Genomic DNA, 115,343 nt, shown 5'->3' with positions numbered 1-115,343 from the left:
CCCCGATGTGCGCCGCATGCTGCTCAGCATGAAAGCCATGACTGAAGGTGGCCGCGCGTTCGCCAGTTATGTCGGGCAGCAGCTCGATCTGGCGAAGTTTTCCGACGATGCGCAAGAACGCGAGAGCGCCCAGAGCCTGGTCGCGCTGCTGACGCCGATTGCCAAGGCCTTCTTCACCGACACCGGTCTGGAGAGCTGCATCAACGGCCAGCAAGTGTTCGGTGGCCATGGCTACATCCGCGAATGGGGCCAGGAACAATTGGTCCGCGACGTGCGCATCGCGCAGATCTACGAAGGCACCAACGGCATTCAGGCGCTGGACCTGCTCGGGCGCAAAGTGCTGGCCGATAACGGTTTCGCGTTGCGTCAGTTCACCGGCCAGATTCGGCATTTCGCCCACCAGCCTGACGCGCCCCACAGCGCGCAATTGTTCGATGCCGTGCAGCGCCTGGAAGACCTGAGCGACTGGTTGCAGGACCGGGCAGCGACCAACCGCAACGAAGTCGGCGCCGCTTCCGTGGAGTATTTGCATCTGTTCGGGTATGTGGCCTACGCCTGGTTGTGGGCGCGCATGGCGCAGGTTGCCCGGCAAAAGCTAAGCGACGACGAAGGCTTTTACGGTGCGAAGATCGCCACCGCCGACTTCTACTTCCATCGCCTGCTGCCGCGCATTTTGAGCCTCGAACAATCGATTCGCGCCGGCAGTGCCTCGTTGTTCGGTCTGAGCGCCGAGCAGTTCTAACGATTGAACCGCACGCGGCGCCACGCTCCTCTCTTTTCGGCGCTCGCGTTTTTTCTTGGTAAGCCCTCGCCCGGTTGGCGAGGGTCGCGCAAGCCGTCATTTCATAATAAAAACAAAGGGGCTTCACATGGATCGCAACACCCGCACTCTCGCTACCCGACTGTTGCTGGCCGGCGGCGTCATCAGCCTCTCGGCCCCCGCCGCTGCTGACTTTATCAAGGACAGCAAGGCCAGCCTTGAGCTACGCAACTTCTACTTCAACCGTGACTATCGTCAGACCAACGCGGCGCAATCGAAACAGGAGGAATGGGCGCAGGGCTTCCTGTTGCGCTACGAATCCGGCTTTACCGAGGGGCTGATCGGGGTCGGTTTCGATGCGATCGGCCTGGTAGGCGTCAAACTCGACTCCAGCCCGGATCGCGCCGGCTCCGGCCTGCTCCAGCGCCATCGCGACACGCGCAAAGGCGCGCAGGACGAATACGGTGAACTGGGCCTGACCGCCAAACTGCGCGCATCCAAGAGCACATTGAAACTGGGCACATTGCTGCCCAAGCTGCCGACGGTATTGGCCAACGATTCACGGCTGTTGCCGCAAACCTTCAAGGGCGGCCAACTGACTTCGCTGGAAGTCGAAGGCCTGACCGTGGATGCCGGACGGCTGACGCAGGTCAACCAGCGCGACTCCTCGGACTATGAGGACATGGGCATCACCCGAACCGGCGCCAAGGGCATCACCAGCCGCCATTTGGACAGCGACAGCTTCGATTTCGCCAGCCTGAACTACAAATGGACCAGTAACCTCGCCACTGGTTATAGCTACGGCCACCTCGACAATTTCTACAGCCAGCACCTGGTCAACCTGACCTACGTGTTGCCGGTCACCGTCGGTCAATCGTTGAAGACTGATCTGCGGTTCGCACGCTCCATCGATGATGGCGGCAGTAATGTCGACAACAAGGCAATTGGCGCCATGTTCACCTACAACCTCGGTGGGCATGCATTCGGCCTGGGCTATCAAGGCATGAGCGGCGACACCGGGTATGCCTACATCAATGGCACCGATGCGTTCCTGGTGAACTTCGTCCAGATCGGCGACTTTGCCAGCAAGGACGAAAAATCCTGGCAGGCCCGTTACGACTACAACTTTGCCGCCCTCGGCATTCCCGGCCTGACGTTCATGACCCGCTACATCAACGGTACCGATATAGACCTGGGTAACAACCGCCCTGAAGGCAAGGAATGGGAGCGCGATACCGATATCGGGTATGTCGTGCAGAGCGGACCGCTGAAAAACGTCGGAGTGAAATGGCGCAATGCGACAGTGCGCTCGACAAATTTTGGCAGTGATCTGGATGAAAACCGGTTGATCGTCAGTTACACGTTGCCGATCTGGTAAGGCGGCATAACGGCCACCATCGATTCGCCAGCAAGCCGGCTCCTACAGGGGGGGGCGTACACCCCGATCCTGTAGGAACTGGCTAGCCTCCCCCGCAAGAAAGTCAAAACACAGCACATCGGTTCAATATCCCCGTCCGACTCTACGCCACCATGGCCTCCTCACTCACCCCGTAAGGACATCGCCATGGCTATCGCAAAAGCAGTACCCGGCAAAACCCTGCTGACCCCAACCGACCACACGCTGATCATGATCGATCACCAGTCGCAAATGTCCTTTGCGACCAAGTCGATCGACGCCGTGACCCTGCGCAACAATGCCGCGCTGGTGGCCAAGGCGGCGCGCGGCTTCAAGGTCTCGACCATCCTCACCACCGTTGCCGAAAAGAGCTTCTCCGGCCCGATCTTCGACGAAATCAAATCGGTGTTCCCGGAACACAACGTCATCGACCGCACCAGCATGAACACCTGGGAAGACGAGCGCATTGCCGTTGAAGTGAATAAGTTCGGCAAACAGAAAATCGTCCTCGCCGGCCTGTGGACCTCCGTGTGCATCGTCGGCCCGGCGCTGTCGGCCATCGACCAGGGTTTTGAGGTGTACGTGATTGCCGACGCCTGTGGCGACGTCACCACCGAAGCCCATGAAATGGCGATGCAGCGCATGATCCAGATCGGCGCGCGGCCGATGACTTCGTTGCAATACCTGCTTGAATTGCAGCGCGACTGGGCACGTACCGAGACCTACGACGAAACCGTGAAAACCTCGATTGCCAACGGCGGTTCTTACGGTCTGGGCCTGATCTACGCCAAGACCATGTTCGGCGCCTCCGAAGGTCATTAAGTAACAACGCGGCTCCGGGGTTCCGGAGCCGCTTCCCTTCGCGGTGGACTGATCGATGACGTTTTCCTCACGAGACCTCAGTCGCGGGTTGTGCCTGTGTTTGCCGGCGCTGTTATCAGGCATGGTCCTGGCAGATGAATCGCAGGGCTTGCTGGCCGGCGCGAAGCTTGAAGTGCTGAGCCGAAATTTCTATCTCAACAACGACTATCGATCCCCGACGCCGGCAGGCAAAAGCTACAAAGCTGAGTGGGCTCAGGGCTTTATCAGCTCTTTTGAATCCGGTTTCACCCCCGGCACCCTCGGATTCGGACTCGATGCCCACGGGTTTCTAGGATTGAAACTGGACGGTGGCAAGGGCCATTCCGGGACAGGGTTATTGCCGCTGGACAGTGACGGTCGCAGCGAAGACAACTATTCCAGTGCTGGCGGCGCGTTGAAAATCAAGGCATCGAAAACCACGTTGGCCTTCGGTGAAATGATGGTCGAAACCCCGGTGTTCGACACCGCGGATAAACGCCTGCAACCCGAGTACGCCAGCGGTTTTCTGGTGAACAGCCACGAGATTGAGGGAATGAATCTGGTCGCCGGCCACTTCACGGCGTTCAAGAATCAGGACGGTGCTTCGGGCAAGGACAACTTTTACGGCTACGGCGCCAACACTGAAGCGGGCGGCATTTCTATTCTGGGTGCCGACCTGTTTACGCAAAGTCCGTTCGGCGCGGCCCTCTATGCTTCAGAGCTGACCGACACCTGGCATCAGTACTACGGCAATCTGCACCTGAAACAGTCCGGCTGGTTCCTCGACGCCAATCTCTATCGCACGCAGGACACAGGCCAGGCGTTGGCCGGTGCTATCGACAACACAGCGTTCAGCCTGTCAGGCAAATACACCGTCGATGCCCACGCCTTCACGTTGGCCTATCAAAAGGTCAACGGCGATACCCCGTTCGATTTCGTCGGTGGCGACTCAATCTACCTCGCCAACTCGATCAAATACGCCGACTTCAACGGTGCCCACGAGCAGTCCTGGCAAGCTCGCTACGACCTTGATCTGGGCCTCTATGGCGTTCCCGGGCTGAAATTCATGACCCGTTATGTCACAGGCAGCCAGATCGACGGTACGCACGCACCCAAGGGCGGCGCCTACAACCCGTTCGATGAGTCGGTCGGTGCGTACAGGCCGCTGCAAGGTGATGGTGGACGGCATTGGGAGCGAGACATTGACTTGCGCTACATCGTGCAGTCTGGATCGGCCAAGGGCTTGTCGCTGCAACTGTCCCATGTCTCGCACCGGGCCAACAGCGCCCAGGCGGGCGATGATATCGACAGGGTTTATGTCGTTATCGAATACCCGCTGAGTTTCGGCCGTTTCTGATAATCGTCAGCCGGCGTGCTCGCACTCTCAAGCAGGCTCGCTCCCACAGGGGTTGGCGTTTATCATGACCGCCGAAAACAACCCTGCCTTGTATGAGAATGAGCATGACCTTCGATTTTGATCAGGTGTTCGACCGCCACAACACCGGCAGTACCAAGTGGAGCCGCTACCCGGCCGACGTATTGCCGATGTGGGTTGCCGACATGGATTTTGCCGCGCCACCGGTGATCATCCAGGCCCTGCAAAAACGTCTGGAACACCCGTTGCTCGGCTACAGCGTGGCGCAGGATGACTTGCGCAATGCCATCGTGACCGACCTCTGGAACAAGTACGCCTGGCGCGTCGAGCCGCAGGAGCTGGTTTTCCTGCCGGGCGTGGAATCGGGTTTCAACATGGCCCTGAATGCGCTGGTCCAGCCGCAACAGAATGTCGTGGTGCAAACGCCCAACTACCCACCGCTGCGTCATGCACCGGGGCATTGGGGGCTGAACAAGGTTGAACTGAATTTCGAGGCGATGGCTGATGGCACGTACGCCACGCCGCTTCAGGCCTTGCGCCAGTCGCTGGAAGGCGGCGGTGCGTTGCTGCTGAGCAACCCGCACAACCCGTTGGGCAAGGCGTTCCCAAGGGAAGAGCTGCAAGCGGTGGCCGATATCTGCGTGGCGCAGGGCGCCTGGATCATTTCCGACGAAATCCATGCCGAACTGTGCTTCGATGGCCGCCAACACATTCCAACCGCCTCGTTGAGCCCAGAAATCGCCCGGCGCACCATCACGCTGATGTCGGCGAGCAAGGCCTACAACATCGCTGGCCTGAAGACTTCGTTCATGATCATTCAGGACCGCGCCCTGCGCGAGCGCGTCAACCATGCGCGCTGCGGCATGGTCGACAGCGTCAATCCGCTGGGCATGGAAGCGACACGTGTTGCTTACACCGAAGGTGCGCCGTGGCTGGCCGCGCTCAAGGACTACCTGCAAAGAAACCGCGATTATCTGGTGGATGCCGTTCGCACGCGCTTGCCCGGCATCAGCATGAATGTGCCTCAGAGTACCTACCTGGCCTGGCTCGACTGCTCGGCGCTGGGGTTGGAGAACCCGCAGCAATTCTTCCTTGAAAAGGCGAAGGTCGGGCTTAGCCCTGGCCTGGATTTCGGCGATGACAGCCAACAGTTCGTACGCCTGAACTTCGGCTGCCCGCGTGCGTTGCTGGAGGAAGGCATCGCACGGATGGAGCGCAGTTTGCGCGACCGCTAACAAGCCCCCCTTGCCGGCGATGACATCCGCAAGGTCACCGCAGGGTTCAAGGGCCAATCGCCAGCAAGCCGGCTCCTACAGGATTTTGTCGCGGCACACATTACTGCCAGCCACCTCGCACCTTGTAGGAGCTGGCTTGCCGGCGATGACGTCCGAAAGGTCAGCGCAGGGCTCAGGGGCCAATCGCCGGCAAGCCGGCTCCTACAGGATTTTGTCGCGACACAAATCACTGCCAGCCACCTCGTACCTTGTAGGAGCTGGCTTGCTAGCGATGACGTCCGCAAGGTCAGCGCAGGACTCAGGGGCCAATCGCCGGCAAGCCGGCTCCTACAGGAATTTGTTGCGGCACACATCCCTGCCAGCCACCTCGCACCTTGTAGGAGCCGGCTTGCTGGCGATGACGTCCGCATGATCACCGCACGGTTCAAGGGCCAATCGCCGGCAAGCCGGCTCCTACAGGAATTTGTTGCGGCACACATCCATGCCAGCCGCCTCGTACCTTGTAGGAGCTGGCTTGCCGGCGATGACGTCCGCAAGGTCACTGCAGGGCTCAGGGGCCAATCGCCGGCAAGCCGGCTCCTACGGGCGCGGGAGAATAAGCGCGTACGCTCGAAGAGCCGGGCGGTTTATTAACGTAATGTCGAGGCGATGATTTCCACCAGGTTGAGTTGCGTGAATGGTTTGGACAGGCGCGGGAGCCTGGTCGCAAAGCCTTCCAGCCGCTCGGCGTAACCGGTGGCGAGGATGATCGGCAGGTCGGGCCTGATGCTTCGGATCGCCTGCGCCAGTTGCGCACCGTTCATTTGCGGCATGGCCATGTCGGTAATGACCAGGTCGATGACCTGTTCGCTGTCGAGCACTGTCAGCGCTTGAGCCCCGGATACCGCACTGATCACCTGATGCCCCAAATCTTCGAGCAACAGGCAGGTACTGGTCAGCACCAGGCTGTCGTCATCCACCACCAGCACGCACAGACGAGGCACCGGCGGTGCGGCTTCCTCCTGGGCAGGCTTGGCGATCGAACCCTGTGTGGCGACGGGAATCCACAGCTCGGCCGTGGTGCCCTTGCCCTTCTGGCTCTTTAGAATGAATCGCCCGCCCAATTGTTCGATGAAGCCATGCACCATCGACAATCCCAGCCCCGTACCTTTGCCGACCCCTTTGGTGGTGAAGAACGGGTCCATCGCCACGGCGAGTGTGGCGTCGTCCATGCCCTCCCCGGTGTCATTGATGCTCAGGCAAACATAACGACCTGTCATTGGCCTGAGCGAGGAATGATCGCCGGCGTCTTCAGAACGGGCGCTGATCAGGAGCTTGCCGCCATGGGGCATGGCGTCGCGGGCATTGGTCGCCAGGTTCAGGACTGCCAGTTCGAGCTGGTTTTTGTCGGCCCAAACAGGCTCGATCGTTTCCGTAAAACGGGTTTCGAGGACTACGGAAGGTCCGAGGGAACTACGCAACAGGCCGGTGATGCCCTCCACCAGCGTCGGTATCTCGACGGACTCGGTCTTCAGTTCCTGTCGCCTGGCAAAGGCCAACATGCGCTGGGTCAGCGCCACTCCGCGCAAGGCGCCTTGAGTGGCGTTGTCCAGCAATCGGGTGATCTTCGAATCGTCCCCGATTCGCTTGCGCACGATTTCCAGATTGCCAAGGATCACCGTCAACAAATTATTGAAGTCGTGGGCAATCCCCCCGCTCAATTGCCCGATGGCTTGCATTTTCTGCGCCTGGAAAAGCGCCTCACGGGTTTGTTCGAGCGCCTGCTGAGCGCGGGTTGCTTCAGTGATATCCCGGGTGATCTTGGCGAAACCGAGCAACGTCCCGGTATCGCCCCAGATCGGATCGACCACGACATGCGCCAGGAACCGCGTGCCGTCCTTGCGCACTCGCCAGCCTTTGTTCTCGAATCGCCCTTCACGGACGGCAATGTCCAGCGTGCGCTTCGGTTCGCCGGCTGCGCGGTCTTCCGGGGTGTAAAACATCGAAAAATGCTGACCGATCACTTCTTCGGGCAAGTAACCCTTGATGCGCTGGGCACCAGGGTTCCAGTTGGTCAGCCGTCCGTCAGCGTCGAGCATGTAGATGGCGTAGTCCGTGACACTCTGCACCAGCAGCCGGAACTGCTGTTCGCTTTGCTTGAGCACTTCTTCAGCCATTTTGCGGTCGGTCAGGTCCCGGGTGATCTTGGCAAACCCCAGCAACTTGCCCGTCGAATCGAGGATCGGATCGATCACCACATGGCACCAGAAATGCGTACCGTCCTTGCGCACCCGCCAGCCTTCCCCCTCGAAACGCCCTTCCCGAATGGCGGTATCCAGGGCTCGTTGGGGCATTCCCTTGAGACGGTCCTCTTCGGTGTAGAAACGCGAAAAATGCTGACCGAGGATTTCCGCTTCCTCATACCCTTTGAAGCGTCGAGCGCCGGCATTCCAACTGGTAATGATGCCGTCGGGATCAATCATGTAGATCGCATAGTCAATCACCGCATCGATCAACAGGCGAAAGCGCCCGTCCTCGATGGTGCTGGCTTTGCCTCGATCTTCGTTCATTGAGCCCTCACGTCGTGATTGTTTTTTGAGGAGTATGCGACAAACCCAGGGTTTGGAAAGCCGAAATGCCCCGCTCGACACAAAGTCTTATCGGTTTGCGTATCTGACAATGCAGGCATACAAATCGTTGTATACGAAACTCGGAACCTGCTGGGCATGACCCGCGATCTTGAGCAGCGCCAGATGGCACTCCTTGATGATTTCGTGGTGACCATTCACCGCAAAAACAGGGTTATCAATAATCCGCGAGTAAACGATGTGCTCAAAATGCCTCAGGGTTGTCGTTTTGGTCAGCGTGCCGTCGGCCTCCAGGGTGTAAGTGCTCTGAGCCCGTATCGCTCGCTCTTTCAGCACGCCGAATCCGCGTTCGTACACAGTGATTTGCGAACCGCTGATCGCTTTTGAAGCCGTCTCGATGGCCAGGATGATCGCTTGTGCATACCTCATGCTCGCAGCCAGTGTTGATCCCGTCAGAAATCTTTCCATTTCCTGGTTTTCGAGGCTGTTGAGTGCTCTCTTGATGCTCGACACATGAGCGAACTCTCGGGTGCAGCCAACGATATGAGTCTCGAACTGATAACCGGCGGCTGTTGCCGTCGGCGGAAAAGCCGCGAAATCGAGGCTGTCGAACGCGCATTCCATGATGATGTTGAGTTTACTGGCGAATGCCTGGGCAAAAATCTTCGCGCTGACCTCACGTACAAACGCCTCTGTATGCTCATACGCATGCAGAACGCCGAGTTTGATCATCTCTGTGTATTGAGGATGTTTTTTCCGGTATTCGGGCAGGTATAGCCGCACGTAGTTTTTGTAGCGGCCCGAAGGCAGAAGACTTTTTTCAAGCAGATACGTTTTGCCCGATCCCTGCAGGCCGGCAACGATCAGCATTTTCGGGGTTGCCTCGGCCGTGATGCCGGTGAACAGCGTCGCTTTTATTTCATCGAATGCGGCCGTGACCTGCTCCTGGGTGTACGTATAGTTCGGTGCTGCTGACATACCTTGATTTCCTTATCAAAGACTGGCTTGAAAGTGATGATTGCCTCTATGAATAAAGCGGGCATTCGCCACTTGTTCAAATGTCTGAGTTTTTCAAGGTATGTCGATGTTTTTTAAGGCAAAAAATCCTACTCAGCCGAGAGCGAAATCGCTGGAGCAACCGACCACCAACGCGGCAGCAGTTGCTTGACCTTGCTGTCGCCAAACCGGTCATCGATCAGCATCACCACCCCCTCATCCTGCTGGGTGCGGATCACTCGCCCCGCGGCCTGCACCACTTTCTGCACGCCGGGAAACAGGTAGGTGTAGTCGTAACCGGCACCGAAAATCGCGGCCATGCGATGTTTCAACTGTTCATTGACCGGGTTGAGTTGCGCCAGGCCCAAGGTGGCGATGAATGCACCGATCAACCGCGCGCCGGGCAAGTCGATGCCTTCGCCAAATGCCCCGCCCAGCACTGCGAAGCCGACTCCCTGGCTGTCCGCGGTGAATTGATCGAGAAAGTCCTGGCGCCGGTTTTCTCCCATACCCCGCGATTGCGCCCACACCGTGATGTGTGGGTGTTTTTCGGCCAGCAACTGCGCCACTTGCTGCAAGTAATCGAAGCTGCTGAAAAACGCCAGGTAGTTGCCGGGGCGTTGACTGAACTGCCGGGCAATCAGCTCGACGATCGGCGCCAGGGACGATTGCCGATGGACGAACCGCGTGGATATCTGATTGACGATATGGACCTTCAACTGGTCAGCGTGAAACGGTGATTCGACATCGATCCACACCGTATTCGCTGGCGTCCCGAGGAGATCCCCATAGTAATGACGCGGGCTCAACGTCGCGGAGAACAGCACGGTACTGCGTGCGGCCGTCAGGCGCGGGCGGATGAAACCGGCAGGCACCACGTTGCGCAGGCACAGTTGCGAAAGCGGTTTTTTACGCTCGAGGTCCCGCTTGCTGATGTCGAACAGAAACTGTTCGTCGAAGAGTTCGGCAACGCGGCAGAATTGCAGCATGTCGAAATAAAACGTCTGCAATGCGCTGTCCAGGCCCTGCGGGTGATCATTGAGGTAATCGCCGATGCTCGCACTGCACGAGGACAGCGCCTGAAGCAATTTTTCCGGAGGCTTGTCGTAGGCCTGATACGCACCAAGTTGCAGGTTATGCAGGGCGTTCCACTCACGATTGACCCGTTGCAGGGATTTTTTCAACGACTCGGGCGCGGTTTTACGCACGCCGTTGAGGGCCGACTGGTCGAGGCTGGCGCTGTACATCTGCCGGCCGCGCTCCACCAGGTTGTGGGCTTCGTCCACCAGCACCGCGACTTTCCAGTTATTGGCCTGGGCCAGCCCGAACAGCAGCGCACTGAAATCGAAATAGTAGTTGTAGTCAGCGACCACCACGTCTGCCCAACGGGCCATTTCCTGGCTCAGGTAATACGGGCACACCGCATGTTTCACGGCCACCTCGCGCAAGGCATTCTGGTTCAACAGTGACAGCTCGCTGGCGGCCTGACGCGCGGCCGGCAAGCGATCATAGAAGCCTTGGGCCAATGGGCAGGATTCGCCGTGGCAGGCTTTGTCCGGATGTTCGCAGGCCTTGTCCCGGGCGATCATCTCCAGAACCCGCAGCGGCGGCGCATCCGCGCTGTCGAGGATCACCTGCGCAGCATCGAGCGCCAGTTTGCGCCCCGGCGTTTTTGCCGTGAGGAAGAACACCTTGTCCAGTTGCTGCGGCGCCAGCGCCTTGAGCATCGGAAACAGCGTGCCAAGCGTCTTGCCGATGCCGGTCGGCGCCTGCGCCATCAGGCACCGGCCAGTGCTGACCGCCTTGAACACCGACTCGGCCAGATGCCGTTGGCCCGGACGAAAACCGGCATGGGGAAACGCCAGTTGCTGCGCCGCGCCGTTGCGCGCCTCGCGATGGGCCATTTCCTGTTCGGCCCAATGCAGGAACAGTCGGCAATGGTGCTCGAAGAACACCTGCAGTTCCTCAGCGCTGAAGGCCTCGACCAGGCAGGTTTCCTTTTCGCTGACGATGTCGAAATACACCAGCGCCAGGTTGATCTGCGCCAGGCCCAGTTTCTGGCACATCAAACAGCCATAGACCTTGGCCTGCGCCCAATGCAGTTGACGATGGTTGGCCGGTTGTTTGCTCAAGTCCCCGCGATAGGTTTTGACTTCTTCCAGGCAGTTTTGCGCCGGGTCGTAGCCGTCCGCCCTGCCCTTGACCTTCAACGTCTGGTACAGACCTTCAAGCGCGACCTCACTCTGGTAACCCTCGCTGCGCCGGGACGCCACCGTACGGTGGCCGACGATCCCTTCCAGTGCCGTCGGCGAAGGCGTGAAACGCAGGTCGAGGTCCCCGACCTTGGCGGTGAATTCACACAACGCCCGCACCGCAATGCTGTAGCTCAAGCGCCCTGCTCCGCCCACTGCACGTAGCAAACAGCAATCGGCATATGGTGTTCATGGCAGAACTCGAGCCAGCGCAACTGGTTGTCCTGCAGGCGATCACCGGGGCCTTTGACTTCGATCATGCGGTAGGTCTTGTGCTGCGGCCAGAACTGGATCAGGTCCGGCATGCCGGCGCGGTTGGCCTTGATGTCCAGCAGCAGGCGGTTGAACCAGTGTTTGAGGTGTTCGGCGGGCAGGCAATCGAGGGCCTGTTCAAGCAGTGGTTCGCTCAACGCGCCCCAGAACACGAAAGGCGACTGCACACCCCACTTGGCGGCATACCGCTCACGGATGGTCTGGCGGTAACGCCCGTCATCCAGTTCGGCGAGGCAGGCCTGAAACAGATCGGCCCGGCGCGCCTGGAAGTCTTCATTGAGCAAATCCGCCGGCCCGCGCTGGAACGGGTGGAAAAACGCCCCCGGTAACGGCGCAAAGATTGCCGGCCAGCACAGCAACCCGAACAACGAGTTGATCAGGCTGTTTTCGACGTAATGCACCGGCGCCGATTCCTCCGCCAGATGCGCCTGAACGTAAAACTCCACCGACAGCGTCGGGTCGGTTCTGGGCAGTTGCAGATCGAGACGCTGCATTTCCCGTGGGGAGGATCGTTTCACTGCCGGCCCGCCGAGTTTGCGCCGCAGCCTGGGCACCACTCGCAGTAATTGCTGTTGTTCGGCGGCGCTTTCCGGCGTTTGCCCGGCAGCAACGGCCAGGTCCATGGCCAACTGATACTCGCCGCAGCGCTCCAGCACACGAATCAATCGCGACCGTGCGCCAGGCCAGGCGCACTCGCGGTAAATGCCCAGGGCATTGGCGAAATCCGCCACGCGCTCGCAGTGCTGACCGATCTGGAACAGCAATTTGCTGCGCCGTTTTTGCAGCCAGGGATTGCTCAGCGCCAGCCCGTTAATCTGCCCGACAACCGTCGCCACCGCTTCACCGGCCTCGAACTGCTGCTGACAGTCATGGAGAAACAGGCAGGCGTCCACGTCCTCGCGACTGCGCAAGCCGCGGGATTCGGCGCAGAACTCGACTTTTTCATAGGTAAAAATGCCAAGGTCGGCAAGCACGAATTCCGACCAGTCCTGGTAAAGGTTGCCGAAAAACATCAGGCGCAGGCGATCGCACAAGCCCATGATAGTCAGGCTGAACAACCGATCATCCAGTGGCGCGCACCACTGATTGAAGGGTTGAACCTCGGGAAACCGTTCGCTCAATGCAGGCAGCCAGTCGGACTTTTTCCCTTTGGGCTGATCGATGGCGGCACCGAAACATTGAAGGATTTCGGCCTTGAGCAACGCCTCGAACACCACGTCGAGCGGCAGCGGCGCCTGCTCATCGATCCAGCCCTGGGCCAACAATGGCTCAGCGGCCATGGCTATGTCGCCGATCTCGACGTAATGCAGTTTGCTCGCCCGAAAGTGAACGCCCTTGCGCATGACCATCCGGACCAGGAGCGCACGGGGTTCCCTGGGCAGTCGATTGAACTCACGGATGAAGCATTGCTCCTCGACACTCAATACATCGGCATAACGATGTTCAAGCCAATCAAGCACTTGCATGAAGTTGTTCAAGTAATAGAACGGATCGTCGAGGGGATTTGTGGTCACAGGGAAAAAGGGCCATGGCGAGCGAATACTGGTTATGCGTACAGATACCAGCTACGACCCGTCCGGTGCAAACGGAAAAGGATAAGCGGCGGCGCGATCCGGTTTTTTTGGGTGGCCCGTCGAACTTTCTGGGGATCCGTGGCACCAACGGCGGTAGAAGTGCAGCGGCGATTGAAGGATTTGAAGCAGTCGCGCTGATTTTTGGAGGATGAGAGGTGGTTATGAATATCAAGACACTGGGTTTGCCACTGGTAGCGGCAGCCCTTCTGGCCCTGGCTGGTTGCTCGACGCCAACGGTGGTGACGCTGCAGAACGGCACTCAATATTTGACCAAGGACATGCCAAAAGCCAATACCAAAGAAGGCTTTTACGAGTTCGAAGATATTTCCGGGGCGAAAGTGAAGGTCAAGGTTAATGACGTGGCCACAGTTCGCAAGGAAGACTGAACACCGCGTTATCGTTCATCGCCGGCAAGCCGGCTCCTACAAGATTCCTGTAGGAGCCGGCTTGCCGGCGATGAGGCCCTTACAGGCGCCACATCACCTTCAGGCGATGACGACATTGGCCAGGCTATCCAGCCCAACCCCGACCAACGTCACCGAATCACCACCAAACGTCAGCACCGTGTCTTGCCCCACAACCGTGGCATGGGCGCGTACGTCATCATTCGGCGCCACCCCCTGAACCCCGAGAAACACCAGTTTGTCGTTCGCCTGATAACCCACGATACGATCCTGGCCAAACGCGCCACTGAACAGGAACGTATCGATCCCGCCACCCGCCTCCATCAGGTCATTTCCTGCCCCGCCCACCAACACGTCGTTGCCTTGGCCGCCCACCAGATGGTCGTTGCCGTCCAGACCAAACAACCAATCACCGCCGGGATGCGCCTTCAACGTATCGGCCCCTGCTCCGCCCTTCAGCGTGGACGCGTACTGCGTCAGGTCATTGCCCACCGCAAGGCCGTTGGCGGTGACCTTGTGGGTCACGTCATCCTTGAACAGCCCCCAGAGAAACCCCGGCTCCTTCGTGACAATGCTGCCGATGTCGCGGGTGATGCTGATGCCGCCCTGCGCATCGCGGATGTACAAATTCCCCGCACCGTCATTGGCGAAATCGAAGTTTTTCACTGACTGCTGCAGATCCAGCACGTTACTGCCGTTGCCACCCAGCACGATGTTGTAGCCGCCGCCGTCGCGGAAGGTGTCGTTGCCGTCGCGGCCTTCCAGGTAATCGTTGCCCTTGCCACCCTGAATCAGGTCGTTGCCGTCGCTGCCAATGATGAAGGTGCTGCCCTTGTGGGTTTCGGCGTTGCGATTGAGGTCCTGAACCCAGGTGGTGCTGCGCGCCGGGTCAGAGAGGTTGGCAACGATGACGGTCGAGTCCTTGCTGGTGAGGTCGTAGAACTTCGACTCCAGCACCCGCGTCATGCCATCGTCGTACCCCGTGGGCAGGTGGGAAATCCAGGTCGGAATATTGAGGATGGAATACGGCAGCACATTCCACGCCGTCGAGGCGTAATGATCGTTGAAGCTGACAATGTTGTTGGTCGCCGAGTCCTGATGCGCATCGTGCACACCCAGCGACGACAGGTTGAAGGACGAGCCGTCGAGCGCGCGGAACACCGGGTCATTCTCATAACCGACGTTCAGCACTTTATCGGTGCTGCTTTGCGTCGGTGAGGCGTAGGCAATGTAGTTGGCATCCTTGTAGAACCCGGCCCACTTGTCGTTGCTCAGGTCCGCCAGGCTATTGACCGCCAGGCCGCCAAGGCTGTGGCCACTGACCAGAACGTCCTTGCCCGACAAGCCATTGGCCCGGGCAAACGCGGCAACATCGGCAAGCAAGTCGCCGAAGGCCTCGCCCACGTAGTTTTTCGCGTAATCCTTGGGCCCCAATGCTGCCAGTACGTCGTTGATCACGTCGGCGATCGAATCGCTGATCAGGCTTTCACGAGGTCCACTGGTGCCGCGAAAGGCCACGCCGATTTCGCTGAGATGGCCCTGCGCATCGTACTTGCCGAGGATTTCCACTTGGGCGCTGGTGTACCCGGCCTTTTCGCCGAAGAACGTACCGCGTGCATCAACCTTGCCGTCGTAACCCAGCTGCGCAGCGGTGATCGGCGTCCAGCCGGCTTTCTGCACCGCCGCCAGCGCGGCTTTTTCCGAATCCGGGTTCCACGGCACGCCGGGAATCACGCCCTGGGAGTCAGTACCGCCAATCAACGCGGTCACCAGCGTTGCCGGCAAACCCAGGCCGAAGCCATTGTGCTGATAACCGGTGGCAAAGCCGTTATCGAGGTTGTGATAGGAGTACAGCGTGATTGCCATAGCGTCGGTGAACAACGCCTTTGAATCTGCTGTGCCGAAGTTTTTGTAGTCGTACACACCCATGGTAAAGCCTCTCTTTTGTTGGAATTGTCAGAGATCTTTCCGGCGTTCCTTCGGGCCTTGCCCAAATGCTTCGTCAACCTTGGCCAGGTCTTGCTCGTTCAAGGTGCCGGCGTAGTAATGCAACTTGGTCCATGCCATCAAATAGTCGTAGCGGCTCTGCGCGAGATCGCGGCGTGTGGTGTAGAGCTGCTGTTCGGCGTTCAGCGCGTCGAGGTTGACCCGCTCACCACCGAGAATGCTTTGCCGGGTCGACACCACCAGCGCTTCGGCGGACGTCAGTGCTTTCTGATAGGCCCGCAACTTGTTCACCCCCGACAGGCACGCGCTGAACTGGCGACGCAACTCGATCAGGGTTTCCCGCGTCTTGCCGTCCAGTTCGTATTCGGCCTGTTCCATGGCGCGGCTGGCCTGACGGGTCGACGCCGAGACACCGCCACCGGCGTACAGCGGGACGTTGACTTCGATGCCGATGGTGTTGGTGTCGTAGCGCTGGTTGTAGGTGTTGCCGCTTTCCGATTCGTTCTGGCGCACCGTTGCGTAGGCGCTGACTTTGGGCAGGTGCCCGGCGCGATTGCGCTCCACCTCGTAGCGCGCCACTTCCAGAGCCTGACGTTGCGAGGCCAGGCCCGGATTGTTGGCGACCGCCATCTCATGCCAGGTGTCGTAATTGGCCGGTTGCAGGGTGAAGGTCTGGAACTGCTGATCCAGCGGCGCTAGATCGCTGATGTCGACGGCCGGCACGCCGATCAGCGCGCCCAGTTCCCGCAGGGACGCGTCCTGTTCGTTGCGGGCTTCGATTTCTTCGGCGATTGCCAGCTCGTAGCGTGACTCGGCTTCGAGGATGTCGGTGCGCGTGCCCTCGCCCTGACGGAACAATTGCTCGTTCTGCCGGAACTGTTGCTCGAAGGCTTTCTTCCTGGCCTGGGCGATGTCGATCTGGTCCTGGGCGAACAGCGCCTGGGTGTAGTTCTCCAGCACCCGCACCAGCAATTGCTGACTCTTGCCGCGAAAGTTCTCATCGGCGAACAGCGACTGCGCCACGCCTTTGCGGTACGTCGCGTAGGCCTCGTAGTCCAGCAGCGGTTGTTGCAGGGTCAACGACGAACCGTAACTGCTGTAGTTGCGGTCATCGCTCTGGTTTTGCCCGCGCTCGTTGAGGTAGGTGACCTTGGAGGTGTTGCGGCCCTTGTTGTAGTTGTAACCCAGTTTCGGCAGCAACCCGGCGCGGCCGATTGCGCGGTTTTCAAGGCCGGCGTCGCGCTCCTTGATCGCGCCGAGGAACACCGGATCATTGCGCAACGCTTGCTCGTAGAGATCGAACGGCCCCATGGCCATGGTCGGGTTGCAGGTCAGCAGCACAAGGCTCGCCGCAAACACAGACAGCTTATTCATACAGCGCAACATCCTTATTCCTCGGTCAACGCGGAACCTGCCCGGTCGAGCAGCGGCTTGAACAGATAGTTGAGGAGCGAACGCTCACCGGTGCGCACGAACATTTCCGCGGGCATGCCGGGCTTGATCACCAGACCGTTGAGTTTTTCCATGGCGTGTTCGCTGACGCTGCTGCGCAGTACGTAATACGGAGCGCCGGTTTTCTCATCGACCATCTGGTCGGCGGAAATCAGGCTGACTTCGCCGGGAACCCGTGGTGTGCGGCTCTGGTTGAACGCGGTGAACAAAATGTCCACCGGCAAGTGCGTACCGACCTTGTCGATCAGGTTGATGGGCAGATGCCCTTCGACTTCCAGGCGAGTGCCCTGCGGAACGATTTCCAGCAGGGTTTCGCCCTGGCGCACCACCGCACCTTCGGTATGCACCCCGAGGTTGACCGCGATGCCGTCGGCGGTGGCGATGATTTCGCTGTGCTGCAAGTCGAAACCGGCGGAGGTCAGTTGCTCCTCCAGCGTCACGCTTTTGAGCTGTGCGTCGGCCAGCTGAGTGCGGACTTCTTTCTGGTACTCCTCGACGTGTTGTTGCAGTTTCAGCCGCGATTCGAGGATGCCCTGCTCCACCCGGCCGCTTTCGCCGGTGTTTTCTGCCAATTGTTGTTGCACCTGCGACAGTTGGCGCTGGTACTCCATCAGCCGATTTCGCGGGATGTAGCCGTTGTCCGCCAGCGGCTGAAGATTGCTCAGTTGCTGTTGCAGGGAACTGGCCTGGGCGGTCAAGTCCGAGCGTGCGCGGCGCATGCCGGCCAGTTGCGCGCCAGCGCCTTCGATGCTGGCGCGCAAGGCAGCCTGCTCGCGGGAAAACGCTTCACGGCGGCTGCTGAATAACTGCCGCTGGCCTTCCAGTACCAACGCCAGACGCGGGTCGGGATCGTTGCTCAGTTCGGCGGGAAAACTCACTTGTTTGAGGTTGTCCCGTTCGCTTTGCCAGCGCGCCAGGCTGGCCCAGGCCATGCGGTATTGCGCTTGCAGGGATTGCACGTCGGCGGCGACTTGGGTCTGGTCGAGTTGAAACAGCGGCTGACCCTGCTTCACCGCTTGCCCCTCGCGCACCAGAATCCGGCGGACCACCCCGCTGCTCATCGATTGCACCGCTTTGCGCTTGCCCGAGACCACCACGGTGCCTTGCACCGGAATGCCTTGGTCGAGCGGCGCCAGACTGGCCCAAGTGAAGAAACTGCCGGCGCCGAGGATGGCCAGAATCCAGCCCATGCGCGCAAAAAACCGCGCATCGCGCTCGGGGCGTTCGGCGATGTAGTCGTGTTCCATGTTGGCTTCGCTGAGGTTGCTCATACACCCGAACTCCTTGTCGAAGGCTGATACTGCCGGCTCATGCTCAGCCCACCCGGGGCCTGGGCGGGCTTTTGTTCCTGGGCACCGGCAAGCGTCTTGAGCACGTCCTGGCTCGGGCCGAACGCTTGCAAACGACCGTCGTTGAGCACCAGCAACTTGTCGGCCTGGGCCAGCGCCGAAGAGCGGTGAGTCACCAGGATCACGCTGGTGCCCTGGGCCTTCATGTGCGCGATGGCACTGGCCAGCGCCGCTTCGCCGACGGTGTCGAGGTTGGAGTTCGGTTCGTCCAGCACCACCAGGCTCGGCTTGCCGTACAAGGCACGCGCCAGTGCCACGCGCTGTTTCTGACCGCCGGACAAGCCACTGCCGTCCTCGCCGAGCAGCGTGTCGTAACCCTGAGGCATGCGCAGGATCAGTTCATGCACACCTGCCTGTTGCGCGGCGGCGACGACGGTTTGCGGATCGGCCTCACGGAACCGGGCGATGTTTTGCGCGATGCTGCCGCTGAACAGTTCGATGTCTTGCGGCAGATAACCGATGTAGGGACCGAGCTCGTCGCGATTCCAGCGATGAATATCGGCACCGTCGAGGCGCACCGTGCCACCAAGGGTCGGCCAGACGCCGACCAGCACTCGGGCCAGGGTCGATTTGCCGGAGCCGGAAGCGCCCAGCACGCCGAGCACTTCGCCGGCATCGAGGCTGAAATTGACCAGGTGCAACGTCGCAGCACGCTGCCCCGGAGGACCGGCGCTGACCTGTTCAAAACGGATGTGGCCCTTCGGTGCCGGCAGCGCCATGACGTCTTCGCTCGGCGGGAAGGCTTGCAGCAAAGCATCGAGACGGCGGTAAGCGAGCTTGGCGCCGCTCCACTGTTTCCAGACCGCGATCAGTTGATCGATGGGGCTCAGGACGCGGCCCATCAGGATCGAACCGGCAATCATCATCCCGGCAGTCATGTCGCCCTTGATCACCAGCAGCGCGCCCAGACCCAATACGAGGGATTGCAGGCACAGCCGCAGGGTTTTGCTCAGGGAACTGATGACCGCGCCGGTGTCGCTGGCCTTGTTCTGCTGGCCGAGGAAACGCGAATGCACCTGGAACCAGCGATGACGCAAGGCGCCGAGCATGCCCATGGCTTGAATGGTTTCAGCGTTATGCAGGTGACTGGTGGCCATCTGGCTGGACTTCTGGGAGAAAACCGCCGCTTCTCCCAAAGGCTTTTTGGTCATGGCCTCATTGAGGCACGCCAGCCCGATCAGCACTACCGCGCCCGCCGTGGCAAACACGCCGAGCCAGACGTTGAACAGATAGATCACGAGCAGGTACACCGGGAACCAGGGGGCATCGAAGAAGGCGAACAGTGCCGGGCCGGTCACGAACTGGCGAATGTGAGTCAAATCCCCCAGCGACTGCCCGGCGTTGCCTTCGCCCCTGAACAGATTGCGCTCGAAAGCGGCCTGATAAACCCGCAGGTTGAAGCGGCGTTCCAGTTGGCTGCCGATACGAATGACGATAAAACTGCGAATAATCTCCAGCAAGCCGATAAACGCAAAGAACCCCACGACCATCAGCGACAACATGGCCAGCGTGGTTTCATTTTGCGATGACAGCACCCGGTCATAGACCTGGAGCATATAAATAGAGGGCACTAACATCAGAATGTTGATTAGCGCCGTAAAACAACCGACGCTGATCAGAATGCTCTTGTAATCACCCAGCGCCCTTATTAACGGCGTGGAAACCGGGTTATTCGCCATCTTCATGGGCTCTTCCTGAGGTGTTATCCCTCGCCTGCCTGACGAGGTCGTTACTTACACTTTAATAACAACTTGGCGCATCTCGATTAATCAAGCGGGTGCTCAAGTATTATGATCAGCCCGGACTTTGAAGTGCCTCGATACAGCCCGTCGCGCTGACGACTGAAAAACACAATCTTCGACCCTTCCTTGCCGGTGAGCGCGATGCCGTCGGGCTCAGGGAACCAGCCGACCGGTTGTTCCTCCAGCCATTCGACGAGGCACTCGGTGCCGTCGCCCAACGTCTGATTGGCTTTGAATTCGAGGGGGCAAACGTTCGACGGGTTGTCTTGCTGCGTCACCCGCCATTTTCCCGCCAGCTCCGACGGGTCTGCCAACTTCAGGCTGCTTGCCATGGCTACATCTCCAAAAAACATCATGAGCGCGGCTAACAGCCACACGTTTGTTTTGCAGGTAAAAGCGTTACAAATCATAGGCGTTTCACTCAGGTTCGTGGCTCAAGTGACAAAGGGCGGCGCATCGGCGCCGCCCTCCTTCTGCCTTGAATCAGGCCACGATGTCCGAGTACGCCGCCTGGCCGACGGTGCTGACCAGGAAGTCCGCCACGCCATGCCCGGAGAAGTCCACCGACAGCAGGCTGTTACCACCGGAGGTCGTCAGCACTGCATCGCCCACCGCACCCGTGAATGCGCTCACGAAATGCAGGCCTGCACCGTTGGTGATGCCGGTCAGGTCAATCTTGTCGAGGCCGCTGACAAAATCGAGGATCTGGTCGACTGCACCCGGTTTGGAGTCGCTGCTGGCGGCGAACACGAAGGTGTCCGAACCGGTGCCGCCCCACAACTTGTCCGCACCGCCCGCGCCGTAAAGGATGTCGTTGCCGGCACCGCCCTTCAGCTCGTTGGAGACACCGTTACCGATCAGCAAATCATTGCCCGAACCGCCAATGGCGTTTTCGACGGTGACGCCCTTGGCGATGGACACGTTACCCACCAGGCCGCCAACGTCGGAGAACGAGGTCTCATTGAGGTTGATCTTCTGGTTTTGGGTAAACCCGGAGAAATCCAGGGTGTCCTTGCCGCCCGCGTCCCACACCGAAAACACGACCTTGTCCGCCGATGAAGACGCGCTCAGGAAATCGCGACCGGTGTTGGAGTTGAAGCCGTAAGTGGTGTCACCGGTGCGGGTGGTGGTGTTGGCGCCGTAGAGTTTCTGGATGGCCGCGATATCGTCGATCAACGGGCCCGACGCATAAGCTTCGACGCCGCCCTTGCTGAAGTTCTGGCTGGTGTTGCTTTCACTCCAGTAACTCATGACGCTGTAGCCGCGGGTGTCTTGCCCGTAGGACGCGTCGTTGTAGGTCGGTGCGCCTTCACCGGCGTTGTAGTCGCCGGGGTGAGCCAGGCCCAGGGTGTGCCCGATTTCGTGGGTCAGGGTTTGCCGGCCGTAGTTGTTCAGGTCCGGGGTCTTGTTGGGCGTGTAGCTGCTGTTGATCAGGTACCAGGAAGTCCCGTCGTAACCTGCGCCCGTGCCAGGCAAATAAGCGAATGCCGCTGCGCCGTCCTGGCCGCCGCTGTAGTTGCCGAAGGTCATGTGACCGTCGCCGCCGGTGGCCTTTTCCGTGAAGGTGACATTGGCGACGTCGGCCCAGGATTGCAGGGCGAGCACGGTCTGGCCTTTCTGCTGGGCACTGAACTGACTGAACCCGGTAATCCCGTGCTTGTTCATGGTGCTCGACGAGGCCGAGGTCAGGAACGTGTAGGTCAGTTCGATTTTGCCGCTGCCGTCCTTGTCCTGGTAGGCAGCTCCGTCGCGCAGCAATTGGGTGGCTGCCTGATCGACGGAAAACGAGGGTTTGCCATTGACCGTCAGATTGCCGCCACGGTCATACTGATGGCTGAAACTATTGATCTGGTTGAACGCAGAACTGGGAGCCGCCAAGGCTTGAAATGGCTGGAATGCCTGTTCAGCGGAATCAATAGCGCTGTCTTTTACTTTAGACATAAACACACTTCCTTGTTTTGCTATGGAACAGTTTTTTTAGATAGCAACAATCTCTGGCGAGATCGTCCTATCACTCGCCCAATGAAGGCGAAAGAAAACTGACACAATTTGAAATCAATCGTCCACTACTTTTTTGGCGTCAAGTTTGCGCACTTCAGAATATGCCCGAAAACAATAGGCGCGATTAGAAGTCAGTGCATTTAAAATAATGAGCCAGCGTTATTGTCGGACAATCTACAATTTAAATATTAAATAAACGTAAGTTACCGGGATCAAAATCGTCCGACTATTGGCGTTTTGATTCGCGCACTTCCATGGGTAAAAATTAGACTTTTCGAAGAATGAGACCACACTGAATACCGGGTTAACTTTCTTCGCGGACCTCATGAAATGATCCGGGTGAAGTCGAGATGAAAAGGGTCACGCCCTTGTGGGTCAAGCTCATTACCGCCAGTGCCTGTGCGGCAACGAGCCTGTGCGCGAATGCCGGGACTTATACGGTCCTGGCAACCAGCTTCGACTGCGCCAGGGCCAGCGCAGCCATCGAGAAGCTGATCTGCCGCACCCCACAACTGAAGCAGATGGACATTGAACTGACGCGCCTCTATCGCCTCGCGCTCACAGACGATCATTCCGTGCCGCGGCCTGACAAAGTCGAGATCGAACAACGGTTCTGGGTAGACGCCCGCAATCGCTGCTCTGCCGAGGCGGAACCCAAGGCCTGCACGATCCGCAGTTATGCCGAGCGCGCACATCAGCTACGGCAGGGCTCGGTGATTGCACGAACCAAGGACCCGAGCAGGCTCACCGACGGCCCGGTAGCCTTTCGTTGCACCGGGCTCAACGCGCTGATCGCCGTCACTTACTTCAATGTCGAGCCGCGTGTCGTGTACCTGAAATGGGCGAATACCTCTGCCACCCTTATCCAGGTGCCAAATGATTCCGCAACCCAATTCAACGGCAAGGATTACCGGGGGAGCTACAGCTTCTTGCAGAACGGCAGCGATGCCTTGTTCCAGATACCCGGCTCGGGGCAAATGAGTTGCACGGTCGAGCCGGTCGGCTGATTGTGCAACGGGACATCCTGTCCCGATGCCTTGGTACAACCTGTCAGCTGCCCGTGCGAATCTTGTTCCACACCCGTGTCCGAATCCGGTCGATGTTCAGCGGCATCGCTTCCAGCGCGAACAGTTTCCCCATCATTTCCGGGCTCGGATAAACCTTGGTGTCGTTCTTGATTGCCGGGTCGATCAGGCTGTCAGCCTGTTCGTTGCCATTGGCGTAGTGCACGTAGTTGCTGATGCTGGCCATGACAGCCGGGCGCAACAGGTAGTCCATGAAGGCGTAGCCGGCTTTTTCGTCCGGGGCGTCGGCGGGCATGGCGACCATGTCGAACCAGATGGCGGCGCCTTCCTTGGGAATCGCATAGCCGATGTCCACGCCGTTCTTGGCTTCCCTGGCGCGATTTTCGGCCTGCAGGATGTCGCCGGAGAAACCGACCGCCACGCAGATGTCACCGTTGGCGAGGTCGCTGGTGTACTTGGACGAGTGGAAATAGCTGACGTAAGGCCGGACTTTCATCAGCAGCGCTTCAGCCTTCTTGTAGTCTTCCGGGTTCTTGCTGTGATGCGGCAGCCCCAGGTAGTTCAGCGCGGCCGGCAGCAGCTCGGGCCCGTTGTCGAGGATGGCCACGCCGCACTTCTGCAGTTTTGCCATGTTTTCGGGTTTGAAGATCAGGTCCCAGGAATCCACCGGCGCGTTATCGCCCAACACCGCTTTGACCTTGGCAATGTTGTAGCCGATGCCGGTGCTGCCCCACAGGTACGGGAAGCCATGCTCGTTGCCCGGGTCGTTGGTTTGCAGGGCTTTGAGCAGTACCGGGTTGAGGTTCTTCCAGTTCGGCAACTGGCTCTTGTCGAGCTTCTTCAGCGCCCCGCCCTCTATCTGCCGCGCCATGAAGTGGTTGGACGGGAACACCACGTCGTAACCGGATTTGCCGGTCATCAACTTGCCGTCGAGGGTTTCGTTGCTGTCGTACACGTCATAGCTGAAGCCGATGCCGGTTTCTTTCTGAAAGTCTTTGGTGGTGTCCGGGGCGATGTAGTCCGACCAGTTGTAGATCTTCACAGTGTCGGCGGCGTGGCTGAGGCTCACGACGAGCGCCAGGGGAGCGAGTGCCAGGGTCTTTCGGATCATGAGTGGATTCCTGTGTGAGTTTTTGTTGGCAGGCAATCAGAGGATCAAAAAATCAAAACGTAGGTCTTGCGTACGGTTTCCTGGATGTCCCAGATACCGAGGCTGTTGGCTGGCAACATCAGTGCGTCACCGGCTTCTATGTGGAGGGTTTCACCGTCATCCGGGGTGAAGGTGCAACGCCCCTGGATGAAATGACAGAATTCCTGGGCCACGATCTGCCGACGCCAACGGCCGGGGGTGCATTCCCAGACGCCGGTTTCGACACCGTCGTCGCGTTCGACACTGGTGGTGGACGCCACCGCCACGGGAGTTCCCAACGGCACGGCGACCGGGTTTGATTCGTCCAGCTTCAGGGTTGCGGTGTTCTTGAACTGCGTGATGCCCATGGGAGTACCTGTCTATGGAGAAAGCGCCGATTACTGCATGAAACCTTCCATGAACCCGGCGACCCCGCTGGCCAGTTTGCGTCGCCAAGGCGCGGTAGCCGGGTTGGCCAGGGTCTGGTCTTCATGGACGAAGCTGCGGATGATCGCGTTGTAGCCGAGCCAGCGGCAGGGTTCCGGCTCCCAGGGCTTCAGTGCATCGATGCCGCCCTGAGGGATGACCCATGGCTGGCGAACCAGCTCGGTATCGCGTTGCAGGATCAAGTCGGCCAAGGTCCGTCCACCCAGGTTGCTGGCACCAACGCCCTCCCCGCCATAACCGCCGGAAATCGCAATGCCGCTCGCTTGATCGCACAGCATGTGCGGCTTGAACCGCCGCGACATGCCGAGGTTGCCACCCCAGCCATGGGTGATACGTACGTTCTTGAGTTGCGGGAAGAGTTCGCCGAACAGGTAACGCCGCAATTCGACTTCACTGGCGGTCAGGTCGAAGTCATGGCGCAGCTTGCCGGCAAACTGATAGCCACCCCGCGCGCCGAACACCAGGCGGTTGTCCGCCGTACGCTGACCGTAAGTCACCTGGCGACTGCTTTCGCCGAACGCCTGCCCGTGGCTCAGGCCGATTTCGTCCCAAGTGGCGGCGGACAGCGGTTCGGTGGCGACGATCAGGCTTTGCACCGGCAACTGATAGCGCCCCAGCGGAGGCAGCGTGGTCGCGTACCCTTCTACCGCCGGAACGATCCAGCGGCTGCTCACCATGGCCTTCGCCGTGCGCAGGCTGCCCGATTGCCAGTGGGTGACCGGACTGTTTTCGTAAATCCTGACGCCCATGCGTTCGACCGTCCGGGCCAGACCTCGCACCAACTTTGCCGGGTGCAGGGTCGCCACGTGCGGTGCATAGATACCGCCATAAGGCTTGGCGATTCTGATCTGTTGCGCCAACTGCTCGGGGCTGAGCCAGCGGTAATGGCTTTCCGTCAGGCCCTGGCCATACAGTTTGTCCAGATACTGTCGCAGGCTGGTTTCCTGTTCCGGATACCGCGCCGCGCAATACAGCGCCCCGCCTTTACGGTAATCGCAGGCGATGCCTTCACGTTCGAGGACAACTTCAACTTCATCGGGAATGCTGTGCAGCAGGTCATACGACGCCCGCCGCCGCTCGGCCGGTAAATCGGCGAGCAAACGGTCTTCCCCCAGGAGGTTGCCCATCAACCAGCCGCCATTACGCCCGGAGGCGCCAAAACCGGCGGTCTGCGCTTCAACGATGGCAATGTTCAGGCCCGGCGCCAGGCGCTTGAGGTAGTACGCAGTCCAGAGCCCGGTGTACCCCGCGCCGATGATGGCGACGTCGACGTCAAGATCGTGTTCCAGCGCCGGACGCGCCAACAACGGCTCGTCGAGTTGATCCATCCACAAACTGATAGTGCGCCACGCCGGCATGCAAGACTCCGCCACTCAAACTTCGATGGCGTTGATCCTAGTGCGTGGGCTCAGAGGCTGTCTTGCGCGCGTGCACGCAAAGAAATTTGTTTGACGTAGGCCTTGGGCGACAGACCTGTGTGTTGGCGGAAACAGCTGTAGAACGCCGAGAGCGAATTGAAGCCGGCGGCAAACGCCAGATCGTCGATACGCAGTGGCGGCGCGGCGTTTTCCAGCGCGGCGAGCACATGTTGCAAGCGCGCCTGGTTCACGTAACGGTAGAAACTCTGGCCCAGCACCTGGTTCAGCAGATAGGACATCTGATTGCGGCTGTACCCGCACGCCTTCGCCACCCGTTGCAAATCGAGTTCCGGGTCCAGATAGGGTTGCTGGTGCTGGAAGTACTGTTGCAGGTCCTGCGCCATGAAACTCAGTTGACGTGGCGACAACCCGAGCCGACTGACGGCCGGGCGCGCACTGTTTGCGGTTTTGCTGACGGGCTGCTCATGAACCAGCGAGGCGTATTCGTTGACTCGCCAGATCAGACCGTCACGCACGGTAATCGCCTCGCTGGCCCGAAATGACACCAACCCTTCACCGCCGCGCAGAGTAATGCGGTATTGAATGAACGCGGTGTTGCCGTCCAGACGGATGCGGTCCGAGTGTTCCAGCGCTTCATCCGGATCGCGCGGCATGCTGCTGCGCACGTACTCGCGCAATTCGTCCAGCCCCATCACGCGGTTCTGGAAGAAGTCGCTGTACTGGATGTCCGGGTGATACAGCGCCATGACGCCGTCCAGGTCGCGGTGCTTCCAGCGCAGGTGATAGCGCATGACCGTCTCGCTCGTGGCCTGGGTTTGCAGCGGACCATCATCATCGGCATGCATAAAGGACTCGACGAGAAAAAGGCGAGCTTGCCGAAATTCCGCACCGGCTTCAATGAGCAAGCAGTACCGGCCTTTTGCTGAAAGGTCACAGCGCTGTGACCCGAATCAAAAAAAAGCAACCAATTGCCAATCGGCCTGAAAAATCCACATTATTTTCACATGCGGATGCTACTTTTAAAGACAGTCAACGGTTGAGCCAATGAAGGCTCTTCCCTCCTAACATGAGCTAACGGAAGCGCTCGATGAATCAGGCGGGCAACATATGAATAAAGGGTTCAGTAAAGTCACCTTTCCAAACGCCTGCCAGCTGATGCGCTGGCATTTTCATCCCATGGGTTTTGAGGCGAGCATGGACGCACCGGGCAGCATGATTGCCCGTCTTTTTGACCGTGCCACAGGCGAGACCATGATCGCCATTGCCGGCATTCCGTGCGCCACTGTCATGAACGCAGCGGACGTAGAACGAATCATTGAAGCGGTGGAGGATGAGCTCAATTCTTTCATTCCTCCGGTGACCCTCAGGAGTTATGCCTGAAGGTTGAAGCGCAATTGCCCTAATAAAAAGCCCACATCTTGTGGGCTTTTTTGTGAGTACGGGTTTACGCCGATGTTTTGCTCCGGTGATCGGCAAAAAACGCCTTGCCCTTGCCGATCCGGTCGGAGGCCTTGGGCATGTTCGCCGCCTGGGTGTCCTGGCCATCGACATACCAGTAGCAATGGCTGACCGCCCGGGTGATGCCGACATAGGCCAGTCGCAGAATCTCGTCTTTTTGCGCGTTATCGTAAGCTTCGTTGTCGCCAGCCTTGCCCAGACCCGCCATGCGGTAGACCTGATTCTTGTAGGGCGAACTGGTCAGGTGCTGGCAGTCTCCCAGCAGAAACACGGCGTCGGCCTGAAGACCCTTGGCACTGTGATAGGTCAACTGCTTCAGTCGTCGCGACTCGTACGGCAAGCTAGAATCAACATTAACTACAGGCTGAATATGCTCTTCTATCAATGACTTATCGCTGCTTTTTCGATAAAGCATCAAGATTGTATCGCCCTGCCTGTAGTGCTCCATCAACCGCTTGGCCAAGCCTTGATCATCCCGATCCAACACGTTGACCGGCAGCAGCGCTTTCGACTCGCCACTGGCCTTGGCCTTCTTGCCGGCGATGGCCGGCGCGGCGCGCACGATGTGTTCGGCGGCATCGATGATGTGTTGATGGCTGCGATAGTTGTCGCTGAGCATGACCTTGGTCGTGCTCGGCGAAGGGAACTCCTTGTTGAACTCCATGAAATACGTCGGCGAACTGCCGCGCCATCCATAAATGGACTGCCAGTCATCGCCCACGCACAGCAGCGACGAACGCTGAGCGCCGCGCCCCACGTGCATGGCCGGGCCGCGACTGCGAATCTCGGCGAGGCTGGCGCGAATCCAGGAAACAATCTGCGGCGATACGTCCTGAAACTCGTCGATCATCAGGTGCGACAGCGGCCGCAGCAGTTCATCGCTCAACAGCTTCTGGTTTTCCGGGGAATGCTCGCTGAACAAGGCGAACATGCGGTTGTAGGTCATCACCGGTGGCTTCTGATCCAGCAGATGATCTTCCAGGGCTCGCCAGAACAGGCTCAAGGCCTCGAAGAAAAACCGGTCCGGGTCGTCCTTGGCGAAGCTCATCTGGCCCACGGCATTCGGAACATCCAGGCCAAGGTTTTCGATGAACCCGGCCGCCGCGACAAAACAGTCCAGCAACGGCGCGGAACCGAGCTCGCCCTTGACCTTGTAATCGAACCCCGGCCCGGCGCTGGCATCGCCCGCAAGGGAGGCCAAAACACGTTTTGAGGCTTCATAACTATCTAGCCATATCAAAGGCTTACGACAGAAAGCTTGAAACAGGGTTCGCTTTACCGCCCATTCCGCGCGGACGCTGAGCTTGGCATTCGGGCGGCTGACCTGCGGGTTTTCCCGAGGATCGAAACCCAGCACGACCCACGCGTCCAGGCTCGGGATATAGCCATGGCAATGAAAGGTCGAGCCGTTGATATCAAACGACTGGCGATTGGGCTCGATGCCTTTGATGGGCCAGGCACCCGCGCGAAACCACAAATCTTCAATCAAGTCGCACAGCTCTTCATCACGCTTGGCGGCCAGTTCGGTCACGGCCATGCGTTTTTGCACGTCCGGGTGATCGCGCTCCAGCTCCTTGAGCTGCAAGGCATGGCGCGACAACGGCTTGATCAGTTCGCGAAAGCGCTCATCACGCGTGTGCAGGTTGTGATAGCAGGCGTTGAGCTGCTGACGCTGGGCGTCGTTGATGCGCAAATCGAAAGGATTGCTATCGGCCTCCTCATCAGCGCCTTGCACACGGTTGCTGAGGTTTTCGAACGCTTGCAGCCGCTCGAAGCCCGGCAGGCTGCGAACCATGGGCAGGATTCGCGAATGGAAGGTGCGCACCAGGTCCCGCGCCTCCTTGAAACCGAGCGGCCGCCCCCAGAGCGCAAACATCTCGATCAGTTTGTTGATGAAGTCCTTGCGCGACTCCCGTGTAAAGGTCACGACGGTCATTGAGCTCAGCTCAAAGCCCAGATAGTGGGTCAGCAGCAAAATACGCAGTACCAGGGTGGTCGACTTGCCCGCCCCCGCGCCGGCGATGACCGACGTCGATGGCGTATCGCTGAAGATCATTTTCCACTGCGCGGCACTGGGTTGAGCGTGCGGCGCGAGCAAACGAGCGACATCGGCCTTCATGCGTTTCTTCAGCTCGGCGCTCAATGGCAGGCGCCAGTCGTCGAACAGGTTGTCATCGACGTTGGGGGGCCGGTGTTCGGTGGAGCGCGAGTCACGAATCAGCAACACCTGCCGACCTTCCTCCAACCCTTCGAGCTTGCCTTCCTTATAGCCGTAATCCACCCCAGCGCTGTGACCGCTGCGAAAACCGTCGGCCTGGCCATGCAGCCACGACGCCCGATGTTGTGCACGCAGACGCGTCAGCCCGTGGCCAAAGAATCGGGCGGCCAGGCGCTTGAGCAGCGGCATCTCGGCCAAGGGACGAAGTTCAGGAGGAAGATCGGGGGTGTGTTGCGGCACGCGGGCTGACTCCAGGGTGTGAGGCTGTTGAGGGCTATGGTGTCTGCATTTGCCGTTCAGTTCTAGTGAAATGCTTACAGGTCATTGGCTTATGCGATGAAGTGAAGGCTGGATGAGAATGTTTCGAGGTGATTTGATATCAATTTATTCGATTGTATTGAGGCATTTTTTACGCTTTTTATCGATCAGTGCCTGATAGATGATGCTCGCCATTCACCACCCCTTTCAGGAGACGATCATGCTCGAACTCAGACCCTTCAACTCCCTGGGCGGCGCCCACCATGGCTGGCTGGATGCTCATCACCACTTTTCGTTCGCCGAATACTACGACCCTAAACGCATGAACTGGGGCAACCTTCGGGTGTGGAACGACGACGTGATCGCCTCGGGTACCGGTTTCCCGAAACACCCGCACCGGGACATGGAAATCATCACGTATGTCCGTGAAGGTGCGATTACCCACGAGGACAACCTCGGTAACAAGGGCCGCACCGAAGCGGGCGATGTGCAGGTCATGAGCGCCGGCACCGGGATCGCTCACAGTGAGTACAACCTGGAAGCGACTGAAACCAGGATCTTCCAGATCTGGATCATCCCGAACGAAACAGGCCTGGCACCGTCCTGGGGCGCAAAACCGTTCCCTAAAGGCCAACGCGAAGGTTTCGTGACCCTGGCCAGCGGCAAGGCCGGCGACGATCAAAGCCTGCGGATCCGTGCGGATGCGCGCCTGGTTGCGGCGAACCTGAAGGCTGGCGAGTCTGCGGAGTATCGTCTGGACAATGGCCGCCGTGCTTACCTGGTTCCGGCGACGGGCGTGATTGAAGTCAATGGCTTGCGAGCACAAGCTCGAGATGGTGTTGCGGTGGCTGATGAGCAGGTGTTGCGCGTGACGGCCATTGAAGACAGTGAGATTGTTTTGGTGGACCTGGCTTGATTGGGTAAATGCCGGGCAAAAAAAGGGGCGACTGTCATAGTCGCCCTTTTTTTGCCGATGGCTTTACTGACGCCTTCGCGGGCAAGCCTCGCTCCTACAGGTTTACGCCGACCACATTGAACCGTACGACATCGTTTTTGTAGGAGCGAGGCTTGCCCGCGAAGGGGCCCTCACTTACTTCGCAGAAATAGCGCCATCCACCAATGTTTGAGCTTCGGCAACCAACTGCTTGAGGTGTTCGTCACTGACGAAACTCTCGGCGTAGATCTTGTAGATGTCTTCGGTACCCGACGGACGCGCCGCGAACCAGCCGTTTTCGGTCATGACTTTCAAACCGCCGATCGCCTGGTCATTACCCGGCGCGTGGCTGAGGATGCTCTGGATCGCTTCGCCCGCAAGCTGGGTCGAGGTGACCTGCTCCGGTGACAGCTTGCTCAGCAAGGCTTTCTGTTGCGGATTGGCCTTGGCATCGACCCGCACCGAGAACGGTTCGCCCAGCTCATCGGTCAACGCGCGATACGCCTGGCTCGGGTCGCGACCGGTGCGGGCAGTCATTTCCGCGGCCAACAGAGCCGGGATCAAGCCGTCCTTGTCAGTGCTCCACACGCCACCGTCCTTGCGCAGGAACGAGGCGCCGGCGCTTTCTTCGCCGCCAAAACCCAGCGAGCCGTCGAACAGACCGTCCGCAAACCATTTGAAACCGACCGGCACTTCGTACAAACGACGGCCCAAACGCTTGGCCACGCGATCGATCAAGCCACTGCTGACCACGGTTTTACCCACGGCGGCATCGGCGCGCCATTGCGGACGGTTCTGGAACAGGTAGTCGATGGACACTGCCAGATAGCTGTTCGGCGCGAGCAAACCGCCGGACGGCGTCACGATGCCATGGCGATCGTGATCCGGGTCGCAGGCGAACGCGACGTCAAAACGCTCTTTCAGGCCGATCAGGCCTTGCATGGCGTGGCTGGACGAAGGGTCCATGCGGATCTGGCCATCCCAGTCGACCGTCATGAAGCGGAAGGTCGGATCGACCTGCGTGTTCACCACGTCCAGATCCAGCTTGTAATGCTCGGCAATCGCCGACCAGTAACGCACCCCTGCTCCGCCCAGCGGATCGACGCCCAGACGCAGTTTGGCGTCGCGAATGGCGTCAAAGTCGATCACGTTGATCAGGTCGGCGACATAGGTGTTGAGGTAATCGTGACGGTGCGTGGAGCTGGCCTTCAGCGCCTGCTCGTAGCTGATGCGCTTGACGCCGGCGAGCTTGTTGCCCAGCAGCTCGTTGGCCTTGGCTTCGATCCACTTGGTGATGTGGGTGTCGGCCGGGCCACCGTTGGTGGGGTTGTATTTGTAGCCACCGCTTTGCGGCGGGTTATGGGACGGCGTGATGACGATGCCGTCTGCCAGGCCCGAGGTGCGGCCACGGTTGTAGCAGAGAATCGCGTGGGAAATCGCTGGTGTCGGGGTGTACTCGTCACCCTCGGCAATCATCACCGTCACGCCGTTGGCGGCCAGCACTTCAAGGGCGCTGGCGCCCGCCGGGGTGGACAGCGCGTGGGTGTCGATGCCGACGAACAGCGGACCATCGATGCCCTGGGCTTCGCGGTACAGGCAGATCGCCTGGCTGATCGCCAGAACGTGCCATTCGTTGAAACTCAAGTCGAACGAGCTACCTCGGTGCCCGGACGTGCCGAACGCGACACGCTGGGTGGAGATCGCGGCATCGGGCTGGCCGGTGTAATAAGCCGTTACCAGTCGCGGGATGTCGACCAACAACTCTGCCGGTGCCGGTTTGCCCGCAAAAGGACTGAGTGTCATGCAAAACCTCTGAATAGAGTGGTTCAGGAATAGGGACGCAGTTTACTGGCAGTTTGACCGCAACGCGATGGGATCGATCCACGGACGCAAAGGATGTTTTGCGGACATGCTCAGTCTACCGATTCCAGGCGCAAGGCATCGCCGAGCAGACTCAGTGCAGCGGCCAGATCATGATCACCGCCAAAGCTATGACTGAGGCGCAAGTGTTGCGTGTGCAGGCCCTGCAAACTGAACAGCTCGCCCGGCGCAATCACCACCTGATGTTTGAGCAAGCGCTGAAACACCCGCCGCACATCAACCTGACGCAGGGAGCGCACCCAAATCGTTGCACCACCCTGAGGTTCGACAAAATGCAAGGCGTCGCCCAGGCGCTCCTGCAACAACTGCGTCATCTGCACCTTGCGGTCCTTGAGCAACCTGCGCAGCACATGCAGGTGCTGGTCGATCCGTCCGTTACCGTACAAACGGGCGATGGCTTTCTGGCGAATCGGCGACAGGCGAAAGGCACGCAGTAAAAAGTGCCGCTGCAATTCGGCGCTGAAATGCCGCGACAACAGAAAGCCGTAGGGCGCTTCCGGGCCGATGATTTTCTCGAACGTGGAAAACACGATCAGCCGGTCAGGGTCGAGCAGATCACGAAACCGCAAGCCGCCCGGTTCGAATTCGAGTTCGCCGTAGCAATCGTTTTCCAGCACCCAGCTGCCATGCCGTTCGAGGAGCTGCGCAATGGCTCGCCGGTTGTCGTCATCTGCGAGGCTGCCTTGCGGCATGTTCAAAGCGGATGACAGCACGACCAACCGCACCGGGTGGGTCTCCAGCAGCTTCTTGAGCTGTTCGACGTCTAGCCCGCCATCGGTTTGCAGCGGCAACTCGATCACCTGGACATCGGCGGCCTGGAGCAAGCGCAGAATCGCCCAGTCACACGGAGACTCAAGGACCACCGCAGCGTCTTTGAGGCTCAACACGGCGATCAGTATTTCCAGGACACCGCGCAAGTCGGCGCCAATGTAAACGTCATCGGCATGCCAGCAACGTACCGGCGTTGTGGTGTAACGCGCGGCCAGGGCGGTACGCAGTTCCAGTTCCCCGCAGGGCTGCGAAGGCGGTTGCGGCTGGCGCGGATACTGACGCAGGAGTTCCCGTTCCAGCAGCAATAACGGACTGTCGAGCGGCTGCAACAATGCCGGTTCATCGGCGCTCAACACCAGCATGCCCGGGCACCTGGCACTGAAATAAACGCTTTCGAGCAAGTCATTGCCATTGCCGGGCGCATTGATGGCGGACACCGGCAACGCGTAATAGCCGGATTTGGCGACCGAATACACGCGCCCTTCTTTCTCCAGCAACGAATACGCGTACTGAATCGTCGAAATCGACACGCTCAAACGATCCGCCAACTGACGCAACGACGGCAGGCGCACGCGCGTGTCGCTGACCGGCTCATTGATCAGGTGCGTCAGGTATCGGTACACCGCCTGATAAGCAAAGTCGGTCTCGCGTGGTCCTTTCAATGTCCCGCTGACCCTTCACCCGCCACCGCGGCATCATCGCCAAAGTTGGCGCCTTCCGATGGCAGGTCCACGCCATCGGCATCCGGGTCAGCCACCTTGCCCTCGGCCCCTGGCACCGGCCCCATCCGGTAAAGTGTGCCGAGCAGGCCGACAGGTAACCCGCTGACGTCGACCATCCATTGCAGAATCTGCTCCGACACCGGATTGCCCTGCATTGCCCGGTGCAAATCAGGCATCGCCACCAGCATTCCGGGATGGCACTGACGCAGAAAGCGCTCAAGGGCAGCACCGTTTTCGACAAAGGGTGCGAAGAGCAGGCACACCAGCTGAGCCTCGGTCAAACCGAGGTTTTTTTGCGCCTCGGCCGCGGCCAGCCCACGCTGTTCGGACAGCCTCGCCGGGTTACCGAAGACCGCCACTGCTTGCTCGCACAAACGCTCCGGGAGTCGCTTGCGGCGCATCATCACCAACGCCCGTTGCAAGTATTCGGCGACACCCGCCTCATAGCTGCGACCGTGCACAAAGCACGCTTGCAGCCCCCGCACGTGTGCGGATATCGAAAGGCTGACGAATTCGTTGTCGCTGATCTGAGCTGCCAGTTCGTCAGGTTGAAAACCGAGAAACTCGGTGAGCAGCGGCCAACGCTCTTCGAGGTTGCTGACCAGCATGTCTTGAATGTCGATGAACGTGGTACGGCGACAGGCCTCGAAGCGCTCGGCCGGCCGCCATGCCGCCTGCCCCTGTTCGGCATAAAACGTGCGATAGCAGTCACTGCCGATCTCATCGAGCAAGGCGAACAGTTCATCGAAGCCTGTTTCAACCGGACTTGAGGTCTTGAGTCCGGCCTTGGCCGCCGCCCGCTTCAAGCCTTCGAGAAACTGCTTTTGCTGACGTGACGTGTCACTGCTGACCAAGGCATCGACGCCACCGTCCCAACGCGCGATCTGCCCATAGAACTCGCCGGTCGCCAGATAGCCGTCGTCCCACAGATCAATTGGCCCGTTCCAGGTTCGACGGTGGCCCACCATCAGCACATTGAGCCGATTGGCTTCTCGACCGGCATCGGAGATCGGTGCCGGGTGGCTGAACGGCAACACTTCGCGGTTATCCACCATCAGCACTTCGACCCGCGGATCGTCGTAGAGAAACAACGAACTGTAGCTGCGATGGATATTTTCCTGGGCCATCGAGCTGGCACCGTTCATTCGCAGGGAGGCCACGCGCAACTGGAACGTGGCAGGCGCCCGGCCGGCAATGCTCAGTTGTGCGGCGCGCAGCAGCGCCAGGGTATAGCAACTGTCCCGCGAGCCGGACTGGATCGCCAGCACCTTGTAATCGCCAATGCGCTCCATGCCCCCCGCGGCCACCACCAGACGCTGGATCATCAGTTGTAATGCCGTGCGTTCGGCCCGAGAGAAAAAACTCAGCAAGCGTTGCAGCATTTGCTGATAGACATAGTTCATCGCCTGATCATGGATATGGGTCATCTTTATTTACCTGATGCTCGTAAGTTCAGTACTGCATAAACAGCGATATGCACTGCACAGCGGATTGTCTGACACGGATGAAGTGCTGGACATTATTGTCAAAGGCTAGCACTTATACTTTTGGTAATTATTTGAAATAGTTGATCGCCGACGCTGCATGCGCCGAAGCCGGATGGCGCAGAAGTCCCGTAGCACCGGCATCTGGCGACTTAACAGAACATCCTAGGAAATGTCCGACAACGTCCCACAGATAGGTAGCACAAGAAATAAAGATAGAAGCCGCACATGTCTTTTTGAAAGCGGCGCAAAGAATTACTGTTGGTCGGATATCTATTAACAATGTGCGTTGAAAAGTATCAGCCTGACACCCAGACATGACTCATTCCTTGAGATGAAAGTAATCATTCAATTATCAAGGCTTAGATGCTGATTAGAAGATACAGATCGAGAGCAAAAACCAGTTCAGTTGCTGAACTGCCCCATCGACAGATCGATGAGACGTCTCAATGTTTTGCGAGGGGCAATAAAAAAGTCCGTGCAGGCACGGACTTTTTCAGGGGCTGTTACGCAGGTTCGACCTGAAGGGCGACCCGCTCGCGGCATGGGCATTCGTCCATGTAGCGATGTGCTTCGACAAACTCGGAAAACGGGAAGACCCGAGTCTTGAGCGGCAGCAGCACGCGATCGGCGGTCATCTGGTTGATGTCGCGCAAGGCCCGTTGCAGTGCAACCTGGTCCTGAATGATGCCCAACTCCGGCTTGCCGGTGAAATTGCCGATGCAGTGTACAAAGAACTGAATGTTCTTCTGGAACGCTGCGCAGGCCGGGAATGGCGTCTGGTTACCCCCTTGCAGGCCATACAGCACCAGGCTGCCGCGAGGCGCGAGCACATCGCCGAGCAGCGACATCTGCGGGCCGCCCAGGCCATCGAACACCACATCGACACCGCGGTTATCGGTGATCTTGTTGATCCGCATAAGCAGATCTTCTTCCTCGGTGACGATGACTTTCTCGGCACCCAGCGACAGCAGGTATTCACGCTCTTCGGCCGTTTTCGTGGCGGCAATCACCCGTACACCCAAGGCTTTACCCAATTGGACGAATGAAGGCCCGGCGCAGTGGCTCGCGTCAGTCACCAGGGCAAATTGCCCAGGCTTGACCCGTGCCAGATCGGCATAACCAAAGTAAGCAATCAACAGCGGCGTGTAATGCACCGCCGCTTCAATCGGGCTCAGCACGTCCGGATAACGGGTCAGTGCCGAGCGCGGCAGAACGATTTGCTCGCCATAGACGGGATAGTCGTTCGGACTTTCAGCCGGGAAACTGGCGACCTTGTCGCCAACTGCCAGGTCATCGACGCCATCGCCAACCGCCGTCACGACACCGGACATTTCATGGCCAAGGCCTGAAGGCAAGCGAGCATGGGAGGACGCCAGGTTCTGGCGCCAGAGTATGTCGTACCAGCTGATGCCAATCGCCTCGACGCGCACCTGCACTTCGCCCGGTGCAGGGAGAGCGGCCGCATGCTCTTCGCATTTGAGCACCTCGGCTGGACCAAACTTGTGAAAACGGATCGTGCGGGACATCGCAAACCTCGTCAAAGAAACCTCTAATGCCCTGAACTCTATCTGGGCTTTCTACCCAAGACTATCAGTGGCTATTAATAGTCGACATGCCTGTCATTGATTCCGCAGCGCCGGCGACATCTTCAAATGTCGTAAGAAACCGAAGCAGCCTTTGTAGGAAAACTGAATTACTCGGTGCAGAGTAGCAGCCTTTCCCCGTAATATTCATGCCGGCCATTGTTCTCATATGGCTGCTCCCGTCAAGCTTGATGACTCTGCCAGGACTCCAGATGAATCGTAATGACCTGCGTCGTGTCGACCTGAACCTGTTGATCGTTTTCGAAACACTGATGCACGAACGCAGTGTGACCCGCGCTGCGGAGAAATTGTTCCTCGGTCAGCCGGCGATCAGTGCGGCGCTCTCGCGCCTGCGCGGGCTGTTCGATGATCCATTGTTCGTGCGAACCGGGCGCAGCATGGAACCGTCCGCGCGGGCGGTGGAGATCTTCGCCCTGCTCTCCCCGGCCCTGGATTCGATTTCCACGGCTGTCAGCCGCGCAGCAGAGTTCGACCCGGCGACCAGTACGGCGGTGTTCCGCATCGGCCTGTCGGACGATGTCGAGTTCGCTTTGTTGCCGATGCTGCTCAAGCGCCTGCGCGCCGAATCGCCCGGGATTGTGCTGGTGGTGCGGCGGGCCAACTACATCCTGATGCCAAGCCTGCTGGCCTCGGGCGAGATTTCAATCGGCGTCAGCTACACCGCCGACCTGCCGGCCAACGCCAAGCGTAAAGTGCTGCGCCGCAGCATGCCCAAACTGTTGCGTGCCGATACAGTGCCGGGCCCGTTGAGCCTGGATGATTTCTGCGCCCGCCCCCATGCGCTGGTGTCGTTCGCCGGTGACTTGAGCGGCTTTATAGATGAAGAACTGGAAAAACTCGGGCGCAAACGTCACGTGGTACTCGCGGTGCCGCAATTCAATGGACTCAGCACGCTCCTCAGCGGGACGGATATCGTCGCGACGGTGCCGGATTACACGGCTGACGCGTTGACGGCAGCGGGCGGCGTGCGGGCAGAAGACCCGCCGTTGCCGGTGCGCAGCTTTGAATTGCACATGGCCTGGCGTGGGTCGCAGGACAATGATCCGGGTGAGCGCTGGTTAAGGTCGCGGATTCAGATGTTCTTTGGGGATCCGGATAGTCTGGCCTGATCCTGATCTTCTATTGGCGCCGATGGCCTCTTCGCGGGCAAGCCTCGCTCCTACAGGCAGTTGCGTATTCCTGTAGGAGCGAGGCTTGCCCGCGAAGGGAGCGACTCGGTCTCACGCCGATTCCTTGCATTCCCCGCAACACAGAATTGCCGTCAAACACATTGATCGCGTTCCAACCCGAGGTGCATGCTAGAGGGCTCGCCCGGCGCTTATATCATTCCGAATGATAGTTACCTTCGCTTCATTCGATTCGTGCGACACCAACCCGCCGAGCATCATCCGCCCATCTCAATACATTGGCGGATGCATCCATGGAACAGTCACTCAAACATTTGCGCTTCCCGTTGGCCCTGCTGGCCGTAGTGGTGATGAGCGCTTGCGGCAAGGCTCCGGAGTCTGCCGCGACCATGCCTGCGGCGAAAGTCAGCGTCGCCAAGGTGCTGGAACAACCGGTCAATGAGTGGGACGAATTCACCGGGCGCCTTGAAGCGCCGGAAACGGTAGAGATTCGTCCACGGGTCTCCGGTCAGATCGATGACGTTGCCTTCACCGAAGGCGCGCTGGTCAAGAAAGGCGACTTGCTGTTCCAGATCGACCCGCGCCTCTTCCAGGCCGAGGTCCGCCGTCTCGAAGCGCTGGTCGCTCAGTCGCGCGCCAATGCGACCCGCAGCGAAAACGAAGCCCAGCGCGGTGAGCGTCTGCGTACCAGCAACGCGATTTCCGCCGAGCTGGCCGATTCGCGCACGAGTGCCGCACAAGAAGCCCGCGCTGCGGTCGGTGCCCTCCAGGCACAACTGGACCTGGCGAAACTGAACCTGAGCTTCACCCGCGTCACCGCACCGATCAGCGGCCGTGTCAGCCGTGCCGAAATCACCGCCGGCAACCTGGTGACCGCCGATACCACCGCGCTGACCAGCGTCGTGTCGACCGACAAGGTCTACGCCTACTTCGACGCTGACGAGCGTGTGTTCCTCAAATACACCCAACTCGCTCGCCAGGGCAAACGTGGTGCAACCACTCCGGTTTACCTCGGACTGTCCAACGAAGACGGCAACCCGCACCAAGGCGTGATGAACTTCGTCGACAACCAGGTCAACCCGAAAACCGGCACCATTCGTGGCCGCGCCGTGTTCGACAACAGCGACGGCGCTTACACCCCGGGCCTTTATGCGCGTCTGAAACTGGTCGGCAGCGGCACCTATTCCGCCGTGTTGATCAACGATGAAGCGGTCGGTACCGACCTCGGTAAAAAGTTCGTGCTGGTGATGGATGCGGATAACAAAACCGCCTACCGCGCGGTCGAGCTGGGTCCGAAAATCGAAGGGCTGCGCATCGTGCGCAACGGCCTGAACAAGGACGACACGATCATCGTCAAGGGCCTGCAACGGGTACGTCCCGGTTCGCCAGTCACCCCTGAAGTGATCCCGATGGCCAGCGAACAAACCCTCGCGGCACTCGCACAACAACGACAAGCGCTGGAAGCCATCAACCTGCCCCAAGTCGCACCTGCCAAGGTCGCGCCGGGTTCGGTTGTGAAACTGGCTGCTGCAACCCCACGCGGTTAAGGGATAACGACTCCGATGAATTTTTCCCAATTCTTCATTTCACGGCCGATCTTTGCAGCGGTGCTGTCGCTGCTGATCCTTATCGCCGGTGCCATCTCGCTGTTCCAGTTGCCGATCAGCGAATACCCGGAAGTCGTGCCACCGACCGTTGTGGTCCGTGCCAACTTCCCGGGTGCCAACCCAAAAGTCATCGGTGAAACCGTGGCTGCTCCTCTGGAGCAAGCCATCACCGGCGTCGAGAACATGTTGTACATGTCCTCGCAGTCCACCGCTGACGGCAAGATCACCCTGACCATCACCTTCGCGCTGGGCACCGACCTGGACAACGCACAGGTGCAGGTGCAGAACCGCGTGACCCGGACCGAACCGAAGCTTCCAGAAGAAGTGACGCGCATCGGTATCACCGTGGACAAGGCGTCGCCCGACCTGACGATGGTCGTGCACTTGACCTCGCCGGACAAACGCTACGACATGCTCTACCTGTCCAACTACGCCTTGCTCAACATCAAGGATGAGCTGGCGCGTCTGGGCGGTGTCGGTGACGTGCAGCTGTTTGGTATGGGCGACTACTCGCTGCGGGTATGGCTCGATCCGAACAAGACCGCTTCGCGCAATCTGACCGCGACCGATGTGGTAACCGCGATCCGCGAACAAAACCGTCAAGTCGCTGCCGGTGCATTGGGTGCCCCGCCTGCGCCGAATGCCACCGCGTTCCAGCTGTCGGTCAACACTCAGGGTCGTCTGGTTTCCGAAGAAGAGTTCGAGAACATCATCATTCGCTCCGGCGACAACGGTGAAATCACCCGTCTGAAAGACATCGCGCGCGTCGAGCTGGGTTCCAGCCAATACGCCCTGCGTTCCTTACTGAACAACCAGCCGGCTGTGGCGATCCCGATCTTCCAGCGCCCAGGTTCCAACGCGATCGAAATCTCCAACGAAGTGCGCGACAAGATGGCGGAGCTGAAGAAGAGCTTCCCGGAAGGCATGGATTTCAGCATCGTCTATGACCCGACGATCTTCGTGCGCGGCTCCATCGAAGCGGTGGTTCACACCCTGTTCGAAGCACTGATCCTGGTGGTTCTGGTCGTGATCCTGTTCCTGCAAACCTGGCGTGCCTCGATCATTCCGTTGGTGGCGGTGCCGGTTTCGTTGATCGGTACGTTTGCGGTGATGCACTTGTTCGGCTTCTCGCTGAACGCCTTGTCACTGTTCGGCCTGGTATTGGCCATCGGTATCGTGGTGGACGACGCCATCGTGGTGGTGGAGAACGTGGAAAGGCACATCGAGCTGGGAGAAACGCCCGTAGAAGCCACCAAGAAAGCCATGCGAGAGGTGACCGGGCCGATCATCGCGACGGCGCTGGTGCTGTGTGCGGTATTTATCCCGGCGGCGTTCATTTCCGGACTCACCGGCCAGTTCTACAAACAGTTTGCCCTGACCATTGCCATCTCGACCGTGATCTCGGCGTTCAACTCGCTGACACTGTCCCCTGCCCTGGCCGCCGTGCTGCTCAAGAGCCACAGTGCGCCGAAAGATCGCTTTACCAAAGTGCTCGATAAACTATTGGGCGGCTGGCTGTTCCGTCCGTTCAACCGGTTCTTCGAACGCGCCAGCCATGGCTATGTCGGCACCGTAGCCCGGGTTATCCGCAGCAGCGGTATTGCCCTGCTGTTGTACGCAGGCCTGATGGTGCTGACCTTCTTCGGTTTCGCCCACACCCCGACCGGTTTCGTACCTGGCCAGGACAAGCAATACCTGGTGGCTTTCGCGCAACTGCCGGACGCTTCCAGCCTGGACCGTACCGAAGACGTGATCAAACGCATGTCCGACCTGGCCCTGAAACAGCCTGGCGTGGAAAGTGCGGTAGCGTTCCCGGGCCTGTCCATCAACGGTTTCACCAACAGCCCTAACGCCGGCATCGTGTTCGTGACCCTGAAGCCGTTCGACGAGCGTAAAGACCCAAGCATGTCCGCTGGTGCGATTGCCGGTGCATTGAACGGCCAGTTCGCCGGGATTCAGGAAGCCTACATGGCGATCTTCCCGCCACCGCCGGTTCAAGGCCTTGGCACCATCGGTGGTTTCCGCCTGCAGATCGAAGACCGGGGCAACCTGGGCTATGACGAGCTGTACAAAGAAACCATGAACATCATTACCAAGAGCCACGGTGTGCCGGAACTGGCAGGCCTGTTCACCAGCTACACGGTGAACGTGCCGCAAGTCGATGCTGCCATCGACCGGGAAAAAGCCAAGACTCACGGCGTGGCCGTCAGCGACATCTTCGACACCCTGCAGATCTACCTGGGTTCGCTGTACGCCAACGACTTCAACCGCTTCGGCCGTACCTATCAGGTCAACGTCCAGGCCGAGCAGCAGTTCCGCCTCGAACCGGACCAGATCGGTCAGCTGAAAGTGCGTAACAACAAAGGCGAGATGATCCCGCTGGCGACCTTCATCAAGGTCAGCGACACCTCGGGCCCGGACCGCGTCATGCACTACAACGGCTTTATCACCGCTGAAATCAACGGTGCGGCAGCCCCAGGCTACAGCTCCGGCCAGGCCGAAAAAGCCATCGAGAAACTGCTCAAGGAAGAACTTCCGAACGGCATGACCTACGAATGGACCGACCTGACCTACCAGCAGATTCTGTCCGGCAACACCGCACTGTTCGTGTTCCCGCTCTGCGTATTGCTGGCGTTCCTGGTACTCGCGGCGCAGTACGAAAGCTGGAGCCTGCCATTGGCGGTGATCCTGATCGTACCGATGACCCTGCTGTCGGCCATCACCGGTGTGATTGCTTCAGGAGGCGACAACAACATCTTCACCCAGATCGGCTTGATCGTACTGGTGGGACTTGCCTGTAAGAACGCGATTCTGATCGTCGAGTTCGCCAAGGACAAACAGGAAGAAGGCATGAACCCGCTGGCTGCGGTGCTTGAAGCCTGCCGCCTGCGTCTGCGACCGATCCTGATGACCTCCTTCGCGTTCATCATGGGTGTGGTGCCACTGGTGTTCTCCAGCGGTGCCGGTGCCGAGATGCGTCACGCCATGGGTGTGGCGGTGTTCTCCGGGATGCTCGGGGTGACTTTCTTCGGCCTGTTGCTGACGCCAGTGTTCTACGTGTTGATCCGTAATTTCGTGGAACGCGGCGAGCAGCGCAAAGCGGCCAAAGCCCTGAAACTGGAGGCGCAACAATGAGCCTGAAAGCCTTCCTGCCGAGCCTGCTGGTACTGGCCCTGAGTGCCTGTGCCGTCGGCCCGGACTACAAGACCCCGGCCACCGAACCGGCGAACATCACCACCGCTACCGATGGCGCTGCCGGTCAGAAAAACTTCGACCGCTCGCGTTTCGAAGGCATCTGGTGGCAGCAGTTTGAAGACCCGACCCTCAACCAGTTGGTGACGCAATCGCTGCAGGGCAACCGTGATTTGCGCGTCGCCTTCGCTCGCTGGAAGGCGGCCCGGGCGATCCGCGATGACGTCAGCAATGACGCCATGCCGACCATCACCAGCCGCGTCAGCAGTGATCTTGGCAAAGGCCAGATTCCGGGCGAGACCACCAAACGGGTCAATAGCGAACGCTATGACCTGGGTCTGGACATGGCCTGGGAACTGGACCTGTTTGGTCGCATCCAGCGCAACCTGGAATCCAGCGACGCCGAACAGCAAGCGGCCGAAGCGGATCTGTACCAACTGCAAGTCACCATGATTGCCGAACTGGTGGACGCCTACGGTCAGCTGCGCGGTGCGCAACTGCGGGAAAAAATTGCCCTGGCCAACCTGAACAACCAGCAGGAGTCGCGCAAGATCACCGAAAGCCTGCGCGATGCCGGCGTCGGCGATCAGCTCGATGTGGTCCGCGCCGATGCACGCCTGGCGTCTGTCGAAGCCAGCGTGCCGCAATTGCAGGCCGAACAGGTTCGGCAGAAAAACCGTATCGCCACTCTGCTAGGTGAGCGTCCGGACAAACTGACCGTCGACCTGAGCCCGAAAGACTTGCCGGCGATTGCCAAGGCACTGCCGATCGGTAATCCGGGCGAACTGCTGCAACGTCGTCCGGACGTTCTCAGCGCCGAGCGCAAACTGGCTTCGGCCACGGCGCGTATTGGCGTGGCCAAGGCGGATCTGTTCCCGCGGGTCAGCCTCAGCGGCTTCCTCGGCTGGACCGCCGGACGTGGTTCGCAGATCGGATCCTCGGCGGCCAACGCCTGGGCACTTGGCCCAAGCATTACCTGGGCTGCATTCGACCTGGGCAGCGTGCGCGCTCGTTTGCGCGGCGCCGATGCCGATGCCGAAGGCGCCTTGGCGACCTACGAGCAACAAGTGCTGCTGGCGCTGGAAGAATCGGAAAACGCCTTCAGTGATTACGGCAAACGCCAGCAACGCCTGATTTCGCTGATTCGTCAGAGTGAATCAAGCCGCGCGGCAGCCGACCTGGCTGAAATTCGCTACCGCGAAGGCACGGCGGACTTCCTTGTCCTGCTCGATGCCCAACGCGAACGTTTGGCGGCGGAAGACACTCAGGCCCAGGCCGAAGTCGATCTGTATCGCGGCATCGTCGCGATCTACAAGGCCCTGGGTGGCGGTTGGCAACCAGAGACGATCGCCAGCAAGTAACACGTTATAGAGCTCTTTTGGCTGGTCGCAACCAACCAATTTTTTAGCCCTGCGCCTCATTCGGTCGCGGGGCTTTTTTTGGGGGGTCTTAAGGATTACTTCATTTTCAGCCTCAACACAGTCCATTGTAGGAGCCGGCTTGCTGGCGATGGTCTCAAGTGCGCCGCAGTGAAACAATCCGTACGCATTATCGTTAACGACCATCGCCAGCAAGCCGGCTCCTACGGGGGATCAGGGGTGATTTTGGGAGGTGCGGGTTTCCTGCACGGTCACGGTAGCCGTTGTCCCCGCCCTCAGTTTGTCCTTGCCGGCATAGTCGGCGTCGATTTTTATCCGCACCGGCACCCGTTGCGCCAGTTTGACCCAGGTGTAACTGGGGTTGATGTTGGCCAGCAGGCGGCCGCCGGGCAGGTTCTCGCGGTCGGCGATGGCGAAGGCAATGCTTTGCACCGTGCCGCCGAAGGTTTCGCCGCTCATCAATTCGATCCTGACCCGATCGCCCTCCCCGATTCTCGGCAGCTTGGTTTCTTCGAAATAACCGCTGACATAAAACGAATCGCTGTCCACCAACGCCAACAATGCGCCCCCGGCCGCGGCATAGTCGCCCTGTCGGGTCAGCAGGTTGGTGACGTAACCGCTGACGGGCGCTTCGACCCGGGTGCGCTGCAAATCCAGTTCCGCCTGGGTCAAGGCCGCGACGGCCAATTGCACATTGGCCTGCGCCAGCCCCAGGTTGGCCTGGTTACGCAGCAACTCAGCCTGTGCTACCGCCACCTCTGTGCTGGACTTTTCCCATTCTTCGCCCGAAATCGCGAAGCGTTGCTTGAGCGTGCGCCGCCGGCGCTCTTCACTCTGACGCTGGCGCAGCAGTGCTTCGCTGGCGACAATCGTTGCTTCGGATTGGCCGAGAGTGGCCTTCGAAACCTCCACCGAACGCTTGGCATGCTCCACTGCGAGGACATAGCGAGCCGGGTCGATCTCCAGCAGTAACTGGCCCTTGTCGACATGCTGATTGTCCTGAACCCTCAGCGCGACAATGCGCCCCGAGACATCGGCGGACAAGGTCACCACATCAGCTCGCACCCGTGCATCGCGAGTCCAGGGTGCGCGGGTGTAATGCTCCCAGGCGAACCAGCCGAGCACAAAGGCCAGCAGCACCACCGCCACCGTTGTGAGCCGGGCAAGGATCTTCTTCAAGGCATCAGGCTCCCATCACCAGAATCAGCGTCGCGCAAACGCAGGCGTACAACGCACCTTCAAACAAGGCTTCGTGCCATACGAACCGCAATACACCGAGGCGGCGCAAGGTCCAGTCCAGTAGCAGGAAAATCGGCAAGGCCAGCAACAGCGCCTGCGCGATCGGCGGCAAATAGACGCCGCCTACTTCCAGGTCAATGGGCAAGGATGGGGTCTCCTTCCTGTTCGGCGGGTTGAAACCAGGCGCGATATCGCTCCAGAAACGACACCACAATCAGCAGCGCCACGCGCATCCTGAAGACCGACCACAGGTGTTCATGAACGTCCAGATGCAAGTCGTCCATTTCATCACCCAGGACATGCAGGTTCTCCAGCAACCGTTCAAGGTCGATCCCGGCGCGCCCGGCAATCAATCGCCCTGTCTCGCGGACCGCCGCCAGCAAACGGTTCAATTGATCGGTACTGAGCAACGTGTTGTCTCGCGCCTGTTGCCTGAGCTGATTCAACGCCACGCCCAGTGCCATGCACCCGAGGCTGACTTCAAACAGGTCTCTGGAATGCTTGTCACTGATCGCCGGCAACAACCCCAACATCATGGTCAAGCGGTCGACCATGCGGCTTTCAAACGCAAATTGTTGCTCGTCGGTGGCCGGGGTCTTCAGCAAAGCGTAGACCTGCTGGCAGTTCTCATTGAACAGCCGACGCATCCGCAAAACGGGTCGGAACGGGAAGATCAAGGCATAGACACTGAGTGCAAGTGCGGTGGCACTGATGTAGGCGCCGGCAAACTCGAACCACTGAATCGCGGTGTTTTGCCCGACGCCGACGTTTTGCGGGCCCAGCAACAGCATCGTCGTCAATCCGAGGCCGATGCCGGTGCCCGTGGTTGGCGGGCTCGACAGCCCCACCGCGACGGCATACAGCAACGGAGCGAGCAGCAAGGCCAGCAGCTCGAAGCCATTGATCATCGGAATCAGCAAGAACAAGTAGAGCGCCGACACCACCAACGCGAGCCCAAGCCCCCTGGCAAAGCTCTGGCTGGCCAGTAATGGCCGAGGGAAAGTCGCCATCAGCGAACAGAGAATCCCCACCACAATCATCCCGCCCCGAGCCCCGTCCCAACCGGTCTCGATCCAGATGAACCCGGCCACCACCAATGCAGTAAAGGCGCGGATTGCGTTCATTGCCGCCAGCGTATAGTCCAGATGCAACGGATTTTCCTGGCCGCGGAATACGCTACTGGCCGCCCGCTCTTCCTGGATTGCGTCACTCAGTTCCAACATCTGTCCCAGTTGCTCCAGCATCCGGGCCTGCTCCCAACGCAGTGCCCAGGCCAGGGAACGCAACGTGGCAGGCATCGTCTCGGTGAGTTGTTCAGCCTTGTAGGCTTGATCATCGAAACGCTGTTGCAGCGCCGCGAAATGGTGCCGCGCCTCGCTCGACAGCGAGCGCCCTTGCAGGGCCAGTTGATCGAGGAAGGCCAGCTCTTCGGCGCGCAAACGCTGGATTTCCTCGGGTAATGCCCCTTGCCAACGCTCGGTCAGCAGTTCTCGCTGGTGACGCAGCGCCGTCAGGCGCGAGGTCAGTAATACGAGCTGATTACCCAGTAGCTGCACGAGACCATTGGCGCTGCGTAACCGTGGCGCGTCGAAATACAAATGCCGGCGTACGCCTTCGAGGGCGCTGATTTCCCCCAACAGTTGCATCTGCCGACGGTGAAAGTCAGCCTCGCTTTCTTCGGTACGAATGACCGCAGCGGCATGGGTTGCCAGCAGCTTGATGACTTGATCGATTTTGGCGAAATAGTCCCGGGCCACGGTTTCCGGGCGCGCGGTGAGCAGGCTGACCACACACACGCAGGCCACCGCCAACAAGGTTTCGGTGACGCGGGTCACGGCCAACAGGAACGTGCCGTCCTGATCAGGTACTGCCAACAGTGCCACGACCACCGCCGTGTAGCCGCTCAAGACAAATGCCTGGGAACTGGTGTAGCGCAACAAGGTGCCGCCGGCGGTACACAACGCCAGCCACAAGGCCAGGGTCACGATGAAAGGCAACGGCGCCTGGGGAAAAATGGCCATGATCACCACCGCGACGACGGCCCCGAGTGTGGTGCCGATGACCTGACCGAAACTGCGGGCCAGGGCCATTCCGCCCAATGGCTGACTGACGATGACCACCGCCATGATCGACCACTTGGGTTGGTCGAGGTCGAACAGGAACGCCAGGTACAGCGTCAACAGCCCGGCCGCGATGGTTCTCAAGGCGAACAACACCACCCCTGGGCCAGGGTTGAGTATTGCCTTGAAGTATTGAAGCAGCGGTTGCATGGGAACGCTCATCGGGTCATCTCCAGCAAGCGTAGTCACTGCTTCGGCGGCTCGACAGGGTTTCAGTGTCGACAGCACTTGTAGGAAAAATACTGACTATTCGCCGCGCAATGGCCTCAGGGTTTGACTCACAGCCCGGCCTGACCGAAGCTGGCAACCTTGCAAAAGCTTGCCTGCTACCGGATTCCTGCATGCCCCAGTCCCGCCGTTACCTGATCATCAGCCTCTGTGTCCTGTTTGCCATCGGCCTTGCGTGGCTGTTGCTGCGCAGCACAACGCCCGTGGTGCCGGAGGCGATCAAGCGCGGTTTCAGCGAAGCCCTGGCCCAGGCGCGGGCCGGGCAACCGGGCGCAGCGCGGGTTTTGTACCAGCAATTGGGGCGCCCTGACATTTCGCCCAAACGCCGCGTCTGGCTGCATGCCGAACTGCCCAATTATCCCAGCCCGCTCGCCCTGAAACTGGCAGACGCAGACCTGCAACACCCGGCCGCCGAGGTGCGCATCGCTGCGATCAAAAGCATCAGCGGTTTAGTTCCCAGCGGGCAACGCAGCCTGCTGTTGGGCCCGTTGCTCGATGACAGCGAACAAAGCGTGCGGTTTACCGCCGTGAACGCATTGCTGGGGCTGTCGCCGGACGACCTTGGTTTGTACTTTGGGCCGTTGCAACAGGCGATCGACGCGTGGGAGCAAGTGCTCACGAGTGCGCCCGACAGCGCGGACAACCAGTACCAACTGGCCCGGCTGCACCTGCACAACGGCGAATTCAAGGCGGCGCAACAGGCGCTCGAGAACACTTTGCGTCTTGCGCCTGACAATCTGCCGGCACTGGTGATGCAGATCGAGGTGCTGGACAAACAGGGCCAAGGCGAAGCCGCCCGATTGCTATTGGCCAAACAATTGAAGGCTCAACCCGAGTCCGCCTACCTGCAACATGCCTTGGGGCTCTGGTTGCTGCATCACGGACAGAGTGAGTTCGCCCTGCTCGGCCTGTCCAAAGCCGTGGAGCTGGAACCGGACAACAAGGATTACCGCTACGACCTCGCCACCACGCTACACGGCGAACAAGAGCTGGAGGCGGCGCAGAAACAGTTGCAGGAAATCGTCCAGCGTCATCCGGCCGACCGCAAGGCACGGGTGTTGTTGATCAACTACTGGAAAGAAAGCGGGCAACTGCAAAACGTGCAAATTCTGTTGGCGCAACTCGAACAGCTCAATCCGGACGATCCCGCCCTGCAGCAAGGGCTTTGAATCATCGCTGATCTTGCGGTCGCCATCGCCAGCAAGCTGGCTCCTACAGGATCGGGGCAACACGACGCAGCATTGTAGGAGCGAGGCTCGCCCGCGAAGAACGATAACGCGCAGTGTCAGAACTTACGCCATCGCCAGCAAGCCGGCTCCTACAGGTCTGGGGCAACCTGTCGAGCCATGCTCAGGACAGCATGTCCTGCATTATTTCCTGCAACACATCCAGATCAAACGGCTTACCCAGAATCGGCGCCGTGCGCGTAATCGGACTGTCGGTCTCGCGGATTTCCTGCGGGTAGCCGCTGATGAAAATCACCTTGAGCTCCGGTCGCAGTTTCACGGCGGGTTCGGCGATCTGCACGCCGGAGATCCCGCCCGGCAGTCGGAAGTCGGTGATCATCATGTCCAGATGCGGCTTGCTCGCCAGAATCTCGAAGGCCTGCTCGCCGTTTTCGGCCTGCAAAACCCGGTAACCCTCACCCGACAGGTAGGCCGACAGCACCATCAGGATCGAGGGGTCATCTTCGACGATCAGTACGACATCTTGTGCATCTTCACTCATGGGTAGCCTTTGTTCGGTCAATAGCTGCTGATACGACCGTGAGGTCGATCAGAGGTTGCGTTTAAATGGCTGTTTTCCTACAGCGGCAGACAAACGCGAAACAGGGCGCCTTCGCCAATCCGGCTCTCGACGGTAATGGTACCGCCATGGGCGGTCACAATCTGTTCTGAAATAAACAACCCCAGGCCCAGCCCGGCGACGGCGTGTTTGGCCGAAACCCGTTCGAACTGCTGGAAAATACGCTTCTGGTTTTCTTCACCAATGCCGATCCCCTGATCGCGTACGTCCACCCGCGCCTGACCGCTCTCACTGTACACCTTCACGGTGATCGGGCTCTTCGCGCCGTATCGCAAGGCGTTGGTCAGCAGGTTGGAAATCACCTGTTCTATACGAAATTCGTCCCAATTGCCCTCCACCGGATACTCGGCGTCCAGGGTGACCGAGGATTCGGCGGCATCGATCTGCGGGGCGAAATTTTGTAACAAGTTGCGCACCAGTGCCGACAGATCGAAGCGTGTCGGTCGGATCGACAGCTTGCCAGTGCGAATGCGCGACACATCGAGCATGTCTTCGATCAGGCGAATCAGGCTTTTGATCTGCCGCTCGTCGCGGTCGACCATCGCGTGCATCTTTTCCAGGGTGAACGCTGCGGCGTTGTCGCGCGCCAGGTGCATCTTGCGCAGCTGGGTTTCGAGGATCAGACCGTTGAGCGGCGTACGCACTTCGTGGGCGACGATGGACATGAAGTCATCGCGCATGCGCACCGCCTGCTCCAGTTCCAGCTGGGTGCTCTGCAACTGTTTAAGCAGCGCTTCCTGCTCGCGGCGGCTCTGCTCCAGCGCTTCGACCTGTTGCTTCATGGCCTTGCTCTGGCGGAACAGATCGACGAACACGTTGACCTTGCTCTTGACCGCGTGGATATCCAGCGGCTTGTGCAGGAAGTCCACGGCGCCGCTTTCGTAGCCCTTGAACGCATAGTTCAGCTCACGGCCGGCGGCGCTGACGAACACAATCGGGATGTTCTTGGTTTTTTCCGTGCCGCGCATCAACTCGGCCAGTTCGAAGCCATTCATGCCAGGCATCTGCACGTCGAGAATGGCCATGGCGAATTCGTGTTGCAGCAACAGCGACAAGGCTTCGTCGGCGGACAAGGCTTTGTAGACGATGCGGTCTTCGCGTTTGATCAGCGCTTCGAGCGCCAACAGGTTCTCCGGCAGATCGTCGACAATCAGCAGTTTGGCTTGGATGTTACTTAGCATGCTATTCGTTCCAGCTCGACAAGCAGACGGCCGATGTCGTTGATAGGGAGAACATGGTCTGGCTGGTGAACATCCAGCGCCGCCAGGGGCATGGTCGCGACTTGGGCTTCTTTCGGATCCTGGACGATGGTCAGACCGCCACGCTGTTTGACCTCGGCCAGGCCGCTGGCGCCATCGCGGTTGGCGCCGGTCAACAGCACGGCGGCCAGGGCGGGACCGTAGGCATCCGCCGCCGACGAGAACAGAAAGTCGATGGCGGGCCGCGAATAATGCACGCGGTCTTCCAGGCTCAGGGAAAAGCTGCGGTCCTGCTCCACCGACAAGTGATAGCCCGGCGTGGCGAAATACAGCGTGCCCGCTTCAATCAGCGTCTTGTCATGCGCCTCGACAACGCGCATGGCGACTCTTCGGGAAAACACGTCGGCGAGATGGCTGCGACGCTCGTCCGGCAGGTGCAGCACCACGATGATCGGCAGCACGAAGCCTTCGCGCAGAGGGCTGAGGATGCTCAGCAACGCCTCCACGCCACCGGCCGAAGCCCCGATCACGATAGCCTCCACAGAAGGCAATTTCGCTGCACTGTTCATGATTTACGGTAGATCCGTTCTTGTTTGACCAACGGCTCGAACTGGTTGCCGAAGGCCGAAAAATCCGGGGTTTCCTTGCTGCCCAGCACCAGAAAACCGCGATGACAAAGGGATTCGTGGAACAACCCGAACGCCCTGTCCTGAAGTTTTTTATTGAAATAAATCAAAACATTACGGCACGAAATTAATTGAGTTTCTGAAAAGACACTGTCGGTCGCCAGGCTGTGGTCGGCGAAGGTCACGTTCTCACACAAACTCTTGTCAAAAATCGCGTAGCCATACGCCGCCGTGTAGTAGTCGGCGAATGAACGCTGGCCACCTGCCTGCTGGTAGTTATGAGTGTAGGCCCGGACATTCTCCATGGAGAAAATCCCCTGCTTGGCCTTGTCCAGCGAGCGCGGATTGATGTCGGTGGCATAGATGATGGTGCGATCGAGCAAACCTTCCTCGCGCAGCAGAATCGCCATCGAGTACACCTCTTCTCCGGTGCTGCAACCGGCGATCCAGATCTTGATCGAGGGGTAGGTCTTGAGCAGCGGCACCACTTCCTGGCGAATGGCGAGGAAGTGCGAAGGGTCGCGGAACATCTCGCTGACCGGGATCGTCAGCAATTGCAGCAACTGCATGAACGCGGTTGGATCGTGCAGCACCTTTTCCTGCAGCGCCGAAATGGTCGCGCACTCGAACTGGCTCAACGCATGCTGGACGCGGCGTTTGATCGACGCGCCGGAATAATCACGAAAGTCGTAGCTGTATTTGAGGTAGATCGCCTCGATCAACAACCGCAATTCGATTTCGCTACTTCGCTCCACTGAATAATTGCGTTCCACTAAATGCGTTCCATCTTCGGTAACCACACGCGAATCAGCGAGAACAGGCGATCCAGGTCGATGGGCTTGGCCAGGTAATCGTTGGAGCCGGCCTGCAGGCAACGCTCCTGATCGTCCTTCATGGCCTTGGCCGTCACCGCAATGATCGGCAGCTTGCGCCAGCGCGGGTCCTGACGGATCAGGCTCGTCGCCTCGAAACCGTCCATCTCCGGCATCATCACGTCCATCAACACCAGATCGATGTCCTCCACTTCATTCAGTCTTTCAATCGCCTCACGACCGTTCCGGCCGATGACCACGATTGCGCCCTTTTGCTCCAGCGCACTGGTAAGGGCGAAGATGTTGCGCACATCGTCGTCCACCAACAGCACTTTGCGACCCTCGAAGACCTTGTCGCGGCTGCGCGCGGTCTTGAGCATCGTTTGCCGTTCATGGGACAACCGCGATTCGACTTTGTGCAAAAAGAGTGTGACCTCATCCAGCAGACGCTCCGGCGAGCGTGCACCCTTGATGATGATCGAGCGCGAATACTTGCGCAGTTCGGTCTCTTCATCGCGAGTGAGGTTGCGCCCGGTGTAGACGATCACCGGCGGGAACGAACAGATGTCCTCGGTGGACATGCGCTTGAGCAGATCATTGCCCAACATGTCGGGCAGTTTCAGGTCGATGATCATGCAGTCGAAAACGGTGGTGCGCAGCAGGTCCAGCGCATCCTGCGCGAGGCCGACAGCAGTAATCTCGATGTCATCGTCGCCGATCAACCGGGCAATGCTGTCGCGCTGCAAGTCATCGTCTTCCACCAACAGCACGCGTTTGACCTTCTGGGTCAGCTTGGCTTCGAGGCGGGCAAACACGTCCTTGAGTTCTTCACGGGTGGTCGGCTTGACCGCGTAACCAATGGCGCCCATGTGCATCGCGGCTTCGACCCGGTCTTCGACCGAGATGACGTGCACCGGGATGTGTCGGGTTTCCGCGTGTTCCTTCAGGCGCTGCAACACGGTCAGGCCAGAGTGGTCCGGCAGGCGCATGTCCAGCAGGATGGCGTCGGGAATGTATTCCTTCGCCAGGTCATAACCTTCGTCGGCGCCGTGGGCCACCAGGCACTGATAACCCAGTTCGTGGGCCAGATCGTAGAGGATGTGCGCGAAGTTTGACTCATCTTCCACCACCAGAATGCAGCGAGTGGTGAAAGGAGCCTTGCCTCGATCGTCGTCGAAACGCGGGATATCGACTTCGGCGATCAGCGGCACCAGGGCAGGTGCCGGTGCTCTCGGCGTCAGCGCAACCGGTGAGGCCTGCATCGGCTCGACCGGCGTCTCGCCCGGTTCAACGTATTGCTGCGGCAAGACCAGGGTGAACACACTGCCCTGCCCCGGTTCGCTGGTGACGCTGATGGAACCGCCGAGCAATGCCGCCAGATCACGGGAAATCGACAGGCCCAGCCCGGTGCCGCCGTAACGGCGATTGGTGGTGCCGTCGGCCTGGCGGAACGCTTCGAAAATGCTTTCCTGCTGCTCTTGTGCGATACCGATCCCGGAATCGCGGACGATAAAGGCAATGCCGTCGCCGGGCTGGCTGGCGACGGTCAGGCTGACCGTGCCTTTCTCGGTGAACTTCACCGCGTTGGACAACAGATTTTTCACCACCTGCTCCAGACGCTGGCGGTCGGTGAAAATCATCATCGGTGCGCCGGGCTGCACATCGACCTGGAAATCCAGCTGTTTGTCCGTCGCCAATGGCTGGAACATCCCGCGCAAACCGTCCACCAGGCGGGCGACGCTGGTGTTTTCCGGACGCATATCCAGCTTGCCGGCCTCGACCTTGGAGATGTCGAGAATGTCGTTGATCAAGTTCAGCAAATCGTTACCGGCTGAATAGATCGACTCGGCGAATTTGACCTGTTCGGCGCTGAGGTTTTCCTGCGGGTTTTCCGCCAGCAACTTGGCCAGGATCAACGAACTGTTCAGCGGCGTGCGCAATTCGTGGGACATATTGGCGAGGAATTCGGACTTGTACTTGCTAGAGCGCTGCAACTCTTCGGCGCGCTCTTCGAGTTGGGCCTGGGCCTGATTGAGTTCGGTGTTCTTCAGGTCCATGGCATCGCGTTGCTCGGCCAGAGTCAGGGCCTGTTCGGCAAGTTGTTCGTTGGTCTGCTCCAGCTCGACCTGCTGGGTTTCCAGATGCGCCTGGGATTCCTTGAGAACCCTTGATTGCTCTTCAAGCTCTTCGTTGGCGGTCTTGAGTTCTTCTTGCTGAACTTGCAGTTCTTCGTTGAGTTGCTGGGTTTCGGCCAGCACTTCCTGCAAGCGTTGACGATAGCGCGCGGCCTCGATGGAAGTGCCGATGTTGCCGGCAATCAGTTCGAGCAGTTCGATGTCGCGGTCGTTCAACGGGCGCAGGAAGCCGAGTTCGATGACCCCGTTGACCCGATCGTCATCACTGGTCGGCACCACCAGCACACTGTGCGGCAAACCTTCACCGAGGCCGGAACTGACCTTGAAATAGTTGCTTGGCACGTTGTCGAGGCGTATCAGCTTCGCCTGTTGCGCCACTTGCCCGACAATCCCTTCGTCGCTGTAAATCTGTTGTTCAAGGGCTTCCTGCTCACGGGAAAAACCGTAAGAGGCAATGCGCTTGAGGCCGCCATGCTCCTCACGTACATAAATAGCCGCCACCGCCGTGCCGAGGTATTGCGCGCAAAACTGCAGAATGTTGCGCCCCAACAGATTGAGCGACAGTTGCCCCAGCACTTGCTCGGCCAGCTCGGTCTGGCCATTGCGCAACCAGGCTTGCTGTTCCAGACGATGGGCACTGGCCTGTTGCGCAGCCAGGTTGGCGCTGTAGCTTTGCGAAAGGTTGAGCAGATCCCGCCTGCCAATGTAGGCGAGCAACCCGCTGATGCCGACAATGAACAGCAGATAAAGGCTGATGCTCCAGATCGTGCTGCGGCGCACTTCTTCGTTACGCGTGGCGCGTAACTGCTGCTCCATGTCGATCACGTCTTCGAATTGCTTGCGGATCTCATCAGTCAGGCGTTTGCCGCGCCCGGCCTTGATGGCGCTGCGGTAGTCACCGCCCGCATGCTGCAAGTCGATCATGTTCTGCGCGTAAGTCGCCCATTCATCCTGCAGGGCCTGGAGTCGTTGCAGGCGATCGGTTTGCACCGGGTTGTCCGCCGTCAGTTCGAGCAAGGTCTTGACCGCTACCGCGACTCTCGGCTTGGCGGTTTCGTAGGGTTCAAGAAATCTCTCGTCGCCACTGAGCAGGAAACCGCGCATGCCGGTCTCCAGATCGACGGTCAGCTTGACCGCTTCATTGGCGTTATTGATCACCCGGTCGGTGTGCTGGACCCACTGGATCACCGACAGCAGATAGGTGATCAGCGAGACAAAGAACACCGCACTGAGCACACCGACACCCAACGGCAGGCTGACGTTGCGGCTCAGGAGTTTACGAAATCGTTGCTCGTCAACCGAAGACGCAGTGGTCATGGGAGGGCCTTGTCGAACTGTTGGAATCCAGGGAGTCTGCCTCAAATCTGCCGCATTGATCCAATTTTCTGACGTGATTGTGCGCTAAATCCTACATTCAACTGCCCCAGCGCAAAGGAGCGGTTATCCTTGTCCGCCCTGGTACGGCTATTCTTTTTCCAGTGGGGTCGGGAACTTGTCGGGGTCCGTTACTTACTCATGCTAGAGCCCGGCGTTTTTGATCGGCCGGTCACTGCGAATTCAACTGTTGAGAACCCCCATTATGTCCGCTGAAACATCCATCATCCTGGTCGTTGAAGACGACGACATCGTGCGCATGCTGATCGTCGATGTGCTGGAGGAGCTGGAATTCAAGGTTCTGGAGGCGAACGGATGCGAGCAGGCGCTGGAATTTCTCAATGATGAAGATCAATACATCGATCTGATGATGACCGACGTCGGTTTGCCGGTCATGGATGGCCGCGAACTGGCCACGCAGGCGCGCATGGTTCGCCCGGAACTGCCCGTCCTGTTTGCCAGCGGCTACGCAGAAAATATTGAGGTGCCCGCAGGAATGCATGTGATCGGCAAACCGTTTTCCATTGATCAATTGCGCGACAAGGTCAAAGGCATTCTCGCTATTACCTAGCCTTCGTTGAGCGGGCTGAGGAATCGTCCTCGGCTGTGGTTTAATTGCGCCCCGCTTTTATTCCCCTGCCCGTTTCAAGGAATCTCCCTGCATGAGTCTGCCCCGCGCCACCAAAGTCCTGGTTATCGGCTACGTCTGGCCCGAGCCACGCTCTTCCGCGGCGGGTGGGTATGTGATGCAACTGCTCGGGACGTTTCTGCAACAAGGCTGGGACGTGACCTTCAGCAGCCCCGCCGGTGCTGGCGAACATCAGGAAGACCTGACGGCGCTGGGCATTCGTGAAGTGCCGATCGAACTGAACAACAGCAGTTTCGATGTGTTTGTCCGCGAACTGGCGCCGGACATCGTGCTGTTCGAGCAATTCATGATGGAAGAACAGTTCGGCTGGCGTGTCGAGAAGCACTGCCCTGATGCCTTGCGCGTGCTCGGAACGCAGGATTTGCAAAGCCTGCGCCATGCCCGGCATCAACGGCTCAAGGACCGGTTGAAGGCCAGCGACGACGACAATGACTTCAGCGGGCTTTTCGCACCGGCCTTGCGTGAAGAGTTCGAACTGATGGCCGACACCGACCTGGCGAAACGGGAAATCGCTGCGTTGTATCGCTGCGACTTGAACCTGATGATTTCCGAAACGGAAATCGAGTTGCTGGTCGAGCAGTTCAAGGTGCCACGCAGCCTGCTGCACTGGTGCCCGTTGATGGTCGATCCACCGAGCGCGCCGCTGGCGGGTTTTGAGGAGCGCGCGGACTTCCTCAGTATTGGCAACTTCCGTCACGCGCCCAACTGGGATGCGGTGCTCTGGATGAAAACCACCATTTGGCCACTGATTCGCGAGCAATTGCCCACCGCTCGTTTGCTCATCTACGGAGCCTACACGCCACCCAAGGCGACCGCGCTGCACAATGCGGCGCAAGGTTTCCATGTAATGAACTGGGCAGAAGACGCGTTGCAAGTGATGTCGGCCGCTCGCGTGTGCCTGGCGCCATTGCGCTTCGGTGCGGGCATCAAGGGCAAAATCGTCGATGCGATGATTTGCGGTACACCGAATGTCACCACGCCGATCGGTGCCGAAGCGATGTATGGCCAAGGCCCCTGGCCGGGCGCCGTGACCCGCACGGCACGCGAGTTTGCCGATAGCGCGGTGCAACTCTATAAAGACCAGGCCCAATGGTCGAACGCCCAGGCTGTTGGCCTGGAACTGCTGGCCGAACGTTACCAGCTGCACACCCACGGCCCGGCGTTGATTGCAAAACTAGAGTATTGCCAACAGCACTTGCGGACACTAAGACGGGACAACTTTACCGGCAGCATGTTGCGCCACCACCAACATAAAAGCACTCAATACATGGCGCAATGGATTGAAGCGAAAAACAGAACTAAAGATGACACTTGATCGTTAGAATCGTCTCCTCTGACGATTAACCTACTGTGCAAGGACGCACAATGAATAACGATCTAACAGCAACTAAGCTTAACTTCCTCTACAACAACCAATCATTTACCACCCATCGCTGGATGACCCAACTTCCGGTCATTGATTCACTCTCGCTTGCGGAACTGGTTTTACCTGGCGCGCATAATGCCGGCGTGGACAAAAAGGCCTCGTATGCGGCACCGGGCATCAGTCACTGGGCCGCTTGCCAGACCCATACGTTCTACTATCAATTGACCCAAGGTGCCCGCGCGCTCGATATCAGGCTGGAGTATGTAATCGGCAGCAATGGCGTCGGAACCTTCTGGTGCCAGCACAACGGGTTTCGCTCCTCCCGCTCCCTGGAAGACCTGATCACGAGCGTGATCCGGTTTCTGCAGGAAAACCCCGATGAGTTCATCGTGCTGGATTTTCATCAGTTGAATGCAGGCAACCAGGCCTTTGACCATCGGGAGTTCAACCGCCTGCTGATGACTCATTTGGGTGACCGGATAATTCCCTACACGAATGCGGGCCTGACACTCGGGCAATTGAAACGGGCCAGTCATGCCCGGCGCGTGCTGGTTGCCGCCGAATATCACCCGAGCTTCGATGCCACCTTGTTTTGCCGGTACATTCCGCACGAATGGAGCGGAATCGGGACGACCAGCATCAGTGAGCTGAACGCGCATATCACGCAGGTCATGCGATACCCGCCAACCAGCGACATGCCATGGTCACTCTCCGCCACCAGTTACCATGCCGTGGGCGGTCCGGTGAACATCGGCGAGCAGCTTGATCAATGGTTTGACCCGGCCGTCAGCGAGTGGATTCTAAGGTGCAGCATTATCAATGCGGACTTTTTTGAAACATCGAATCTGGTCAGCCATTGCCGGATGGCCAATCTGATCAAAGCCAACGCCTGACACTATTAATTTGTGCAGATGTTTCTGTCACTGGCAATGCTGGAACGCACCTCTATGCTTGAAATTACATATATCCACTTCATCCCACGGATGGGCTGAAGCCATTATCAGGAATGACAATGACCCAATCTTTACAAGGTACGTTCGACAAAAAGAAATGGATGAGTAATGTGCTCGACATCGACCGCCTGAAGTTGACCGACTTGATCTGGCCAGGCACTCACAACAGCGGCATGGACAAAAAAGCCCCCAACTATGATGTTGTCATTGGTAACTGGACCACGTGCCAAAACGATTCATTTGCGTGGCAACTGGCCAATGGTGCACGGGCATTTGATATCCGACTTGGTTACACCGAGGGGCGCGATCAATCGATCTTCTACTTTCATCACAATGGCTTTCAGTCTCATCGTGTCCTTGATGAGCTGATCGACGCGACAGTAGCGTTCCTTGATCAAAACCCGGACGAGTTCATCGTCTTCGACTTCCACCAAATGGGCGACGGTGCCAAGCGTTTTGACCACAAGAAACTCAATGACCTGCTGGTGAGTCGACTCGGGCACCGAGTCATACCGTCCTACGACGCGTCGAAAACGGTGGGCCAACTCAAACGCATGAGCACCCGCCGCAGGCTGGTGCTGGCAGCGCACGTTGTGCGGGGGCTGGACGATGATTACTTCTGGCCGCGCATCCCGCACAAATGGAGCGGCGAAACCTTCACCGACACGGCGGAACTGGAGCGCCACATTGCCAACGAGCTGCAAGACGCACCGTTCGAGAGCTTTCTCTGGTCGTTGTCGGCCACCAGCTACGGTTTTCTGGGCGGGCCTCAGGACATCAAGAACCAGATCAACGCCTGGTTCAACCCGACCCGGGACTGGGTGACGCGATGCAGCATTGTCAGCACCGACTTTTTCGATGAGTCAGACATCGTGCGTTACTGCTGGAGCGCGTCGAGCATGAAGGCGGTTTATGGCAGCGCCTTGCATCCGTAACCGGGCGCATGACGTCGGTCGACATGCCCCAGGCTGGCAATGTCGGCCGGTAAAGAGGCATGATCAGGGCGCAATAACAATAAAAGCGCCCTGATATGACCCGGACTGCAAGAGTCACCGATCCTTCCTACGAACTGATGGACGACCATAACGGGTTGTCGATCATCTATCGCCAGCACGGTTTCCCCTGCCCCTTGGTGCGCTGGCATTTTCACAAGGAATACGAACTGCACCTGATCGTCGCCAGCTCCGGCAAGGTGTTCATTGGCGACTACATCGGCAACTTCTATCCGGAAACTCTCTTCCTCACCGGCCCCAACCTGCCCCACAACTGGATCAGCCAGGTCGCCGAGGACGAAGTGGTGCCCAAGCGGGACATGCTGGTCAACTTCACCGACGAGCTGTTCGAGAGCGGCCACCAGGTGTTCGCCGAACTCAAGACACTGGCGCCCTTGCTGGAGCGCGCGCAGTACGGCATCGAATTTCGCTGCAAACACACCATCCGCCAGGCGATGACCTTGATGCAGCGAATCGCCGACACCAAAGGCATGACCCGCCTCGGGCACTTTTTCATTTTGCTGGAGCTGCTCGCAGCCACCGACGACTACCAACTGCTGTCCGGTGCCACAACGCCGCAACTGGCGGATGAACACAATATCGATCGCACCAACCGCGCGGTGGATTACATCTTTGCCCACTACGCCCGTGAACTGCCGCTGGAGGAAGTCGCCGAGCACCTGGGCATGAAGCCGACCTATTTCAGTCGAGTGTTCAAGCAAGCCACCGGGCGCTGCTTCATCGAGTTCGTCAACCGGCTGCGCATCAGCAAATCCTGTGAACTGCTGGCCGACGGCGACAAGCCGGTGACCGATGTGTGTTTCGAGTCGGGCTTCAACAATATCTCCAATTTCAATCGGCGTTTTCAGCAGTTGAAAGGCATGACGCCATCGCACTATCGGCGGTTGGCGGTGCAGCGGTTGACCGAACAAAACCTGGTTTGACCCAAAACCCTGTGGGAGCGAGCCTGCTCGCGATGGCGGCGTGTCAGGCTACATCAATGCTGGCTGATACGACCTCATCGCGAGCAGGCTCGCTCCCACAGGTGCTTATTTCAACCTGAAACCTGTACGTATTCGATAGCGCCTGACCGCCGAAAAGCCCTTCCCTGTGTTTCACGCCACCAACCTCAGTGCAAAATAGTATCAATTCAAGTGCGATGGATGATTTGTCTCATCCTCAATTGAAGGCTGTAATCAGCGCACATTCTTCCTGCCCCGGAAGACACAAAAACAATAACCGTCCTTCTGTCCCCTCCGGGTGCAGAAAAGGAGTGCACGATGCAACCTTCTGTAAAAGCTCTGCTAGCCCTCACCTGCATGACCCTCAGCAGCGTCAGCCTCGGCGCTCAGACCCTGACCATCGCCACCGTCAACAACAGCGACATGATCCGCATGCAAAAGCTCTCGAAAACCTTCGAAGCCGAGCACCCGGACATCAAGCTCAATTGGGTGGTGCTCGAAGAAAACGTCCTGCGTCAGCGCCTGACCACTGACATCGCCACTCAGGGCGGGCAGTTCGACGTGCTGACCATCGGCATGTACGAAGCTGCACTCTGGGGCGCCAAGGGCTGGCTGGAACCGATGAAGGATTTGCCGGCCACTTATGACCTCGACGACGTGTTCCCTTCGGTGCGTGAAGGCCTGTCAGTCAAGGGTTCGCTGTATGCCTTGCCGTTCTACGCCGAAAGCTCCATCACCTATTACCGCACCGACCTGTTCAAGGACGCCGGGCTGACCATGCCGGAACATCCGACCTGGGAACAGATCGGCGAATTCGCCAGCAAACTCACCAACAAGGATAAAGAGCAGTACGGCATCTGCCTGCGCGGCAAGGCCGGCTGGGGCGAGAACATGGCGCTGATCACCACCGTCGCCAATGCTTATGGCGCGCGCTGGTTCGATGAGAAGTGGCAACCGGAATTCACCGGCCCCGAGTGGAAAAACGCCCTGAATTTCTACGTCGACACCATGAAGAAGTCAGGCCCGCCGGGCGCGTCGAGCAACGGCTTCAACGAAAACCTGGCGCTGTTCAACAGCGGCAAATGCGCGATCTGGGTCGATGCCAGCGTCGCCGGCTCGTTCGTCACCGACAAAACCCAGAGCAAGGTCAGCGAGCACGTGGGCTTCACCTACGCGCCGCACCAGACCACTGACAAAGGCTCGGCCTGGCTCTATTCCTGGGCACTGGCGATTCCGACCAGCTCCAAAGCCAAGGACGCGGCGAAGACCTTCAGTGCCTGGGCAACCTCCAAGGAATACGGCGCACTGGTCGCGGAAAAGGACGGCATTGCCAACGTACCGCCAGGCACGCGGGCCTCGACTTACAGCGAGGCGTACATGAGCGCCGCGCCATTTGCCAAGGTCACGCTCGAGTCGCTGAAAACGGCGGACCCAAGCAAGCCGACGCTCAAGCCTGTGCCCTACATTGGCATTCAGTTGGTGACCATCCCCGAGTTCCAGGGCATTGGCACTCAGGTAGGCAAATCGTTCTCGGCGGCGCTGATCGGTCAGACCACGGTCGACCAGGCCCTGACCGCCGCCCAGCAAACCACAGAGCGTGAGATGAAGCGCGCGGGTTACCCCAAGTAACCCCGCAAAGCCCCCTGTAGGAGCGAGGCTTGCCCGCGAAAGCGTCGGTACATCCGACAAATATCTTTCGCCAGAACCATCGCTTTCGCGGGCAAGCCTCGCTCCTACAGTTGATCTTCGTTCGCCTATCGCTAATCGGTTTTGATCACCATGAATATTTCAACTGCCAAAGCTCACATGGACATTCCCCACCCGGTGCGTAAAAGCCGGTTGGCCAACCCCGGCTGGTTTCTGGTCAGCCCCTCGGTGGCCTTGCTGCTGCTGTGGATGATCGTGCCACTGGGCATGACTGTTTACTTCTCGATGATCCGCTACAACCTGCTCAACCCGGGCGAGAACGAGTTCGTGGGGCTTGAGAACTTTACCTACTTCCTGACGGACTCCGGGTTCATGCCCGGCGCCACCAACACGTTGTTGCTGGTCGGCAGCGTATTGCTGATCAGCGTGGTGCTCGGGGTGTTGATCAGTGCGCTGCTGGAGGCCAGTGATTTTCTCGGTCGCGGCGTCGTGCGGGTGATGTTGATCTCGCCGTTTTTCATCATGCCCACCGTCGGTGCGTTGATCTGGAAGAACCTGATTTTCCACCCTGTGTCGGGGATTCTCGCCTACGTCTGGAAACTGTTCGGCGCGCAACCGGTGGACTGGCTGGCGCACTACCCGCTGCTGTCGATCATCATCATTGTGTCCTGGCAATGGCTGCCCTTCGCGATCCTGATCCTGATGACCGCCATGCAGTCCCTAGACCAGGAGCAGAAAGAAGCCGCGCGCCTCGACGGTGCCGGGCCGATTGCGATCTTCTGGCACCTGACCCTGCCGCACCTGGCACGACCGATTGCCGTCGTGGTGATGATCGAAACGATCTTCCTGCTCTCGGTGTTCGCCGAAATCTTCACCACCACCAACGGCGGCCCCGGCTACGCCTCGACCAACCTCGCCTACCTGATCTACAACCAGGCGCTGGTGCAGTTCGACGTCGGCATGGCGTCCGCCGGCGGTTTGATTGCGGTGGTGATCGCCAACATCGCGGCCATCGTGCTGGTGCGCATGATCGGCAAAAACCTGACAGACAAAGCCTGAGGCCTGCGCCATGACCCTTCAACAATCCCGTCGTCTGCAAAGCCTGCTGCTCGGCACGCTGGCCTGGGCCATCGCGATCCTGATCTTCTTCCCGATTTTCTGGATGGTGCTGACCAGTTTCAAAACCGAAATCGACGCGTTCGCCACGCCGCCGCAATTCATCTTCACACCGACGCTGGAGAACTACCTGCACATCAACGAGCGCAGCGATTACTTCAGTTTTGCCTGGAACTCGGTGGTGATTTCCTTCAGCGCCACGGCGCTGTGCCTGCTGATCGCGGTGCCGGCGGCCTACTCGATGGCGTTCTACGAAACCCAGCGCACCAAAGGCACGCTGCTGTGGATGCTCTCGACCAAGATGCTGCCGCCGGTGGGCGTGCTGATGCCGATCTACCTGCTGGCCAAGAGCTTTGGCCTGCTCGACACGCGCATCGCGCTGATCGTGATCTACACGCTGATCAACCTGCCCATCGTGGTCTGGATGATTTACACCTACTTCAAGGACATCCCCAAGGACATCCTCGAAGCCGCACGTCTGGACGGTGCCACGCTGTGGCAGGAAATGGTTCGCGTGTTGTTGCCGATCGCCAAGGGCGGCCTGGCTTCCACAGTGCTGCTGTCGCTGATCCTGTGCTGGAACGAAGCCTTCTGGTCGCTGAACCTGACCTCGTCGAAAGCCGCGCCACTGACCGCGCTGATCGCTTCGTACTCAAGCCCCGAGGGGTTGTTCTGGGCCAAGTTGTCGGCGGTGTCGACCCTGGCCTGCGCGCCGATCCTGATCTTCGGCTGGATCAGCCAGAAACAACTGGTCCGCGGCCTGTCGTTTGGCGCGGTGAAATAATCCGGTAACCGATCCCTGTAGGAGCACGGCTTGCCGGCGAAGGCGTCCGTGAGATCGCTTTCGCCGGCAAGCCTGGCTCCTACGAAAAGCCTGTCCGGTTTAACCCGAATAAAAACAAGCGGAGGCCCATCACCATGGCCAACCTGAAAATCAAGAATCTGCAAAAAGGCTTCGAAGGCTTTTCCATCATCAAAGGCATCGACCTGGAAGTGAACGACAAGGAATTCGTGGTCTTCGTCGGCCCGTCCGGCTGCGGCAAGTCCACCCTGCTGCGCCTGATCGCAGGCCTGGAAGAAGTCAGCGGCGGCAGCATCGAACTCGACGGCCGCGACATCACCGAAGTCAGCCCGGCCAAGCGTGACCTGGCGATGGTGTTCCAGACCTACGCCCTGTACCCGCACATGAGCGTGCGCAAAAACATGTCGTTTGCCCTCGATCTGGCCGGCGTACCGAAAGCCGAAGTCGAGAAGAAAGTCGGTGAGGCGGCGCGCATCCTTGAGCTCGGGCCGATGCTGGAGCGCAAGCCGAAGCAACTGTCGGGCGGCCAGCGTCAACGCGTGGCCATCGGACGCGCCATCGTGCGCAACCCGAAAATCTTCCTGTTCGACGAACCGCTGTCCAACCTAGACGCGGCGCTACGCGTACAGATGCGTCTGGAACTGTTGCGCCTGCACAAAGAACTGCAAGCCACGATGATCTACGTGACCCACGACCAGGTAGAAGCCATGACCATGGCCGACAAAGTGGTGGTGTTGAACGGCGGCAAGATCGAACAGGTCGGCTCGCCGCTGGACCTGTATCACCAGCCAGCCAACCTGTTTGTCGCAGGCTTTCTCGGCACACCGAAGATGGGCTTCCTCAAGGGCAAAGTCACCCGTGTCGACAGCCAAAGCTGCGAAGTGGCGCTCGATGCCGGCACCCGCATCACGTTGCCGCTGAGCGGCGCCAGCCTGAGCGTCGGTGGTGCGGTGACGCTGGGCATTCGCCCGGAACATCTGGAGCTGGCAAAAACCGGCGACTGCACCTTGCAGGTCACCGCCGACGTCAGCGAACGACTGGGCAGCGACACCTTCTGCCACGTCCGGACCGCCTCCGGTGAAGCGCTGACCATGCGGGTTCGTGGCGATCTGGCCAGCCGTTATGGCGAGGCGCTGAGCCTGCACCTGGACGCCGAACACTGCCATTTATTCGATGCCGACGGCGTGGCGCTGACTCGCCCGTTGCGCGCAGCGGCCTGATTTCAGAGAGCCTGTGATGAAACTGAATAAACAGAACCTGCACCACCTCGCGCCCGAAGTGGTCCTGCCCGCCTACGCCCTGAGCGACGCCCGCCAAGGCATCGCGCACATTGGCGTCGGCGGCTTCCACCGCGCCCATCAGGCGTATTACACCGACGCCTTGATGAACACTGGCGAAGGCCTGGACTGGGCGATTTGCGGCGTCGGCCTGCGCGCCGAAGACCGCCGCGCCCGGGACGATCTCAAGGAGCAGGATTACCTGTTCACCCTGTTTGAACTCGGCGACACCGATGACACTGAAGTCAGGGTCATCGGCGCGATCCGCGACATGCTGCTGGCCGAGGACGGCGCGCAAGCGTTGATCGACAAACTGTCGAGTCCCGAGATCCGCATCGTCTCGCTGACCATCACCGAGGGCGGTTACTGCATTGACGACAGCAACGGCGAATTCATGGCCCACCTGCCGCAGATCCAGCACGACCTCGCGCACCCGGATTCGCCGGAAACCGTGTTCGGTTTTCTCTGCGCCGCGTTGGCCAAACGCCGCGCTGCCGGCACGCCGGCGTTCACCTTGATGTCCTGCGATAACCTGCCGCACAACGGCGCAGTCACCCGCAAAGCGTTGCTGGCCTTCGCCGCGCTGCGCGATGCAGACCTGCACGACTGGATCGCCGAAAACGTCAGTTTCCCGAATGCGATGGTCGACCGCATCACGCCAATGACCAGCACCGAACATCGCCTGCAACTGGCCGACAAACACGCGGTCGACGATGCCTGGCCGGTGGTCTGCGAACCGTTTGTGCAGTGGGTACTGGAGGACAAGTTCGTCAACGGTCGCCCGGCCTGGGAAAAGGTCGGCGTGCAATTCACCGACGACGTCACGCCGTACGAAGAGATGAAAATCAAACTGCTCAACGGCAGTCACCTGGCGCTGACGTACCTGGGTTTTTTGAAGGGTTACCGCTTCGTTCACGAGACCATGAACGACCCGCTGTTTGTTCGATACATGCGTGCCTACATGGACCTGGACGTGACGCCGCAACTGTCGCCCGTGCCGGGGATTGATCTGACTGATTACAAGAACACCCTGGTGGAGCGCTTTTCCAATCAGGCGATTGCCGATCAACTGGAGCGTGTGTGCTCGGACGGTTCGTCGAAGTTTCCCAAGTTCACCATTCCGACCATCAACCGCTTGATTGCCGATGGCCGGGAGACCAAGCGTGCGGCGCTGGTGGTGGCGGCGTGGGCGTTGTATTTGAAGGGTGTGGACGAGAATGGTGATACCTATGCCATTCCCGATCCTCGGGCGGCGTTTTGTCAGGCGCTGGTGGCGGATGATGCGTTGATGGCCCAGCGGCTGCTGGCGGTGGAGGAGATTTTTGGTACGGCGATTGCGCATTCGCCAGAGTTTGTCGCGGCGTTTGAGTGGTGCTGCAACAATTTGCGGGAAGTGGGTGTGACGCGGACGTTGGAGCGGGTGTTGGCGTAAAAGCGGCGGTGACATCACCGCCGTCATCGCGAGCAGGCTCGCTCCCACATTGGATCGGTGTCGTACACAAAATCCGCGTCCACTAAAGATCCCCTGTAGGAGCGAGGCTTGCCCGCGAATGACTTCACCCCGATAGACCTGACACACCAAGGACCTCCCATGGCAAACCAACAACTATTCCTCGGCATCGACTGCGGCACCCAAGGCACCAAAGCCATCATCCTCGATGCCCGCAACGGTCAGGTCCTCGGCCAGGGCGCCGCCGCACACACGTTGATCAGCGGCGCCAATGGCCGTCGCGAGCAGGACACATCGCAATGGCTGGAAGCATTCACTTCAGCCACGCGTCGTGCGCTGAGCGCAGCAAACGTCGACGGTCAGGACATCCTCGGCATCGGCGTTTCCGGTCAGCAACACGGCCTGGTCCTGCTCGACGAGCAAGGCCTGGTACTGCGCCCCGCCAAGCTCTGGTGTGACACCGAATCCACTCCGGAGAACGACCGTCTACTGGCGCACATTGGCGGTGAAAAAGGCTCGCTCGAACGCCTCGGCGTGGTCATCGCACCGGGCTACACCGTTTCAAAACTGCTCTGGACCAAAGAACAGCACCCGGAGGTTTTTTCCCGGATCGCGCGCATCCTGCTGCCCCACGACTACCTCAACTACTGGCTCACCGGCCGCAGTTGCAGCGAGTACGGCGATGCCTCGGGCACCGGTTATTTCAACGTGCGCACCCGCCAGTGGGACTTGCAGCTGCTGCGCGACATTGACCCCAGCGGTCGCTTGCAAGCAGCGCTGCCGGAGCTGATCGACGCCCATCAAGCGGTGGGCACGATCCTGCCGGGCATCGCCGAGCACCTGGGCATCAACCCCAAGGCGCTGGTGTCCAGCGGCGGTGGCGACAACATGATGGGCGCCATCGGCACCGGCAATATCCGGCCCGGCGCGATCACCATGAGCCTCGGTTCCTCGGGCACGGTGTACGCCTATGCCGATCAACCGACCGTCAGCGCTGACGCGTCGGTCGCAACATTCTGTTCCTCCAGCGGTGGCTGGGTGCCGCTGATCTGCACCATGAACCTGACCAATGCCACCGGAGTGATTCGCGACCTGTTCGAGCTGGATATCGAGCAGTTCAACACCCTCGTCGCGCAAGCACCGATCGGCGCCGAAGGTGTGAGCATGCTGCCGTTTCTCAACGGCGAGCGCGTCCCCGCCCTGCCCCACGCCACCGGCAGCTTGCTGGGCTTGACCATGACCAACCTGACGCAAGCCAATTTGTGCCGCGCCGTGGTCGAAGGCACGACCTTCGGTTTGCGTTATGGGCTGGACCTGCTGCGCCAGAATGGCTTACAAAGCCGCACCATCTGCCTGATCGGCGGCGGCTCGAAAAGCCAGGTGTGGCGCCAGATTGTCGCCGACATCATGAACACCAAGGTGATCTGCACCGAACAAAGCGAAGCCGCCGCCCTCGGCGCGGCGATTCAGGCGGCGTGGTGCAAATCCTGGGCAAACGGCCACGAAGACAGCCTCGCGGACTTGTGCGAGCGCTGCGTGAAGCTCGATCCGGCCAGCGAAACCCTGCCGATTGCAGAAAATGTAACGGCCTGTCAGCAGGCCTATGAACGCTATCAACAGCATGTCGCAACCCTTTAAAGAGTGAACAACTATGTATCTGGTGTGTGGCGAAGCGCTGTTCGATTTCTTCAGTGAAGACGACGCCAGCGGCCTGGCTTCAAAAGTGAATTTCAAGGCGATTGCCGGCGGCTCGCCCTTCAACGTAGCGGTCGGTTTGCGCCGCTTGGGCGTGGACGCGGCGCTGTTTGCCGGGTTGTCGACCGACTACCTGGGCCGGCGTTTGCAGCAAGTGTTGCAAGATGAAGGCGTACGCCCGGATTACCTGGTGGATTTCGCCGCACCGACCACCCTGTCGATGGTCGCGGTCGGTGCCAATGGTTCACCGCAGTACAGTTTCCGTGGTGAAGGTTGCGCAGATCGGCAGTTGAAACCGGAGCATTTGCCGGAACTGGGGCCAGAGGTGCGCGGCTTGCACATTGGCTCGTTCTCGTTGGTGGTGCAGCCGATTGCCGACACGTTGATGGCCCTGGTACAGCGGGAAAGTGGCAAGCGCCTGATCAGCCTTGATCCGAACGTGCGGCTCAACCCTGAACCGAACATCGAGCTATGGCGTTCGCGAGTTGCGACGCTGGTTGAACTGGCCGACCTGATCAAAGTCAGCGATGAGGACCTGAGCCTGTTGTTTCCCGGTCAGGATCCGCAGCGGGTGATTGAAGGCTGGTTGCAGCATCGCTGTCAGGTGGTGTTCCTGACCCGTGGCGGCGAAGGGGCGACGGTGTTTAGCCGCAATCACGGTTCGTGGTCGGTGCCGGCCTGTCCGGTGAAGATTGCCGACACCGTTGGGGCTGGCGATACGTTCCAGGCGGCGTTGATTACCTGGCTGACCGAGCAGCAGCTGGATTCGGTCGAGGGCGTGCAATCGCTGGCGCGCGAGCAGATCGACGGGATGTTGAAGTTTGCGGTGCGGGCAGCGGCGCTGACGTGCAGCAAGACCGGGCCGGATTTGCCGTTTCGGCAGCAGTTGGATCTTGGCTGAATGTGAGGGCCTCTTCGCGGGCAAGCCTCGCTCCTACAGGGTAGGCGTCGCGCCATAGAACCTGTAGGAGCGAGGCTTGCCCGCGAAGGCGGCCTAATTGTCACAACACCGAAAAGTTGTAACTCACAATCAACCGCGTCTCATCCACATCCCGCGCAAACTTCTCGTAGTTGGTCCGGTATGTCGCGTTCCGCAGCCGCAGGCTGACATCCTTGAACGTCCCGCTTTGCACCACGTACTTGAGCTCGCTGTCGCGCTCCCATTCCTTGCCTTCCTGATCGCTGCCAAGCACCTTGATGTGATCACCGTTGACGTAACGGGTCAGGAAACTCAGCCCGTTGATACCAATCGACTTGAAGTCATAGTCATAACGCAGTTGCCACGAACGCTCCTGCGCGGCGGCGAAGTCATTGACCTGCACGTAGTTCACCAGGTACGGATTGGTGCCATCCAGGTACGGCATCGAGTTGTCGCCGTTCATGCGCTGCCAACCGGCGCTGAAGGTGTGGCCGCTGATGGCGTACGCGAGCATGCCGCTCAGTGCGCGGTTGTCGATGGAGCCGGCACGCTCGGCGCCGCTGTCGGCACTCTTGAGCACGCGCAGATCAGCCTTGAGCACGCCCTCACCCAGCGGCTGACTGGCCAGCAAACCCACGAAGTGCTGGCGATAGATGTCTTCCAGCTCGGCGTAGTGATACTGCGCAGTCAGGCGCTCATTGATCTTGTAGTCGAAGCCATACATGTCGAAGTGATCGGCGGTGACGTTGCAGGCGTAGCGCTTGTTCTTGCAGTGCACGCGGATGTCCTGGGCGTCGGTCGAGTCCCGGGCGGTGTACTGGTCCAGGCGCGCGGCCATGAACGTCAGGTCCTTGATCTCTTTAGAGGTGAGCTGCGCGCCGTTGAACATGGTCGGCAGCAAACGCCCGTCGTTGTACTTGAGCAGCGGCACGTCGGGCAGCAGCGCGCCGTACTTCAATACGCTATCGGAGACGCGCACCTTGGCGGTCAGGCCGAGTTTGGCGTACTGGTCTTTCGAGCCACGCGGGTTTTCACCCGACGATGGCAGCAAGCCGCTGTTGCTGCTGTCGGCGCTGGAATCGAGTTTAAACCCGAGCATGCCCAGCGCATCGATACCGAAGCCGACGGTGCCTTCGGTGTACCCCGATTGCAGGTTAAGAATGAAGCCCTGCGCCGACTCTTCGCGCTTGGACGCGCCCTGTTCGGTGGACGTATGACCATCACGAAAATCACGGTTGAAATACACCGTGCGCGATTCGATCTTCGCCGTGGTGTCATCGAGAAAACCGCTCGCCTGAGCCTGGACGGTAAAACCGGCGCACAGGGCTAAAGCGCCGAAGCCGAGTGACTGGCGCGCGGTGATGAGTTGAAAAGGGGGACGCATGAAAAAGCTCCAACAGTGCAGCGTTTGCGCAAGGCGCAATAAGCCAGAAAATAGCTTCGCCCCGGACCAGGAACTGGCCAGGATGAAGGCGACACACGGGGGTGAGCAGCAATGATGGCAGAAGGCTTTTACCGGCTACAGACGACTTTAGTCGGAAAATGACTCCCTGTTCTGGCACGGCGCTGACCAGCGGGGGGCAATTGATCGATGAGCCTGCAGGCAAAGAGCCCCCGTGTTTATTGGTCGAAACCGTGCCATTAGGGGTTTTCCCGATGCCGGGGCACGCCCTCATCTACGGCATTTGCGCCTTGAACGAGGCGGTTTAATCCTGCACCATCCGCTCCTGCTTATCCAAAGGACGGAATTCAAGGCATGCTGGACGCAAACGCAATCCATATTTCCCTCACGCTGGAAGGCGTTTCCGCTGACCTTCAGGTACTCAGTTTCGTCGGTCGCGAAGCCCTCAATCAGCCCTTCTGCTTTGACATCGAACTGGTCAGCGCGCGCCCCGACCTGAAACTCGAAGAATTGCTGCACAAGCCCGGCTGCCTGACCTTCGGCGCCACCGGCGAAGGCATCATTCACGGCCTGGTCTATCGCATCGAGCAAGGCGACTCCGGCAAAAGCCTGACCCGCTACAGCATCAGCCTGGTGCCGCAACTGGCCTACCTGCGCCACAACCATGACCAGCAAATTTTCCAGCATTTGACGGTGCCGAAGATCATCGCCCAGGTCCTTGAGGCCCGCGGCATTCTGGCCGACGCTTATGACTTCCAGCTCGGCGCGATCTACCCTGAGCGCGTCTACTGCGTGCAGTACGACGAATCCGACCTGCATTTCATCCAGCGCCTGTGCGAAGAAGAAGGCATTCACTTCCACTTCCAGCACAGCAGCAGCGGCCACAAACTGGTGTTCGGCGATGACCAGACGGTGTTCCGCAAACTGGCGCCCGTGGCCTATCAGCAAGACTCCGGCATGGCCGCCGAGAAACCGGTGATCAAGCGCTTCAACCTGCGCCTGGAAACCCGCACCAGCCGCGTCAGCCGCCGCGATTACGACTTCGAAAAACCGCGCATCCTGCCTGAAGGCACCGCTTCCAGTGCGTTCGCTCCAGACCTGGAAGACTACGACTACCCCGGCCATTTCACCGACCGTGCCCGTGGCAAGCAACTGGCAACCCGCGCCCTCGAACGCCACCGCAGCGACTACAAACTCGCGGAAGGCAAAGGCGACCAGCCGACGCTGGTCAGCGGTCACTTCATGGCCCTGAGCGAACACCCGCGCGCCGAATGGAACGACCTCTGGCTGCTGCTGGAAGTGGTCCACGAAGGCAAGCAACCGCAAGTGCTCGGCGCCAACGTCACCAGCGACGTCACCCACAACAAAGACGATTTCCATCAGGGCTACCGCAACCGCTTCCTCGCCACGCCGTGGGACGCGCACTACCGCCCTGCCCTCGAACACCCGAAACCGCAAGTCCTCGGCAGCCAGACCGCCATCGTCACCGGCCCGCCCGGCTCGGAAATCCACTGCGACGAGTACGGCCGCGTCAAAGTGCAATTCCACTGGGACCGCGACGGCCAGGCCAACGACAACACCAGTTGCTGGCTGCGCGTCGCCACCGGCTGGGCCGGCAGCGCCTATGGCGGCATCGCCATCCCGCGTGTCGGCATGGAAGTGCTCGTCACCTTCCTCGAAGGCGACCCCGACCAACCGCTGGTCACCGGCTGCCTGTACCACAAGGAAAACGTCGTCCCCTACGACCTGCCGGCGAACAAAACCCGCAGCACCTTCAAGACCCTCAGCTCACCGGGCGGCAAGGGCTACAACGAATTTCGCATCGAAGACAAAAAAGGCGCGGAACAGATCTACCTGCATGCCCAGCGCGACTGGGATGAAAACATCGAACACGACCAGAAAATCCGCATCGGCAACGAGCGGCACGACACGGTTGAGGCGAAGGTGTTTAGCGAGTTCAAGGTTGAAGAGCATCGGATTACGCATCTGGATCGCAAGACTGAAGCGCGGGCGGACGATCACCTTACGGTGGGCGTAACCCAGCACGTGAAGGTCGGGACGGCGCAGTTTGTTGAGGCGGGTGAAGAGATTCACTACCACGCGGGTAATAAAGTGGTGGTTGAAGGCGGGATGGAACTGACGGCGAAGGCTGGCGGGAGTTTCGTCAAGGTGGATGCCGGGGGTGTGACGATTAGCGGGGCTGAGGTGAAGGCCAACTCGGGTGGTGCGCCGGGTGCGGGTACGGGGATTGCTCAGTTGCCGCCGGTGGTGCCGACGCCTGCCGATCAGGATCGTGCGGGGAATGTGGTGCAGGCGAAGACGGTTCACTGACAACTTGAAAGCCGCAACAAGCCATTCAAGTTGCGTCGCCCCCATAAAAAATCCAGCGTCTACGGGCGCTGGATTTGTCAGTACAGATCAAACGTCAGGCTGATGCCTTCCAGCCCAGCATCCGTTGCTGCGCAACCTTGAGTAAATCGCAACCGTCCTGCGTCAGCAGGTAAAGGGCGTGCGTGATGTGCGGGATATCCTGGACGTCGCCGTCCTTGAAACATTGGAGGTGGAGTGTTTCAAGTAGCTCGCTGGAGGCGCGGATGCGCTGGAGGGCGGCTTCGAGGATGTCTTGGGGGTTGGCTTCGGTGTCGATGACCAGAGGAGATGTTTCGGTGACGCTGCTTTTGATTGAACGGTGACGTTCGGGGAACGGATTAATCGTTGTCATAGTTAGTTACTCGCCTGTTTTGAAGTAACCGCCAGCACCGTGACCAAACGATGGGAGGCGGACCGTGTACAGGTTTGGTCAACTGAGAACAGTAACTCAGCTCGCCCGAAGGCGTCCTGCACACAGCCGCCACAGCATTGCGCCATGCGAACAGAGATGTCCGCAAAGCGAATGATGTCACACTTGTATGCACTGTTTAATTTTCAGGTGACCAAACCTGTTCGCTGATTTTGCAGCGAGCCCAAACAGTAATCGCTACGCCCCATCAGCCGAAAGTCGACAAAGCATCCATCCTTGTAGGACGAAGCCGAAGCTACCGAAGATTCTTGCCCCAACGAAACGCCTGACAGAATCGTCCCTTACGACAGGCGGCATTCAGCCGGGTTAACCATTGCTTAACCCTGCGGTCCAAGACTTTACTGGACCGCACGCCCTCAGGTTCCTCTGACGCCCAGTGCGGCAGGTTCGACGTTCACTACGTCGAACTCTCGTTCCGTCCGCACCGGAGATTGCTCATGAATACGCGCATTTTGCTGGTTACCGCTGCCCTCGCCTGCACCGGGTTTACCGGGCTTGCCCAGGCCGACGACACCACTTCCTCACAAGCCGTGCCCTACGAATACGGGATGCCGCTGCACGTGGCCAAGGTGGTTGCGCTGACCGAACCTACGACGCTGGACTGCAAAGTCATTACGGCTGAGATGAAGTACATCGATACGTCGGGCAAACCCGCAGAGATCTCGTATCGCAAATGGTCGGATGCGTGCAGTTATCAGAATTGATAACGCGACACTCATGCTTTTCTGTAGGAGCGAGCTTGCTCGCGAAAAACGTTCGGATAACGCGTTTATTCAGAAAACACGCGTTATCGTTTACGTCCATCGCGAGCAAACTTGCTCCTACAGGAGTGGGCTTAAAGCGCTTGCCGGTCGGGATGCAGCGTCTGCAGCGCTGCCCGATGCTGGATTTCGTTGCGCAGCTCGGCAATCAGGTCATTGATTTCCCGGCAGCCATTGAGTGTGCTGGCGTCTATGCCAGTGACCAATAGATCCACTTGATCGGTCTGGCCGTCGGCATACACCTTGATGCTCATCGACAGGTCGGGCGTCAGCGTGCATTGACAACGTTTCGGCAGAAAACTGCTTTCGATGATGTTGCGAAGTTCCAAGGCAGAAAGAAACATGGCGACCCTCTCCTTATGTGAGATTGCCAATCAGCTATCAATGCCGACTCAACTCATTCGCGGCCAGCTTCAGGACCAGATGAAGCATAAAACATGCCCCGGATTTCGCCGTGCAGCTCATCGGTAATTCAAAGGTTTAATGTGTCTTCAAGTAAATGGACTCATGCAGTCTGCATGAACGCAGGTTCTCGCCCCTGCAAATTGCAACCTGATGAGTCCGGGTTTGCATTGGCCGCCCATGGCAGTAAAAATGCGGCCACCCCCTTTCACATCCGCTGACCCTACTCACACGCAAGGAGGCATCATGGGTTCATTGACCCGAATCACTACCGTCGGCCTGATTGTTGCCGGGCTATCGACCGTTGTTCACGCAGCCAAACTCGAAGACGTTGCACCGTTTCCCAAAGCCGAAAACGGCTTCACCCGCCAGGTCATTCACCTCGCCCCGCAATCCGCTGAAGACAACTACCAGGTCGAAATTCTCGCTGGCAAGACCTTGACCGTTGACTGCAATCGCCAACGCCTGGGCGGCATGCTCGAGGAGAAAAACCTCGAAGGCTGGGGCTACCCGTTCTACCGCCTGGAAAAAGTGATCGGCCCGATGAGCACGCTGATGGCCTGCCCGGATGGCAAAAGCAAACAGGACTTCGTCCCGGTGGTCGGTGACGGCTTCAGGTTGCGCTACAACAGCAAGCTGCCGATCGTGCTGTATGTGCCCAAGGACGTTGAAGTGCGCTATCGGATCTGGTCGGCGTCGAGCACGGTCGAAAAAGCTGTTCAGGAATAATCCCCGCCCAAATGCAATACCTGTAGGAGCAAGCTTGCTCGCGATAGCGGACTTTCAGCCACCAGATGTGTTGAATGTACAACCGTCATCGCGAGCAGGCTCGCTCCCACAGGGGGAACGGGTGATCGATTAGCGCCCAGCGCCCGCTCACGCTTACGCTGGGGCGTCGCTCAATGCAGCGCGCTCGGCGACGTGGCGCAAGCTGTCGAAGTTGATGTTGGCACCGGAGTCGATGGCCACCAGCGTCTGACCACGCACGCCAGTCTGCGCCACGTACTTCTTGATGCCCGCCACGGCCAACGCGCCGGAAGGTTCGGTGATCGAGCGGGTATCGTCGTAGATGTTCTTGATCGCCGCGCAGAGTTCGTCGTTGCTGACGGTCAGCACCTCATCCACGCAAAACCGGCAGACCTCGAAACCATAAGCGCCGATCTGCGCGACAGCGACGCCATCGGCGAACGTACCGACGTTGGACAGGACAACACGCTCGTCTGCCTGTAAGGCGGCGCGCAGGCATGCGGAATGTTCCGACTCGACGCCAATGATGCGGACTTCAGGCCGCAGGTATTTGACGTACGCGGCGATGCCCGCGATCAGGCCGCCACCGCCCACCGGCACGAAGATCGCGTCGAGCGCTCCTTGGTGCTGACGGAGGATTTCCATGGCGACGGTGCCCTGCCCCGCGATCACGTCCGGGTCGTCGAAGGGCGAAACGAAGGGGCGGCCGGTTTGTTCTGCCAGGTTCAAGGCGTACGCCAGGGCAAACGGAAAACTCTCCCCATGCAGCACGGCATCGGCACCGCGGCTGCGCACTCCAAGCACCTTCAATTCCGGTGTGGTGGCGGGCATGACGATGGTCGCGGCAATCCCCAATTCACGCGCCGCCAGCGCCACGCCCTGGGCATGGTTGCCTGCCGAGGCGGTGATCACACCGCGCGCCTTCTGCTCATCGCTCAGTTGCACCAGTTTGTTGTAGGCGCCACGGATCTTGAAGGAAAAGGTTGGCTGCAAGTCTTCGCGTTTCAGCAGGATCTGATTGCCCAGGGCTTCGGACATCGCCGGCGCGGCTTGCAACGGCGTGCGTACCGCCAGCTCGTACACCGGCGCGGCGAGGATCTTTTTGACGTAATGCTCAAGCAAGGTCTGCTGGGCGGGTGTGCTGTTCATGGTCGTCTCCTGCGTTGATCAGAACCCAAGAGACAGAAAGTAAAAACCCGCCTCTAGGGCGGGTTGGGTGCTGCAGTCGTGAGCTAGCCCGCCAAATAAGGAATGGCGGTAATAATGCTTGGCTGGCAGCGCAATACGGTGGAAGTCATGGCTGGAAATTAGCCGGGCATGGCAGGCAAGTCAATGGCCAAATTTTCCCGGCCTGTGTAGGCTCGCTGTTCTGCTCATCGTCCAAGGAAGGAAACCATGAAGTCTGTCGCCCTGCCCCTGATTGCCCTGCTCGCCTTCGCTGGCTACACCGTTGCGGTGATGCTCCAGGCGGAACAATCGTTGATCGAATTTGGCATCAGCCTGATGTCACGACCTGATACGGCGCAGGTGGTGATTGATCTTTACCTGCTGGCGACGCTGGCCGGGGTGTGGATGTACAGCGATGCGCGCAAGCGTGGGCAGTCGGGGTGGTCGGTGGTGCCTTATCTGGTGATTACGGCGGTTTTTGTGTCGATTGGGCCGTTGTTGTATCTGGTGGTTCGCGGGTTGCAGGATCGGAAGAGGTCTGTGGGTGCCGCGCAAGAAGTCTGATCCGAAGTGTTTGGTGTTATTGAGGCCGCCATCGCCGGCAAGCCGGCTCCTACAAGTTGTGCGCGCCGCTGTAGGAGCCGGCTTGCCGGCGATTACGGCCTGACATTCACCACATCATTTGGCCAACCGCCTGAGCCCCAACACCATCACTCCCGCCCCGAGCATCATCGCCGTCAAAAACAATGGATACGACACCCACCACGGCGTCCCCGCCGTCATCATGCTGAACTCGGACATGCCGCCGATGCTCGCAATCAGGTTCAGCGGCAGGAACACCACGTTGATCAGCGTCAGTTTGCGCAGCAAGTTGTTCATGCTGTTGTTCATCAAGTTGCCCCGGGCGTCGATCAGCCCGGAGAACACCGTGGAATAGATTTCCGCCTGCTTGTAGCACTGGTTGTTTTCAATGATCAGGTCGTCGATCAGGCCGATGGCCTCGGCGCCGAAGTGCTCCTTTTCCGCGTGGTTGCGCAGTCGGGTCAGGACCGCGCCGTTGCTGTGTATCGCATTGATGTAATAGATCAGGCTTTCGCTGAGGTTGAACATCTGAATCAGGTGCTGGTTCTGCATCGACGCGTTGAATTTCTGCTGCAACTCCCGCGCAACCAGCTTGATCACCTTGAGGTGGCCCAGGTAGTGATGGATGTTGTTGAACAGCAGATCCAGCAACACATCCAACGGCGTGTTCAGTTTCTGCCGGGTGCCGAGCCCATGCAGCGGTGAATCGTCGGTGGCGATCACCAGCAAACGCTGGGTAGAAAACAGCAAGCCGCAGGACGACACCTCAAAAGCCAGGCTGCCGGCGCCGGAGTAGTTCTCCGGACGCTTCCAGATCAGGAACAGGTTGTCGGGGTGAAACTCGATGCGCGATACCTCGTCCGGGTCCAGCGCCGACGCCAGGGCGTGTTCATCGAGTTTGAAATGGCTGTGCAGCAAGTCGCGCTCGGCCGCATCGGGGTTGCTGAACAGCATCACTTCGGCGTCCAGCCGTTCGACCGCATGCAGCACGCCGTGGGTCAGTTGAAAGCTCTTGATCATCGGCCGTTCACCAGGCCTGGCCGCGGCGTTTGAGTTCCAGTCGGCGGACGAATTCTTCCAGCACCAACGAGTACAAATCGTCCTGCAGATACGCGTCTTCGATGCCGGCATCCATGTTCGGGTTGTCGTTGACCTCGATCACCACCACCTTGTCCCCGGACTGCTTGAGGTCGACGCCGTAGAGGCCGTCGCCAATGAGGTTCGCGGTTTTCACCGCCAGCTCCACCACCGCACGCGGTGCTTCGTGAACTGCCAGGGTACGGCATTCGCCGTTGATGTCCTGCCCCTTGGCCTTGTGGTTGTAGATCTGCCAATGGCCCTTGGACATGAAGTACTGGCAGGCAAAGATCGGTTTGCGGTTGAGCACGCCGATGCGCCAGTCATACTCGGTGTAGAAGAACTCCTGAGCCAGCAACAGCACCGAGTGTTCGAACAGTTCGGCGGTCGCTTCGAGCAAGGCTTGCTGGCTTTCGACCTTGATCACGCCGCGGGAGAAACAACCGTCGGGAATCTTCAACACCAGCGGAAAGCCCAGGCGCTCGCCGACCCGTTCGAAGTCTTCCGGTCGTTCCTTGTAGAGGATTTCAGTAGCGGGCATGCCCAATTGATGGCTGTTGAGCAGGTCGGTCAGGTAGACCTTGTTGGTGCAACGCAGGATCGAGGCCGGGTCATCCATCACCACCAGCCCTTCGCTCTCGGCTTTTTTCGCGAAACGGTAGGTGTGGTTGTCTACGCTTGTGGTCTCGCGGATCAACAGCCCGTCGTATTCGGCGATGCGTGCGTAGTCCTTGCGCTCGATCAGCTCCACATCAATGCCCAAGGTCTTGCCCACGCGTACGAAATTTTCCAGCGCCTTGGGGTTGGACGGCGGCAACGCTTCCTGCGGATCGTGCAGGATCGCCAGGTCATAACGGGCCAGGCGTCGCGACCGTGGCACGCGCCAGATCTTGCGGCTGAACGTGTCGAGTGAGTGGGCGAACTGATCTTCCTGATCTTCGCGCAACTTGTGCAAGGCGCCAGACTTTATTCCTTCGATGTGCCAGCCGTTAGTTCTACGAAACTCAACTAACAATATCGGGCACGGAAACACTTCAAACAACTGCCGCGCCAAATCCTGCAACGGCTCTATATGTGTCTTGCCAAAATACAGGGTCAGGATAAAACCTTCAGTATCACTGTAAAGGTGATGACTGAGGGCTTTTTCCAGGGTTTTATCCAAGTCATCCAGCGCCAGACCGTACAGGGCTTTGCGAGTCAGTTCGCTGATGGTGCGCACCGATGGAATAACCTTGTGCCCCCGCGCCTCGGCCAGCAGCGAGCAGTAATAACCGTGCCCGAGGTACTTGTAGCTGCGGCACAGGTTGATCACCTGGACCCGTTTGCCCTGCTCGTTGTCGCGGGTCTGCTCGAGGTATTCCTGAGCCGTGACGATGTCTTCGCTGGGAAAGTAGGACGCCCAGTCTTCCTTGCGTTCGACGATGATAATCAACTGACTTGAAGTTCTAACCGTGTCATTTAAAAAAGTTGCTGCCGGCAAACTTTGCTCGGATACTTCGCGCCAATGACCTTGTACCGCTGACATAGTGATTGATCCGTTGGAGAACAAGACCTTTCCTATTAAGCACGAACTTTTTCGAAAGTCCCGTTTCGTTACGCAACTTTTACGGCGGTCATATGAATCCTGTCTTTCGCTTGGCGGTAGTTGAAGACTTACCCGCGTTGCTGGCACTTGAACAGCAATGTTTCACCACGGACCGGCTCACCAGCCGCAGCTTTCAATGGATGATCACCCGCGCTCACGGACGACTGCTGGTGGCTCAGCGTGGCGAGCAATTGCTGGGTTACGCGGTGGTGTTGTTTCACCGGGGCACATCGCTGGCGCGGCTCTACTCGATTGCCATCGCCGAACAGGCTCGCGGCAGTGGGCTCGGCAAGCAATTGCTGGAACGCATCGAGGCCTGCGCCCTGGAACACGACTGCGCGTACCTGCGGCTGGAAGTGCGCATCGACAACCCCGCCGCCATCGCCCTGTATGAGCGCAACGGTTACCGGCGCTTCGCGCTGATCCATGATTATTACCAGGACCATGCCGATGCGCTGCGCCTGGAAAAACGCATCCTTCAGCACCGTGACTCGCGCAATATCAACGTGCCCTGGTACGCCCAGACCACCGATTTCACCTGCGGCCCCGCGTGCCTGTTGATGGCCATGGGCGCACTGCAAGCCGGTCGCATGCTGGAGCGCCGCGAAGAACTGCAGATCTGGCGCGAAGCGACCACCGTGTTCATGACCTCTGGCCACGGCGGGTGCAGCCCTCAAGGCCTGGCATTGGCGGCGGCGCGACGCGGGTTTCGTGTGCGCCTGCAAGTGAGCATGGCCGGGCCGTTGTTTCTCGATGGCGTGCGCGATGAGCATAAAAAAGACGTCATGCGCCTGGTGCACGAGGAGTTCATGGCTCAATTGGGAACGACCGACGTCGAACAGGTGCTCGGTGGTCCGCTGGACCTGCCACGGGTACTGAACGACGGCGGCCAGCCGCTGGTGCTGATCAGCAGCTACCGGCTGACCCGCTCCAAGTCGCCGCACTGGGTGATCGTCACCGATTGCGATGAGGAATTTGTGTACCTGCACGACCCGGATGTCGACCATAGCCAGCATCGTCAGCCCATGGATTGCCAGCATTTGCCGGTCAGCCATGGGGAGTTCGAGAAGATGTGCAGTTTCGGGCGCGGCAAGTTGCGGGCGGCGGTGATTCTTTATCGCCGCTCCCTGTAGCAGTTGGCGGAACCTGTGGGAGCGAGCCTGCTCGCGATGGGGCCTTACCAATCAACATAGATGTTGGCCATAAGTCCGCTATCGCGAGCAGGCTCGCTCCCACAAGTTTCGTCAGCGGCTACAGGAATTGTGTTTATTTCAGGCCTACTTTGTACAACACGCCATCATCCTCATCGGTGAGCACATACAAATACCCGTCCGGCCCCTGCCGCACGTCGCGGATGCGTTTGTTCAGCTCGCCCATCAAGCGCTCTTCGTGAACCACCCGGTCGCCGTCCAACTGCAGGCGTATCAACTCCTGACTGACCAGCGCACCGATGAACACGTTGTGCTGCCACGCCTTGAAGCGGTCAGCGTCGTAAAACGCCATGCCGCTCAGGCCGGGAGATTTTTCCCAGACGTGGCGCGGCGCAACAGTGCCCACAGCGGTCTTGCCCGTGGCTTCCGGGATCGGTTGACCGGAGTAGTTGATGCCATGGGTCGCCAGAGGCCAGCCGTAATTCTTGCCACGCTCGATGATGTTGATCTCGTCACCGCCACGCGGGCCGTGTTCGTTTTCCCAGAGCACGCCTGCCCAGGGATTGAGCGCCGCGCCTTGTGGATTGCGCTGGCCATACGACCAGATTTCCGGACGCACGCCCGTCTGGCCGACAAAGGGGTTGTCGTCGGGCACCGTGCCGTCCGGGTAGATCCGCACGACCTTGCCTTGCAGCTTGTCCAGATCTTGCGCGGTTGGCCGGTCATTGTTCTCGCCGAGGGTGATGAACAGGTAGCCGTCACGGTCGAACACCAGTCGCGAACCAAAGTGATTGCCGACCGAGAGTTTGGGCTCCTGACGGAAGATCACTTTGAAATTCCTGATCGCCGTCAGGTCTTGCGACAGTTGCCCGCGACCGACCGCCGTACCGGCCTTGTTTCCCTCGCCGCCACCTTCGGCGTAGGACAGATAGACCGTGCGGTCCTGTTTGAAATCGGGCGACAGCACCACGTCGAGCAGGCCACCCTGCCCTTTGGCCCAGACCTTCGGCACGCCACTGAGCGGTGCCGAAAGCTTGCCGTCGACGCTGACCACGCGCAGGTTGCCGGGCCGTTCGGTCACCAGCATCCCTTGGCGATCCGGTAGAAACGCCAAGGCCCACGGATGATCCAGCCCCTTGACGATGGGCGTGACCTCAAGGGTGCCCTGCTCACTTTTCAGCGCTTGCGCGGGTGCCGCGATAACGGGTGCGGCGGCGCTGATCAGGGCGCTGGCGCAAACGGTGGCCAGGAGGGTTTTACGCAACATGCACGATTCCTTTTGTCGTCTGAATGGCCGGCAAGACGTGCGTCCTGCTGCTCAACGGTTGCTGGTGCCTGCGTCTCGATGGGGCGGATTGGGGATGAATTTCGGTGGGCTGACAGGCGCCGACCGATCCTGGGGATAGCGGTTGCCAATGCCGCCGTTGTCCAGCGTTGGCGGCCGAGGAACAGGCACGGTATTGGGCCCGCGGATGGCCGGCGCACTGGGTTGTGTGCCTTGCATGCTATTGGGGTTGGCCCGGCGAATCGGGCTGTTGTAAGGATTGCTGGTGGCGCCCGTCGGGCTCTGGGCCAACAGCATCGGGAATGCGGGTAACCGGGTGTCGGCCTGGGCCAGTTGGCTCAGTACGCCAGTCAATGCCATCGTGATGATGCCAAACGCTAATCGGTTCATGGCCAGCCTCTCGAGGTGATACAGCCTTCGATAGCACGCTACGCCGAGGGTTCGGATTTGTTAACCAAAACCATGTAACACGAAGTTGATCCCCTGCCAGGACTGGCTGGTACGCCGCTGAAAACTTTGCGCCGGGCCATGGGCAGCCGCGACGCGTCAATCAGATCCAGACAAAAATCGCCAGCAACCCGGCAAAAATCGCCCACTTTTCCAGGTAATAGAGTGTGCGGTTGCGCTTCTTCAACGCTTTGCCGCGCAGGCGAATCTTGTAGATCCTGGTGAACAGTCGATTGATGCCACCCGTCTTGTCGCCCGCTTCGTTCGGTGCACCGGCCGCCGACATCACGTTACGGCTGAACCAGCCATTGAACGCCGCTGCCCAGCGATACTTCATGGGGCGCTCGATGTCGCAGAACAAAATGATGCGGTTCTGCTGCGTAGTGTTTTCGGCGTAATGAATGAAGGTCTCGTCGAACATCACCGCTTCACCGTCACGCCAGTGATAGTTCTCGCCATCGACGTTGATGTAGCAACCGGCGTCGTTCGGCGTCTCCAGGCCCAGGTGATAACGGTAGGAACCGGCATACGGGTCGCGGTGACGCACCAGTTTCGAACCGGGGGGCAGTTCGGCGAACATCGCCGCCTTGATCGAACCGATGCTCTGCACCAGTTCGGTGGTGCGCGGGCAAAGCTTCATTGCCGAAGGATGACTGTCGCCGTACCACTTCAAGTAGAAGCGCTTCCAGCCGGTTTTGAAGAACGAGTTGAAGCCGACGTCGTCGTACTGGTTCGAGCGCTTGATCTCACCCGCCTTGAGCAGGTTCTGACCTTCGGCGCGGATTTCTTCCCAATGGGCCTGCAACGGGCTCAGGTCCGGGAAGTCGGCCGGATCGAGATACGGTTTGTTGGGAATTTTCGAGAACAGGTACAGGAAGCAATTGATCGGCGCGAGAAACGTCGAGTGATCGCTCAGTTGGCGGCCCAGCTTGTGGCGCACCTGACCGCGCAGGTGGACGTACGCAATCGATACAACATAAATAGCGGCAATGATGAGTTTCACGGAAATCGTCACACGTCAGAAGTGAACAAACTGCGTCCCCTGACAGGCCCGACGGCCCAAGGGTCTTGTGCAGCGTCTGAATACGAAACAGCGTCCCTGAGGCGCGTCCTTGAGCATGCCGGCGGTCGGCATCCGGTTGAAAGATGGCATTTTAGCCACGAGCTGTAACAAATAGTTAGCGTTCAACTGTGAAAATCTGTCCACTTGTACCGCCAAAGCATCCGTGCGGCCTCAACGCCCTATCGTTTAAAGAGCCAGACCAGTACAATCGCCGCCAAACATTACGCGCCCCCCTTGGTTGATGACGGGAATGAACCCCGTCTCAGCGCACTTCGACTCGGGCCAAGCGCTCCAACTGCTGCTGTCCACTTATTGCCAGATGGACCTTCCGCTTCTGATCGGGATGTATTTCCCGTGGTTTGAATACCGGAAACGGGTACTGAATCGGTACTGCCGCAACCCTAGCTACTCTGAATGCTTCGCAGGAAAAACCTTTGATCTCTACAGCTAACATCACGATGCAGTTCGGCGCCAAGCCGCTATTCGAAAACGTTTCGGTCAAATTCGGCGCGGGCAACCGCTACGGCTTGATCGGCGCCAACGGCTGCGGCAAGTCGACTTTCATGAAAATCCTCGGTGGCGACCTCGAGCCTTCCGGCGGTCAGGTCATGCTCGAGCCGAACGTGCGTCTGGGTAAATTGCGCCAGGACCAGTTCGCCTACGAAGAATTCACCGTGATCGACACCGTGATCATGGGTCACGAAGAACTGTGGAAGGTTAAAGCCGAGCGCGACCGCATCTACTCGCTGCCGGAAATGACCGAAGAAGACGGCATGGCCGTGGCCGAGCTGGAAACCGAATTCGCCGAAATGGACGGCTACACCGCCGAATCCCGTGCCGGCGAACTGTTGCTGGGCCTGGGTATCGGCATCGAGCAGCACTTTGGCCCGATGAGCGAGGTTTCCCCAGGCTGGAAACTCCGTGTATTGCTGGCGCAGGCGCTGTTCTCCGATCCTGAAGTGCTGTTGCTCGACGAACCGACCAACCACCTGGACATCAACACCATCCGCTGGCTGGAAAACGTGCTGACCCAGCGCTCCAGCCTGATGATCATCATCTCTCACGACCGTCACTTCCTGAACAGCGTGTGCACCCACATGGCTGACCTGGATTACGGCGAGCTGCGCCTGTTCCCGGGCAACTACGACGAGTACATGACCGTGGCGACCCAGTCCCGCGAGCAACTGCTGTCGGACAACGCCAAGAAGAAAGCACAGATTTCCGAGCTGCAATCGTTCGTCAGCCGCTTCTCGGCCAACGCCTCGAAAGCCAAGCAGGCCACTTCCCGCGCCAAGGCGATCGACAAGATCCAGCTGGCCGAGGTCAAGCCTTCGAGCCGTGTGAGCCCGTTCATCCGCTTCGAACAAACCAAGAAGCTGCACCGTCAAGCGGTCATCGTCGAGGGCATGGCCAAAGGCTTCGACGGCAAGACACTGTTCAAGGACTTCAGCTTCCAGGTTGAAGCTGGCGAGCGCGTTGCGATCATCGGCCCGAACGGTATCGGTAAAACCACCCTGCTGCGCACCCTGGTCAACGAATTGACCCCGGATGCCGGCACCGTGAAGTGGACCGACGCCGCGGAACTGGGCTACTACGCCCAGGACCACGCGCACGACTTCGAAGACGACTGCAACCTGTTCGACTGGATGGGCCAGTGGACCCAGGGCGGCGAGCAACTGGTTCGCGGCACCCTCGGCCGCATGCTGTTCTCCAACGACGAGATTCTGAAGTCGGTCAAGGTCATCTCCGGTGGTGAGCAAGGTCGCATGCTGTTCGGCAAGCTGATCCTGCAAAAACCGAACGTGCTGATCATGGACGAACCGACCAACCACTTGGACATGGAATCCATCGAGGCGCTGAACCTGGCGCTGGAGAACTATCCGGGCACGCTGATCTTCGTCAGCCACGACCGTGAGTTCGTATCGTCGCTGGCCACCCGCATCATCGAGTTGAGCCCTAGCGGCGTGATCGACTTCAGCGGTACCTACGATGACTACCTGCGTAGTCAGGGCGTTGTGTTCTAAGACACGCCTTGCTGCAACTGAAAGCCCTGTCCTTGTGACGGGGCTTTTTGCATTACATGGCCAAGGAATGTTGGGGTGCCAAGACCATCGCGAGCAGGCTCGCTCCCACAGGTGACCGCATTCCAATGTGGGAGCGAGCCTGCTCGCGAAGAGGCCCTTAAAAACACCACCGATATAGTTAGCCTGCTTTCTTTTATTCCACACCCGCGCCATGATGGACCTCTCCCACCGCCGCCCGCGAACGAGCCCTCATGTCTGCGCAGCAACTGCCACCGCAAAGCTCCATGGCGATCACCCTGCAGATCGTCTCCATCGTTTTCTATACCTTTATTGCCTTCCTCTGCATCGGCCTGCCGATTGCGGTGTTGCCAGGTTATGTCCACGAACAACTCGGGTTCAGCGCCGTCGTCGCAGGGCTGACCATCGGTTCGCAATACCTCGCCACCCTGCTCAGCCGCCCGATGGCCGGGCGCATGTCGGACAGCATCGGCACGAAACGATCGATTGTTTACGGGTTGGCGGGGATTGTCTTGAGCGGCGCGCTGACGTTGCTGTCGACGCTGCTGCAAAGCTTTCCGCTGACGAGCCTGTTGATCCTGATCGCCGGCCGTTTGTTGCTGGGCATCGCGCAGGGCTTGATCGGCGTCGGCACCATCAGTTGGTGCATGGGCCAGGTTGGCGCGGAACATACCGCGCGTTCGATCTCCTGGAATGGCATCGCGTCCTACGGCGCCATCGCGATCGGTGCGCCATTGGGCGTCGTGATGGTGGCCGCGTATGGTTTTGCCAGCCTGGGCATCGCGCTGTCATTGCTGGCCGCGTTGGCGCTGCTGCTGATCCGCAATAAACCTTCGGTGCCAGTGGTTCGCGGTGAGCGCCTGCCGTTCTGGGCGGTGTTCGGGCGCATTGCACCGTTCGGCGCGAGTTTGAGCCTGGCGTCAATCGGCTACGGCACGTTGACCACCTTTATTACCCTGTATTACGTCAACCGTGGCTGGACCGGCGCCGCGTACTGCCTGACGGTGTTCGGCGTCTGCTTCATTCTGGCGCGACTGCTGTTCATTTCCAGCATCAGTCGTTTTGGTGGATTCACCTCGGCGATTGTCTGCATGAGCATTGAAACAGCGGGCCTGGTGCTGCTGTGGCTCGCGCCGTCGACCGGTTTCGCCCTGATTGGCGCGGGTCTGGCCGGGTTTGGCCTGTCACTGGTGTACCCGGCGCTGGGGGTAGAAGCCATTAAACAGGTGCCCAATTCCAGTCGCGGCGCAGGTTTGAGTGCTTACGCAGTGTTTTTCGATCTGGCGCTGGCGATTGCCGGACCGCTGATGGGCGCGGTGGCGTTGAACATGGGGTACTCGTGGATTTTCTTCAGCGCGGCAATGTTGTCGATCACCGGCCTGGCCCTGACTCTGCTACTGAAACGCCGCGCCATAGCCTGATCAACACAAACCTTGCTGGCGATGGCGATTTCATGGGCGCCATCGCCAGCAAGCCGGCTCCTACGGATTCGGGGATGTTGGGGTTTGTGGGTGCGCCGCAGGACCTGTAGGAGCCCGGCTTGCTGGCGATGGCGATTTCATGGGCGCCATCGCCGGCAAGCCGGCTCCTACGGATTCGGGGATGACTGGGTTTGTGGGTGCACCACAAGACCTGTAGGAGCCCCGCTTGCTGGCGATGGCGATTTCATGGGCGCCATCGCCGGCAAGCCGGCTCCTACGGATTCGGGGATGTTTGGGGTTGTGGGTGCGCCGCAAGACCTGTAGGAGCCCGGCTTGCCGGCGATGGCGATTTCATGGGCGCCATCGCCGGCAAGCCGGCTCCTACAGTGGTGTGTGGGTCCTATTGATCGGCGGTTTGCATGCCGGCGCGGGTCGGTTTGCCCAGTGCGTGGGAGAAGAAGCGCCCTGCTTCGGAGATCATGTTGCGATGGATGTCCTCGCGATCGACACCGTCGGCATCGGTGCACAGCGCCGGCATCGCCTTGATCTGTTCTTCGTTGCACGGGGCCATGAACACGAAGTGCCCTGCCCCCGCCAGCAGCTTGAAGTCCGGTGCGGTCGGCAGTTTGCGCGCCAGCGCGGCGGCGTTTTTGTCGAAGGCCACCAGTTTGTCGCCGTCACCGCTATATAACAGCACCGGTACATGCACGTCGGCCAGGGTATGGCGACCGAATTTCAGGCTCAACGGCGCCATCAGCAGCAGCGCGTGCACCCGTGGATCCGCCACCGGTTGCAGGTCATCACGGTCGACAATCAGTTCACCCTGGGTGTTGCAGGCATCGTGGTCGTCCGGACGTTCCTGGCAATAGCGACGCAGACGATCCAGATCCGGCGTCGCCCCCGACAGAATCAGCGCCGTCTCCCCACCGGCCGAATAACCGATAACCCCCACCTGATCGGCATTGACGAACGGCGCGAGCATACGGTCGCCCAGGGTCGCGGTAATGGCTTCGGAAATCTGGATCGGCCGCCCATACAGGTTGCTCAAGGTGCCGAGGCGGCTGTGGTCTTTCGAGTTGTCGCCGGGATGAATCACCGCCACCACCACAAAACCCTTGCGTGCCAGCGATGTGGCGAGGTCGTGCAGGGCCAGCGGGGTTCCGGTGTTGCCGTGGGACAGCATCAGCATCGGGAAGCGGCCAATGGCGACGCGGGTGTCTTCGCCCGCTTCGACCGTGTAGCCCTCGAGTTTACTGGAGTGTTCACGGTCGCTGGAGGGATAGAACGCGATGGCGCGCATCGGTTGCAGGTCCAGTGGGTCGAGAAAACTCATCTCATGGAAACCGACGCTCCAGTGAGGATGTGGCGCAGGCGCGGCGTGCACTGAATTCAGGCTGCTGAGCAGGCAAATCAGTAACGTTGCCCAAAGACGCACCATGGGATGCCCCACCTTTGTTACTTGACCGGGAAGCCCGTTCTCCATCGATTACCGAGGAAGCGGCCTTGTACCAGCAATTGCGGCCACCAAGGTCGTTACAGAACGGGGACGTTAAACCCTCGACTGCATAACCTGGGCCACAACATGAAAGATTGCGCAATGATCAGAAACAAAAAACTCCGTATCTGACCTTGCGGGATCAGAATACAGAGTTTTTTGGGGTGTTGCCCGAGCTGATTTACAACTTTACGCAAGCCTTACGCGGCGGCGAACAGTTGCTCGCTGATCTGAGTGCGAGCAGCGCTCATGGCTTTGGTGCGCACTTCATCACCGTACGCCAGGCCTTCGGCACGGACGAATTCAATGTCGGTGATGCCGAGGAAACCGAACAGCAACTTCAAATACTCTTCGTGCGCAACGCCACTTGCCTGACCTGCGTGCAAACCGCCGGCAGTCGACACGATCACGACTTTCTTGCCACCGCACAGGCCTTCAGGGCCGGCTTCGGTGTAGCGGAAGGTCTGACCGGCAACGGCGATGCGGTCGATCCAGGCCTTGAGTTGGGTCGGGATGGTGAAGTTGTACATCGGTGCTGCGATGACGACGGCATCGGCGGCGAGGAATTCGGCCAGTGTCGAGGCACTCAGTTCGGCTTCGTGCTGCTGGGCGGCGTTGCGCAGTTCAGCGGAGGTGCCGGCGGCGACCAGGGTCGTGGCGGAGAAGTGGCTGATGGCATCGCTGGCCAGGTCGCGGTAGGTCACGACGGCGGTCGGCTCGGCAGCTTGCCAGGCGCTGACGACTTCGCGGCTCAGCTGACGGGAAGCCGAGTTGTCACCAAGAATGCTCGAATCGATATGCAGCAGTTTCATATGGGATCTCCAGGTGAGGACCGCCACGAGGCGATCTGATGGAGACAATCCTACAGACGAAACCAATAGCTGATTAGACTGCAACAATGCGATAGTTCGTCTCACTGATAGAACAATCGAGTTAACACCATGCAAGACCTCAATGACCTCTACTACTTCGCCAAAGTGGTCGAAGCCGGCGGTTTCGCGGCAGCCGGGCGTTTGCTGGGGATTCCCAAATCACGGTTGTCGCGCCGCATCGCCGAACTGGAAGAACGCCTGGGTGCGCGCCTGCTGCAACGCACCACCCGGCAGCTCAAGCTAACCGCTGTGGGCGAGCGCTATTTACGCCACTGTCAGGCCATGCTGCTGGAAGCCGAGATGGCCGATGAGGCCGTGGCCAGCATGTCCAGCGAACCTCGCGGACGCTTGCGGGTGTCCGCCCCCGTCGGGCTGGCTCACGAAATGTTGCCAACGGTGATCAGTAAATTCCTCGAGAAATACCCTCATGTCCAGCTGGAGGTCATGCTTGTAAATCGCCGGGTCGATCTGGTGACCGAGGGCGTCGACGTCGCGTTGCGGGTTCGCGAACCGGGCGATGAAGACCCTCTGCTGGTGACCCGGCGCCTGCGTCAGGCGCAGATGCTGATGGTGGCCAGTCCGGGTTTTCTTCATGGACGAGCAATCAATCATCCCGAAGACCTCAAGGGCTTGCCGGTGCTCGGCGCTCTGGAAGCGGACCGTATGGTGCACATCCGCATGCTCGACCAACAGGGTAAAAGTCATGAACTCGCGCTCGAAGCGCGACTGGGCATCGATGACTTTATCGTGCGCAGGGCCTGCACCCTCGCCGGCCAGGGTTTTACCATGCTGCCGATGATGTATTGCGAGCAGGAACTGGAAAGCGGCGCGCTGGTGCAGTTACTGCCCGACTGGTCTTTGCCTGGCGGCTGGCTGCAAGCGGTCTACCCTCATCGGCGCGGAGTGATGCCGGCCGTTCGCGCCTGGCTCGACCATTTGATCGAATCATTCAATGCCTGTGGGGACCGACTGATATGAAGGCTGGGCGTATGAGCGAAGAGGATGTCGCGCAATTCTGTCTCGCGCTGCCGGGGGCGCGGGAAGATTACAAGTGGGGTGGCGTGCGGGTGTTTTCGATTGCCGGGAACAAGATGTTCGCCCTGCAGAACCTGCGGGGCGACTCTTTGGCGTTCAAGGTCGACAAGGACTTGTTTCTGGGGCATTGCGACCGTCCGGGCATTCATCCGGCGCCGTATCTGGCCCGGGCCCAGTGGATCATCATGCAAACGCCCTACCCGCTGGGCAGCGAAGAACTGCAAGGGCTGCTGCAACGCTCCCATCAACTGGTGGTGAGCAAACTGCCCAAACGCACGCAGGTCGGGCTGCTGCTTTAAAGCAGCGCCAGATTGGCGCCCAGGAACAGTTGATCGATCCAGAACACTTGATGCAGCAGCACGATCACCCAGAACAGCAACTGAAACGACACTTTGCGGGTCTTGTGCCGAAACACCTGCTGGGCCAGCAACGCGCCCGGCCAGCCGCCGGCGAGTTCCACCGCATGCAACACGTTTTCCGGCGTGCGCCAGCTATCGGTCCGGGCCTTGCGCTTGTCGCTCCAATAAAGGAAGAACGCCAGCACGCTGACGATGCCATAGGCCGCCAGGGGAATCAGCGAAACCCCTCGCAGCCAGAACGACATCGAGCCGAACAACGGCAGCGCACACACCATCGCGAACACCAGCAGTTTCAGCCGTGGGTTCTGGATTCCGCCCCCGGACTGGCGCCCGGGTTTGTTGCGTGCGCGGGTGTCATTCATGGCTTGACCGCTGTCCAGTCAACCCAGCCAAACTGCCAGGTGGCGAGAATGACCAGGCCAAATGCAATACGGTACCAGGCGAACACCGCGTAGCTGTGGCTGGCGATGAACTTGAGCAAGCCCCGTACGGCAATCATTGCGAAAATGAACGCAGTGACAAAGCCGATGGCGAACACCGGGAAATCGGCCGGGACGAACAGGTCGCGGTATTTGTAGCCCGAGTACACCGCCGCAGCGACCATGGTCGGCATTGCCAGGAAGAAGGAGAACTCGGTAGCGGTCTTGCGCGACAGGCCAAACAGCAACCCGCCAATGATGGTCGAGCCGGAACGCGATGTACCGGGAATCATTGCCAGGCACTGGGCGAAACCGACTTTAAGCGCATCTTGCCAGGTGATTTCATCGACCGTTTCAGCATGCACTTCATGCTGACGCTTTTCAGCCCACAACATAATGATCCCGCCCACCACCAACGCCGACGCGACCGTAATCGGGTTGAACAGGTAATGGTGAATCAAGTCGGAAAAAATCACCCCCAACACCACGGCCGGCATGAAGGCAATCAACAGGTTGGCGGTAAAACGTCGGGCGCCGGGCTGCGTTGGCAAACCGGTCACCACATCGAGAATCTTGCGACGAAACTCCCACACCACCGCCAGAATCGCACCCAGTTGAATAATGATGTTGAAGGCAATGGCCCGTTCACCACCGAAATTGAGCAAGTCGGCCACGATGATCTGGTGTCCGGTACTGGAAATGGGCAAAAACTCCGTCAGCCCTTCTATAACGCCAAGTATCAATGCCTGAAAGGCGGTCCAAAGATCCATCAATCCCCCAAGAAGCGATGCGCCACGGCATGCCCCGTTAATATTTTTCAAAACATTGACTGCGATCAGCGCAGCTGCAGCCAGACGCGCACAGAATCCAGACGAAACCGTAAAAATTCCGTGAAAAATCAACTTGGATTCAGGTTTTTCCGTGCGGGGCCGAAATCCTATCAGACAAGGCTGAATAACGCTGCCACGTTATTGGACTTGGGTCGGATATGCCCGATCGGCAAAATGTGGTTGGATGCTGGCGGTCGTTTATTACAAGAAAAAGAAACAGGAGTGACAGCGTTATGAACAGCTTGCGCAATATGTCGATCAGCCGGCGTTTGTGGTTGATTTTGATCGTGGCCGTCATGATGCTTTTGACGTTGGGCGTGTTGATGCTCAAGCAGATTCACGAGGACCTGTATCACGCCAAGGCGCAGAAAACCCAGCACGTCGTGCAGACGGCCAGCGGCATTCTGACCTATTACCACGGGCTCGAAACCGCCGGCACGCTGACCCGCGAAGCTGCGCAGAAACAGGCGCTGACCGCCGTTCGCGGCCTGCGCTATGACCAGAACGACTACTTCTGGATCAACGACCTGACGCCGGTGATGATCATGCACCCGGCCAACCCCAAACTCGATGGCCAGAACCTCTCGGCGATCCGCGACCCGGACGGGTTTGCGGTGTTCAATGAAATGGTCGCTCTCGCCAAGGCCAAGGGCGCCGGCCCGATCGACTATCGCTGGCCGAAACCGGGCGCCAGCGAGCCGGTCGCAAAAACCTCCTACGTCAAACTCTTCGAACCGTGGGGCTGGGTGATCGGCTCGGGCGTGTATATAGATGACATGCAAGCCGAGTTCATGGGCCAGGTCTGGAAAGCGACAGTGGTCGGGTTGGTGATCGCCGCCTTCATGGCGCTGCTGGTGATCCTGATTGCCCGCAGCATCGTCCGTCCGCTGCAGGACACCGTGAACGCCATGGCCAACATTGCCAGCGGCGAGAGCGATCTGACTCGCAGCCTCGACACCCACGGTCAGGACGAAGTCACGCAGTTGGCACACCACTTCAATGCGTTCACCGCCAAGCTAAGACTGGTGATCAGCGAATTGCAGGTGTCCGCCAGCGCCCTGGGCCAGTCGTCCAGCGAACTGGGCAACGACGCCGTCCAGGCCCAGCAACGCAGCCAGCAGCAATCGCAACAGATGGAACTGGTGGCCACGGCCATCAATGAAGTGACCTATGGCGTGCAGGACGTGGCGAAGAACGCCGAGCACGCCGCCAGCGAGATGCGCGATGCCGAGTCTCAGGCGCAGCAGGGCCAGGTCAACATCGACAGCAGCCTGCAACAAATCGACAAGCTGTCTTCAACGATTGATCAGGCCGTGGAGGTCATCCGTACCCTCGCCGCCGAAAGCACTCAGATCGGCAGCGTGCTGGAAGTGATCCGTTCCATCGCCGAGCAAACCAACCTGCTGGCCCTCAACGCGGCCATCGAAGCCGCCCGTGCCGGTGAACAAGGTCGCGGGTTTGCCGTCGTCGCCGATGAGGTGCGCCTGCTGGCCCAGCGCACGCAGAAGTCCACCGCCGAGATCCAGGCAATGATCGAACGCCTGCAAAGCCATTCCGAAGCGGCGGTCAAGGTCATCGGCGACAGCAGCCGCGCCTCGCAACTGACCATCGAACAGGCCGGCCTCGCCGGTGCAAGCCTGAATGCCATTGGCCAGGCACTGCGCAACCTCAACGGGTTGAACGCTTCCATTGCCAGCGCCACCCTGCAACAGGCCCATGTGGTCGAAGACATCAACCAGAACGTGACCCAGGCAGCCGGTTTGTCCCACAGCACGGCGCTGGCGGCGGAACAGTCGAGCGTGGCCAGCGTCCACCTCAAGGAACTGAGTGAGCAGTTGAACGGGTTGCTCAAACAATTCCGCGTGTAGGCGCCTGGCTTGTAGGCGATAGCGCCCATGAAATCGCCATCGCCGGCAAGCCGGACTCCTACAGGTTTGGGGTGAACCCACAATCCCCAACACCCCCGCGCCCCGTAGGAGCCAGCTTGCTGGCGATAGCGCCCATGAAATCGCCATCGCCGGCAAGCCGGCTCCTACAAGTTTCGGGTGAACCCACAATCCCCAACACCCACGCGATCCGTAGGAGCCGGCTTGCTGGCGATGGCGCCCATGAAATCGCCATCGCCAGCAAGCCGGGCTCCTACAGGTTTGGGGTGAACCCACAATCCCCAACACCTCCGCGATCCGTAGGAGCCAGCTTGCTGGCGATGGCGCCCATGAAATCGCCATCGCCGGCAAGCCGGCTCCTACAAGTTTCGGGTGAACCCACAATCCCCAACACCCACGCGATCCGTAGGAGCCGGCTTGCTGGCGATAGCGCCCATGAAATCGCCATCGCCGGCAAGCCGGGCTCCTACAGGTCAACGAGTGCTTTCTCCCTCGCCAGCACAGCCTCATCCGTTGCAATCCGGGTACAATTCGCTCCCCTCTTCGTCTGCTCCAAGGAACCTCCATGTCCGGGCTTGAACTGTTTGCCGCCGCCCTCGGTGTCATTGCCGTCTGGTTGACGGTCAAACAGAACCCCTGGTGCTGGCCGATCGGTCTGGTCATGGTGTCGCTGTACAGTTGGGTCTTTTTTGAAGTGAAGCTGTATTCGGACATGCTGTTGCAGGTGATCTACGCCGCGTTGCAGCTCTATGGCTGGTGGCAGTGGACCCGCGCGGGGGTTGCGCGGCAAGGGCGGCAGGTTAGCCAACTCAAGGGCAAATCGATCGCGACAGGTCTGGCCATCGGTGCCATCGGCAGTCTGTTGCTCGGCGCGGCCATGGCGCACTGGACCGATGCCGCGCAGCCCTGGCTCGATGCGGCACTGACGGGGTTCAGCCTGGTGGCGCAGGTCTGGATGGCGCAAAAGCGCGTTCAATGCTGGCCTCTGTGGATCACCCTGGATGTGATTTTCGTCGGGCTCTTCGTCTACAAGGGCATGTACCTGACCGCCGGGCTCTATGCGTTGTTTGCCGTGATCGCGGTTCAAGGCTGGCGGGAATGGCGCACCGACCCGGCATTGCGCACATGAAAGTCCTGGTACTCACCGGCCCTGAATCCAGTGGCAAGAGCTGGCTCGCGGCCGAGTTGCAAGCGCATTTCGGCGGGATGCTGGTCGACGAATATGTCCGCTGGTTCATCGAACAAAACCCGCGTGATACCTGCCTGGCCGACATTCCGGAGATCGCCCGCGGGCAATTGCAATGGGAAGACGAGGCCCGCGCCCGACAGCCATCGTTGCTGATTCTCGACACCCACCTGCTGAGTAACATCCTCTGGAGCCAGACCCTGTTTGGCGATTGCCCCGCGTGGATCGAGCAGGCGCTGCTGGCTCGCCAGTACGACTTGCATCTGTTGCTGTCTCCCGAACAGGTCGACTGGAAGGATGATGGCCAACGCTGCCAACCCGATTTGAGCGAGCGCCGGGCATTTTTCGACGCAACCCTGACATGGCTTGAAACCCATCAACAACCTTTTCAAATTCTGCAGGGAAACTGGGCGGAACGGCGATTTCAGGCACTGCAAGCCGTCACCCTGCTGCTGAACCCCTGACCCGTTTTTAGGGGTTTTCACCCAGTAATTCCCCTGTTTTGGGGGCAAAAGTGTCCATACCTGTTACACCCACCCCACCCCAAACAGGCCGTTTCAGCGGTCTGCACCCTCTTCGCCCGTCAGCTGTTAAGCCCCCAATACACCTCGGCGCAAAGCATTGATCTAGAGCACTGCAACCGCTTTTGTTGGACAAAAGCGCCCGCGCCCGTCTCAGACGTGAAACAGCACCGACATCGGCCTCCCGGACAAAATTTTTAACCCGTTGAATTAAAACAAAATTCAAAAAACGGCACAGCATTCGCTCTCTCCTTCACATCGCTGACTAGGGCCAGCCCACAAAAAGAAGGAATTGCCACTGTGGGGACTTTCAATACTTTCAATAAAGGCTTTACCTGCCTCCTCCTGATCGGATGCGCATTGGGCTCAAGTGTCCAGGCTGACGACGGCATCATCATTATCAAGCGTGATGTCCAGACACGAAACGCCGTGCAAGCGCCGGTGGCTCCCGATCCTAACCCCACGACCGCAAATGCCAACCCGAGCCAACAAATCCTCAGGCAAACGAACGAGTTGAACGACGGCGACTTTGCCAACGTCGCCAGTGGTGCCGGGATCTCCCGCCTCGTCACGTTAGGCAACACAAACCTGGGCGGCAACATCACCACCCAGAATCAGCTTTCCAACCTTCCCGCCGGACGCTCGGGAGGTTCGGGCAACGGTATTTCCAACCTGGTCAATTCAAGCGTCCAGCGAGGCCTGAGCGGTCTGAACGTCATTACGGGAGGCCGTTGAGATGAATCGTAAGCTGCTGATTATCAGCATGTTTTGCAGCGCATCGAGCTTTGCTCAACCCCCCGTTATCAATAATGCCGACATCAGTAATTCGGGCGCGCAGTACCAAGGTAACTTCGCGGTCAACCAGGCTGCCGGCGATCAGCAGCAACAGGCTAATGCCCGGGCCATCGCCATGGGCCATGGCGCCAGTGCGACCACGCAGATTCGCCAACGATTGCATACCGAAGTCGACCCCAGGATGGATGCTCGAGCCAGCATTCAGGGCGACTCCTTCAGCCGCGGCTACGGCGTACTGGGTGTCAACCAGAGCGCCGGTGCCAGCACTCAGCAAGCCAATGCCCTGCGGATAAGCATCAGCAATCAACCGCAAAGTATCGACGACAGCGTCCTCATGCAACAGAACGTGGCGCTGATCAAAAACTCCGATCCGACTGACTCTGCACCAGGCTATCGCCAGGTCTCTACCAGTGACCAGGCATTCACCGGTAGCCGCGGGGTGATTCAGTTGAATCAGAGCGCCGGGGTGGGAAACCGAATGGCCAACACCCTGAACGTACGGGTCGCGGATTGACCCAAACAGTTAGGAACAACACTTAACCTAAAATAAGTACGGAGAATCACCATGAAACCTTCGACGGCACTCAAGCCTCTGGTTTTCGCAATTGCTGCGGTCATGGCTGTTGCTGTACAAGCTGGGCAAAACGATCGGCGTCACGATGACCACCACAATGGCCATCATAACAACGGTCACCACAATCCTCCTCCAATGAAGATCCCTGTTTACGCGACTGCCAATGCCTACGACAAACAAAGCAGCACCAACAATCGCATCCGTAACGAAGGGACTATTAACAAGGCAGAGATGACCGACTCTGCCACAGGCGCCGACGGCAACGTCGGTATCAACGTGGCGGCAGGCGACGGCAACCAACAAGACAACGCTGCCGCCATCGCGAACGCTGGCGCCACTTCCGCTCTGGATAACTCCTTCGTGTTCGGGGTTGCCACTGCCACTGCCAGCGTCAAGCAGTACAGCAACCACAACAAGGTCGACAACTACAACACCACAGCCTCTGCCGTGATGAGCGGATCGGGCAATGGTGGCAACGGCAATATGGGGATCAACATTGCCGGTGGCGACCTGAACCAACAGAAAAACACCATGGCGATTGCCAACTCCAATTCGCCGCTGGGTAACGCAACAGCCACCGCCTCCGCCGATCAGAATGGTCCTGGTCTGGTAGTGAATAACAACGCCGATCGGAACTTCGCCCTGACGACGGTGACGCTAACCACAACCAAAAGCGGTAATTCCTCTTTCAGTCATAACTCCGAGTTGAACATTGATAAGAGCGCGTCCAGCAACTGGACCAAGAAAGGTGCTAGCAGTTTTGACGTCAGTGGCACCAAGCACTTTGAAGCAATCGGATCAAAAAGCACCGACAAGAGCTCCACCAGCCATGCTGCTGTGGAAGCTATGTTGACCGCAGATGCGAATGTTACCAAAACCGTTACTCATAATAACGGCTATGGCGATCGCACTCGCAGCAAGTCTGTCGACCTATCGGTTGACGCATCGCTTAAAGCATCTATCGATACAGAGCACTCAAAATCGACCGACTCTTCGTTCGAGAAGAAGTTCGATTCTTCGTTCTCAAAATCGTTTGACTCTTCGTTCGAGAAATCAGGCGAGAAATCGTCCGCTTCTACCAAACACGAAGAGAAGGGCTACAGCGAAAGCAATGCATGGGAATTGAGCAACACTGTTTCCTATCAAATCCTGACCCCAAATGGCTGGGCTAACCCTGTCACCAACACTGCAACCCTTAGCGGTTCGGTGAATGGCGGCAGTGGCAACCTCGGCGTCAACGTGGCTGCCGGTGTGGGTAACCAACAAAGCAACTCGTTGGCCATTTCCAACCAATCGTTCTGATGGCTGTCTCTGGAGGCCCCCTCACGGGGGCCTTTTTCAACACAACCAGAGGGCGTCCCACCATGCGCATTATCGCCTTGGTACTTTTGCTTTGTGTGTCCAGTGTGATCGAGGCTGCACAAATGCCGCTTTCCGTCCTGCCAGGCGGCGCGGTGGTGTACAAGCCGATCCAGAGCATACGCGAGCGTAAATTTGCCGACCTGGTGCAACAGAAAACCGACTTCAGTTGCGGCGCAGCTGCGCTGGCGACCATATTGCGCCAGGCCTATTGGCTGGACGTGAACGAAGAACAGATCATCGAAGGCATGCTGGCATACGCCGATCAAGACCTTGTCCGCGTTCAGGGCTTCTCCATGCTCGACATGAAGCGTTACGTGGAAAGTATCGGCATGCGGGCCCGTGGCTACCGGGTGGCGCCGGAAACGCTGAACGACATCAGAATTCCGGTCGTGGTCCTCATGGATATCCGTGGCTACAAACATTTTGTGGTCCTGCAAAAAGTCCACAAGGGCTGGGTATACATCGGAGATCCGGTACTCGGTCATAAACGCTACCAAGTCGACGACTTTGTCAAAGGCTGGAACGGCATCATCTTTGCTGTCATTGGCCAGGGCTACGACAAAACCAACGCGCTGCTCGACCCTCCCGTGCCACTGACCGCCAAGAACCGCCTCGACACCTTCAGCCCGGTGCAAGACGCAGAGTTGTTGGACTTCGGATTTATCCGAAGCGACTTCTTCTAATAACAAGGGAGCATGACGCTCCGGGAGCATCTAATGAAGACTCCAATCTGGCTGGCCGTGGCTTGCCTGGCCGCCAGCCTGCCAACCCAGGCACAGACGTTCAAACCTATTGAACTGAGCGATCAGGAACTGGCGAACCTGCGAGGCCGCTATGTCATGCCGGGGCGCGTCATCAGTTTCGGGATTGTCATGACCAGCACCTGGCAAAATGCCAACGGTCAGGTGATCGGGGCAACCTCCTCGATGCAAATTCAACAAACGACCATCAAGCCACAGTTCTATGTGTCGATGATCGACCGGAATGGCGATGGCTCGGCGGTATCTCAGGGCACCGGGACCGTCAGCGGCGGTAACGGTTTGAGCACTACCCAGGGCGTCACTCAGGTTGTGCGCGCTGCCGGCGACAACAACAGCGCTTACAACAACGTTGATCTCAACGTCAGCAGAGGTAGCCAGGCACCACAGATGGACAACCAGGGGCAAGCGTTGGCCTCGGGCTCAACCCTGAACCACACCAACGGTGCCGGCGCGATGAGTATTTCCGCCACCGGCACGGGCGTGCAGCTCAACATCATCGCCAACAACAACCAGGGCAACACCGTGCAGCGCCTTGCCCAAGGCGGGCTGATGCAAAACGCGACCCTGCTTGGCGGTGGTAACCAGGTCAGAAACATGATGTCGATCAACGTTGTGCTGCGCGACAACCTGCCATCAACCGGTTCAATGAACGGCAATCTGGACCAACTCAAAGGAGTTCGCACTCTAGGATTCTGATCTACGCTCAGTCTCATTAGATGCAGTCAGAAGGGACGGCTAACCCATGCACCGATCTATAACGCTCAGAGCTATCGTTTGTTTGAGTAGCCTGGCCCCGGCCACATTGCTGTACGCAGCACCGGACCCCCAGGTCGAAGCATTAAAACAAGAACTCATGGAGTTGAAACAGCGTTACGAAGCACAACAGAACGCGCTGATGGTACTTGAACAGCGCGTTCGCCAAGTAGAAGAAGCACCTGCGACACCGGCCCCCAAACGCCTGACCAAATCCCCTGCCGAGCCGACCAGGGGTGGCCAGACGGTGGCCGCCGGTGCGCCGGGCACCACAGGCAGTTCATACGGCCAATCGCTCAAAGAGGATGCCGAGCCTGCGCAAAGCGTGTCCAACCTGTATGACGAAGCCAGCGGGTTCTTCGGCGGCGGCAAGTTCAGTGTCGAAACCGGCCTCACCTACACGCACTTCGATACACGCGCGCTGACGCTCAATGGTTTTCTGGCACTGGACTCGATTTTCCTCGGCAACATCAACCTCGACCGCATCAAGGCCGACAACTGGACACTGGACCTGACCGCCCGCTACAACGTGGCGCAACGCTGGCAGTTCGACATTAACGTCCCCGTGGTGTATCGCGAGTCGACGTATTCCTCCGGTGGCGCCGGTGGCGCTGGCCCCGTGACGTCGGACGCAACCGTCACCCGCGACCCGACCATCGGCGATGTGAACGTTGGCGTTGCTTACAAGTTTCTGGATGAGTCGGTCAGTCTGCCAGACGCGGTCTTTACACTGCGCGTCAAGGCACCGACCGGCAAGGACCCTTACGGCATCAAACTGGTCGAAGACCCGAACAACGACAACCTCGCGGTCCCCGAGGACTTGCCTACCGGCAATGGTGTCTGGTCGATCACCCCGGGTATCTCGCTGGTCAAGACCTTCGACCCGGCCGTGCTGTTCGGCACCCTGGCCTACACCTACAACATGGAGGACTCTTTCAGCGACATCAGCCCTCAGGTCGGCTCCAAGGTGAAAGGGGACGTGAAACTGGGCGATTCCTGGCAAGTCGGCGCCGGCATTGCATTCGCCTTGAACGAGAAGATGAGTATGTCGTTCTCGTTCACCGACCAGTTCGCCCGCAAGAGCAAGATCAAGCCCGACGGCGGCGATTGGCAATCAATTTCCAACAGCGATTACAACGCGGCCAACTTCAACATTGGCATGACCATGGCAGCCACCGACAACCTGACGATCGTCCCCAACCTGGCCATCGGCCTGACCGACGACGCGCCAGACTTTTCCTTCAGCCTGAAATTCCCGTACTACTTCTAACCGCTACACCTGAATGAAAAAGGCCCGCTGCGAGGTTCATCGCAGCGGGCCTTTTCGTTTCGCCCCGCCCTAACGGATCTGGTGCTTGTGCAGCAGTCGGTAGAAGGTTGGCCGCGACACGCCCAGCACTCGGGCGGCGACACTCAGGTTGTCGCTGTGGCGGTTCAATACATCGCACAACGCCTGCCGTTCGGCGCGGGTCTTGTAGTCTTCGAGGGTGCCCATCGGCGCGGCGATTGTGTGTTGACTGATCAGCCCGAGGTCACGCGCCTCGATCTGCCGCCCTTCCGCCAGAACCAGCCCGCGACGTACACGGTTGGCCAGCTCCCGCACGTTGCCCGGCCAGTCGTGCTTGCCCATGGCGATCAGTGCGTCCTCGCTGAAACTGCGCGGACGGCGGCCGGTTTCATGACTGTAGAAATGGGAGAAATGGTTGGCCAGCATCGACAGGTCGCCATGCCGCTCACGCAGCGGTGCAGTGACCACTTGCAGCACGTTGAGGCGGTAATACAAATCCTCGCGGAAGCGTTTCTTCTCGATGGCCGCTTCAAGGTCGACGTGGGTCGCCGCCAACACCCGCACATCGACCGGAATCGGCTGGCTGCCGCCCACGCGTTCGATGTGTTTTTCCTGGAGAAAACGCAGCAGGTTGGCTTGTAGCTCCAGCGGCAGGTCACCGATCTCATCGAGAAACAGAGTGCCGCCATTGGCCGCTTCGATCCGCCCGACCTTACGCTGATGGGCGCCGGTAAAGGCGCCTTTCTCGTGGCCGAACAATTCGGACTGGATCAGGTGTTCGGGAATTGCGCCGCAATTGATCGCGACAAAGGGTTTGCTGTGGCGCTGGGATTGCCGATGGAGGGTGCGGGCGACCAGTTCTTTACCGGTCCCGCTTTCGCCGCGAATCAACACCGGAGATTCGGTTGGCGCCAGTTTGCTCAGCAGTTTGCGCAGTTCGCGAATCGGTTTGCTGTCACCGAGCAGCTCGTGTTCGGGCTGATCGATGTGAACCGTGCCTTGACCACGCAAGCGCGCCATACCGAACGCCCGACCCAGCGTCACCTGAACCCGGGAGACATCGAACGGCAAGGTGTGGAAATCGAAAAACCATTCGCAGACGAAGTCCCCGACGTTTTGCAGCCGCAGGACTTCCTGGTTGAGCACAGCGATCCATTCGGTGCCGCTGCGGCTGATCAGTTCCTTGACCGCATCGGGGTGCTCCAGATGAAAAGGCTGGAGCCGCAACAGGCCGACGTCGCAGGTTCGGTCAGCGGCATTTTCCAGCGTACAGCTATCAACGTCCCAACCTACAGAACGCAGACCTGGCAGCAGGCGATGACAGTCGTCGCAAGGGTCCACTACTAACAGACGTCGTAACGCAGGCGCTTCGATCATGACTGTTCCTTGACGCCAAATTTTATGAAATTTTATTAAAAACAATCATTTGGCGGATCTGGCTGTAACACTAGCAAGAATTTGACACTGTCTTGTATCGATTGACTATAGGAAGTGCGCGCAAGCAGTTATAAGAAGCAACTTTATTAGTTACCTAACGACTCGAACCTTTCACCCAGCTTTCAAAAGCCGTCGAAACCTCGAACCGATGAAAGAAAGTTGAAAATTCTTTTAATTGTATGTGACCCACCCACCGGTTGCGGGCATCAGTACAAGTAACCAGCCGAACGGTAAGCCCAACCGACGGCACATCACTTGATTGGGCATACAGAGAGAAGACCCCATGACCGCCCCGCTCCGTATCAACGAAGCTCTTTTGATTGCCGACCGCGCGTTCAAGCCATTTCAATGCGTGGCCTGGGCCCCACAAGACGGCAACGGCGAACTCAGCCTGACCGTCATCGACCGCACCAACACCTGCATTCGCAAGCAGATCCCAAGCAGTGCCTATACCGACCCGGCACAACTGGAACATGTTCTGGAAGAAGCCCGTAAAGAGCTGAGCCAGGAAGGTTACACGCTGCAATCGTGGTCGATGCCGCACTAATCTTTTTGCGGATTACTTATCGGTAATCCGCACCCTCCTCCATGATCGTTAGTTTGCCGGCCTTGCCAGCAGACAACACGCGCAACATTTATTTGTACCTGAACGCGGCCAAATACTTGGCAGGCTTGTCAGTGGGTCGAAAAGACACTGTTCTGGCACAAAACGACCCTCCGTCTGTTAGTTATTACAGTTGTGCAACCAATCATTCAGGGATTGAATGTTTCTACTATAAGTCGCCCCCCCCAACTCCTGGATCAAGACGACTCGCAAGGAGATGCGTGCATGTCAACCCAGACCGCTGTGGTCCTGCCTGCGACGCTGAGCGCCGCCGGGGAGCTCGACAAAACCTTTGCCAGCGCCGGCAAAACCCAGGTGTATTTCGCCGGCAGCACGTCGAGCATGGCCACCGGCGTCGCGATTGATTCACAAGGCCGGCTGCTCGTCGCGGCCAAGGTCGGAACCCCGAGCGGCAGCCGCTTCGGTCTGGCCCGCCTGCTTGCGGATGGCTCGGCAGATCTGGCGTTCGGCAAACAAGGCAGTGTCATCAGCCAGTTCGAACCCGGCTTCGAGTCCATGGGTGGCAAAGTGCTGATCCGGCCCGACGGGTGCATTCTGTTGGCCGGCCTGCACTATGAAAATGAGCACCAGACACTGCCTGCCCTCGCCTTGTTCGATCAGCAAGGCAAACCGGCCCCCGACTTTGGCGACAACGGACGCCTTGTCGTACGCCTGCCGGGCAATCTTTCCCGGGGCGTGCGGGATGCCTGGCTTCCCCCCGGCGTACCGGGCGCCGAAGCCTGTGATGTGTGCGTGCAGGAAGACGGCCGGATGGTCCTGCTGGCCAATCATCATTTTGAACTGGCCGATCACGTCGGCCTGCTGGTGCGACTAAACCCCGACGGTTCGCTGGACGACACCTTCAACGGTCGTGGCTTCGTCCTGGTCAGACACCTGCTGATGAACACCTGGCTCAGCAGCCTGCTGGTGCAACGCGACGGCCGGATTCTGGTGGGCGGCTCGATCAACTTCCCTGAAGAAGGCCTGCTTGCGCGCTATCTAAGCGACGGCAGCCTGGACGACCGTTTCGCCGTGGATGGCTTCATGAGTTTCTTGGCACAAGGGCGTCACGCGCAGGTCAGCCAGGTCGTCCAGCAGGCCAACGGCGACCTGCACTGTTTTGGCAGCAGTCGCGACCCGATGCATTGCATGGCCTTGAAAGTACACAGCAACGGTCGCCCGGACATCCATTGCAACGGTGGCCAGCCGCATTTGCTGGGGATCGGCCACAGTGGCTGCCAGTGGACCGCCGCCCACGCCCTTGCAGACGGGCGTGTGCTGACCGTTGGCGCGACCATCGGTGGTGTCGAAGCCGACTTCATCCTGGCCCGGCATCGTCCTGACGGACAACTCGACGAGCTGTTCGGCAAAGGCATCGGCTGGGTCCGTACCCGCCTGGGTCGCAGCCTGGATACCGCAACGTCGCTGGCCGTGCAGGACGACGGCAACATTGTCGTAGGCGGCTATTCGCTGGATGGCAACTACCGGGCAATCGTCGCTCGCTATCTGGGATAGGCCTGCCGAGCTTTCCTGCGCTTGATCTTCCGTACCGCTTGCGGCAAGTTGCGCGCTTCTTAATACAAGGAGCAGCCGATGTCCGGCTCAATGGCCCAGGCGTTCGCGCATAATTTTCTCGGGCACTCACCTCGCTGGTACAAGGCCAGTATCGTCGGTTTCCTGATTCTCAATGCCCTGGTGCTATGGACCGTAGGTCCGGTAGCGGCCGGTTGGCTGCTGGTGCTGGAATTCATCTTCACCCTGGCCATGGCGCTCAAGTGCTATCCGCTGATGCCGGGCGGCTTGCTGCTGGTCGAAGCGCTGTTGCTGAAGATGACCACGCCTCAGGCGCTGTATGACGAACTGCTGCACAACTTCCCGGTGATTCTGCTGCTGATGTTCATGGTGGCCGGCATCTACTTCATGAAAGACCTGCTGCTGTTTCTGTTTTCGCGCCTGCTGCTCGGCGTTCGCTCCAAAGCCATGCTGGCGTTGATGTTCTGCTTTCTTTCGGCGTTCCTCTCGGCTTTTCTCGATGCATTGACCGTGACCGCCGTGATCATCAGTGCCGCCGTGGGGTTTTACTCGGTGTACCACCGTGTCGCTTCGGGTAACGATCCGCGCCTGGACAGCGAATTCAACGATGACCAGCACCTGCCAACGCTGCATCACGGGGACCTCGAACAGTTCCGCGCCTTCCTGCGCAGCTTGCTGATGCACGGCGCCGTGGGCACTGCACTGGGTGGCGTTTGCACGCTGGTCGGCGAGCCGCAGAACCTGCTGATCGGCCACGAAATGGGTTGGCACTTCTCTGAGTTCTTCCTGAAAGTCGCCCCGGTTTCCATGCCGGTGCTGGTGGCGGGCCTGGTGACCTGCGTGCTGCTGGAGAAACTGCGCTGGTTCGGTTACGGCACGCTCCTGCCGGACAACGTGCGCGCGGTGCTGGCCAATTACGCCGCCGAAGACAACGCCCAACGCACCTCACACCAACGCGCTGCGCTGATCGTTCAGGGGCTGGCGGCACTGATACTGATTGCCGCCCTGGCGTTCCATATTGCCGAAGTCGGTTTGATCGGCTTGATGGTGATCGTGCTGATTACCGCATTCACGGGCATCACTGACGAGCACCGCATCGGCAACGCCTTCAAGGACGCCATGCCGTTCACGGCGCTGCTGGTGGTGTTTTTCGCGGTAGTGGCGGTGATTCACGACCAGCAGTTGTTCACGCCGCTGATCCAGTGGGTGCTGGCGCTGCCGGCGAATCAGCAACCGGGCATGCTGTTTATTGCCAACGGTTTACTCTCGGCGATCAGCGACAACGTGTTCGTCGCGACCATTTACATCACCGAAGTGAAACAGGCGTTCATCTCCGGCCACATGAGCCGTGAGCATTTCGAGACACTGGCGATTGCGATCAACACCGGCACCAACCTGCCGAGCGTGGCGACGCCGAATGGCCAGGCAGCGTTTCTGTTTCTGCTGACGTCGGCGATTGCCCCGCTGATTCGCCTGTCGTATGGGCGGATGGTGTGGATGGCGTTGCCGTATACGGTGGTGATGGGTGTGCTGGGGTGGTATGCGGTGAGTTTCTGGCTTTGAGTTGGCAGGTTTGACGCCTTCGCGGGCAAGCCACGCTCCTACAGATTCACCGCTAACTTGTAGGAGCGAGGCTTGCCCGCGAAGAACGATAACGCGGTTAACCTGCGTTGAGGATGTACCGCTCTATCGCCTGCGCCGCGCCGTCTTCGGTATTGGCCCCGGTCACTACGTCGGCCTGACGCTTCACCGCTTCCTCCGCCTGCCCCATGGCAATCGACAATCCGGCGCGATGAAACATCGCCGGGTCATTGCCGCCATCGCCCATGGCGGCGGTCTGCCCGAGCGACACGCCGAGAAACTCCGCCAGTGTCGCCAGTGCGTCCCCCTTGTTTGCCTGCATGGCGGTCACGTCGAGGTACACCGGCTGCGAGCGTGACACCTGCGCCTGGCCCTCGACCCTGGGCAGCAACTGCGCCTCAAGCTCAATCAACAACTGCGTGTTGTTGCTCGCCGCGACGATCTTGTCGATGTATTCCAGATAGGGCTCGAAACTCTCCACCACCACGGGCGGATACCCCAGGCCGTGCTGTTCCCGCGGCACCATGGGGCCATTCGAGTCTTTCACCAGCCAGTCGCCGCCGCTGAACACCCACACCTCGATGTCCGGCAGATCGGCAAACTGCGTCAACGTGGTCAGCGCGGCCGTTGCCGGCAAATAATGCGCGACCAGCAAACTGCCGTCGGGGTTTACGATGGTGCCGCCATTGAACGCCGCCGTCGGCAGATCGACGCCCAAGGCTTCGATCTGCTGCAGCATGGCTTTCGGCGGCCGGCCGGTGGCCAGGCTGAACAGCACGCCCGACTCACGCAACGAACGGACCGCTTCGATGGTGCGCTGACTGAGGCTGTGATCGGGCAGTAACAATGTGCCGTCCATGTCACTGAGCAAAAAGCGGATGGGTTGTTGCGTTTCGTCACTCATCCGAGGCTATGCCAGACGCGACCGTCGCGGGTCAGCAGGTCTTCTGCCGCCGCCGGCCCGTCTTCGCCCGCCGCATAAGTCTGCACGCTCGCATCCTGCTGCCAGGCATCGAGGAACGGTTGCACGGCACGCCAGCCGTTCTCGATGTTGTCGGCGCGCTGGAACAGCGTCTGATCGCCGGTCAGGCAATCGTAGATCAGGGTTTCGTAGCCGGTGGACGGCTGCATTTCGAAGAAATCCTTGTAGGCAAAACCCAGTTCGATATTGGCCATTTTCAACGCCGGGCCGGGGCGTTTGGCCAACAGGTCGAACCACATGCCTTCGTTGGGTTGAATCTGAATCCGCAGATAGGTCGGTTGCAGCTCATCGACCTCGGTATCACGGAACTGCGCGTAAGGCGCCGGTTTGAAGCAGATGACAATCTCGGTGTCGCGCACGCTCATGCGCTTGCCAGTGCGCAGGTAGAACGGCACGCCGACCCAGCGCCAGTTGTCGATCATGACTTTGAGCGCGACATAGGTTTCGGTCGTGCTGTCAGGCGCTACGTTGTTTTCCTGGCGATAACCCGCCAACGGCTTGCCGTCGATCTCGCCGGCGGCGTATTGGCCACGCACCGAATTGGCCCGTGCCTCTTCGGTGGACCAGGGACGAATCGCCCCCACCACTTTGGCCTTCTCGCCGCGAACCGCATCGGCGCCAAAGGCAGCCGGTGGTTCCATGGCCACCATCGCCAATAGCTGGAACAGGTGATTGGGCACCATGTCCCGCAGGGCGCCGGTGTGTTCATAAAAACTGCCACGGGTTTCCACGCCGACGGTTTCCGCGGCGGTGATCTGTACGTGGTCGATGTAATGGTTGTTCCAGAACGCTTCGAACAGGCTGTTGGAGAACCGGCTGATCAGAATGTTCTGCACGGTTTCCTTGCCCAGATAGTGATCGATCCGGTAGATCTGGTTTTCCGTCATGACCTTGAGCAAGCATGCGTTCAAGGCTTCGGCGGTATGCAGGTCAGAGCCGAACGGCTTTTCGATGACTACCCTTCTGAACGCTTCCGGCGTCTCTTGCAGCAAACCGGCAGCGCCGAGACGACGCACCACTTCGCTGAAGAAACGTGGCGCGGTGGCCAGGTAGAACACCGCGTTGCCGGTGCCGCTGGCGGCGATTTTCGCCGCCAGCGCCTGATACGTGCTGTCGTCCAGGAAGTCGCCCTGGACGTAGCTGATGCCTTTGGCCAGTTTGGCCCACAACGCCGGGTCAAGGGCTTGATCGCCCTTGCCGACCTTGCTTGCCACTTCGGCCCGAATGAAGTCTTCGAGCTTCTGGGCAAACGCTTCGTCGGTGATGGCGTTGTGGTCGACGCCGATGATCCGCAGTCCATCGCCAAGCAGACCGTCGCGACTCAGGTTGTACAGCGCCGGCATCAGCAAGCGCTTGACCAGGTCACCGTGGGCACCGAACAGGAACAGCGTGGTCGGTGGTGCGGGTTCTGCCTTGGATTTATTGCGGATCAAACGGGTCATTTTTTCGCAGTCTCCACGTGGCCGCCGAAGCCGAAGCGCTGGGCCGAGAGAATCTTGTCGCCAAAGGTGCCTTGGCCGCGCGAGCGATAGCGGGCGAACAGCGAGTTCGACAGCACCGGCACCGGTACCGCTTGTTCCATGGCCGCTTCAATAGTCCATTGACCTTCCCCGCTGTCCGCTACGGAACCGGAGAAATTATCGAGCTGCGGATCGGCAGCCAGGGCATCGGCGGTCAGGTCGAGCAGCCACGACGAGACCACGCTGCCACGACGCCAGACTTCGGCGATGTCGCCGACGTTCAGGTTGAAGCGCTGGTCTTCCGGCAGGTTGGTGCTGGCCTTGGTCTTGAGGATGTCGAAGCCTTCGGCGAAGGCCTGCATCATTCCGTATTCGATGCCGTTGTGGATCATCTTCACGAAATGGCCGGAACCTGCGGGGCCGGCGTGGATGTAACCGCGTTCGGCGCGATCGTCGTCCGACTTGCGGTCCTTGGTGCGCGGGATGTCACCCATGCCAGGCGCCAGGCTGTCGAACAGTGGATCGAGGCGTTTAACCACTTCGGCTTCGCCACCGATCATCATGCAGTAACCGCGCTCCAGGCCCCAGACGCCGCCGGAGGTGCCGACGTCGATGTAGTGCAGGCCTTTTTCCGAGAGGGTTTTTGCCCGGCGAATGTCGTCCTTATAGAAGGTGTTGCCGCCGTCGATGATGGTGTCGCCGGCTTCAAGCAAGGTGCTCAGGGTGTCGATGGTGTCTTCGGTCGGTGCGCCTGCCGGCAGCATGATCCAGACCGCTCGTGGTTTGGCCAGGCCGGCGACCAGGGCCGGCAGGTCGGTGACGCCCTTGGCGCCTTCGGCGGCCAGGGTGTCGACGAAGGCGGTATTGCGGTCGTAAACAACGGTGGTGTGCCCGTTGAGCATCAGGCGCCGCGCAATATTGCCGCCCATGCGGCCCAGTCCAATAATCCCGAGTTGCATGTGCTGATGCTCCCTACTACAAATAAATGTGTGTCAAAGGTTATAGCCCAACGCGACTAATGAGGGTTAGTCCAGAGCGTTGGCATGAAGTTTCCGGGCATTGTGCCCGATCCTGATTGATAACGTCGGGAATCGTGCCGAAGACACAACGACCACGAAAAATAAAAAAGTTCCCTTCCGGGACAAAAGAAATCAAAATCAGCGCCGATAGTAAATCAGCACCGATGTCGGGGCGGATTTACAGTTGAGGCAAGCCATTTGCGAGGTGAGCAATGGGCACAGTACAAGCAGCACGGCCAGCACAAACCCTTTACGTCACGATCCGTCGTGATGAATTGCGCCAGTTGAAAGACGAACGCGACCAGCTCAAACAGGAAGTCGAGCAATTGCGCCTGCTGACGCAAGGTATCCAGGCTCAGCCGATGCCTGTCACTTTGCGCGCCCCCCACGCCTGATCCCCTCGCCTGAATCGGAAGCAGCCAATCGCTGTTTCCGATACGCCATCACGATTTACCCGCGCTCAGCAGCTCACAAAACTTTCACACGGCCTTGTTGATACTCCGGTCCTTTATGGCCGCCCGGTATCTGCGCGGCGCCTGTTCGTCGGCGACCTTCCCGTCCCGGCGGTGGAAGTGATTTCTGGCTGGAGCACGCAATGGCTTTGTATGAACGCAGCAATTCGACTGCGGACAAGTTTGATTGGGCAGGGTTTCTCTGGCTGTTTCTGTTCTTCTGGTATTTCTCCGGCATTACCCAACTGCTGATCCAATTGACGGGCACCTCCGGGTTCAGCGGTTTCCGCCAGGCTTTCACCATGAGCGCCATCTGGCTGGCGCCGATGCTGCTGTTTCCCCGCAAGACGCGTGTATTGGCGGCGCTGATCGGCGTGGTGCTGTGGGCCTGTTCCATGGCCAGTCTCGGTTACTTCTTCATCTATCAGCAGGAATTTTCCCAGAGCGTCATCTTCATCATGTTCGAGTCGAACATCTCTGAAGCCGGCGAGTACATGACCCAGTATTTTGCCTGGTGGATGGTGGCGGCATTTGTCGCCCACACGCTGTTCGCCTATTTCCTGTGGACCCGCTTGCGCCCGGTGTACATGCCCCGTGGTCGCGCCTTGGTCGCCGCGACCGCCATTCTGGTGGCCGTGGTGGGTTATCCGCTGGCCAAGCAGACCGCTCACACCGGCAGTTTCGCCAGTGGTTTCGAGAAGTTCGAAACCCGCATCGAACCGGCAGTGCCGTGGCAGATGGCCGTGGCCTATCACCGCTACCTCGACACCCTGGCCGACATGCAGGGCATGCTCGACAGCGCGAGCAAGATTCCACCGCTGCACAATTTCAAGGACTCGATGGCCAATCAGCCCGCCACCCTGGTGTTGGTGATCGGCGAATCCACCAACCGTCAGCGCATGAGTCTCTACGGCTACCCGCGTGAAACCACGCCGGAACTGGACAAGCTCAAGGACCAACTGGCGGTCTTCAATAACGTCATCACCCCGCGCCCTTACACCATCGAGGCATTGCAGCAGGTCCTGACGTTCGCCGACGAAGAAAACCCGGACCTGTTCCTGTCGACGCCGTCGCTGGTCAGCATGATGAAACAGGCGGGCTACAAGACTTTCTGGATCACCAACCAGCAAACCATGACCAAGCGCAACACCATGCTCACGACCTTCTCCGAGCAGGCCGACGAGCAGGTGTACCTGAACAACAACCGCAACCAGAACGCCGCCCAGTACGACGGCGACGTGATCGAGCCGTTCAACAAGGCCCTGGCCGACGCGGCGCCACGCAAGTTGATCGTCGTGCATTTGCTCGGCACACACATGAGCTATCAGTACCGCTACCCATCGACCTTCGACAAGTTCAAGGACCGCAACGGCGTTCCGGCTGGCGTGCGTGACGATCAGTTGCCGACCTACAACAGCTATGACAACGCGGTGCTGTACAACGATTTTGTGGTTTCGAGCCTGATCAAGGATTACGCCAAGACCGATCCTAACGGCTTCCTGCTGTACCTCTCCGACCACGGCGAAGACGTTTTCGACTCTGCCGGTCACAACACCCTGGGTCGCAACGAGGCCAAGCCGACGGCGCCGATGTACACCATTCCATTCATGGCCTGGGCCTCGCCGAAATGGCGCGAAAACCATGACTGGAGCTTTGCCGGTGATCTGGGGCGGCCGTACAGCAGCTCGCACCTGATCCATACCTGGGCCGATCTGGCGGGCTTGAGCTTCGATGAACTGGATCGCAGCAAGAGCGTGGTCAGCGACAGTTTCAAGCCGCGCCCACTGCTGATCGGCAATCCTTATGAACGCGAGCAGAAAGCGCTGATCGACTTCAGCCTGATCAAACCCAAGGTGAAGCCGACCCCGGCAGTCGCTCAGCAGTAAACCTGTAGGAGCGAAGCTTGCTCGCGAAGAGGTCGGCAGATTCAACATCTATGCTGGCTGGGGCAACGTCTTCGCGAGCAAGCTTCGCTCCTACAATTCACTCGGAAGATAATAATAATTCTCGCTTATAACTAAATACCCCCGCCCTCCTTCGTCTTTGAACAAACGGAATTTTTTCATTGACGACAAGGAGTCGGCCGCGATGTTCGCGCCTATCACCCGTTCCATGACCTTTACCCTTGGGTTTTGCAGTGCCGTACTAAGCCCGGACCTGCTGGCTGAAACCGACCCGGACAAACAACCCTCCGCCCTGGTACTCGGTGCCACCAGCATCACGGCCCAAGGCTTGGGCAGCACCACCGAAAACACCGGGTCGTACACCACCGGCGCCATGAGCACCGCCACCCGCCTGAACCTGTCGATCAAGGAGACGCCGCAATCGGTGTCCGTGATCACGCGCCAGCAAATGGACGACTTCAAACTCGACACGCTCTCCGACGCCATGCGCCAGACCACGGGCGTGGTGGTTCAGCACAACGACTCGGACCGGGTCGTCTATTCCTCCCGCGGCTACACGATCAACAATTTCCAGATCGACGGGATGCTCAACACCTTCAACTACATGAAGTCCGATTCCGACACCATCATCTATGACCGTATCGAAGTCGTGCGCGGGGCAACCGGCCTGACCACGGGTGCAGGCGACCCTTCGGCCACCATCAACATGGTGCGCAAGCGCTCGACGTCGCAGTGGGAAGCCAAAACCGGTGTCAGCGGTGGCAGTTATGACGATTACTACAGTTACGTCGATGTCGGCGGGCCGCTGGCGTTCGACGGACGCTTGCGCGGGCGCAGCGTGCTGGCCTACCGCGACAGTCATTCGGTGCGCGACAAGTATCAGCTGCAACGGGAAGTCGGCTACGGGATTCTCGAAGCCGACCTGACCGACGATACGCTGCTCGCCGTGGGTTATGACTATCAGGACAAACAGGTGCAGGGCACCTCCTGGGGCACAGTGCCCTACTGGAACGCAGACGGCAGCAAAGCCAACCTCGGCCGCTCCACCAACATGGCCACCCCCTGGAGTTCCTGGCCGCTGAAAGACAAGACCGCGTTCGCCACGCTGGATCAGCAACTGGGGATGGGCTGGCACCTCAAGGCGGCTTACACCCATCGCGAAAGCGATACCGACGGCAAGATTTACTACGGCGGTGGCGGCTTCCCCGAGGCGGATCGCAGCGGCATGATCGCCAACGTCAGCCACATGATCGGCACGCAAAAAATGAAGGCTTACGACTTCAACGTGTCCGGACCCTATTCATTGTTCGGGCGTGAGCACGAAATGATGCTCGGGTATGGCGAAGCCGAACGCAGCGACGAAAGCCCACACACCGTCGATGGCACCCGCGCGAAGGACTACGAAAACGTACCCGACTGGAAGTACATGGGCGGCATCCCCAAATTCCCCGACACCGTCACCAGCCTGCGTGGCTCCAGCGACAACACCCGCCAAAAGGCCGGTTACCTGGCCACTCGCCTGACGTTGACCGACGATCTGCACGCCGTCCTCGGCAGCCGCTATGGCAGCTGGAAAGCGTCGAAAACGGCTAACAGTTACACCGACAATCTGCAGTTGAGCGAGTCCGAAGTTACCCGCCAGCAACACAACGACCTATGGACGCCATACGCCGGACTGCTGTACGACCTGACGCCCGAATACACGGCTTACATCAGCTACACCGATATCTTCAAGCCACAAACCAACCGCGACAGTAGCCGCAAGTACCTCGAACCGGTGGTGGGCAGCAACTATGAACTTGGCCTCAAGGGCAGCCTGCTGGAAGAGCGACTGAACCTCGCCACCGCCGTGTTCTGGAGCAAACAGGACAATGTCGCCGAACGCGACGATTCGGTGCCGCCGGACCCGGTTACCGGCGAGGAGTTCTACACCTCCAGCGGTAAGGGCAACAAGGTTCAGGGGTTCGAGGCCGAGCTCTCCGGCGAGGTCATGCCGCACTGGAACATGACCGCCGGTTACACCTACACCCACTCGGTCAATGGCGAAGAAAAACGCACCAATACCAGTCAGCCGCTGAACCTGCTTCGGGTGTCGACTTCGTATCGCTTGCCTGGCGACTGGCAGGCCCTGACCGTGGGCGGTGCAGTGAACTGG

The 115,343-nt window shown here is 59.3% G+C and carries 94 protein-coding genes and 1 pseudogene (2 of these 95 running past the window's edge); 51 read left to right on the top strand and 44 right to left on the bottom strand.

All coding sequences use genetic code 11. The features are described 5' to 3' along the window. The 5 genes from IB246_RS03170 to IB246_RS03150 all read left to right on the top strand — a co-directional run. A protein-coding gene (locus IB246_RS03170; RefSeq protein WP_008041485.1) for an acyl-CoA dehydrogenase C-terminal domain-containing protein crosses the window boundary here: on the top strand, positions 1–742 show its 3' portion. It extends 1,031 nt beyond the left edge of the window; only the last 742 of its 1,773 coding nucleotides appear in the window; its start codon lies beyond the left edge, outside the window; it ends in the stop codon at positions 740–742. Positions 743–869: 127 nt separating this feature from the next. Then, on the top strand, positions 870–2,138 hold the full coding sequence (locus IB246_RS03165; protein ID WP_008041484.1) for an OprD family porin: 1,269 nt from the start codon (positions 870–872) through the stop codon (positions 2,136–2,138). Positions 2,139–2,324: 186 nt separating this feature from the next. Then, positions 2,325–2,978 (top strand): hydrolase, encoded by a 654-nt coding sequence (locus IB246_RS03160; protein WP_008041483.1) that lies wholly within the window; start codon positions 2,325–2,327, stop codon positions 2,976–2,978. 55 nt (positions 2,979–3,033) lie between these two features. Next, on the top strand, positions 3,034–4,353 hold the full coding sequence (locus IB246_RS03155) for an OprD family porin (protein WP_008041482.1): 1,320 nt from the start codon (positions 3,034–3,036) through the stop codon (positions 4,351–4,353). 104 nt (positions 4,354–4,457) lie between these two features. Beyond that, positions 4,458–5,606 (top strand): MalY/PatB family protein, encoded by a 1,149-nt coding sequence (locus IB246_RS03150; RefSeq protein ID WP_008041480.1) that lies wholly within the window; start codon positions 4,458–4,460, stop codon positions 5,604–5,606. A gap of 629 nt (positions 5,607–6,235) precedes the next feature. On the opposite strand, the gene IB246_RS03145 is transcribed toward IB246_RS03150, so the two are convergent. The 4 genes from IB246_RS03145 to IB246_RS03130 form a co-directional block, all read right to left on the bottom strand. Next, positions 6,236–8,155 carry a PAS domain-containing sensor histidine kinase gene (locus tag IB246_RS03145; protein ID WP_008044328.1) on the bottom strand — a complete coding sequence of 640 codons (1,920 nt, stop codon included), beginning with the start codon at positions 8,153–8,155 and terminating at the stop codon, positions 6,236–6,238. An 87-nt stretch (positions 8,156–8,242) separates the two neighbouring features. Then, complete coding sequence (locus IB246_RS03140; RefSeq protein WP_008044326.1) at positions 8,243–9,151, bottom strand: zeta toxin family protein; 909 nt, start codon at positions 9,149–9,151, stop codon at positions 8,243–8,245. Positions 9,152–9,279: 128 nt separating this feature from the next. Continuing rightward, entirely contained in the window at positions 9,280–11,559 is a 2,280-nt protein-coding gene (locus tag IB246_RS03135; RefSeq protein ID WP_008044324.1) for an ATP-dependent DNA helicase, read from the bottom strand. Further along, entirely contained in the window at positions 11,556–13,208 is a 1,653-nt protein-coding gene (locus tag IB246_RS03130) for a VRR-NUC domain-containing protein (protein ID WP_008044322.1), read from the bottom strand. The genes IB246_RS03135 and IB246_RS03130 overlap by 4 nt, the downstream gene beginning before the upstream one ends. Before the next feature lie 14 nt (positions 13,209–13,222). Between IB246_RS03130 and IB246_RS03125 the strand changes: the two genes are divergently transcribed. Both IB246_RS03125 and IB246_RS03120 read left to right on the top strand, forming a co-directional pair. Beyond that, the gene (locus tag IB246_RS03125) at positions 13,223–13,420 is read left to right on the top strand and encodes a hypothetical protein (RefSeq protein ID WP_008044321.1); all 198 of its coding nucleotides are present in this window, start codon (positions 13,223–13,225) and stop codon (positions 13,418–13,420) included. Between the two features lie 9 nt (positions 13,421–13,429). After that, positions 13,430–13,654: a YgdI/YgdR family lipoprotein gene (locus IB246_RS03120; RefSeq protein WP_008026328.1), complete on the top strand. Its 225-nt coding sequence runs from the start codon at positions 13,430–13,432 to the stop codon at positions 13,652–13,654. A gap of 99 nt (positions 13,655–13,753) precedes the next feature. Here IB246_RS03120 and IB246_RS03115 read toward each other — a convergent pair whose 3' ends face one another. The 6 genes from IB246_RS03115 to IB246_RS03090 all read right to left on the bottom strand — a co-directional run bounded on the left by IB246_RS03115 (position 13,754) and on the right by IB246_RS03090 (position 22,103). After that, a complete protein-coding gene (locus IB246_RS03115) occupies positions 13,754–15,601 on the bottom strand; it encodes a calcium-binding protein (RefSeq protein WP_008044319.1) in 1,848 nt (615 codons plus the stop codon). Between the two features lie 27 nt (positions 15,602–15,628). Then, complete coding sequence (locus IB246_RS03110) at positions 15,629–17,005, bottom strand: TolC family outer membrane protein (protein ID WP_008044317.1); 1,377 nt, start codon at positions 17,003–17,005, stop codon at positions 15,629–15,631. Between the two features lie 2 nt (positions 17,006–17,007). Further along, positions 17,008–18,342: an HlyD family type I secretion periplasmic adaptor subunit gene (locus tag IB246_RS03105; RefSeq protein ID WP_008044315.1), complete on the bottom strand. Its 1,335-nt coding sequence runs from the start codon at positions 18,340–18,342 to the stop codon at positions 17,008–17,010. Continuing rightward, on the bottom strand, positions 18,339–20,105 hold the full coding sequence (locus IB246_RS03100) for a type I secretion system permease/ATPase (protein WP_008044313.1): 1,767 nt from the start codon (positions 20,103–20,105) through the stop codon (positions 18,339–18,341). The genes IB246_RS03105 and IB246_RS03100 overlap by 4 nt, the downstream gene beginning before the upstream one ends. A gap of 80 nt (positions 20,106–20,185) precedes the next feature. Further along, complete coding sequence (locus tag IB246_RS03095; RefSeq protein ID WP_032832867.1) at positions 20,186–20,572, bottom strand: AprI/Inh family metalloprotease inhibitor; 387 nt, start codon at positions 20,570–20,572, stop codon at positions 20,186–20,188. A gap of 73 nt (positions 20,573–20,645) precedes the next feature. Further along, positions 20,646–22,103 carry a serralysin family metalloprotease gene (locus tag IB246_RS03090; protein WP_008044308.1) on the bottom strand — a complete coding sequence of 486 codons (1,458 nt, stop codon included), beginning with the start codon at positions 22,101–22,103 and terminating at the stop codon, positions 20,646–20,648. A gap of 410 nt (positions 22,104–22,513) precedes the next feature. On the opposite strand from IB246_RS03090, the gene IB246_RS03085 reads away from it, so the two are divergent. Further along, the gene (locus tag IB246_RS03085; protein ID WP_008044306.1) at positions 22,514–23,170 is read left to right on the top strand and encodes a lysozyme inhibitor LprI family protein; all 657 of its coding nucleotides are present in this window, start codon (positions 22,514–22,516) and stop codon (positions 23,168–23,170) included. Positions 23,171–23,213: 43 nt separating this feature from the next. On the opposite strand, the gene IB246_RS03080 is transcribed toward IB246_RS03085, so the two are convergent. Genes IB246_RS03080 through IB246_RS03065 form a run of 4 tightly spaced genes read right to left on the bottom strand, consistent with a single transcriptional unit; the run spans position 23,214 to position 26,988 of the window. Beyond that, on the bottom strand, positions 23,214–24,299 hold the full coding sequence (locus tag IB246_RS03080) for a polyamine ABC transporter substrate-binding protein (protein ID WP_008044305.1): 1,086 nt from the start codon (positions 24,297–24,299) through the stop codon (positions 23,214–23,216). A gap of 44 nt (positions 24,300–24,343) precedes the next feature. Beyond that, entirely contained in the window at positions 24,344–24,685 is a 342-nt protein-coding gene (locus IB246_RS03075) for a cupin domain-containing protein (protein WP_008026311.1), read from the bottom strand. Between the two features lie 30 nt (positions 24,686–24,715). Then, entirely contained in the window at positions 24,716–26,122 is a 1,407-nt protein-coding gene (locus IB246_RS03070; RefSeq protein ID WP_008044304.1) for an NAD(P)/FAD-dependent oxidoreductase, read from the bottom strand. A gap of 50 nt (positions 26,123–26,172) precedes the next feature. Then, on the bottom strand, positions 26,173–26,988 hold the full coding sequence (locus IB246_RS03065) for a helix-turn-helix transcriptional regulator (RefSeq protein WP_008026304.1): 816 nt from the start codon (positions 26,986–26,988) through the stop codon (positions 26,173–26,175). A gap of 262 nt (positions 26,989–27,250) precedes the next feature. Between IB246_RS03065 and IB246_RS03060 the strand changes: the two genes are divergently transcribed. Further along, on the top strand, positions 27,251–27,523 hold the full coding sequence (locus IB246_RS03060) for a DUF1652 domain-containing protein (protein WP_008044298.1): 273 nt from the start codon (positions 27,251–27,253) through the stop codon (positions 27,521–27,523). Between the two features lie 64 nt (positions 27,524–27,587). On the opposite strand, the gene IB246_RS03055 is transcribed toward IB246_RS03060, so the two are convergent. Next, positions 27,588–30,059, bottom strand: coding sequence for a UvrD-helicase domain-containing protein (locus IB246_RS03055; RefSeq protein WP_008044297.1), 2,472 nt, complete (start codon positions 30,057–30,059; stop codon positions 27,588–27,590). Positions 30,060–30,297: 238 nt separating this feature from the next. Between IB246_RS03055 and IB246_RS03050 the strand changes: the two genes are divergently transcribed. Beyond that, the gene (locus IB246_RS03050; protein WP_008044296.1) at positions 30,298–30,993 is read left to right on the top strand and encodes a pirin family protein; all 696 of its coding nucleotides are present in this window, start codon (positions 30,298–30,300) and stop codon (positions 30,991–30,993) included. 174 nt (positions 30,994–31,167) lie between these two features. Here IB246_RS03050 and pgm read toward each other — a convergent pair whose 3' ends face one another. The 4 genes from pgm to IB246_RS03030 form a co-directional block, all read right to left on the bottom strand. Further along, positions 31,168–32,814, bottom strand: a complete 1,647-nt coding sequence (gene pgm, locus IB246_RS03045) for a phosphoglucomutase (alpha-D-glucose-1,6-bisphosphate-dependent) (RefSeq protein ID WP_008044295.1) — start codon at positions 32,812–32,814, stop codon at positions 31,168–31,170. 110 nt (positions 32,815–32,924) lie between these two features. Beyond that, positions 32,925–34,325 (bottom strand): PLP-dependent aminotransferase family protein, encoded by a 1,401-nt coding sequence (locus tag IB246_RS03040; RefSeq protein WP_008044293.1) that lies wholly within the window; start codon positions 34,323–34,325, stop codon positions 32,925–32,927. Next, positions 34,322–35,812, bottom strand: a complete 1,491-nt coding sequence (locus IB246_RS03035) for a hypothetical protein (RefSeq protein ID WP_008044291.1) — start codon at positions 35,810–35,812, stop codon at positions 34,322–34,324. Before IB246_RS03035 ends, IB246_RS03040 begins: the two co-directional genes overlap by 4 nt. A 563-nt stretch (positions 35,813–36,375) precedes the next feature. After that, on the bottom strand, positions 36,376–37,398 hold the full coding sequence (locus IB246_RS03030; protein ID WP_008044290.1) for a zinc-dependent alcohol dehydrogenase family protein: 1,023 nt from the start codon (positions 37,396–37,398) through the stop codon (positions 36,376–36,378). 269 nt (positions 37,399–37,667) lie between these two features. On the opposite strand from IB246_RS03030, the gene IB246_RS03025 reads away from it, so the two are divergent. From IB246_RS03025 to IB246_RS03010, 4 genes are all read left to right on the top strand, one after another. Continuing rightward, positions 37,668–38,585 carry a LysR family transcriptional regulator gene (locus IB246_RS03025; protein ID WP_008026287.1) on the top strand — a complete coding sequence of 306 codons (918 nt, stop codon included), beginning with the start codon at positions 37,668–37,670 and terminating at the stop codon, positions 38,583–38,585. Between the two features lie 311 nt (positions 38,586–38,896). Further along, positions 38,897–40,150 (top strand): multidrug efflux RND transporter periplasmic adaptor subunit MexE, encoded by a 1,254-nt coding sequence (gene mexE / locus IB246_RS03020; protein ID WP_192229992.1) that lies wholly within the window; start codon positions 38,897–38,899, stop codon positions 40,148–40,150. Positions 40,151–40,165: 15 nt separating this feature from the next. After that, entirely contained in the window at positions 40,166–43,345 is a 3,180-nt protein-coding gene (locus tag IB246_RS03015) for an efflux RND transporter permease subunit (RefSeq protein ID WP_008044286.1), read from the top strand. Beyond that, positions 43,342–44,763, top strand: coding sequence for an efflux transporter outer membrane subunit (locus IB246_RS03010; RefSeq protein ID WP_008044284.1), 1,422 nt, complete (start codon positions 43,342–43,344; stop codon positions 44,761–44,763). Before IB246_RS03015 ends, IB246_RS03010 begins: the two co-directional genes overlap by 4 nt. A gap of 231 nt (positions 44,764–44,994) precedes the next feature. Here IB246_RS03010 and IB246_RS03005 read toward each other — a convergent pair whose 3' ends face one another. From IB246_RS03005 to IB246_RS02995, 3 genes are read right to left on the bottom strand one after another with little or no spacing between them, the layout of a single operon-like run. Next, complete coding sequence (locus IB246_RS03005; RefSeq protein WP_008044282.1) at positions 44,995–45,960, bottom strand: HlyD family secretion protein; 966 nt, start codon at positions 45,958–45,960, stop codon at positions 44,995–44,997. Between the two features lie 4 nt (positions 45,961–45,964). Next, positions 45,965–46,165 (bottom strand): DUF1656 domain-containing protein, encoded by a 201-nt coding sequence (locus IB246_RS03000; protein ID WP_008026537.1) that lies wholly within the window; start codon positions 46,163–46,165, stop codon positions 45,965–45,967. Next, the gene (locus IB246_RS02995) at positions 46,155–48,302 is read right to left on the bottom strand and encodes an FUSC family protein (protein WP_008044280.1); all 2,148 of its coding nucleotides are present in this window, start codon (positions 48,300–48,302) and stop codon (positions 46,155–46,157) included. The genes IB246_RS03000 and IB246_RS02995 overlap by 11 nt, the downstream gene beginning before the upstream one ends. A 179-nt stretch (positions 48,303–48,481) precedes the next feature. Between IB246_RS02995 and IB246_RS02990 the strand changes: the two genes are divergently transcribed. After that, positions 48,482–49,537, top strand: coding sequence for a tetratricopeptide repeat protein (locus IB246_RS02990; protein WP_008044278.1), 1,056 nt, complete (start codon positions 48,482–48,484; stop codon positions 49,535–49,537). Between the two features lie 181 nt (positions 49,538–49,718). On the opposite strand, the gene IB246_RS02985 is transcribed toward IB246_RS02990, so the two are convergent. The 5 genes from IB246_RS02985 to IB246_RS02965 all read right to left on the bottom strand — a co-directional run bounded on the left by IB246_RS02985 (position 49,719) and on the right by IB246_RS02965 (position 56,263). Next, positions 49,719–50,096, bottom strand: coding sequence for a response regulator (locus tag IB246_RS02985; protein WP_008026542.1), 378 nt, complete (start codon positions 50,094–50,096; stop codon positions 49,719–49,721). Between the two features lie 77 nt (positions 50,097–50,173). Continuing rightward, positions 50,174–51,355 (bottom strand): hybrid sensor histidine kinase/response regulator, encoded by a 1,182-nt coding sequence (locus IB246_RS02980; RefSeq protein WP_008044277.1) that lies wholly within the window; start codon positions 51,353–51,355, stop codon positions 50,174–50,176. Next, positions 51,349–51,942: a chemotaxis protein CheB gene (locus IB246_RS02975; protein WP_008026546.1), complete on the bottom strand. Its 594-nt coding sequence runs from the start codon at positions 51,940–51,942 to the stop codon at positions 51,349–51,351. Before IB246_RS02975 ends, IB246_RS02980 begins: the two co-directional genes overlap by 7 nt. Then, the gene (locus IB246_RS02970; RefSeq protein WP_008044275.1) at positions 51,939–52,772 is read right to left on the bottom strand and encodes a CheR family methyltransferase; all 834 of its coding nucleotides are present in this window, start codon (positions 52,770–52,772) and stop codon (positions 51,939–51,941) included. Before IB246_RS02970 ends, IB246_RS02975 begins: the two co-directional genes overlap by 4 nt. Beyond that, entirely contained in the window at positions 52,772–56,263 is a 3,492-nt protein-coding gene (locus tag IB246_RS02965; protein WP_008044274.1) for a response regulator, read from the bottom strand. The genes IB246_RS02970 and IB246_RS02965 overlap by 1 nt, the downstream gene beginning before the upstream one ends. A gap of 262 nt (positions 56,264–56,525) precedes the next feature. Here IB246_RS02965 and IB246_RS02960 point away from each other — a divergent pair, with 262 nt between their 5' ends. The 12 genes from IB246_RS02960 to IB246_RS02905 all read left to right on the top strand — a co-directional run bounded on the left by IB246_RS02960 (position 56,526) and on the right by IB246_RS02905 (position 70,130). Next, complete coding sequence (locus IB246_RS02960) at positions 56,526–56,891, top strand: response regulator (protein ID WP_008044272.1); 366 nt, start codon at positions 56,526–56,528, stop codon at positions 56,889–56,891. Positions 56,892–56,982: 91 nt separating this feature from the next. After that, entirely contained in the window at positions 56,983–58,284 is a 1,302-nt protein-coding gene (locus IB246_RS02955) for a glycosyltransferase (protein ID WP_008044271.1), read from the top strand. A 50-nt stretch (positions 58,285–58,334) separates the two neighbouring features. After that, on the top strand, positions 58,335–59,228 hold the full coding sequence (locus IB246_RS02950) for a hypothetical protein (protein WP_008044269.1): 894 nt from the start codon (positions 58,335–58,337) through the stop codon (positions 59,226–59,228). Positions 59,229–59,347: 119 nt separating this feature from the next. After that, entirely contained in the window at positions 59,348–60,223 is an 876-nt protein-coding gene (locus IB246_RS02945; protein WP_008044267.1) for a hypothetical protein, read from the top strand. A 95-nt stretch (positions 60,224–60,318) separates the two neighbouring features. Beyond that, positions 60,319–61,224 carry an AraC family transcriptional regulator gene (locus IB246_RS02940; protein WP_008044265.1) on the top strand — a complete coding sequence of 302 codons (906 nt, stop codon included), beginning with the start codon at positions 60,319–60,321 and terminating at the stop codon, positions 61,222–61,224. Between the two features lie 336 nt (positions 61,225–61,560). Continuing rightward, positions 61,561–62,871: an ABC transporter substrate-binding protein gene (locus IB246_RS02935; RefSeq protein WP_008044262.1), complete on the top strand. Its 1,311-nt coding sequence runs from the start codon at positions 61,561–61,563 to the stop codon at positions 62,869–62,871. A gap of 177 nt (positions 62,872–63,048) precedes the next feature. Then, positions 63,049–63,948 (top strand): carbohydrate ABC transporter permease, encoded by a 900-nt coding sequence (locus IB246_RS02930; protein ID WP_225609007.1) that lies wholly within the window; start codon positions 63,049–63,051, stop codon positions 63,946–63,948. Positions 63,949–63,958: 10 nt separating this feature from the next. Further along, complete coding sequence (locus IB246_RS02925) at positions 63,959–64,789, top strand: carbohydrate ABC transporter permease (protein ID WP_007936731.1); 831 nt, start codon at positions 63,959–63,961, stop codon at positions 64,787–64,789. A 134-nt stretch (positions 64,790–64,923) separates the two neighbouring features. Next, positions 64,924–66,027: an ABC transporter ATP-binding protein gene (locus IB246_RS02920; protein WP_008044257.1), complete on the top strand. Its 1,104-nt coding sequence runs from the start codon at positions 64,924–64,926 to the stop codon at positions 66,025–66,027. Between the two features lie 16 nt (positions 66,028–66,043). Then, positions 66,044–67,516, top strand: a complete 1,473-nt coding sequence (locus tag IB246_RS02915; RefSeq protein WP_008044255.1) for a mannitol dehydrogenase family protein — start codon at positions 66,044–66,046, stop codon at positions 67,514–67,516. 159 nt (positions 67,517–67,675) lie between these two features. Then, positions 67,676–69,172, top strand: a complete 1,497-nt coding sequence (gene xylB, locus IB246_RS02910; protein ID WP_008044252.1) for a xylulokinase — start codon at positions 67,676–67,678, stop codon at positions 69,170–69,172. A gap of 13 nt (positions 69,173–69,185) precedes the next feature. Beyond that, positions 69,186–70,130, top strand: coding sequence for a carbohydrate kinase family protein (locus tag IB246_RS02905; RefSeq protein WP_008044250.1), 945 nt, complete (start codon positions 69,186–69,188; stop codon positions 70,128–70,130). Between the two features lie 100 nt (positions 70,131–70,230). Here the strand turns inward: IB246_RS02905 and IB246_RS02900 are convergent, their stop codons facing one another. Beyond that, positions 70,231–71,532 (bottom strand): OprD family porin, encoded by a 1,302-nt coding sequence (locus IB246_RS02900; RefSeq protein WP_008044248.1) that lies wholly within the window; start codon positions 71,530–71,532, stop codon positions 70,231–70,233. Between the two features lie 372 nt (positions 71,533–71,904). On the opposite strand from IB246_RS02900, the gene IB246_RS02895 reads away from it, so the two are divergent. Then, positions 71,905–73,881, top strand: coding sequence for a type VI secretion system tip protein VgrG (locus tag IB246_RS02895; protein WP_008044246.1), 1,977 nt, complete (start codon positions 71,905–71,907; stop codon positions 73,879–73,881). A gap of 94 nt (positions 73,882–73,975) precedes the next feature. Here the strand turns inward: IB246_RS02895 and IB246_RS02890 are convergent, their stop codons facing one another. Continuing rightward, positions 73,976–74,272, bottom strand: a complete 297-nt coding sequence (locus IB246_RS02890) for a hypothetical protein (protein WP_008044244.1) — start codon at positions 74,270–74,272, stop codon at positions 73,976–73,978. 515 nt (positions 74,273–74,787) lie between these two features. On the opposite strand from IB246_RS02890, the gene IB246_RS02885 reads away from it, so the two are divergent. Then, the gene (locus IB246_RS02885; RefSeq protein WP_008044241.1) at positions 74,788–75,054 is read left to right on the top strand and encodes a DUF2790 domain-containing protein; all 267 of its coding nucleotides are present in this window, start codon (positions 74,788–74,790) and stop codon (positions 75,052–75,054) included. A gap of 131 nt (positions 75,055–75,185) precedes the next feature. Here the strand turns inward: IB246_RS02885 and IB246_RS02880 are convergent, their stop codons facing one another. Further along, positions 75,186–75,455, bottom strand: a complete 270-nt coding sequence (locus tag IB246_RS02880; protein ID WP_008044239.1) for a DUF1652 domain-containing protein — start codon at positions 75,453–75,455, stop codon at positions 75,186–75,188. Positions 75,456–75,759: 304 nt separating this feature from the next. On the opposite strand from IB246_RS02880, the gene eco reads away from it, so the two are divergent. Next, a complete protein-coding gene (gene eco / locus IB246_RS02875) occupies positions 75,760–76,242 on the top strand; it encodes a serine protease inhibitor ecotin (protein ID WP_008026580.1) in 483 nt (160 codons plus the stop codon). A 165-nt stretch (positions 76,243–76,407) separates the two neighbouring features. Here the strand turns inward: eco and ilvA are convergent. Continuing rightward, positions 76,408–77,409 (bottom strand): annotated as a pseudogene (ilvA, locus tag IB246_RS02870) (threonine ammonia-lyase, biosynthetic); the annotation flags it as partial. A gap of 246 nt (positions 77,410–77,655) precedes the next feature. On the opposite strand from ilvA, the gene IB246_RS02865 reads away from it, so the two are divergent. After that, entirely contained in the window at positions 77,656–77,991 is a 336-nt protein-coding gene (locus tag IB246_RS02865) for a DUF2834 domain-containing protein (protein WP_008044233.1), read from the top strand. A gap of 114 nt (positions 77,992–78,105) precedes the next feature. Here the strand turns inward: IB246_RS02865 and IB246_RS02860 are convergent, their stop codons facing one another. Next, the gene (locus tag IB246_RS02860) at positions 78,106–79,029 is read right to left on the bottom strand and encodes a magnesium transporter CorA family protein (protein ID WP_008044231.1); all 924 of its coding nucleotides are present in this window, start codon (positions 79,027–79,029) and stop codon (positions 78,106–78,108) included. Between the two features lie 7 nt (positions 79,030–79,036). After that, positions 79,037–80,611 carry a RimK family protein gene (locus tag IB246_RS02855; protein ID WP_008044229.1) on the bottom strand — a complete coding sequence of 525 codons (1,575 nt, stop codon included), beginning with the start codon at positions 80,609–80,611 and terminating at the stop codon, positions 79,037–79,039. Between the two features lie 92 nt (positions 80,612–80,703). Between IB246_RS02855 and rimI the strand changes: the two genes are divergently transcribed. Then, positions 80,704–81,804 carry a ribosomal protein S18-alanine N-acetyltransferase gene (gene rimI, locus IB246_RS02850; RefSeq protein ID WP_192229990.1) on the top strand — a complete coding sequence of 367 codons (1,101 nt, stop codon included), beginning with the start codon at positions 80,704–80,706 and terminating at the stop codon, positions 81,802–81,804. Positions 81,805–81,937: 133 nt separating this feature from the next. On the opposite strand, the gene IB246_RS02845 is transcribed toward rimI, so the two are convergent. From IB246_RS02845 to lpxO, 3 genes are all read right to left on the bottom strand, one after another. Continuing rightward, a complete protein-coding gene (locus IB246_RS02845) occupies positions 81,938–83,089 on the bottom strand; it encodes a PQQ-dependent sugar dehydrogenase (protein WP_008040625.1) in 1,152 nt (383 codons plus the stop codon). A 51-nt stretch (positions 83,090–83,140) separates the two neighbouring features. Next, on the bottom strand, positions 83,141–83,497 hold the full coding sequence (locus tag IB246_RS02840; protein ID WP_008040623.1) for a hypothetical protein: 357 nt from the start codon (positions 83,495–83,497) through the stop codon (positions 83,141–83,143). 160 nt (positions 83,498–83,657) lie between these two features. Continuing rightward, entirely contained in the window at positions 83,658–84,557 is a 900-nt protein-coding gene (gene lpxO / locus IB246_RS02835) for a lipid A hydroxylase LpxO (protein WP_008040621.1), read from the bottom strand. A 494-nt stretch (positions 84,558–85,051) separates the two neighbouring features. Here lpxO and IB246_RS02830 point away from each other — a divergent pair, with 494 nt between their 5' ends. Beyond that, positions 85,052–86,641: an ABC-F family ATPase gene (locus tag IB246_RS02830; protein WP_008026595.1), complete on the top strand. Its 1,590-nt coding sequence runs from the start codon at positions 85,052–85,054 to the stop codon at positions 86,639–86,641. A 251-nt stretch (positions 86,642–86,892) separates the two neighbouring features. Further along, a complete protein-coding gene (locus IB246_RS02825) occupies positions 86,893–88,080 on the top strand; it encodes an MFS transporter (protein ID WP_008040619.1) in 1,188 nt (395 codons plus the stop codon). Between the two features lie 400 nt (positions 88,081–88,480). Here the strand turns inward: IB246_RS02825 and IB246_RS02820 are convergent, their stop codons facing one another. Both IB246_RS02820 and IB246_RS02815 read right to left on the bottom strand, forming a co-directional pair. Next, positions 88,481–89,518 carry an alpha/beta hydrolase family protein gene (locus IB246_RS02820; RefSeq protein WP_008043773.1) on the bottom strand — a complete coding sequence of 346 codons (1,038 nt, stop codon included), beginning with the start codon at positions 89,516–89,518 and terminating at the stop codon, positions 88,481–88,483. A gap of 257 nt (positions 89,519–89,775) precedes the next feature. After that, on the bottom strand, positions 89,776–90,387 hold the full coding sequence (locus tag IB246_RS02815; RefSeq protein ID WP_008043774.1) for an FMN-dependent NADH-azoreductase: 612 nt from the start codon (positions 90,385–90,387) through the stop codon (positions 89,776–89,778). Between the two features lie 129 nt (positions 90,388–90,516). Here IB246_RS02815 and IB246_RS02810 point away from each other — a divergent pair, with 129 nt between their 5' ends. Both IB246_RS02810 and IB246_RS02805 read left to right on the top strand, forming a co-directional pair. Further along, a complete protein-coding gene (locus IB246_RS02810; RefSeq protein WP_008029879.1) occupies positions 90,517–91,425 on the top strand; it encodes a LysR substrate-binding domain-containing protein in 909 nt (302 codons plus the stop codon). Further along, positions 91,422–91,781 (top strand): MmcQ/YjbR family DNA-binding protein, encoded by a 360-nt coding sequence (locus IB246_RS02805; protein ID WP_008043775.1) that lies wholly within the window; start codon positions 91,422–91,424, stop codon positions 91,779–91,781. Before IB246_RS02810 ends, IB246_RS02805 begins: the two co-directional genes overlap by 4 nt. On the opposite strand, the gene IB246_RS02800 is transcribed toward IB246_RS02805, so the two are convergent. Beyond that, positions 91,778–92,203 (bottom strand): DUF1294 domain-containing protein, encoded by a 426-nt coding sequence (locus tag IB246_RS02800; RefSeq protein ID WP_008043776.1) that lies wholly within the window; start codon positions 92,201–92,203, stop codon positions 91,778–91,780. The genes IB246_RS02805 and IB246_RS02800 overlap by 4 nt on opposite strands. After that, complete coding sequence (locus IB246_RS02795; protein ID WP_008043777.1) at positions 92,200–93,030, bottom strand: undecaprenyl-diphosphate phosphatase; 831 nt, start codon at positions 93,028–93,030, stop codon at positions 92,200–92,202. Before IB246_RS02795 ends, IB246_RS02800 begins: the two co-directional genes overlap by 4 nt. A gap of 293 nt (positions 93,031–93,323) precedes the next feature. Here IB246_RS02795 and IB246_RS02790 point away from each other — a divergent pair, with 293 nt between their 5' ends. The 9 genes from IB246_RS02790 to IB246_RS02750 all read left to right on the top strand — a co-directional run bounded on the left by IB246_RS02790 (position 93,324) and on the right by IB246_RS02750 (position 102,198). Further along, positions 93,324–94,958 carry a methyl-accepting chemotaxis protein gene (locus IB246_RS02790; protein WP_008043778.1) on the top strand — a complete coding sequence of 545 codons (1,635 nt, stop codon included), beginning with the start codon at positions 93,324–93,326 and terminating at the stop codon, positions 94,956–94,958. 583 nt (positions 94,959–95,541) lie between these two features. Then, positions 95,542–96,105, top strand: coding sequence for a nicotinamide riboside transporter PnuC (gene pnuC, locus IB246_RS02785; RefSeq protein WP_008040283.1), 564 nt, complete (start codon positions 95,542–95,544; stop codon positions 96,103–96,105). Next, positions 96,102–96,626 (top strand): AAA family ATPase, encoded by a 525-nt coding sequence (locus tag IB246_RS02780; protein WP_008040281.1) that lies wholly within the window; start codon positions 96,102–96,104, stop codon positions 96,624–96,626. Before pnuC ends, IB246_RS02780 begins: the two co-directional genes overlap by 4 nt. Before the next feature lie 357 nt (positions 96,627–96,983). Then, complete coding sequence (locus tag IB246_RS02775; RefSeq protein ID WP_008040279.1) at positions 96,984–97,418, top strand: hypothetical protein; 435 nt, start codon at positions 96,984–96,986, stop codon at positions 97,416–97,418. Between the two features lies 1 nt (position 97,419). Then, complete coding sequence (locus IB246_RS02770) at positions 97,420–97,992, top strand: hypothetical protein (protein WP_008040271.1); 573 nt, start codon at positions 97,420–97,422, stop codon at positions 97,990–97,992. Positions 97,993–98,043: 51 nt separating this feature from the next. Further along, positions 98,044–99,354: a hypothetical protein gene (locus IB246_RS02765; RefSeq protein WP_008040269.1), complete on the top strand. Its 1,311-nt coding sequence runs from the start codon at positions 98,044–98,046 to the stop codon at positions 99,352–99,354. 62 nt (positions 99,355–99,416) lie between these two features. Continuing rightward, the gene (locus IB246_RS02760) at positions 99,417–100,097 is read left to right on the top strand and encodes a C39 family peptidase (RefSeq protein ID WP_008040267.1); all 681 of its coding nucleotides are present in this window, start codon (positions 99,417–99,419) and stop codon (positions 100,095–100,097) included. Positions 100,098–100,130: 33 nt separating this feature from the next. Continuing rightward, positions 100,131–100,871, top strand: a complete 741-nt coding sequence (locus tag IB246_RS02755) for a hypothetical protein (protein WP_008040265.1) — start codon at positions 100,131–100,133, stop codon at positions 100,869–100,871. Between the two features lie 46 nt (positions 100,872–100,917). After that, positions 100,918–102,198, top strand: a complete 1,281-nt coding sequence (locus IB246_RS02750; protein ID WP_008040263.1) for a transporter — start codon at positions 100,918–100,920, stop codon at positions 102,196–102,198. A 69-nt stretch (positions 102,199–102,267) separates the two neighbouring features. On the opposite strand, the gene IB246_RS02745 is transcribed toward IB246_RS02750, so the two are convergent. Next, positions 102,268–103,593: a sigma-54 dependent transcriptional regulator gene (locus tag IB246_RS02745; protein WP_008040261.1), complete on the bottom strand. Its 1,326-nt coding sequence runs from the start codon at positions 103,591–103,593 to the stop codon at positions 102,268–102,270. A gap of 343 nt (positions 103,594–103,936) precedes the next feature. Here IB246_RS02745 and IB246_RS02740 point away from each other — a divergent pair, with 343 nt between their 5' ends. The 3 genes from IB246_RS02740 to nhaB all read left to right on the top strand — a co-directional run bounded on the left by IB246_RS02740 (position 103,937) and on the right by nhaB (position 107,353). Beyond that, a complete protein-coding gene (locus IB246_RS02740; RefSeq protein ID WP_008040259.1) occupies positions 103,937–104,200 on the top strand; it encodes a hypothetical protein in 264 nt (87 codons plus the stop codon). Between the two features lie 282 nt (positions 104,201–104,482). Then, positions 104,483–105,772, top strand: a complete 1,290-nt coding sequence (locus IB246_RS02735) for a delta-60 repeat domain-containing protein (RefSeq protein ID WP_008040257.1) — start codon at positions 104,483–104,485, stop codon at positions 105,770–105,772. A gap of 78 nt (positions 105,773–105,850) precedes the next feature. After that, positions 105,851–107,353 carry a sodium/proton antiporter NhaB gene (nhaB, locus tag IB246_RS02730; protein ID WP_008040255.1) on the top strand — a complete coding sequence of 501 codons (1,503 nt, stop codon included), beginning with the start codon at positions 105,851–105,853 and terminating at the stop codon, positions 107,351–107,353. 97 nt (positions 107,354–107,450) lie between these two features. Here the strand turns inward: nhaB and IB246_RS02725 are convergent, their stop codons facing one another. Genes IB246_RS02725 through gnd form a run of 3 tightly spaced genes read right to left on the bottom strand, consistent with a single transcriptional unit; the run spans position 107,451 to position 110,772 of the window. Then, a complete protein-coding gene (locus IB246_RS02725) occupies positions 107,451–108,275 on the bottom strand; it encodes a Cof-type HAD-IIB family hydrolase (RefSeq protein WP_008040253.1) in 825 nt (274 codons plus the stop codon). Further along, positions 108,272–109,795 (bottom strand): glucose-6-phosphate dehydrogenase, encoded by a 1,524-nt coding sequence (gene zwf / locus IB246_RS02720; protein WP_008029913.1) that lies wholly within the window; start codon positions 109,793–109,795, stop codon positions 108,272–108,274. The genes IB246_RS02725 and zwf overlap by 4 nt, the downstream gene beginning before the upstream one ends. Then, entirely contained in the window at positions 109,792–110,772 is a 981-nt protein-coding gene (gnd, locus tag IB246_RS02715) for a phosphogluconate dehydrogenase (NAD(+)-dependent, decarboxylating) (RefSeq protein WP_008040251.1), read from the bottom strand. The genes zwf and gnd overlap by 4 nt, the downstream gene beginning before the upstream one ends. Before the next feature lie 272 nt (positions 110,773–111,044). Here gnd and IB246_RS02710 point away from each other — a divergent pair, with 272 nt between their 5' ends. From IB246_RS02710 to IB246_RS02700, 3 genes are all read left to right on the top strand, one after another. Beyond that, positions 111,045–111,227, top strand: coding sequence for a DUF6026 family protein (locus IB246_RS02710; RefSeq protein WP_008029917.1), 183 nt, complete (start codon positions 111,045–111,047; stop codon positions 111,225–111,227). A gap of 200 nt (positions 111,228–111,427) precedes the next feature. Continuing rightward, the gene (locus IB246_RS02705) at positions 111,428–113,170 is read left to right on the top strand and encodes a phosphoethanolamine transferase CptA (protein WP_008040248.1); all 1,743 of its coding nucleotides are present in this window, start codon (positions 111,428–111,430) and stop codon (positions 113,168–113,170) included. A gap of 202 nt (positions 113,171–113,372) precedes the next feature. Beyond that, positions 113,373–115,343 carry the 5' portion of a TonB-dependent siderophore receptor gene (locus tag IB246_RS02700; RefSeq protein WP_008040247.1) on the top strand. It continues 264 nt past the right edge of the window, so 1,971 of the gene's 2,235 nt are visible here — the first part of the coding sequence; the start codon lies at positions 113,373–113,375; its stop codon lies beyond the right edge, outside the window.

The organism is Pseudomonas sp. PDM01 (assembly GCF_014852325.1).
GTDB lineage: Bacteria > Pseudomonadota > Gammaproteobacteria > Pseudomonadales > Pseudomonadaceae > Aquipseudomonas > Aquipseudomonas migulae.
The sequence above is the reverse complement of the archived record's forward strand: the minus strand, read 5'-3'. Positions and strand labels throughout refer to the sequence as shown.

Coding starts and splice junctions, on each gene's coding strand:
- IB246_RS02770 (WP_008040271.1), top strand. CDS start 97,420: ATGAATCGTAAGCTGCTGATTATCAGCATGTTTTGCAGCGCATCGAGC.
- IB246_RS02735 (WP_008040257.1), top strand. CDS start 104,483: ATGTCAACCCAGACCGCTGTGGTCCTGCCTGCGACGCTGAGCGCCGCC.
- IB246_RS03060 (WP_008044298.1), top strand. CDS start 27,251: ATGAATAAAGGGTTCAGTAAAGTCACCTTTCCAAACGCCTGCCAGCTG.
- eco (WP_008026580.1), top strand. CDS start 75,760: ATGGGTTCATTGACCCGAATCACTACCGTCGGCCTGATTGTTGCCGGG.
- mexE (WP_192229992.1), top strand. CDS start 38,897: ATGGAACAGTCACTCAAACATTTGCGCTTCCCGTTGGCCCTGCTGGCC.
- IB246_RS03025 (WP_008026287.1), top strand. CDS start 37,668: ATGAATCGTAATGACCTGCGTCGTGTCGACCTGAACCTGTTGATCGTT.
- IB246_RS03030 (WP_008044290.1), bottom strand. CDS start 37,398: ATGTCCCGCACGATCCGTTTTCACAAGTTTGGTCCAGCCGAGGTGCTC.
- IB246_RS03015 (WP_008044286.1), top strand. CDS start 40,166: ATGAATTTTTCCCAATTCTTCATTTCACGGCCGATCTTTGCAGCGGTG.
- IB246_RS02750 (WP_008040263.1), top strand. CDS start 100,918: ATGCACCGATCTATAACGCTCAGAGCTATCGTTTGTTTGAGTAGCCTG.
- IB246_RS02925 (WP_007936731.1), top strand. CDS start 63,959: ATGACCCTTCAACAATCCCGTCGTCTGCAAAGCCTGCTGCTCGGCACG.
- IB246_RS02880 (WP_008044239.1), bottom strand. CDS start 75,455: ATGTTTCTTTCTGCCTTGGAACTTCGCAACATCATCGAAAGCAGTTTT.
- IB246_RS02965 (WP_008044274.1), bottom strand. CDS start 56,263: ATGACCACTGCGTCTTCGGTTGACGAGCAACGATTTCGTAAACTCCTG.
- IB246_RS02895 (WP_008044246.1), top strand. CDS start 71,905: ATGCTGGACGCAAACGCAATCCATATTTCCCTCACGCTGGAAGGCGTT.
- IB246_RS02975 (WP_008026546.1), bottom strand. CDS start 51,942: ATGAACAGTGCAGCGAAATTGCCTTCTGTGGAGGCTATCGTGATCGGG.
- IB246_RS02935 (WP_008044262.1), top strand. CDS start 61,561: ATGCAACCTTCTGTAAAAGCTCTGCTAGCCCTCACCTGCATGACCCTC.
- IB246_RS03120 (WP_008026328.1), top strand. CDS start 13,430: ATGAATATCAAGACACTGGGTTTGCCACTGGTAGCGGCAGCCCTTCTG.
- IB246_RS02760 (WP_008040267.1), top strand. CDS start 99,417: ATGCGCATTATCGCCTTGGTACTTTTGCTTTGTGTGTCCAGTGTGATC.
- IB246_RS02960 (WP_008044272.1), top strand. CDS start 56,526: ATGTCCGCTGAAACATCCATCATCCTGGTCGTTGAAGACGACGACATC.
- IB246_RS02930 (WP_225609007.1), top strand. CDS start 63,049: ATGGACATTCCCCACCCGGTGCGTAAAAGCCGGTTGGCCAACCCCGGC.
- IB246_RS02885 (WP_008044241.1), top strand. CDS start 74,788: ATGAATACGCGCATTTTGCTGGTTACCGCTGCCCTCGCCTGCACCGGG.
- zwf (WP_008029913.1), bottom strand. CDS start 109,795: ATGACCCGTTTGATCCGCAATAAATCCAAGGCAGAACCCGCACCACCG.
- IB246_RS02800 (WP_008043776.1), bottom strand. CDS start 92,203: ATGAATGACACCCGCGCACGCAACAAACCCGGGCGCCAGTCCGGGGGC.
- IB246_RS02865 (WP_008044233.1), top strand. CDS start 77,656: ATGAAGTCTGTCGCCCTGCCCCTGATTGCCCTGCTCGCCTTCGCTGGC.
- IB246_RS02950 (WP_008044269.1), top strand. CDS start 58,335: ATGAATAACGATCTAACAGCAACTAAGCTTAACTTCCTCTACAACAAC.
- IB246_RS02955 (WP_008044271.1), top strand. CDS start 56,983: ATGAGTCTGCCCCGCGCCACCAAAGTCCTGGTTATCGGCTACGTCTGG.
- IB246_RS02940 (WP_008044265.1), top strand. CDS start 60,319: ATGACCCGGACTGCAAGAGTCACCGATCCTTCCTACGAACTGATGGAC.
- IB246_RS03075 (WP_008026311.1), bottom strand. CDS start 24,685: ATGGGCATCACGCAGTTCAAGAACACCGCAACCCTGAAGCTGGACGAA.
- IB246_RS02810 (WP_008029879.1), top strand. CDS start 90,517: ATGCAAGACCTCAATGACCTCTACTACTTCGCCAAAGTGGTCGAAGCC.
- IB246_RS03035 (WP_008044291.1), bottom strand. CDS start 35,812: ATGACCCATATCCATGATCAGGCGATGAACTATGTCTATCAGCAAATG.
- IB246_RS03080 (WP_008044305.1), bottom strand. CDS start 24,299: ATGATCCGAAAGACCCTGGCACTCGCTCCCCTGGCGCTCGTCGTGAGC.
- gnd (WP_008040251.1), bottom strand. CDS start 110,772: ATGCAACTCGGGATTATTGGACTGGGCCGCATGGGCGGCAATATTGCG.
- IB246_RS02765 (WP_008040269.1), top strand. CDS start 98,044: ATGAAACCTTCGACGGCACTCAAGCCTCTGGTTTTCGCAATTGCTGCG.
- IB246_RS03065 (WP_008026304.1), bottom strand. CDS start 26,988: ATGCATGCCGATGATGATGGTCCGCTGCAAACCCAGGCCACGAGCGAG.
- IB246_RS02745 (WP_008040261.1), bottom strand. CDS start 103,593: ATGATCGAAGCGCCTGCGTTACGACGTCTGTTAGTAGTGGACCCTTGC.
- IB246_RS02820 (WP_008043773.1), bottom strand. CDS start 89,518: ATGGTGCGTCTTTGGGCAACGTTACTGATTTGCCTGCTCAGCAGCCTG.
- IB246_RS03140 (WP_008044326.1), bottom strand. CDS start 9,151: ATGTCAGCAGCACCGAACTATACGTACACCCAGGAGCAGGTCACGGCC.
- xylB (WP_008044252.1), top strand. CDS start 67,676: ATGGCAAACCAACAACTATTCCTCGGCATCGACTGCGGCACCCAAGGC.
- IB246_RS03115 (WP_008044319.1), bottom strand. CDS start 15,601: ATGGGTGTGTACGACTACAAAAACTTCGGCACAGCAGATTCAAAGGCG.
- IB246_RS03165 (WP_008041484.1), top strand. CDS start 870: ATGGATCGCAACACCCGCACTCTCGCTACCCGACTGTTGCTGGCCGGC.
- IB246_RS02855 (WP_008044229.1), bottom strand. CDS start 80,611: ATGTCAGCGGTACAAGGTCATTGGCGCGAAGTATCCGAGCAAAGTTTG.
- IB246_RS03145 (WP_008044328.1), bottom strand. CDS start 8,155: ATGAACGAAGATCGAGGCAAAGCCAGCACCATCGAGGACGGGCGCTTT.
- IB246_RS03160 (WP_008041483.1), top strand. CDS start 2,325: ATGGCTATCGCAAAAGCAGTACCCGGCAAAACCCTGCTGACCCCAACC.
- pnuC (WP_008040283.1), top strand. CDS start 95,542: ATGTCCGGGCTTGAACTGTTTGCCGCCGCCCTCGGTGTCATTGCCGTC.
- rimI (WP_192229990.1), top strand. CDS start 80,704: ATGAATCCTGTCTTTCGCTTGGCGGTAGTTGAAGACTTACCCGCGTTG.
- IB246_RS02815 (WP_008043774.1), bottom strand. CDS start 90,387: ATGAAACTGCTGCATATCGATTCGAGCATTCTTGGTGACAACTCGGCT.
- IB246_RS02985 (WP_008026542.1), bottom strand. CDS start 50,096: ATGAGTGAAGATGCACAAGATGTCGTACTGATCGTCGAAGATGACCCC.
- IB246_RS03110 (WP_008044317.1), bottom strand. CDS start 17,005: ATGTTGCGCTGTATGAATAAGCTGTCTGTGTTTGCGGCGAGCCTTGTG.
- IB246_RS02900 (WP_008044248.1), bottom strand. CDS start 71,532: ATGCGTCCCCCTTTTCAACTCATCACCGCGCGCCAGTCACTCGGCTTC.
- IB246_RS02995 (WP_008044280.1), bottom strand. CDS start 48,302: ATGAGCGTTCCCATGCAACCGCTGCTTCAATACTTCAAGGCAATACTC.
- IB246_RS03090 (WP_008044308.1), bottom strand. CDS start 22,103: ATGTCTAAAGTAAAAGACAGCGCTATTGATTCCGCTGAACAGGCATTC.
- IB246_RS02710 (WP_008029917.1), top strand. CDS start 111,045: ATGGGCACAGTACAAGCAGCACGGCCAGCACAAACCCTTTACGTCACG.
- IB246_RS02845 (WP_008040625.1), bottom strand. CDS start 83,089: ATGTTGCGTAAAACCCTCCTGGCCACCGTTTGCGCCAGCGCCCTGATC.
- IB246_RS03095 (WP_032832867.1), bottom strand. CDS start 20,572: ATGATTTGTAACGCTTTTACCTGCAAAACAAACGTGTGGCTGTTAGCC.
- IB246_RS03070 (WP_008044304.1), bottom strand. CDS start 26,122: ATGCCGGCGTGGCGCACTATCAGTTTGTGGATGGATCAACTCGACGAG.
- IB246_RS02755 (WP_008040265.1), top strand. CDS start 100,131: ATGAAGACTCCAATCTGGCTGGCCGTGGCTTGCCTGGCCGCCAGCCTG.
- IB246_RS03050 (WP_008044296.1), top strand. CDS start 30,298: ATGCTCGAACTCAGACCCTTCAACTCCCTGGGCGGCGCCCACCATGGC.
- IB246_RS02740 (WP_008040259.1), top strand. CDS start 103,937: ATGACCGCCCCGCTCCGTATCAACGAAGCTCTTTTGATTGCCGACCGC.
- IB246_RS02795 (WP_008043777.1), bottom strand. CDS start 93,030: ATGGATCTTTGGACCGCCTTTCAGGCATTGATACTTGGCGTTATAGAA.
- IB246_RS03125 (WP_008044321.1), top strand. CDS start 13,223: ATGGCGAGCGAATACTGGTTATGCGTACAGATACCAGCTACGACCCGT.
- IB246_RS02705 (WP_008040248.1), top strand. CDS start 111,428: ATGGCTTTGTATGAACGCAGCAATTCGACTGCGGACAAGTTTGATTGG.
- IB246_RS03010 (WP_008044284.1), top strand. CDS start 43,342: ATGAGCCTGAAAGCCTTCCTGCCGAGCCTGCTGGTACTGGCCCTGAGT.
- IB246_RS03105 (WP_008044315.1), bottom strand. CDS start 18,342: ATGAGCAACCTCAGCGAAGCCAACATGGAACACGACTACATCGCCGAA.
- IB246_RS03150 (WP_008041480.1), top strand. CDS start 4,458: ATGACCTTCGATTTTGATCAGGTGTTCGACCGCCACAACACCGGCAGT.
- IB246_RS02890 (WP_008044244.1), bottom strand. CDS start 74,272: ATGACAACGATTAATCCGTTCCCCGAACGTCACCGTTCAATCAAAAGC.
- IB246_RS02840 (WP_008040623.1), bottom strand. CDS start 83,497: ATGAACCGATTAGCGTTTGGCATCATCACGATGGCATTGACTGGCGTA.
- IB246_RS02920 (WP_008044257.1), top strand. CDS start 64,924: ATGGCCAACCTGAAAATCAAGAATCTGCAAAAAGGCTTCGAAGGCTTT.
- IB246_RS02790 (WP_008043778.1), top strand. CDS start 93,324: ATGAACAGCTTGCGCAATATGTCGATCAGCCGGCGTTTGTGGTTGATT.
- IB246_RS02990 (WP_008044278.1), top strand. CDS start 48,482: ATGCCCCAGTCCCGCCGTTACCTGATCATCAGCCTCTGTGTCCTGTTT.
- IB246_RS03085 (WP_008044306.1), top strand. CDS start 22,514: ATGAAAAGGGTCACGCCCTTGTGGGTCAAGCTCATTACCGCCAGTGCC.
- IB246_RS02980 (WP_008044277.1), bottom strand. CDS start 51,355: ATGCTAAGTAACATCCAAGCCAAACTGCTGATTGTCGACGATCTGCCG.
- IB246_RS02945 (WP_008044267.1), top strand. CDS start 59,348: ATGACCCAATCTTTACAAGGTACGTTCGACAAAAAGAAATGGATGAGT.
- nhaB (WP_008040255.1), top strand. CDS start 105,851: ATGTCCGGCTCAATGGCCCAGGCGTTCGCGCATAATTTTCTCGGGCAC.
- pgm (WP_008044295.1), bottom strand. CDS start 32,814: ATGACACTCAGTCCTTTTGCGGGCAAACCGGCACCGGCAGAGTTGTTG.
- IB246_RS02805 (WP_008043775.1), top strand. CDS start 91,422: ATGAAGGCTGGGCGTATGAGCGAAGAGGATGTCGCGCAATTCTGTCTC.
- IB246_RS02905 (WP_008044250.1), top strand. CDS start 69,186: ATGTATCTGGTGTGTGGCGAAGCGCTGTTCGATTTCTTCAGTGAAGAC.
- IB246_RS03100 (WP_008044313.1), bottom strand. CDS start 20,105: ATGAAGATGGCGAATAACCCGGTTTCCACGCCGTTAATAAGGGCGCTG.
- IB246_RS02860 (WP_008044231.1), bottom strand. CDS start 79,029: ATGATCAAGAGCTTTCAACTGACCCACGGCGTGCTGCATGCGGTCGAA.
- IB246_RS03155 (WP_008041482.1), top strand. CDS start 3,034: ATGACGTTTTCCTCACGAGACCTCAGTCGCGGGTTGTGCCTGTGTTTG.
- IB246_RS02725 (WP_008040253.1), bottom strand. CDS start 108,275: ATGAGTGACGAAACGCAACAACCCATCCGCTTTTTGCTCAGTGACATG.
- IB246_RS02780 (WP_008040281.1), top strand. CDS start 96,102: ATGAAAGTCCTGGTACTCACCGGCCCTGAATCCAGTGGCAAGAGCTGG.
- IB246_RS02825 (WP_008040619.1), top strand. CDS start 86,893: ATGTCTGCGCAGCAACTGCCACCGCAAAGCTCCATGGCGATCACCCTG.
- IB246_RS02915 (WP_008044255.1), top strand. CDS start 66,044: ATGAAACTGAATAAACAGAACCTGCACCACCTCGCGCCCGAAGTGGTC.